The sequence below is a fragment of the Kosakonia sp. MUSA4 genome (assembly GCF_013085925.1).
Taxonomy (GTDB): domain Bacteria; phylum Pseudomonadota; class Gammaproteobacteria; order Enterobacterales; family Enterobacteriaceae; genus Kosakonia; species Kosakonia sacchari_B.
On sequence record NZ_CP025697.1, the window covers coordinates 664201 to 755184 of the forward strand.

A 90984-nucleotide genomic window follows, 5' to 3' on the forward strand; every position below is an offset into this window, starting at 1 on the left:
TTGCCGCTTCTCCCATTGATATATGGTATGAATTATTCGCCTGCAAATTTTTGTTTGCGTAGCAGAATCAGCGCGGGGAGATGGACAAAATAGCTATGTAAAAGAAAGTGTGAGGAAGGTAACGTTACGAGAACCCCCTCTCCCGCGCGGGGAAAGGGGGGGCAGACAGGGATTAACTGGCTCTTACGGTTTTTGCATTTTTCTGTTTGAACAGATAACCGACACCCAGCACGGCAATCCATACCGGGATCAGATAGACCGAAATGCCCATGCCAGGCGTCATCAGCATGATCACCAGCACCGCGGCCATAAACAGCAGGCAGATCCAGTTGCCCAGTGGGTAGAACAGCGCCGGGAAGCGTGGTGTCACGCCCTGCAACTGTTTCGCGCGACGGAAACGCATATGCGCCAGGCTTATCATCGCCCAGTTGATCACCAGCGCGGAAACCACCAGCGCCATCAGCAGACCGAACGCCGATTCCGGTGCGAAGTAGTTGATCAGCACGCACAGCGCGGTGAAGAGCGCGGAAGTCAGGATGGTGTTCACCGGCACGCCGCGTTTATCCACTTTTTGCAGCATTTTCGGCGCGTTACCCTGCTTCGCCAGGCCAAACAGCATACGGCTATTGCAGTAGACGCAGCTGTTATAAACAGAGAGGGCGGCTGTCAGTACCACAACGTTCAGCGCGTTGGCGACGAAAGAGTCACCCAGTTCGTGGAAAATCAGTACAAACGGGCTGGTATCTGCCGTTACGCGGGTCCACGGCATCAGCGAGAGCAGCACCGCCAGTGAGCCAACATAGAAAATCAGGATACGATAGATAACCTGGTTGGTGGCTTTTGGAATGCTCTGTTCCGGGTTATCGGCCTCTGCGGCGGTGATCCCCACCAGCTCAAGACCGCCAAACGAGAACATAATGATCGCCATCATCATCACCAGCCCACCGATACCGTGCGGCAGGAAGCCACCCTGTTCCCACAGGTTACGTACGGTCGCCTGCGGGCCAGCGCTACCGCTGAACAGCAGCCAGCCGCCGAAGATGATCATGGCGACAACCGCGAACACCTTAATAATGGCAAACCAGAACTCCATCTCACCAAACACTTTCACGTTGGTCAGGTTGATGGCGTTAATGATGACAAAGAAGGCCGCAGCAGAGACCCAGGTCGGGATTTCCGGCCACCAGAACTGAATATACTTCCCGACCGCGGTCAGTTCCGCCATCGCCACCAGCACATACAGTACCCAGTAGTTCCAGCCGGAAGCAAAACCGGCAAAGCTACCCCAATATTTGTAAGCAAAGTGGCTAAATGAACCGGCTACCGGCTCTTCCACGACCATTTCGCCCAACTGACGCATGATCAGAAAGGCGATAAAACCTGCAATGGCGTAGCCCAGAATAATACCGGGGCCGGCGGATTGAATGACCGATGCGCTGCCCAGAAAAAGGCCAGTCCCAATAGCGCCACCCAGCGCAATAAGCTGAATATGGCGGTTCTTAAGGCCGCGCTTTAGCTGATCGCCGTGCTGTTGACCTTCCATCATGAAACCTCGTGTGTGGTTATTATGTTTACGCTGTCGTTTGCGTGTAAGAAATAAATTCCATTTTTTGTATTTTATTATTTACGAATTGCTAACGTGATTTTTCGTCTGGCTCTTTCGTAGTGCCAAGAATAGTGGTAAGTGCGCGTGAATGCATCTGCTTTGTGAAGCTGCTATGACGACTGATGAAAAAGAAACCGTTTGTCAGTACCCCAACTACTCCCTTCTCGACCACTTATTTTGTTTCTATGCAAATTAATTGCATAGAAAATCAAAAATTAATCAACTGAATCGGTTCATATGCCTTAACCGGCGTTTCAAGAAAGTTAAAACTGCCTCTTTCGTGGTAAATGAGACATTTGTGCAAGGTTACATCTTTGAAACGTCATTTCTGTAGGATTGTTAAAATGTGCGTGGTTTCCTGATTTCAATCAAAACCTGTATGGACAGAAGGTGAATACTTTGTTACTTTAGCGTCAAGAACGTGAAATTGGTAAGACCAATTTACTCCGGCGAATGGCAGAGACAGGGAACCATGGCCTACAGCAAAATCCGCCAACCAAAACTCTCCGATGTGATTGAGCAGCAACTGGAGTTTTTGATTCTCGAAGGGACCTTACGTCCCGGTGAAAAACTTCCTCCAGAGCGCGAACTGGCGAAACAGTTCGATGTTTCTCGTCCTTCACTGCGCGAGGCCATTCAGCGCCTCGAAGCGAAAGGTCTGCTCCTTCGTCGCCAGGGTGGCGGGACTTTTGTCCAGAGCAGTCTGTGGCAGAGCTTCAGCGATCCGCTGGTAGAGCTGCTCAACGATCATCCCGAATCCCAATTTGACCTGCTTGAAACCCGCCATGCATTAGAAGGCATCGCAGCTTATTACGCAGCGCTGCGCAGCACTGATGAAGACAAAGCGCGTATCAGCGAGCTGCACCAGGCGATTGAACTGGCGCAGCAGTCCGGGGATTTGGACGCGGAGTCCAGCGCTGTCGTGCAGTATCAAATTGCCGTAACCGAAGCGGCGCACAATGTCGTGCTGCTTCATTTGCTACGCTGCATGGAGCCCATGTTGGCGCAAAACGTCCGGCAGAACTTCGAATTGCTGTACGCACGCCGGGAGATGCTCCCGCTGGTCAGCAACCATCGCTCAAGTATTTTCGCGGCGATCATGGCCGGGCAGCCGGAAGAGGCGCGTGAAGCGTCGCACCGCCACCTGGCGTTTATCGAAGAGATTTTGCTGGACAGAAGCCGTGAGCAGAGCCGTCGTGAACGCTCGCTGCGTAGGCTCGAGCAGAGAAAGAATTAAGATTTTCTGGCGCAGTTTGTGCCGGAAGAGTTGTGACACCAGCGCCAAACTTTAGAGCGCGGCAACTAAACGCAGAACCTGTCTTATTGCGTCTTTCCCGAAGGATGCAATGGGACAGGTTCCAGACAAATCAACGTATTAGATAGATAAGGAATACCCCCCATGTCAGAACGTTTCCAAAATGACGTGGATCCGATCGAAACTCGCGACTGGCAACAGGCGATCGAATCGGTCATCCGTGAAGAAGGTGTTGAGCGTGCTCAGTATCTGATTGACCAGCTCCTTTCTGAAGCCCGCAAAGGCGGTGTGAAAGTGGCAGCTGGCACAGGGGCGAGCAACTATATAAACACTATTGCCGTTGAAGATGAGCCGGAATATCCTGGCAATCTGGAACTGGAACGCCGTATTCGTTCAGCTATCCGCTGGAACGCAATCATGACGGTTCTGCGCGCCTCTAAAAAAGACCTTGAGCTGGGCGGCCACATGGCTTCCTTCCAGTCTTCTGCGACCGTATATGAAGTTTGCTTCAACCACTTCTTCCGCGCCCGTAATGAGAAAGATGGCGGCGATCTGGTTTACTTCCAGGGCCATATCTCTCCGGGTATCTACGCGCGTGCGTTCGTCGAAGGTCGTCTGACTGAAGAGCAGATGAACAACTTCCGTCAGGAAGTTCACGGCAAAGGCCTGTCATCTTATCCGCACCCGAAACTGATGCCGGAATTCTGGCAGTTCCCGACCGTATCCATGGGGCTGGGCCCGATTGGTGCGATCTACCAGGCGAAGTTCCTGAAATATCTGGAACACCGCGGCCTGAAAGATACCTCTGAACAAACCGTTTACGCTTTCCTCGGCGATGGCGAGATGGATGAGCCGGAATCCAAAGGTGCGATCACTATCGCTACCCGTGAAAAACTGGACAACCTGTGCTTCATCATCAACTGTAACCTGCAACGTCTGGATGGCCCGGTAACCGGTAACGGTAAAATCATCAACGAACTGGAAGGCATCTTCGCAGGTGCTGGCTGGAACGTGATCAAGGTGATGTGGGGTTCCCGTTGGGACGAGCTGCTGCGTAAAGATACCAGCGGTAAACTGATCCAACTGATGAACGAAACCGTTGACGGTGACTATCAAACCTTCAAATCCAAAGACGGCGCCTACGTTCGTGAGCACTTCTTCGGTAAATATCCGGAAACCGCAGCGCTGGTTGCAGACTGGACTGATGAGCAGATCTGGGCGCTGAACCGTGGCGGTCACGATCCGAAGAAAATCTACGCTGCACTGAAAAAAGCGCAGGAAACCAAAGGTAAAGCGACTGTTATCCTGGCCCATACCATTAAAGGTTACGGCATGGGTGATACCGCTGAAGGCAAAAACATTGCCCACCAGGTTAAGAAAATGAACATGGACGGCGTGCGTTATATCCGCGACCGTTTCAATGTTCCGGTAACCGATGAGCAGGTTGAAAACCTCTCTTACCTGACCTTCCCGGAAGGCTCTGAAGAGTACAAATACCTGCACGAACGTCGCCAGGCGCTGAAAGGCTACCTGCCGTCTCGTCAGCCGAAGTTCTCAGAGAAGCTGGAACTGCCTGCGCTGTCTGATTTCTCCCAGTTGCTGGAAGAGCAGAACAAAGAGATCTCCACCACTATCGCTTTCGTTCGTGCCCTGAACGTGATGCTGAAGAACAAATCGATCAAAGATCGCCTGGTTCCGATCATCGCCGACGAAGCGCGTACTTTCGGTATGGAAGGTCTGTTCCGTCAGATTGGTATTTACAGCCCGAACGGCCAGCAGTACACCCCGCAGGACCGTGAGCAGGTTGCTTACTACAAAGAAGACGAAAAAGGTCAGATCCTGCAGGAAGGTATCAACGAACTGGGTGCTGGCGCATCCTGGCTGGCGGCTGCGACCTCTTACAGCACCAACGACCTGCCAATGATCCCGTTCTACATCTACTACTCCATGTTCGGGTTCCAGCGTATCGGCGACCTGTGCTGGCAGGCTGGCGACCAGCAGGCTCGCGGCTTCCTGGTGGGTGGTACTTCCGGTCGTACAACGCTGAACGGCGAAGGTTTGCAACACGAAGATGGCCACAGCCACATTCAGTCGCTGACTATCCCGAACTGTATCTCTTACGATCCGGCTTACGCATACGAAGTTGCTGTCATCATGCATGACGGTCTGGAGCGTATGTACGGTGAGAAACAAGAAAACGTTTACTACTACATCACCACGCTGAACGAAAACTACCACATGCCGGCCATGCCGGAAGGTGCTGAGGAAGGTATCCGTAAAGGTATCTACAAACTCGAAACCGTTGCCGGTAGCAAAGGTAAAGTTCAGCTGCTGGGCTCCGGTTCTATCCTGCGTCACGTGCGTGAAGCAGCGCAGATTCTGGCGAACGATTACGGCGTGGGCTCTGACGTGTACAGCGTCACCTCCTTCACCGAACTGGCGCGTGATGGCCAGGATTGTGAGCGCTGGAACATGCTGCACCCGCTGGAAACTCCGCGCGTTCCGTACATCGCTCAGGTGATGAACGACGCGCCGGCAGTGGCATCTACTGACTATATGAAACTGTTCGCTGAGCAGGTTCGTACTTACGTACCGGCTGATGATTACCGCGTACTGGGTACCGATGGCTTCGGTCGTTCCGACAGCCGTGAAAACCTGCGTCACCACTTCGAAGTTGATGCTTCTTACGTGGTGGTAGCTGCACTGGGCGAACTGGCTAAACGTGGCGAAATCGACAAGAAAGTGGTGGCGGAAGCCATCACCAAATTCAACATCGATGCAGAAAAAGTTAACCCGCGTCTGGCGTAAGAGGTAAAGAGATAATGGCTATCGAAATCAATGTACCGGACATCGGGGCTGATGAAGTTGAAATCACCGAGATCCTGGTCAAAGTGGGCGACAAAGTTGAAGCTGAACAGTCGCTGATCACCGTAGAAGGCGATAAAGCCTCTATGGAAGTCCCGTCTCCGCAGGCTGGCATCGTTAAAGAGATCAAAGTCTCTGTCGGCGATAAAACCGAGACCGGTAAACTGATCATGATTTTCGATTCCGCCGATGGTGCAGCAGCCGCTGCACCTGCTAAGGCAGAAGAGAAGAAAGAAGCGGCACCGGCTGCTGCTCCGGCCGCTGCGGCTGCCAAAGAAGTTAACGTACCGGATATTGGCGGCGACGAAGTTGAAGTTACCGAGATCCTGGTCAAAGTGGGCGACACCGTTGCGGCTGAACAGTCTCTGATCACCGTAGAAGGCGATAAAGCCTCTATGGAAGTTCCGGCACCGTTCGCGGGTACGGTTAAAGAGATCAAAATCAACACCGGCGACAAAGTTTCCACCGGTTCCCTGATCATGATCTTCGAAGTTGCAGGCGCTGCCCCGGCAGCGGCTCCGGCACAGGCGGCAGCTCCGGCTGCGGCAAGCGCGCCGGCAGCAGCGGCTTCTGGTCCGAAAGACGTTAACGTACCGGATATCGGCGGTGACGAAGTTGAAGTGACCGAAGTGCTGGTAAAAGTGGGCGACAAAGTTTCCGCTGAACAGTCACTGATCACCGTAGAAGGCGACAAAGCCTCTATGGAAGTTCCGGCACCGTTCGCCGGTACCGTAAAAGAGCTGAAAGTAAACGTGGGCGATAAAGTCTCCACCGGCTCTCTGATCATGGTGTTTGAAGTGGAAGGCGCGGCACCTGCCGCCGCTCCGGCTGCTGCTGCGGCTCCGGCTCCTGCTGCTCAGGCGGCAAAACCGGCTGCAGCACCGGCTCCGGCGAAAGCTGAAGGCAAATCTGACTTTGCTGAAAATGACGCTTACGTCCACGCGACGCCGCTGATCCGCCGCCTGGCGCGCGAATTCGGCGTTAACCTGGCGAAAGTGAAAGGCACCGGCCGTAAAGGCCGCATCCTGCGCGAAGACGTTCAGGCTTACGTGAAAGAAGCGATCAAACGCGCTGAATCCGCGCCTGCCGCTGGTGCAACCGGTGGTTCTCTGCCGGGTCTGCTGCCGTGGCCGAAAGTGGACTTCAGCAAGTTTGGTGAAATCGAAGAAGTGGAACTGGGCCGTATCCAGAAAATCTCGGGTGCTAACCTGAGCCGTAACTGGGTGATGATCCCGCACGTTACGCACTTCGATAAAACCGATATCACCGATCTGGAAGCGTTCCGTAAACAGCAAAACGCCGAAGCTGAGAAGCGCAAACTGGACGTGAAATTCACCCCGGTTGTCTTCATCATGAAAGCCGTTGCTGCGGCGCTTGAGCAAATGCCGCGCTTCAACAGCTCTCTGTCTGAAGATGGTCAGAAGCTGACGCTGAAAAAATACATCAACATCGGTGTTGCGGTGGATACGCCGAATGGTCTGGTTGTTCCGGTCTTTAAAGACGTGAACAAGAAGAGCATTACTGAGCTGTCCCGCGAACTGACTGTCATCTCCAAAAAAGCGCGTGATGGCAAGCTGACCGCTGGCGAAATGCAGGGCGGTTGCTTCACCATCTCCAGCATCGGCGGCCTGGGTACCACCCACTTCGCGCCGATTGTGAACGCGCCGGAAGTGGCTATCCTGGGCGTCTCCAAATCTGCAATGGAGCCGGTCTGGAACGGTAAAGAGTTCGTGCCGCGCCTGATGATGCCGATTTCGCTCTCCTTCGACCACCGTGTGATTGACGGTGCTGATGGTGCGCGCTTTATCACTATCATCAACAATATGCTGTCGGACATTCGCCGTCTGGTGATGTAATCGGGAAAGCCGGCCTGACGGCCGGCTTTTTTCTGATAATCTCATTGGGCTTTTGGGGTTATCAGGGGCAAAGGACAAATCGTTTGCCGTTTGTTGTTTCAAAATTGTTAACATTTTTGTAAACTGCGGGCGGATAGAACGTCCCGGTGGATGAAGGGCGACACGAAGTACCCCTGACCGCCGGAAATCAATAAGAGGTCATGATGAGTACTGAAATCAAAACTCAGGTCGTGGTACTTGGGGCAGGCCCGGCAGGTTACTCTGCTGCCTTCCGTTGCGCTGATTTAGGTCTGGAAACCGTCATCGTTGAACGTTACAGCACCCTCGGCGGTGTTTGTCTGAACGTAGGTTGTATCCCTTCTAAAGCGCTGCTGCACGTAGCAAAAGTTATCGAAGAAGCCAAAGCGCTGGCTGAACACGGTATCGTCTTCGGCGAGCCGAAAACCGATATCGACAAAATCCGTACCTGGAAAGAGAAAGTGATCACCCAACTGACCGGTGGTCTGTCGGGTATGGCGAAAGGCCGTAAAGTGAAAGTGGTCACCGGTCTGGGTAAATTCACCGGGGCGAACACCCTGGAAGTTGAAGGCGAAAACGGCAAAACCGTGATCAACTTCGACAACGCTATCATCGCGGCGGGTTCCCGTCCGATTCAGTTGCCGTTCATTCCGCATGAAGATCCGCGCGTATGGGATTCCACCGATGCGCTGGAGCTGAAATCCGTACCGAAACGTATGCTGGTTATGGGCGGCGGTATCATCGGTCTGGAAATGGGTACCGTGTACCATGCGCTGGGTTCAGAGATCGACGTGGTTGAAATGTTCGACCAGGTTATCCCGGCAGCAGACAAAGATATCGTTAAAGTCTTCACCAAACGCGTCAGCAAGAAATTCAACCTGATGCTGGAAACCAAAGTGACTGCCGTTGAAGCGAAAGAAGACGGCATTTACGTTTCCATGGAAGGCAAAAAAGCCCCTGCTGAAGCGCAGCGTTATGACGCCGTGCTGGTGGCTATCGGTCGTGTACCGAACGGTAAAAACCTCGATGCCGGCAAAGCAGGCGTTGAAGTGGACGAGCGTGGCTTCATCCGCGTTGACAAACAGCTGCGCACCAACGTGCCGCACATCTTTGCTATCGGCGATATCGTCGGTCAGCCGATGCTGGCGCACAAAGGCGTGCATGAAGGTCACGTGGCCGCTGAAGTTATCGCCGGTAAGAAACACTACTTCGATCCGAAAGTTATCCCGTCTATCGCTTACACCGAGCCAGAAGTTGCATGGGTTGGTCTGACTGAGAAAGAAGCGAAAGAGAAAGGCATCAGCTACGAAACCGCCACCTTCCCGTGGGCTGCTTCTGGCCGTGCTATCGCTTCCGACTGTGCTGACGGTATGACCAAACTGATTTTCGACAAAGAGACGCACCGTGTTATCGGTGGCGCGATTGTCGGCACCAACGGCGGCGAGCTGCTGGGTGAAATCGGTCTGGCGATCGAAATGGGGTGCGACGCGGAAGATATCGCGCTGACCATTCACGCGCACCCGACGCTGCACGAATCTGTTGGCCTGGCCGCAGAAGTGTTCGAAGGTAGCATCACCGACCTGCCGAACCCGAAAGCGAAAAAGAAATAAGTTTTCGCAGACAATAAGCGCCTCTTCGGAGGCGTTTTTTTTACGCCAATTTTACCAGGTAACAGCGTTTTTCACTGCCAGAGGTATAAATATTACGCAGATTTTGCCGATAGTAACGCCTACGGCCATTCCCGGCGAGATAAGGAGTTTATCGTCATGATCACCGGACTTAATCTGTCATCGCTCTCATCAGCAATGAGAGTGGCGTCAACTTCCCTGGCGAGCACCACGGTTCGCACAACTACCCGTGCTGCCACGCCTGTCGAAGCACCCTCTTCGACAAAAGTGATGTTTGGCAGCCAGACGTCTGATATTGCAGCGGTTTACAGCCTGTCGCCGAAGAAACTCAGCGCGACTTCACCACAAGATTCTGTGATGAAGGGGTTATTGCAGGCAGCCGTCGGCAGTAACTCGTTATCTCCTTTAGGCAGCATTGGCAGCACATTGCTGAGCAATCTGAAAGAGAGTCGTACCGACGTCACCCACGCCGTTACCAGCGCCACAGCGGGAGCCGCGGGTCAGCAATCTGCGGTTTCGCTGGATATCGTGACGCAGTCGGGTTCCACCTTGCACCTCAGCATGGCGCAGAAAGATGATGGCGTGGTGGTGGAGTTAAAAACCGACGGTGAAGCGCTGAATGATGATGAAGCCGCGGCCGTCGCGAACCTGGGCGCATCGCTTGAGAAAGCGCTAAGCGGACTGGGGCAAAATCCGCCGAAAATCGATATTTCCGGGCTAACCAACTTTGACAGCAGCGTGCTGAAATCCGTGGATTTAAAAACGGACGTTCGCGCTGATGATGATTCGGTACAGTCGCTGAATTTCCATGCCAGCACCACCGAACGCTATGTCGCCTATCAGGATAAGGATTTCTCGCTGAAAGTGAGCAGCGACCTGTCGAATCCAACGTTGGCTGGCGACTATGCTCAGCAACAGGCCACGTTAAGCGCCTACGATACCAAGTTTGACAAGGCTCGCTCGACCGGGCACGGCGATCGTGATCAGATGGATGCGCTGAAGTCGGTGTTCCGCGCGTTAAACACCACCGCCAGCGCGGAGCGTACTGCGATTACGGTTGGTGCGGATATTCGCGTTGATAACAGCGGCCAGTCGCAACTGAGCGGGCTGAACGATTTCTCGCTGTCGCTGACGCAGACTGAGAAATCGACCAACCCGGCGCGCGATGATGAGAAAGATCGTTTCTCTTATCAGGCATCCCAGTCGACGACAGAAAACGAGCTCAGCGACGGTTCAAAAAGCGTGAAACAGACCTCGCGCAGCCACATTAGCGCGGCCTGGCATGAAGCGCTCGATCCCTCGATTCCGCTGGCGCTGAATAAGATGAAGTCGTCGCAGAACTACACCTATCATCTGCTGGAAAATGATGAAGAGAGTACGACTACGCTGAATTACAACAACCGTGGGATGCTGGGATCTGTTGGTCACAACGAACAAGTGAATAATCGTGAAACGGTGAAAAAATATGTGCGCGGCGAGCTGGTGGATCAGACGGTCACGCCGTTGCAGTACGCGCGCAGTAACGTGCTTTCGCTGCTGAAATCTGCATAACCCCGTCATCACAAAACGGCTCTGCGGAGCCGTTTTTCATGGTTTTTAGCGTCGATTCTGTTTCGTTAAAACCGTCTGTAGCCTGCATTATTCCGCCCTTAACGATTCAGCAAGTATTTAATGTTGCTTTTTTGTAAACAGATTAACACCCCCTGAAAATCCTGCTATGCTGCCCGACGCGGTTCGCGGATTTACCCTACAAACTGCTGTCTCACAGGAGCGTGAAGAGAAACGCCTGCCGCATTATGACAATGAGAGCGAGGAGAACCGTCGTGCTAGAAGAATACCGTAAGCACGTAGCTGAACGTGCCGCTGAGGGGATTGCGCCAAAACCATTAGATGCAACCCAAATGGCAGGCCTTGTCGAGCTGCTGAAAAGCCCGCCTGCTGGCGAAGAAGAATTCCTGATTGATCTGCTGACCAACCGTGTCCCGCCAGGCGTTGATGAAGCCGCCTATGTAAAAGCGGGTTTCCTTGCCGCTGTCGCCAAAGGCGAAGCCACCTCCCCGCTGGTTACCCCTGAAAAAGCCATCGAACTGCTGGGCACTATGCAAGGGGGCTACAACATCCATCCGCTGATTGATGCGCTGGATAATGACAAACTGGCGCCGATTGCTGCCAAAGCGCTGTCCCATACGTTGCTGATGTTCGATAACTTCTACGATGTGGAAGAGAAAGCCAAAGCGGGCAATGCTTATGCGAAGCAGGTGATGCAATCCTGGGCCGATGCCGAGTGGTTCCTGAACCGTCCGGCGCTGGCGGAAAAAATTACCGTTACCGTCTTCAAAGTGACGGGCGAAACCAACACCGACGATCTCTCTCCGGCACCGGATGCCTGGTCGCGCCCGGATATCCCGCTGCACGCGCTGGCGATGCTGAAAAACGCCCGCGAAGGCATTGAACCGGATCAACCGGGTGCTGTTGGCCCGATCAAACAGATCGAAGCCCTGCAACAGAAAGGTTTCCCGCTGGCGTACGTTGGCGATGTTGTGGGTACTGGTTCTTCACGTAAATCCGCCACCAACTCCGTACTGTGGTTTATGGGCGATGACATTCCTCATGTGCCGAACAAACGCGGCGGCGGCCTGGTGCTGGGCGGCAAAATCGCGCCAATCTTCTTTAACACCATGGAAGATGCCGGTGCGTTGCCGATCGAAGTGGATGTCAGCAGCCTGAACATGGGCGACGTGATTGACGTTTACCCGTTCAAAGGCGAAGTGCGCAACCACGAAACCGGCGAACTGCTGGCCAGCTTTGAACTGAAAACCGATGTGCTGATCGACGAAGTGCGCGCCGGCGGCCGCATTCCGCTGATTATAGGCCGCGGCCTGACCACCAAAGCGCGTGAAGCGATGGGGCTGCCGCACAGCGACGTATTCCGTCAGGCAAAAGATGTGGCAGAAAGTAACCGTGGTTACTCGCTGGCGCAGAAAATGGTAGGGCGCGCATGCGGCGTGCAAGGTGTCCGTCCGGGCGCCTATTGCGAACCGAAAATGACCTCTGTCGGCTCCCAGGATACCACCGGCCCGATGACCCGTGACGAACTGAAAGATCTGGCGTGTCTGGGCTTCTCTTCCGATCTGGTGATGCAGTCCTTCTGCCATACCGCTGCTTATCCGAAGCCGGTTGACGTCACCACGCACCATACGCTGCCGGACTTCATTATGAACCGTGGCGGTGTTTCCCTGCGTCCGGGCGATGGCGTGATCCACTCCTGGCTGAACCGCATGCTGCTGCCGGATACAGTCGGCACCGGCGGTGATTCCCACACCCGTTTCCCGATCGGCATCTCTTTCCCGGCGGGTTCCGGCTTGGTGGCATTTGCCGCCGCGACCGGCGTCATGCCACTGGATATGCCGGAATCGGTGCTGGTGCGCTTTAAAGGCAAAATGCAGCCGGGCATCACACTGCGCGATCTGGTGCATGCTATCCCGCTGTATGCCATCAAACAGGGTCTGCTGACCGTTGAGAAGAAAGGCAAGAAAAACATCTTCTCCGGCCGCATTCTGGAAATCGAAGGTCTGCCGGATCTGAAAGTCGAGCAGGCGTTTGAGCTGACCGATGCTTCCGCTGAACGTTCCGCTGCCGGTTGTACCATCAAGCTGAACAAAGAGCCGATCGTCGAGTACCTGAACTCCAACATCGTGCTGCTGAAATGGATGATTGCAGAAGGCTACGGCGACCGTCGTACGCTGGAGCGTCGTGTCCAGGGCATGGAAAAATGGCTGGCGGATCCACAGTTGCTGGAAGCCGATGCTGACGCAGAATATGCGGCGGTGATCGACATCGATCTGGCGGAAATCAAAGAGCCGATCCTCTGTGCGCCGAACGATCCGGATGATGCGCGTCTGCTGTCTGACGTGCAGGGCGCCAGCATCGATGAAGTGTTCATCGGTTCCTGCATGACCAACATCGGTCACTTCCGCGCCGCCGGTAAGCTGCTGGACAGCCACAAAGGCCAGCTGCCGACCCGTCTGTGGGTGGCGCCGCCAACCCGTATGGATGCTGCGCAACTGACGGAAGAGGGCTACTACAGCGTGTTCGGTAAGAGCGGCGCGCGTATCGAGATCCCGGGCTGTTCCCTGTGCATGGGTAACCAGGCGCGTGTGGCCGATGGCGCAACGGTGGTTTCGACCTCGACGCGTAACTTCCCGAACCGTTTAGGTACCGGTGCAAACGTCTACCTGGCTTCTGCAGAGCTGGCAGCGGTTGCCGCGCTGATCGGTAAACTGCCGACGCCGGAAGAGTACCAGACCTATATTGCTCAGGTTGATAAGACCGCGGTGGACACCTACCGTTACCTGAACTTCGACCAGCTTAATCAGTACACCGAAAAAGCCGACGGCGTGATTTTCCAGACCGCCGTCTGAGTGACAAGCCACCCTTCGGGGTGGCTTTTTTTCCCGCCTCACTGCGCAAATAAGTTTCGTTTAAGCGCAGCAAATATTTCTCAAACCCTGCTATTTCCATAAAAAAACCAGGCTGCTTACGTGCCGCATTTAGCGGGCGCGGGAAGCGATGTTTGCCTGGCTCAAACCGATTGATCAACGGGTGTTGATGGCCAGCGGGTGATTTCTGCGCAGGCAGAAGGATATTTTGCAACGCTTCCGGTTGCTGTGCTGTTTTTCTTGTATTGTGCTGCGATAATTACTGCATAGGCGGTTATCAGGCCTGCAAGAGGAAGCAACTATGGATTACGAATTTCTGCGCGATGTCACCGGAACCGTTAAGGTGCGTATGTCGATGGGGCACGAAGCAGTCGGGCACTGGTTCAATGAAGAGGTGAAAGAGAACCTGGCTCTGCTGGACGAAGTTGAGCAGGCGGCAAAAACAGTGAAAGGCAGCGAGCGATCCTGGCAGCGTGCCGGGCATGAATATACGCTGTGGCTGGATGGCGAGGAAGTGATGGTTCGTGCCAATCAGCTGGAGTTTTCCGGCGACGAGATAGAAGAGGGGATGAGCTACTACGATGAAGAGAGTCTCTCGCTGTGCGGCGTGGAAGACTTTTTGCAAGTGGTGGCAGCCTACCGTCAGTTCCTGAAACAACGCTAACCGGGAGCCTCCTTGCTCCCTTCGCGCGTTACACGGCCGGGATATTTCGGCCGTAGTAGATCTCGCGCATCTCTTTCCACAGTGCTTCGGTGATCTCTTTGCGCTCTTCAGGCGTCAGATCTTCCGGCCTGGTATGGAACATGTAGTGCTTCAGGTCGAACTCCTTCAGCAACATTTTGGTATGGAAGATGTTTTCCTGATAAACGTTAACGTCCACCATGTCATACAGCGATTTCATATCATCAGACATAAAGTTCTGAATCGAATTAATCTCGTGATCGATAAAGTGCTTCATGCCGTTAACGTCACGCGTGAAGCCGCGAACGCGATAATCGACGGTGACAATATCGGACTCAAGCTGGTGGATCAGGTAATTCAGCGCCTTCAGCGGTGAAATCACACCGCAGGTAGAGACTTCAATGTCGGCGCGGAACGTACACAAACCGCCTTCCGGGTGGCTTTCCGGGTAGGTATGTACGCAGATGTGGCTCTTATCCAGATGCGCTACCACCGCTTCCGGCAACGGACCGGGGTGCTCTGTTTTGTCGATCAACTGTGGATCGACCGGTTCTTCGCTCACCAGAATGGTGACGCTTGCGCCCTGCGGTTCGTAATCCTGACGGGCAATATTCAGGATATTGGCACCGATGATGTTACAGGTTTCCGTCAGGATCTCGGTCAAACGGTTGGCGTTATAGAGTTCATCAATGTAGGCAATATAGCCGTCACGCTCTTCTGCGGTTTTGGCGTAGCAGATGTCGTAGATACAAAAACTCAGGCTTTTGGTCAGGTTGTTAAAGCCATGCAGTTTAAGCTTTTTCAATTTTTATCACCCCCTTAGAGTCACTGTGCAGACAACGCGTCTTGCAGATATTGTGGCAGAGCGAATGCTGCGGTATGAATCGCCGGATTGTAGTAACGGCAGGTGAGTGCGGCATTGTGGAAACGGGCGGCGATGATCTCGGTCGAAAGATGGCGCAACACCTCGTTATCCGTGGCCCAGGCGAAGGTCATAATACCGCCGTAATAGGTCGGTACGGCGGCCTGGTAGAAGCTGACGTCGCTAAAATAGTGGCTCAGCTTGCGATGGCTGCCGACGGCTTCATCCTGTTGCAGGAAGCTGACGCCGTTTTGCGCGACAAAGATCCCGCCAGCATTCAGGCAGCGTTTGCAGCCTTCGTAGAACGCTGAAGTGAACAGGCTTTCGCCGGGACCAATAGGATCGGTACAGTCGGAAATGATCACGTCGAACGTCTTGTCGGTCTGATTAACAAAGTTGACGCCATCATCGATCACCAAATGGAACCGTGGATCGTCGTATGCGCCCGCGTTGTGCTTCGGCAGGTACTGGCGACAGAAAGAGACGACACCCGCGTCGATTTCTACCATGGTGATGGTTTCGATGTTTTTGTGGCGGGTTACTTCACGCAGCATTGCACCGTCGCCGCCGCCGATGATCAGCACATGTTTTGCGTTGCCGTGCGCCAGCAGCGGAACATGGGTCATCATTTCGTGGTAGATAAATTCGTCGCGTTCGGTGGTTTGTACCACGCCATCCAGCGCCATTACGCGGCCAAAGGCGGCGTTCTCGAAAATGATCAGATCCTGGTGATCGGTCTTTTCGTGATAAAGCACCTTATCCACAGCAAAGTACTGACCAAAATGGTCATGCAGCGTCTCTTGCCACATCGTGTTGTCGGCCATTGGTTGCTCCTTTGTTAACACCCGTGAAACGGGCGCAACATAATAGCTAACTCTGCCCGTGGTTGCACGGTCAGAGTTTAACCATGGCGACAGCTTACTTCACGTAGGCGAGCAGGCTTAAGGAGTCGCGGGCCAGCGCTTTGCATTTTTTGGCGGTGGGAATGCCAATGCCGCTCAAATCGCGGTAGCTATCTTCGCCAAGCGACTTCATGTCCCATGCATCATAGTTGCTGAGATCCCACTGGTTTTGCTGGGCGAAAAATACCAGCGCACGGCGGATCTGCCCGTTGGGTAAATTGTTATAACCGCAGTCGTTTTTCAGAAAGACAAACACCGCCGTGAGATCGGCCATGTCTTCGGCTTCGGATTCGCTTAGCGCATAACTGTTCACGGAGACAGCCAGCAGGCTGCCAAGGAGTACTGTTCTGAAAAACGTCTTCATTATTTCTACCACGGTGTAACGGAATTTAAACGTTAGCACAGTCCGCATAAGGCGACGATATTTATTATTACCTCTTTTCTTGACCTTCCGGCTGGGGAAAGGTTTAAGCTCAAAATATCGTCTGCAACAGATAAGGAAATGCCATGCAACGTCGAGATTTTTTGAAATATTCCGCCACGCTGGGCGTGCTAAGCGCCTTACCGCTGTGGAGTCGCTCACTGTTCGCCGCGGAACGCCCGGCGCTCCCCATTCCCCCGCTGCTCAGTGCCGATGCGCAAGGGCGTATCGCGCTGACAGTGCAAGCAGGAGAAACGCTATTTGGCACGAACAAAGCCGCCACCTGGGGGTATAACGGCGCACTGTTAGGGCCAGCGTTACAACTGCGTCAGGGAAAGCAGGTGACGATTGATATTCGTAACACCCTCGCGGAAGAGACGACCGTTCACTGGCACGGGGTGGAGGTGCCTGGCGATGTTGACGGCGGGCCGCAGGGCGTCATCAAAGCGGGCGGTCGTCGTTCTGTTACCTTTACGCCCACGCAGCAGGCTGCGACCTGCTGGTTCCATCCGCATCAGCATGGCAAAACCGGCCGTCAGGTTGCTATGGGGCTGGCGGGGCTGGTGCTGATAGAAGATGACGCTATTCGCCAGTTGCGGCTACCGACGCAGTGGGGCATTGATGATGTGCCGGTTATTGTGCAGGACAAAAGGTTTACCGCGCAGGGGCAGATCGATTATCAGCTGGATATGATGAGCGCCGCGGTTGGCTGGTTCGGCGATACGCTGCTGACCAATGGCGCTATCAACCCGCAACATGCCGCGCCGCGCGGCTGGCTGCGTCTGCGCTTGCTGAATGGGTGTAATGCGCGCTCGCTGAACTTCTCAACCAGCGATAAGCGCCCGCTGTATGTGGTGGCGAGCGATGGCGGTTTATTAAGTGAACCGGTAAAAGTGAGCGAACTGCCGATGTTGATGGGCGAGCGTTTTGAAGTGCTGGTGGATACGCGCGATGGCAAACCCTTTGATATCGTGACGCTGCCGGTACAGCAGATGGGAATGACGGTCGCACCGTTCGATAAGCCGCATCCGGTATTACATATTCAACCGCTACAGATCGTCGCTTCGGGTACGTTGCCGGATTCGCTGGCCTCAGTGCCGGGTTTACCTGCGCTGACAGGCTTAACGCAGCGGACGTTGCAGTTATCGATGGATCCGATGCTCGACATGATGGGCATGCAGGCGTTGCAGAAGAAGTATGGCGATAGCGCGATGGCAGGGATGATGATGGGGAACGGCCAAATGGGACATGGCCAGATGATGAACATGGATCACGGTAAGATGATGGATATGGACCATGGACAGATGAATCATGGCGCGCAGGGGTTTGATTTCCATAATGCCAACCGCATCAACGGTAAAGCTTTCGATATAAACACGCCCGCTTTTGCGGCAAAAAAAGGGGAGTATGAGCGCTGGGTGATTTCCGGCGAGGGCGACATGATGTTGCATCCCTTCCATATTCATGGCACTCAGTTCCGTATTTTATCGGAGAACGGCAAGCCACCGGCCGCACATCGTGCAGGCTGGAAAGACACCGTTAATGTCTATGGCGCGCGCAGTGAAGTGTTAGTCCGTTTTCAATATGATGCGCCGAAAGAGCATGCTTATATGGCGCACTGCCATCTGCTGGAGCATGAAGATACCGGCATGATGTTAGGATTTACGGTGTAAAAAACGCATACCAGCAAAAAGCCCGGAAGCGTGTGGCTTACCGGGCTTTCTACGATCAGCATGCCGGATACGTAATCTCATCCGGCATTTTTACTTACTTTGCGTCATCCGGCAGCGCATAGGCCACGATATAGTCGCCCATCTTCGTACCGAACGAGCCGTGACCGCCCGCGGAAATGACAACATACTGCTTGCCATTCACTTCATAGGTCATCGGTGTTGCCTGACCACCTGCCGGTAACCGGCCTTGCCACAGTTTCTCACCGTTGCTCATATTGTATGCGCGCAGGTAGTTATCTGCGGTTGCGGCGATAAACAGCACGTTACCGGCAGTGGAGATCGGGCCGCCCAGCATCGGCATACCCATATTGAACGGCACAGGAACCGGCATCGGGAACGGCATGCTGTCCTGCGGCGTACCAATACGTTTTTTCCATACCACCTGGTTGGTTTTCAGATCCAGGGCGGAAATGTAACCCCACGCCGGTTGTTTACACGGCAGACCAAACGGTGACAGGAACGGGTTCAGCGTCACGCCAAACGGCACGCCATACTGCGGCTGAATCCCTGATTCCGTACCGGTGCCTTTTGCATCTTTCGGCGGTTCCATCGGGTTACCAGGGCCGCGCGGGATCAGCTTCGACACAAACGGCAGCGCCATCGGGTTAGCAATCGCTACCTGACGGTCTGGATCAACAGAGATGCCGCCCCATTCGAACATACCCAGGTTACCCGGGAAGACCAGCGTGCCCTGCTCAGACGGCGGAGTGAAGATGCCTTCATAGCGCAGTTTCTGGAACATCACGCGGCACACCAGTTGGTCGAACATGGTAGCCCCCCACATGTCCGCGCCGCTCAGGTTTTGCTTCGGACGGAAACTCAGGTCAGAGAAAGGCTGCGTTTTGCTGACGTAATCACCTTTCGCTGCACCTTGCGGTACCGGTTTTTCTGGCGCCGGAACAACCAACTTGCCGTTGGTACGATCCAGCACGAAGATGTTACCGGTTTTCGCCGGCGCGTAGATGATCGGAACGGTTTTGCCATTAACGCTAATATCCGCCAGCGTCGGCTGCGACGGCATATCCATATCCCACAGATCGTGGTGAACCGTCTGGTAGCTCCACACCAGTTTCCCGGTGGTGGCATTCAGCGCCACGATTGAACTGGCATAGCGTTCCTGCTCCGGCGTGCGGTTACCGCCCCAGATATCCGGCGTGGTAACGCCCATCGGCAGATAGACTAAATCCAGTTTCGCGTCATAGGCCGCTGGTGCCCAGGAGTTCGGCGAGTTAAAGGTAAAGGTATGTTCGTCCGACGGAATCGCGTTCGGATCTTTCGCACCCGGATCGAAGGCCCACAGCAGTTTGCCGGTGTTGACATCGAAACCACGAATAACGCCAGAGGTTTCACGGGTAGAGAAGTTATCGGTCACCGAACCGGCAATCACAATAGTTTTATCCGTGATGATCGGCGGCGAGGTCGGCTCATACAGGCCAGGCGTGGTGTCCGGCATGTTGGTTTGCAGATTCAGGATACCTTTGTTGGCAAAGGTTTCACACGGCTTACCGTTGTCAGCGTTGATGGCAAACAGACGGCCATCGTTCACCGGCAGGATAATACGGCGCGGACAATCGGCGACCACGTCCGGGCTGGCATTATCGGCGCGCGCTTCATGGTAAGAAACGCCGCGGCAAGTGACATGCTGGAATGATTGATTGGCATTCAGTTGCGGATCGAAATGCCACTTCTCTTTACCGGTTGCGGCATCAACGGCAAACAGACGCTGGTGCGCAGTACACAGATACAGCGTGTCGCCGACTTTAATGGGCGTCACTTCATTGGTCAGTTCGCCCGGATCGGTCGGCAGCTTCAGATCGCCCGTGCGGAACACCCAGGCTTCCTTCAGGTTCTTCACGTTTTCGGCGTTGATCTGCTTCAGCGGCGAATACCGCTGTCCTTCCTGGTTGCGGCCATAGGCAGGCCAGTCGCCATCCGCTACCTGCGAAATAGGTGCGGCAGGCGTTGAATCGGCGCTCAGGGTGCCATTCACTTCTTGCGGATCGTTAAAGCCCGCCCAGGTGAGGATCCCGCCGCTAATCAGCAGGGCAACCACCAGCGCTGCAACGGACCCGCCAGATGGGATAACCAGTCGCCGCCAGACAAAGGGAAGAATCAGCCAGATGCCAAAGAAGACGAGAATATCGCTTCGCGGCGTCAGCGCCCAGAAATCGAAACCGACTTCCCACACGCCCCAGATCATGGTGGCAAGCAGCAGCGCAGCATACAGCCACAACGCAGCGCGCTTCCCTTTCCACAGTAACCAGGTGACACCCAGCATCACCAGACCGGCGATCGGGTAGTACCAGGAGCCACCAATGGCGACAAGCCAGGCTCCACCGATTAACAGATACAGCCCGCAAAGCGCTGCAAACAGTGTTGTCAGCGTAATCAGGAGCCTCGGTTGTTGAGTTTTTGTTTCCGCCATAAAAGATACTCATCTAAGTTGTTAATTTTTTAATAGCAATTAATTATAGTCATTAACAAATGTGATCGTCATCACAAAATGAGCTTTCTTGTTCGATAGCCAATGGAAATCAATTTGCTGGTATACTTTGCGTCTTAATCTCAATTCTTAGGGATATCGCCTGAGTTTGAGTGATTACTCTTTAAATCAAATGGTTAGTAAAATGAAACACACTGTGGAAGTGATGATCCCGGAAGCGGAGATCAAAGCGCGTATCGCTGAACTGGGCCGTCAAATCACTGAGCGTTATAAAGATAGCGGCAGCGAAATGGTGCTGGTGGGCCTGCTGCGCGGATCATTTATGTTCATGGCGGATTTGTGCCGTGAAGTGCAGGTTTCTCACGAAGTCGATTTTATGACCGCCTCCAGTTACGGCAGCGGTATGTCCACCACGCGCGACGTGAAAATTCTGAAAGATCTTGATGAAGATATTCGCGGCAAAGATGTGTTGATCGTTGAAGACATTATTGATTCCGGCAACACGCTGTCGAAAGTGCGTGAAATTCTTAGCCTGCGCGAACCGAAATCGCTGGCGATCTGTACGCTGCTGGATAAACCTTCCCGCCGCGAAGTGGACGTGCCGGTGGAGTTTGTCGGCTTTGCTATTCCGGACGAGTTTGTGGTGGGCTACGGGATTGACTACGCGCAGCGCTACCGTCATCTGCCGTATGTCGGCAAAGTGGTTCTGCTGGACGAATAAAAAAATCGGGGCCGCTGGCCCCGAATGATTATTTGTGGTTGTTGTGCTTCTTGCTGAGGTTGGAGACGCCCTGGCGATAACGCTGCTCCAGCGATTCGCGGTTGGTAGCGCTCACTTCCAGATTGCGCAGCAGGCCGTCGTGAATGCCGTAGGCCCAGCCGTGAATCGTCACTTTCTGGCCGCGTTTCCAGGCGGATCGCATGATCGTTGAATGGCCCAGGTTGTAAACCTGTTCCATGACATTCAGCTCGCACAGGGTATCGAAACGGCTCTCTGGCGGTATCTCGCCGAGCAGCGAGCTATGTTTAAACCAGATATCGCGAATGTGCAGCAGCCAGTTATCGATAAGCCCAAGTTCAGGATTTTCAACCGCCGCCTGCACGCCGCCGCAGCCGTAGTGACCGCAGATGATGATGTGTTCGACTTCCAGCACGTCCACCGCGTACTGCACAACGGAGAGGCAGTTCAGATCGGTATGAATTACCAGGTTGGCGACATTGCGGTGAACAAACAGTTCGCCGGGTTCGAGGCCGGTAAGGCGCTCGGCCGGTACGCGGGAATCGGAGCATCCAATCCAAAGGAAACGCGGTTTTTGTGCTTGCGCCAGCGTGGCAAAAAAACCGGGATCTTCTTCCACCAGCATTTTTGACCATAGTGCGTTATTGCTGATGAGTGTATCTATGTCCTTCATGGAAGTGGATGACCTGTAACGGTAAGTGCGTTGCGCTAATATAGGTGAACTCTTCCTCTTTTAAAACTACACATCGAGTGTAAAAAAGGTAAGCGATATTTCATGACCATTGCACTGGAGCTTGAGCAGCTTAAAAAAACCTATCCGGGCGGCGTTCAGGCGCTGCGCGGTATTGACCTGAAAGTAGAAGCCGGGGATTTCTACGCGCTTCTTGGACCGAATGGCGCAGGGAAATCCACTACCATCGGCATCATCAGTTCGCTGGTCAATAAAACGTCCGGGCGCGTCAGCGTCTTTGGCTATGACCTGGAAAAAGATGTGGTCAACGCCAAACGCCAGCTGGGGCTGGTGCCGCAGGAGTTTAACTTTAACCCGTTTGAAACCGTCCAGCAGATCGTGGTGAACCAGGCGGGCTACTACGGTGTGGATCGCACAGAAGCGCTGGTGCGCAGCGAAAAATACCTGAATCAGCTCGATCTGTGGGAAAAACGCAACGAACGTGCGCGGATGCTCTCCGGCGGGATGAAGCGTCGCCTGATGATCGCCCGTGCGCTGATGCATGAACCCAAACTGCTGATCCTCGATGAGCCGACCGCTGGCGTGGATATTGAACTGCGTCGTTCCATGTGGGGCTTCCTGAAAGATCTGAACGATAAAGGCACCACCATTATCCTCACCACCCACTATCTGGAAGAGGCGGAGATGCTGTGCCGCAATATCGGCATTATTCAGCGCGGCGATTTGATCGAAAACACCTCGATGAAAGCGCTGCTTTCCAAACTGAAATCGGAAACTTTTATTCTCGATTTGGCGCCGAAATGCCCGCTGCCGAAGCTGGAGGGGTATCAGTACCGGCTGGTGGATACTTCCACGCTGGAAGTCGAAGTGCTGCGCGAGCAGGGGGTGAACAGCGTTTTCAGCCAGCTCAGCGCGCAGGGTGTACAGGTGTTGAGTATGCGTAACAAAGCCAACCGTCTCGAAGAGCTGTTTGTCACGCTGGTTCATGACAGAAAAGGAGAAAGCGCATGATGCAGCTCTATTGGGTGGCGCTGAAGAGTATCTGGTACAAAGAGATCCAGCGTTTCATGCGGATCTGGATACAAACGCTGGTGCCGCCAGTGATCACCATGACGCTCTACTTTATTATTTTCGGCAATCTGATCGGTTCGCGGATTGGTGAAATGCACGGTTTCACCTACATGCAGTTTATCGTGCCGGGGCTGATCATGATGGCGGTGATCACCAACGCTTACGCCAACGTCGCATCGTCGTTCTTCAGCGCCAAGTTTCAGCGCAATATTGAAGAGCTGCTGGTCGCGCCGGTTCCGACGCATGTGATTATTGCTGGCTATGTTGGCGGCGGCGTAGCGCGCGGGCTGTGCGTCGGTGTTCTGGTTACTGCCGTTTCGCTATTTTTCGTGCCGTTTCAGGTACATTCATGGCTGTTTGTCGCTTTAACGCTGCTGCTGACCGCCGTGCTGTTTTCGCTGGCCGGTCTGCTGAATGCGGTATTTGCCAAAACCTTTGACGATATCAGCCTGATCCCGACCTTTGTGCTAACGCCGTTGACCTATCTGGGCGGGGTATTTTACTCCCTGACGCTACTGCCGCCGTTCTGGCAGGCGCTGTCGCACCTGAACCCGATAGTCTATATGATCAGCGGCTTCCGTTTTGGTTTCCTCGGCATTACCGACGTTCCGCTGTTCACCACTGTTGCCGTGCTGGTGGTGTTTATCATCTCTTTCTATTTGGTTTGCTGGTACTTGATCAATCGCGGCCGCGGGCTGCGCAGCTAATCTCTGCGGGCTGGCTCTTTTGCACACGAGAGCCAGCTTATCTGGACGGGCTATTTTTTGTACTTACTCCGGCCTTTGAATATGTGCAGTTTTGTTACACTAATGACAGTCTCTCAACCCGGTTCGTCTCATGTCGCGTTTGATTACCCTTCTGCTGCTACTGGTTACCTGTAGCGCTTCTGCCAGCATTGTCAGTGAACAGCGCATTCCTGCGCGCTATATGCAAACTATCGAGGATGCCAATATCTGGGCGCAGGTCGGCGACAGAGTGGTGACGGTCGGCAATATTCGCGCCGGGCAAATTCTGGCGGTGGTGCCGGGCGCAGAGGATTACTACGCCTTTCGCTTCGGCTTTGGCAGCGGTTTTATCGATAAAGGCCACCTGAGCGCGGTGGAAGGTAATCAGCGCGTTGAGGACAGCCTTGGCGATCTGAATAAGCCGCTGAGTAACCAGAATCTGGTGACGTGGCAGGATACGCCGCTGTATACGGCGCCGGATAACCGCAGCGAACAGTTTGGTACGCTGGCGGAAAACCTGCGTTATCCCATTATTGATAAGCTGAAAGATCGCCTGAACCAGACCTGGTTCCAGATCCGCATCGGCAATCGGCTGGCCTGGGTAAGCAGCCTGGATGCGCAGGAAGACAGTGGTATTCCGGTGCTGACCTACCATCACATTCTGCACGACGAGGAAAATACCCGTTTCCGTCATACTTCCACTACCACGTCGGTGCGCGCTTTTACTAACCAGATGACCTGGCTGCGCGATCAGGGATATACCACGCTGTCGATGTATCAACTGGAAGGCTATGTGCGTAACCGGATGAACCTGCCCGCACGTTCGGTGGTGATCACCTTTGATGACGGCCTGAAATCGGTCAACCGTTACGCTTACCCGATCCTGCGCGAATACGGTTTTAAAGCGACGGCGTTTATTATCTCATCGCGCATTAAACTGAAGCCGCAGAAATGGGATCCGAAGTCGTTACAGTTTATGAGCGTGTCGGAACTGAACAGTATGCGCGACGTGTTTGACGTGCAGTCGCATACGCACTTCCTGCACCGGGTCGATGACACGATGCACCCGATATTGCTCAGCCGCAGCTACCACAACATTCTGTTTGATTTTAAACGCTCCCGCCGGGCGCTGGCACAGTTCAACCCACACGTGCTCTATCTTTCATACCCGTTTGGCGGGTATAACGAGATCGCGATAAAAGCGGCCAATGACGCCGGTTTTCATATGGCGGTCACGACGGTACGCGGGAAAGTGAAGCCGGGCGATAATCCGTTCTTGCTGAAGCGTTTGTACGTGCTAAGAACGGATTCGCTGGAAACGATGGCGCGGCTGATCAGTAACCAGCCGCAGGGGTAGGGGAATCAGGCAACCTGAACCGGCACGGCTTTCGCGGTGCGTTTCATTTCGTTGTCGCCGTCAAAATAGGCCACTTTCGGCTGCCAGCTACGGGCAACCTCATCCGGTACGGTAACGTAGCTGGCGATAATCAGGATATCGCCCACGTCTGCGCAGTGCGCCGCTGCGCCGTTAACCGAAATAATTCTGGAACCGCGTTCCCCGGCAATCGCGTAGGTTGAGAAGCGTTTACCGTTGGTCACGTTATAGATATCGATGGCTTCATATTCGAGAATACCAGCCGCCTCAAGGAAATCCTGGTCAATGGCGCAGGAACCTTCATAGTGCAGGTCGGCCTGTGTCACTTTGACGCGGTGGAGCTTGCCTTGCAGCATTGTGCGAATCATGAGTTAAACCTTCATTACGGATAAGTCAGCTAAAAATGAGGGGCGGCATCCTGCATTTCCCCGCATGCTCATTTCACTCCCGCCGACCGTGAAAAGTCTTAACGGGAGTTTAGTCCTGGCGAAATTTTTACCCTGCCTGACGGGCAAGTTCAACCACTTTATTGTCGATAAGGCGCGCCTGGCCGAGCCATGCCGCCATTAAAATCACCGCCCGCTGGCTTTGGGCCGAGAGTGCTTCCAGTGTGTCGGCGTCGCGGATCTGAATATCGTCAGCGCGCAGGCCGGCATCGTTGATTTCCTGGGCTGCAATGGCGATCAGCTCTTCTTCGTCGCTCGCGCCTGCCTGCAATTTCTCCGCAGTGGCATTCATCACTTTGCTCAATGCCGGAGCGATTTTACGCTCGTCAGCGCTGAGGTAACCGTTGCGTGAACTCAGTGCCAGGCCATCTTTCGCGCGCACTGTCGGTACGCCGACGATCTCAATGTCATAGCCCATATCGGCAACCATTTTGCGGATCAGCTGCAACTGCTGGTAATCCTTCTCGCCGAAGCAGGCGATATCCGGCTGTACCAGATTAAACAACTTGCTGACGATGGTGGAAACGCCGCGGAAATGCCCCGGACGGCTGGCGCCCTCCAGCATGGTGGAAAGGCCCGGTACGTCAACATAGGTTTGACCTTCGGTGCCCTGCGGATAGATATCGGCAGGCGCAGGCGCGAAGACAAAATCCACCTTGCGCTTGTTCAGCTTCTCGCAATCATCCTGCAAGGTACGCGGGTAGCGCGCCAGATCGTCCGGACGGTCGAATTGCATCGGGTTAACAAAAATGCTCACCACTACCACGTCGGCGCGGGCTTTCGCTTCATCGACCAGCTTCATATGGCCATCGTGCAGGTTACCCATGGTCGGGACCAGCGCAATGCGTTTCCCTTCCTGACGCAGTCGGCGAATATGCTGACGCAGCAGCGGAAGTGTTTCAATAATCAACACAACAGGACTCCTTAATGGAAACTGTGTTCTTCGCCCGGATAGACGCCGGACTCGACTTCGGCAACATACTGCCTGACCGCTGCGCGCATGTCGCCTGCTTCATTGAGGAAATTTTTAGCAAATTTAGGAATATGGCCGCCAGTAATGCCAAAAGCGTCATGCATAACCAGAATCTGGCCGTCGGTAACATTGCCTGCACCAATTCCGATCACCGGAATGGTTAATGCGGCGGTAATACGCTGCGCCAGCTCAACCGGCACGCACTCCAGCACCAGCAGTTGCGCTCCGGCGGCTTCCAGCGCCAGCGCATCGTCAAGCAGCCCCTGGGCCGCGTCGCCGCGACCCTGAACTTTGTAGCCGCCGAAAATATTGACCGATTGCGGCGTCAGGCCGAGATGACCGCACACCGGCACCGCGCGTTCGGTGAGCATTTTTACCGTCGGTGCCAGCCAGCGGCCGCCTTCGATTTTCACCATATTGGCGCCTGCGCGCATCACGATGGCGGAATTCTCAAAGGCCTGTTCCGGCGTGGCATACGCCATAAACGGCAGATCGGCAAGCAGCAGGCAGGCCGGAGCACCGCGGCGTACCGCTTGCGTGTGATAAGCGATATCTGCCACGGTGACGGGCAGGGTGGAATCATGACCTTGTACCGTCATCCCTAACGAGTCGCCAACCAGCATCACGTTAATCCCTTCTTCGGCAAACAGTTTGGCGAAGCTGTAGTCGTAAGCGGTGATTGTCGCGAAGCGTTTCTTATCCTGTTTACACTTATGCAGCCAGGAGATGGTGGTGGGTTTCATAGTGTTTCCTGATAGTTCAAAGCGTGTTCTGGCGCATTCTATCAGTAACATTCAGGTGGGCAATGATTTTAGGCCGCACAAAGAGGCGGCAGGGGGAATTACCAGGCTTCCGGTTTTGGCGCGTTGAGCTGTTCCAGCGTGGCGCGCAGCGAAGCGCCATCCGGGAAGTGCAGATCGGGGGCGATTTCAAACAGCGGCCACAGCATAAAACCCCGGTTTTTCATATCGTAATGCGGAACCGTCAGGCGCTGCGTATTCAGCGTTAAAGAACCGAACAGCATGATATCGAGATCGAGTGTGCGTGGCCCCCAGCGCTCCGCTTTACGTACGCGTCCCTGTTGCAACTCAATCCGTTGGGTGTGATCGAGCAGCGCTTCCGGCGCAAGCGTTGTTTCCAGCGCCACGGCAGCGTTGAGATAATCCGGCTGATCCGGCGGCCCGAGCGGGGGAGTGCGATAGAGTGAAGAGACAGCCACAATGCGGCTTTGCGGGATTTCGCCGAGGGCGGCGATCGCCGCATTGACCTGATCAAGCGGCGATGCGAGATTGCTGCCCAGCGCGATGTAAGCGAGAGTCACGCACTGCCCTCACGGCGCGGCGTACGTTTACGCGGGCGACGGTGACGGCGGCGTTCGGCTGGCTCTTCACCTAAATCGTCCAGCATATCTTTTTGAGTGGGCGGCGCTGAAACCTGGAATTCGCCCCACCATTTCGCCAGACGTTGCAGCTCGCCGTTGTTTTCCGCTTCGGCGCGCAGCGCCAGCAAATCGTAAGCGGCGCGGAATTTCGGATGCTCCATCAGCTTCCAGGCGCGTTTGCCCTGGCGGCGGGACATGCGCAGCTGTAGCTGCCAGATATCACGGATAAGCGTCGTAATGCGTTTTGGAATGGCCAGCGAACGACAGGCTTCGTCCAGCACATCATTCATTGCCAGCGCGAATGCATCGTAATAGGCAAGGCCGCCTTCCTGCGCAATGCGCTGCGCTTCTTCCAGCAGCGGATACCAGAACATAGCGGCAAACAGGAACGCCGGATTGACGCGCATATCATTGTGGATACGGTTGTCGGTATTCTTCAGCACCTGCTCAATAATGCGCTCCATCGGGCTGTCACCTTTTTCGGTGAAGTAGCGGGTGATGGTCGGGAACAGAGGCTGGAACAGGCCATATTCGCGCAGTAAGCGGCAGGTGTCGTAACCATAGCCCGCCTGCAACAGCTTGAGGGATTCCTCAAACAGACGCGCGGGCGGAACATCGTTAATTAATGTGGCAAGACGCGGGATCGGTTCGGCCGTCTCTTCACTGATGCGCATCCCCAGTTTGGCGGCGAAGCGCACCGCGCGCAGCATGCGCACCGGATCTTCACGGTAGCGGGTTTCCGGGTTGCCAATCAGGCGAATCACGCCCTCTTCCAGATCGCGCATGCCACCGACGTAATCACGCACGGTAAAATCGGCAACGCTGTAATAAAGGCTATTGATGGTGAAGTCGCGACGCTGGGCATCTTCTTCGATAGAACCGAAGATATTGTCACGCAGCAGCATGCCGTTTTGGCCGCGCTGGGAAATAGAACGATCGGTTTGCTGTTCGTCGTGGTGGCCGCGGAAGGTGGCAACTTCAATAATTTCCGGGCCGAACATGACATGTGCAAGGCGGAAACGGCGACCGACCAGCCGGCAGTTGCGGAACAGTTTGCGTACCTGATCCGGCGTGGCGCTGGTGGTGACGTCAAAATCTTTTGGTTTTTTGCCCAGCAATAAGTCGCGCACGCCGCCGCCTACCAGGTAAGCGTCGTAGCCCGCTTTATTCAGACGATAGAGCACCTTGAGCGCATTTTCACTGATATCTTTGCGGGAAATAGCGTGCTGCTCACGCGGAATAACCGTCATCTGCGGTTGAGCCAGCGCCTCGACGGCGATGCTCTCTTCGCGGCTTAGCACCTTGCGGCAAAAATTAGCGACTCGGGTAAAAATAGTACACCTCGGTAGTGTCAAACGTCAGGACAAAAAAATAGCGGCTAATCATAGCTCAGCGCGACGCATTTGAGAATGATGTATTCACATCTGCCCCTCTGGCACGCGGGAAAGTGACCAATTTTCGACCGCCCGGTTCAGCAACGCTTCGATGCTGAGATCCTGCCACTCATTTGTTACATCCTGGTTCAGAAATTGTAAAGCCCTGATTATTATGGGGCGGGGATCGCCGCCAGGCAAGGCAGGGGCATGGTTTTGCTTGGAGAGCTTATTCCCTTGCTCGTTAAGCGCCAATGGTAGATGAATATACCCCGGCACAGGCCAGCCAAGCTGCTGATAGAGCGAGATTTGCCGCACTGTCGGTTCAATCAGATCCGCGCCGCGAACGATCTCCGTCACACCCTGAAAATGATCGTCGACCACGACGGCCAGGTTGTAAGCGAATAACCCATCACGACGATGAATAATGAAATCTTCCCGCGCCAGTTTTTCATCGGCCACAATGCGGCCGCGCAGCCGATCGTCAAAATGCAGCACCGGCTGATGTTGCAACAGACGTAGCGCAGCATTTTCCGGGCCGTTGTGGCGGGTGCGGCAATAGCCATCGTAGATGCCGCCGATACTCTGGATACGCGCGCGGGTGCAGGTACAGAAGTAACTTAATCCGTCACGTTGCAAAGTGGCGAGTACTTCACGGTAGGCATCATGTCGCTGCGATTGCCACAGCACTTCACCGTCCCAGTGCAGACCGTAGTGTTCCAGCTGACGCAAAATCGTCGCGGCTGCGCCAGGAACCTCACGAGGGGGATCTATATCTTCGATACGGACGAGCCATGCACCCCGATTGGCGCGGGCCTGCAGGTAGCTGCCAAGCGCAGCAATCAATGAGCCAAAGTGCAGTTCACCGGAAGGAGATGGCGCAAAGCGCCCAATATAGTGTGATTCAGGCATATCGACAGGCAAAAAAAATATAGGGCGGGAATCACTCCCGCCGTATAAGGCGCATCACGCCTAAGTGATGCGTCATCAGTGATAGCGGGGGATTAACCCGCCATCTGTTTTTCGCGGATTTCCGCCAGCGTTTTACAGTCGATGCACAGATCGGCAGTCGGACGCGCTTCCAGACGACGGATACCAATTTCCACGCCGCAGGATTCACAGAAGCCGAAATCTTCGTCTTCTACTTTTTTCAACGTCTTCTCGATCTTTTTAATCAGCTTGCGCTCGCGATCGCGGTTACGCAGTTCGAGGCTGAACTCTTCTTCCTGAGCGGCACGGTCAACCGGATCCGGGAAGTTAGCAGCTTCGTCCTGCATATGCGTAACGGTGCGATCGACTTCATCCCTGAGTTGATTACGCCATGCTTCAAGAATTCGCTTGAAGTGCGCCAGCTGGGCTTCGTTCATATACTCTTCGCCCGGTTTCTCTTGATACGGCTCCACCCCAGCGATGGCGAGAATACTCAGGGACGATGTTTTACGGTTTTGCCCTTCTTGCATGTTGCTTCTCCTTAACACGCACTATCGATCCCCGTGTGGGGGAAAAATCAGGCCGCTATAAATAACAGATGCTTTTACAGATGGCAAATATCTAAACGTAACACTTGACAAGGCTGTGAGGAAAAGCGTATTTGCGCACGCGAACAAATCACTGCCCCGTCAAATGTTTGCCCTCTATATCGTAAAAGGTAGCGGCAACCTAAGAGTGATATTATCGGCAGAAAGTTCCGCTTTATAAGCGATTACTTCTACCCCCTGACGTTGTGCGTCACTCAATAATCGTGCGTATTCCTCGTCAATATGGCGTGCTGGAGAAAAATGTTCAACGGCAGAGTGCAGGACGGCAAACAGAATTACCGCGCGATCGCCGCTGGCCGCGACGCTCATTAACTCCCGCAGATGCTTTTGTCCTCGCAGGGTGACGGCATCCGGAAAGTAGCCTGACTGCTGCTCGGCGAGCGTGACCGATTTCACTTCAATATAGCAGTTGCGACGATCCTCTGCCTGTAACAGAAAGTCAATTCTGCTACGCTCCGCACCATATTTTACTTCGCTTTTCAGCGAGCTATATCCCGTTAGTTCAGGCAGGCGATCGGCGAGAATAGCTTCTTTTGTTAATGCATTGGCCTGCTGGGTGTTGACGCAAATAAATGCTCCCTGCTGGGTTTGAGTTAATTCCCAGGTGTGCGCATATTTGCGCTTCAGATTTGTCGAAGTGGAATACCACACCGTATCGCCTGGCGTCGCGCAACCCGTCATCGCTCCGGTATTAGGGCAATGCAAAGTCAGGGTTTCACCTTCCGGGGTAATTACATCCGCCAGGAAACGTTTATAGCGCTGAATCAGCGTGGCGGATTTAAGTGGCGGAATAAATTCCATAGGAAATCCTTATTATTCTGTTGTAAGCGTCCAGCGGTTCAGCGGCGTGTAACGCGTGCGTCCCTGGATAAACTGCGATTCATACAGGGAAAATTCGTTGACCGGGAAAGACCAGCGAAACCCCGGCGGCGGGATAGCCACCGCGCGGTTGGCGTCACGTAGCAGCGTAATATGCGGATGAAACGGCTGGGGGCTTTGATAACACCCGCTGCGCGAAGCCTGCGCGCGCAGCATATCGGCCAGTTGCAGCAACCCGCGCGGCGGCTGGCGCGAGCCGAGCCAAATCACTCTGGATCGCAGCCACTGTCCAGCGTCATCCAGATGAAGCGTAAAACCCGGCTGGCGAATGCGCCCGGCCAGCCCTTCCAGCGCCCGCTGCTTTTCCGCGCTGATCTCGCCGAGGAATGCCAGCGTCAGATGCAGGTTTGCTGCCGCCACCGGGCGTCCGGCTTCGGGGGGAAAGTGCTGCGCGCGCCAGTGAATGACCTGCGTCTGGATGTCGGCAGGCAGTTCGATGGCGAAAAACAGCCTTTTTGATTCGGCCATGGCGTGTTCTCGGTAATGAATTATGGCGATGGTATACTAGCTGGCCTTCTTATGTGAATCCTCTGGAGCTTTTGTGTCCTCACTGCCGGTTGCTGCTGTTCTGCCCGATATCCTTGCTGCGTTACGTTCCTCTCCTCAGGTGTTGTTGAGTGCGCCGACCGGTGCCGGGAAATCCACCTGGCTGCCGTTACAACTGCTGCAGCAGGGGGAGATCAACGGGCGGATTTTGCTGCTGGAGCCGCGTCGCCTGGCGGCGCGCAATGTGGCGCAGCGGCTGGCGGAACTGCTGAATGAGAAACCCGGCGAGACCGTGGGTTATCGCATGCGTGCAGAAACCTGCGTAGGGCCGAATACGCGCCTTGAAGTGGTCACCGAAGGGATTTTGACGCGCCTGATCCAGCAGGATCCGGAGCTGAACGGCATTGGGCTGGTGATCCTCGATGAATTCCATGAACGCAGCTTGCAGGCGGATCTGGCGCTGGCGTTGTTGCTGGATCTCCAGCAGGGGCTGCGCGACGATCTTAAATTGTTGGTAATGTCCGCCACGCTGGATAACGAACGGCTGCAAACCCTTTTGCCGCAGGCACCTGCCATTGTTTCCGCCGGGCGGGCATACCCGGTCGAGCAACGCTATCAGGCGCTGGCAGCGCATCAGCGCTTTGATGAAGCCGTAGCGCAGGTCGTCAGTGGATTACTGCGCGAGGAACGCGGTTCTTTATTACTGTTTTTACCGGGCGTGGGCGAGATCCAGCGCGTGCAGGAGCAACTTTCCGCCCGCGTCGGCAGCGATGTGCTGCTCTGCCCGCTCTATGGCGCGTTGCCGCTTAGCGAGCAACGCAAGGCGATTCTGCCTGCGCCCGCCGGGCAGCGCAAAGTGGTGCTCGCCACCAATATTGCCGAAACCAGTCTGACCATCGAAGGTATTCGCCTGGTGGTAGACAGCGCGCAGGAGCGCGTGGCGCGTTTTGATCCCCGCAGCGGTTTAACCCGGCTGGTAACACAGCGTATTAGCGTGGCGTCGATGACGCAGCGCGCTGGCCGCGCCGGGCGTCTGGAAGCGGGGATTTGCGTACATTTATTAAGTAAAGAGCAGGCTGAACGTGCGGCGGCGCAAAGCAGCCCGGAAATTCTGCACAGCGATTTATCCGGCCTGTTGATGGAATTATTACTCTGGGGATGCCAGGATCCTGCGCAACTTTGCTGGCTGGATCTGCCTCCGGCGACTAATCTGGCGGCGGCGCGCACGTTGCTCACGCAGCTGCGGGCGTTGGAAGAAGGCCGTTTAACGGCGTTTGGTCAGCGGATGGCTGCGCTGGGTAACGATCCGCGGCTGGCCGCAATGCTGGCGGCGGCTGAAGGGGATGATGAGATCGCGACGGCGGCAGCGCTGGCCGCCATCCTTGAAGAACCGCCTCGCGGCGGAAACAGTGATTTAAGCGCAGCTTTTTCGCGCACGCAGCCAAACTGGCAACAGCGTGCGCGCCAGCTCGCGCGTAGGCTGAAAAGCAGCAGGGGAGCAGCGGATATCAGCGCGGTGGCGCCGCTGCTTGCCGGTGCGTTTGCCGATCGTATCGCGCGCAGGCGCGGGCAGGAAGGGCGTTATCAACTGGCGAACGGCATGGGGGCGACGCTGGATGCCGACGATGCGCTAAATCGCCATGAATGGCTGCTTGCGCCGTTGTTATTGCAGGGTAGCCAGTCACCGGATGCGCGTATTTTACTGGCCTTGCCGCTCGATATTGAGGCGCTGATCGCCCGCTGCCCACAACTGTTGCAGCAATCAGATACCGTCGAATGGGACGAGGCGCAAGGTACGTTAAAAGCCTTTCGCCGCAGCCGAATTGGCCAGTTAACGGTGAAAGTGCAGCCGCTGGCTAAACCCTCGGAAGAGGAGCTGCATCAGGCGATGCTTAACGGCATCCGCGAGAAAGGTTTGCACGTTTTGAACTGGACGCCGGAGGCTGTGCAGTACCGTTTACGTTTACACTGCGCGGCGAAATGGCTGCCGGAAGAGGGCTGGCCCGCCGTGGATGAGGCCTCTTTACTGGAGAATCTGGAGCAATGGTTATTGCCGCAAATGGGCGGTATCCGATCGCTGCGTGATTTAAAAGCGCTGGATGTTACGCAGGCATTACAAAACACCCTGCCGTGGTCATTACGTCAACGGCTGGATAGTGAACTGCCGGGGCATTACACTGTGCCGACGGGAAGCCGGATTGCCATCCGTTATCATGAAGATAACCCACCGGCGCTGGCGGTGCGCATGCAGGAGATGTTTGGCGAAGCGGCCACGCCGACGATTGCTCAAGGGCGCGTCGCGCTGGTGCTGGAGCTGCTTTCCCCGGCGCAGCGGCCGTTGCAAATTACGCGGGATTTAAGTGCATTCTGGAACGGCGCTTATCGTGAAGTGCAAAAAGAGATGAAAGGGCGCTATCCGAAACATGTCTGGCCGGACGATCCGGCGAATACCGCGCCGACCCGGCGCACGAAGAAGTATTCGTAAACCCGGCTGAGCAGCGCGGTGCGCTAAAAATTGAGAGATTTCTTCTTCTGCCCGTTGGCAAAAGAACTGAGAATCAGGCCCTTGCGCCTGAATGTTGCGGAGAGTAAAGCATGGCGGGGAATGACCGCGAGCCAATTGGACGTAAGGGGAAACCTGTGCGTCCGGCGAAAGAAAAAATCAGTCGTCGCCGACTCCGGGAAGAGGAGTACGACGATTACGACGATGATGATGAGGATGAAGAACCGATGCCGAAAAAAGGTAAAGGCAAAGGCGGGAGGCCACGCGGCAAACGCGGTTGGTTCTGGCTGTTGTTGAAAATTTTCATCGTTTTAGCCGTGCTGTGCGCCATTTATGGTGTTTATCTGGATCAAAAAATCCGCGCCCGTATCGACGGTAAAGTCTGGCAGTTGCCGGCTGCGGTTTATGGCCGCATGGTCAACCTTGAGCCGGATATGGCGATCAGCAAGAACGAAATGGTAAAACTGCTGGAAGCCACGCAGTACCGCCAGGTGACGAAGATGACGCGTCCCGGCGAGTTTACCGTGCAGGCGAAAAGCATTGAGATGATCCGCCGCCCGTTTGATTTCCCGGACAGCAAAGAGGGGCAGGTGCGCGCGCGTCTGACCTTTGACGGCGATCGTCTGGAAACCATCGAGAACATGGACAGCAATCGCCAGTTCGGTTTCTTCCGTCTCGATCCGCGCCTGATCACTATGCTCTCTTCGCCGAACGGCGAGCAACGTCTGTTCGTGCCGCGTAACGGTTTCCCGGATCTGCTGGTTGATACGCTGCTGGCGACCGAAGACCGTCATTTCTATGAGCATGACGGTATCAGCTTCTACTCCATTGGCCGCGCGGTGCTGGCAAACCTGACCGCCGGACGCACGGTGCAGGGGGCAAGTACGCTGACGCAGCAACTGGTGAAGAACCTGTTCCTCAGCAGCGAACGGTCGTACTGGCGTAAAGCCAACGAAGCCTATATGGCGCTGATTATGGATGCCCGCTACAGCAAGGATCGTATTCTTGAACTGTATATGAACGAGGTTTACCTCGGTCAGAGCGGCGACAACGAGATCCGCGGTTTCCCGCTGGCGAGCCTCTACTATTTTGGCCGTCCGGTGGAAGAGCTGAGCCTCGATCAGCAGGCGTTGCTGGTAGGGATGGTGAAAGGAGCGTCGGTTTATAACCCGTGGCGTAACCCGAAACTGGCACTGGAGCGCCGCAACCTGGTGTTGCGCCTGCTGCAACAGCAAAACGTCATCGATCAGGAACTGTATGACATGCTGAGCGCCCGTCCGCTGGGCGTACAGCCGCGCGGCGGAGTGATTTCACCGCAGCCGGCGTTTATGCAGATGGTGCGCCAGGAGTTGCAGGCGAAACTCGGCGACAAAGTGAAAGATCTCTCCGGCGTGAAGATTTTCACGACCTTTGATTCTGTTGCGCAGGACGCGGCAGAAAAAGCCGCCGTGGAAGGTATTCCGGCGCTGATCAAGCAGCGCAAACTGAGCGATCTTGAAACAGCGATGGTAGTGGTAGACCGCTACACCGGCGAAGTTCGGGCCATGGTTGGTGGCGCGACGCCGCAGTTCGCGGGCTATAACCGCGCTATGCAGGCGCGCCGTTCCATTGGTTCGCTGGCGAAACCGGCGACCTATCTGACGGCGCTGAGCCAGCCGAATGTGTACCGCCTCAACACCTGGATTGCCGATGCGCCGATCTCTTTGCGGTTGTCGAACGGGCAGGTCTGGGCGCCACAGAACGACGATCGCCGTTTCAGCGGTCAGGTTATGCTGGTGGATGCGCTGACACGTTCGATGAACGTGCCGACGGTTAACCTCGGGATGGCGGTTGGTCTGCCAGCGGTAACGGATACCTGGCTGAAACTGGGCGCGCCGAAAGATCAGCTCACCGGCATGCCGTCAATGTTGCTCGGTGCGCTGAACCTGACGCCGATTGAAGTGGCGCAGGCCTTCCAGACTATCGCCAGCGGCGGCAACCGCGCGCCGCTTTCCGCACTGCGTTCAGTGATTGCGGAAGACGGTACGGTGCTGTATCAGAGCTTCCCGCAGGCCGAACGTGCGGTACCGGCGCAGGCGGCGTATATGACGCTGTGGACTATGCAACAGGTGGTTCAGCGCGGTACGGGACGTCAGTTGGGCGCGAAATATCCGGGTCTGCATCTGGCAGGGAAAACCGGTACCACCAACAATAACGTTGATACCTGGTTTGCCGGTATCGACGGGCGTGAAGTGACGATTACCTGGGTGGGCCGCGATAATAACCAGCCGACGAAGCTGTATGGCGCAAGCGGCGCGATGGCGATTTATCAGCGTTATCTGGAAAACCAATCGCCAATCCCGCTGGATCTGACGCCGCCGGAAGACATCACCACAATGGGTGTCGACGACATGGGCAACTTTGTCTGCGGCGGTGGCGGCTCGCGTTCGCTGCCGGTCTGGACAACCAGCCCGGATACGCTGTGCCAGCAGAATCAGGCGCAGCCGCAAACCGGCAACCCGTTTGATCAGTCAACACAGCCACAGCTGCCGCAACAACAGCAACCTCAGCAACAGCCGCAGCAAGAGCAGAAAAGCGATGGCGTCGCAGGTTGGATCAAAGAGATGTTTGGCAGTAATTAACCCTGAAAACCCCGGTCGCAAGGCCGGGGTTTTTTCTTTTTCGCTATCGCAAACATTCAAATAACGTCCTTTTAAACACCTTTTAACTCCCCGTTTTTTGTCTGGTTATTTCTTAATCCCTCAGGCGCACTCGCGCGGCTTACTGCTTGCTATACGCACAACGCTTCGCATATTATTCTGCGGTCATAATAATAATTATCGTTTACGTTATCATTCACTCATTGATTCAGAGATAAACCAATGGCGCGTCCAAAAACTGCTCAGCCAGTCAACACTACGCTGCGTAAAATCGCAGTTGTAGTAGCCACAGCGGTTAGCGGCATGTCTGTTTATGCACAGGCTGCAACAACCCAGAATGAAGAAACCATCACCGTGACCACAGCGCCTGCTGCGCAGGAAAACGCGTGGGGTCCGGCGGCTACCATCGCGGCGAAACATACCGCCACAGCGACCAAAACGGATATGCCGCTGGAGAAAACACCCCAGTCTATTTCCGTGGTGACCAGCGAAGAGATCGCGCTGCATCAGCCGAAATCCGTGAAAGAAGCCCTCAGCTATACGCCGGGAGTCGCGGTGGGGACGCGTGGTGCATCCAACACCTACGACTACCTGATTATTCGTGGCTTCGCGGCGGATGGTCAGAGCCAGAACAACTACCTCGACGGTCTGAAGATGCAGGGCAACTTCTACAATGACGCGGTAATTGATCCTTACATGATTGAGCGCGCCGAAATCCTGCGCGGCCCAACCTCGGTGCTCTACGGAAAAAGCAGCCCGGGCGGCCTGTTGAATATGGTCAGCAAGCGCCCAACCACTACGCCGCTGTACGAAATACAGTTTAAAGCCGGCACCAACAACCTGTTCCAGACCGGGTTTGATTTCAGCGATGCGCTGGATGATGACGGTGTCTTCTCTTATCGGTTAACCGGTCTTGCGCGTTCGGCGAATGCGCAGCAGGAAGACAAAAAAGAGCAGCGCTACACCGTTGCGCCATCTTTTACCTGGCGCCCGGATGACAAAACGAATTTCACGTTCCTCTCTTACTTCCAGAACGAGCCGGAAACCGGTTATTACGGCTGGTTACCGAAAGAGGGGACGGTTCAACCGCTGCCGAATGGCTCGCGTCTGCCGACCGATTTCAACGAAGGCGCGAAGAACAACACCTATTCCCGTAACCAGAAAATGGTGGGTTATAGCTTCGAACATGCGTTCGATGACACCTTCACCGTGCGCCAGAACCTGCGTTACGCCGAGAACAAAACGTCGCAGAACAGCGTTTACGGTTATGGGATGTGTTCTGATCCACTCTATTCAAGCGCTCCGACGAGCAGCCCATGTGCGGGCATTGCGCAGTCTGAGTGGGGCCATTACCTGACGCGCCAGTATGTGATCGATCACGAGAAGTTGCAGAACTTCTCCGTCGATACGCAACTGCAAAGCAATTTGCTACCGGTTCAGTGGATCACATTCTGCTGACTGGCGTCGATTACATGCGTATGCGTAACGACATTAATTCATGGTTTGGCTATGCAGGCTCTGTCGCTCCGTCTGATATCTACAACCTTGATCGCGGTGATTTCGATTTCGCTGCTCACTCGACGCCTTCTGGCGCTTACCAGATCCTGAACCGCCAGCAACAAACGGGCCTTTACGCGCAGGATCAGGCGCAGTGGGATAAGGTGCTGGTCACGCTGGGCGGCCGTTATGACTGGGCTAAACAGAGCGCATTCAACCGCACCACCAATATCACAGCGGAACGTGACGATAAGCAGTTTACCTGGCGTGGCGGTGTTAACTACCTGTTCGATAATGGCGTAACGCCGTACTTTAGCTATAGCGAGTCGTTTGAACCGGCATCGACCACCGGGGCGAGCGGCGCTATTTTCGCACCTTCTAAAGGCAAGCAGTACGAAGCGGGCGTGAAATACAGCCCGAAAGATCGTCCGATTGTCATGACCGGCGCCGTCTACCAGCTCACCAAGAGCAACAATCTGATGGCCGATCCAAACGGTTCTTTCTGGTCTGTTGAAGGCGGTGAAATTCGCGCGCGCGGCGTGGAAATCGAAGCCAAAGCGGCACTGTCAGCGAATATCAACGTGGTGAGTTCTTATACCTACACCCAGGCTGAATACACCACCGATACCAATTACAAAGGCAACACTCCGGCGCAGGTGCCTAAACATATGGCATCACTGTGGGGCGACTACACCTTCTACGACGGTGTTTTGTCTGGTCTGACATTAGGGACCGGCGCACGTCTCACCGGTTCAAGCTATGGCGATCCGGCGAACTCCTTTAAGGTGGGCAGCTACACGGTTGTCGATGCGCTGGTGCGCTACGATCTGGCGCGTGTTGGCCTGGCGGGTTCCAACGTCGCGCTGCACGTGAATAACCTGCTCGATCGTGAATACGTTGCCAGTTGCTTCAACACGTACGGCTGCTTCTGGGGCGCAGAACGTCAGGTGGTGGCGACCGCAACCTTCCGCTTCTAATCTCTCTTCGGGCACGGTTCGCCGTGCCCTTTTATAAGTTGGCAATCATGCAGGAAAACAGAGCGCTTCCCAATACAACCTTTCAACTGAGCGATGTTGCTTTTAGTGTGCCTGGACGTACGCTGCTGCATCCTCTCTCCCTGACATTCCCGGTGGGGAAAGTCACTGGCCTGATTGGTCATAATGGTTCGGGCAAATCCACACTGCTGAAAATGCTCGGCCGTCATCAGCCGCCTTCTGCGGGCGATATTCTGCTCGACGGGCAGCCGCTGGAGAGCTGGAACAGCAAAGCGTTTGCCCGCAAAGTGGCTTATCTGCCGCAGCAGTTGCCGCAGGCGGAAGGGATGACGGTGCGTGAGCTGGTGGCGATTGGCCGCTACCCGTGGCACGGTGCGCTGGGGCGTTTTGGCGTGGCCGACAGAGAAAAAGTGGAAGAGGCGATAGCGCTGGTTGGGCTCAAGCCGCTGGCGCACCGGCTGGTGGATAGCCTTTCCGGCGGAGAGCGTCAACGGGCGTGGATTGCGATGCTGGTGGCGCAGGACAGCCGCTGCCTGTTGCTGGATGAACCGACCTCGGCGCTGGATATCGCGCATCAGGTTGATGTGCTGGCGCTGGTGCATCGCTTAAGTCAGCAGCGCGGGCTGACGGTGATTGCCGTGCTGCACGATATCAATATGGCGGCGCGTTATTGCGACTATCTGGTGGCGCTGCGCGGCGGTGAAATGATCGCCGAAGGCACGCCGGACACGCTGATGCGCGCGGATACTCTTGAACATATTTACGGTATCCCGATGGGGATCCTGCCGCATCCGGCGGGTGCGGCGCCGGTGAGCTTTGTCTACTGATGGCCGATCTACACTCGATTAGCCGTCGTCGCTTACTGACGGCGATGGCGCTCTCTCCGCTGCTGTGGCATCTGCGCAGCGCTCATGCGGCAACCGTTGATCCGCACCGTATTGTGGCGCTGGAATGGCTGCCGGTGGAGCTGCTGTTGGCGCTGGGCATCACGCCGTATGGCGTTGCCGATGTTCATGATTACAACATCTGGGTTAACGAGCCGTCGCTGCCCGCTTCGGTGATTGACGTCGGTCTGCGTACCGAACCGAACCTCGAATTACTCACGCAGATGAAACCCTCGCTGCTGGTCTGGTCGGCGGGTTACGGCCCGGATGAGGCCAAACTGGCGAAGATCGCCCCAGGGCGCGGTTTTACCTTCAGCGACGGTAAACAACCGCTGGCGCTGGCCCGTCGTTCGCTGAACGAAATGGCGCAAATGCTGAATCTGGAAGCCGCAGCCAAAAAACATCTCGATCAGTTTGATGCCTTAATTGACGGGACAAAACCGCATTTCGCCCGGCGCGGCGATCGTCCATTATTGATGATTACCCTGCTCGATCCGCGCCATGTGCTGGTGTTTGCCGAGAACTGCCTGTTCCAGGCGGTGCTCGATCAACTGGGCGTGCGCAATGCCTGGCAGGGGGAAACCACCTTCTGGGGCAGCGTGACGGTCGGTATCGACAGGCTGGCGGCGTACAAAGATGTGGATGTGCTCTGTTTCGATCACGGTAATGAGCAGGATATGCGCAAGCTGATGGCGACGCCGCTGTGGCAGGCGATGCCGTTTGTCCGGGCTGGCCGATTCCAGCGTGTTCCGGCGGTCTGGTTCTATGGCGCAACACTGTCGGCGATGCACTTCACCCGCGTGCTGGATAATGCGCTGGGAGGCCGGGCATGAGCCAGCGTATTGCACGTTTCCCGGCCTTCTTGCTGGCGCTGCTGTTTGTCGCCGCCGCCTGGCTGACCTGGAGCAATTTAAACATTGCGCTGCCGCGCGCGCAGTGGGGGCAGGCGTTTCGTGCGCCGGATAGTAATCTGATCGATCAGATGCTGTTCCATTACAGCCTGTTGCCGCGTCTGGCCGTCTCGCTGCTGGTGGGCGCGGGGCTTGGGCTGGTTGGCGTGTTGTTCCAGCAGGTATTGCGTAACCCGCTGGCCGAACCGACCACGCTGGGCGTGGCGACCGGCGCGCAGTTGGGCATCACGATTACGACGCTGTGGACCATTCCGGGCGTGCTGGCCTCGCAGTTTGCTGCGTTGATCGGCGCAGGCGTCGTTGGCGCGCTGGTATTTGGTGTGGCGTGGGGAAAACGGTTGTCGCCGGTGACGCTGATCCTCGCCGGTCTGGTGGTCAGCCTCTATTGCGGCGCGATCAACCAGTTGCTGGTGCTGTTTCATCACGATCAACTGCAAAGCATGTTTTTGTGGAGCACCGGAACGTTGACGCAGACCGACTGGAGCGTGGCGCAAAGTCTGTGGCCGCAGCTCGTCGGCTGCGCCGTGCTGACGCTGCTGTTGCTGCGCCCGCTTACACTGATGGGGCTGGATGATGGCGTTGCGCGCAATCTGGGGCTTGCGCTGTCGATGGCGCGACTTGCTGCGCTGACGCTGGCGGTTGTCCTGAGTGCGTTGCTGGTGAATGCGGTGGGGATCATCGGTTTTATCGGCTTGTTCGCGCCGCTGCTGGCAAAAATGCTCGGCGCACGTCGTCTGTTGGCGCGGCTGCTGTTAGCGCCGCTGATTGGCGCGCTGATCCTCTGGCTCTCCGATCAGATCATCTGGTGGTTGACGCGGGTGTGGATGGAAGTCTCCACCGGCTCGATCACCGCGCTGATTGGCGCTCCGTTGCTGCTGTGGCTGTTGCCGCGTCTGCGGAGCATGAATACGCCCGCCATGGACGCCGGGGACAATGTCGCGGCAGAACGTCAGCAGGTGCCGTGGTTTGTGCTGGGCGGGCTGGTGGTGCTGTTGCTGGCGATGTGGGCCGCGCTGGCTTTTGGCCGCGATGCGCAGGGCTGGCACTGGACCAGCGGCACGCTGTTGCAGGAGTTGCTGCCGTGGCGCTGGCCGCGCATTATTGCCGCGTTGACCGCCGGGGTGATGCTGGCTGTCGCGGGTTGCATCATTCAACGCCTGACCGGTAACCCGATGGCCAGCCCGGAAGTGCTGGGGATCAGCTCTGGTGCCGCTTTTGGCGTAGTGCTGATGCTGTTCTTCGTGCCCGGCAACGCGTTTGGCTGGCTGATGCCCGCCGGGAGCCTCGGCGCGGCGCTGACGCTGCTGATCATTATGATCGCCGCCGGGCGCGGCGGATTTTCGCCGCACCGCATGCTGCTGGCGGGAATGGCGCTCAGTACCGCCTTCACCATGTTGTTGATGATGTTGCAGGCCAGCGGGGATCCGCGGATGGCAACGATCCTGACGTGGATTTCCGGCAGTACTTATAACGCCTCGGGCGAGCAGGTGCTGCGTAGCGGCGTGATGATGGTGATCCTGCTGGCGTTGACACCGCTTTGCCGTCGCTGGCTGATGATTTTACCGCTCGGCGGCGATACGGCGCGCGCGGTTGGCCTGGCGCTGACATCTTCGCGCATCGCGCTGTTGTTGCTGGCTGCGGCATTGACGGCTACTGCGACGATGACCATCGGCCCGTTGAGCTTTGTCGGCCTGATGGCGCCACATATTGCGCGGATGATGGGGTTCCGTCGTACGATGCCGCATATGGTCATTTCGGCGCTGGTCGGGGGAATATTGCTGGTGTTTGCTGACTGGTGCGGGCGGATGCTGATGTTTCCGTTCCAGATCCCGGCGGGATTGCTGTCGACGTTTATCGGCGCGCCGTACTTTATCTATTTACTGAGAAAGCAGAGCCGCTAATCTTTTCCCTCTCCCCACCGGGGAGAGGGCTAAAACCATTACAGCTTCGTGAAAACGCGACGTGCGGCATCGATAGTGTTATCGATATCCTCTTCACTGTGCGCCACGGACATAAAGCCCGCCTCAAACGCTGACGGCGCAAGATAAATGCCTTCTTCCAGCATCAGATGGAAGAAACGCTTAAAGCGTTCAACGTCGCACTTCACCACATCCTGATAGCAGGTCACGGCTGGCGCATCGGTAAAGAACAGGCCGAACATGCCGCCTACGTGGTTAACGACCAGCGGAATGCCCGCCTGCTGCGCAGCTTCCAGCAGACCGTCGGCCAGTTGCGTGGTCAGCTCGGTTAGCGTGGAGTGAACGCCCGGCTGCGCCACTTCGGTCAGGCAGGCATAACCCGCAGCCATCGCAATCGGGTTGCCAGAGAGTGTGCCGGCCTGATAGACCGGGCCGGTCGGTGCCAGCACGTCCATTACCTCACGGCGCCCGCCAAACGCGCCTACCGGCATGCCGCCGCCGATAATTTTGCCCAGACAGGTCAGATCCGGCTCGACGCCGTAATAAGCCTGCGCACCCGCCAGCGCAACGCGGAAACCGGTCATCACTTCGTCAATGATCAACAGCGCGCCGAATTCGTCGCACAGCGCACGCAGTCCTGGCAGGAATTCCGGCTGCGGCGGTACGCAGTTCATGTTGCCGGCAACCGGCTCAACGATGATACAGGCGATATCCTGTGGATACTGTTCAAAGGCCGCGCGAACAGTATCAAGATCGTTATAGGTGCAGGTCAGCGTGTGTTTGGCGAAATCAGCCGGAACGCCCGGTGAGTTCGGCTGGCCTAAGGTCAACGCGCCGGAACCGGCTTTCACCAGCAGGCAGTCGGCATGGCCGTGGTAGCAGCCTTCGAATTTGATGATTTTGTCGCGGCCGGTAAAGCCGCGCGCCAGGCGGATGGCGCTCATGGTGGCTTCCGTACCGGAGTTCACCATGCGTACCATATCCATGGTGGGTACCAGTTCGGTCACCAGCGCGGCCATTTTGACTTCCATCTCTGTTGGTGCGCCAAAACTCAGCCCGCGGCTGGCCGCCTCAATAACGGCGTTGCGAATGGCCGGGTGGTTATGCCCAAGTACCATTGGCCCCCAGGAACCGACGTAATCGATATAGGCTTTGCCGTCGGCGTCATACAAATAAGCACCGTCAGCACGCTCGATAAACAGCGGTGTACCACCGACGCCGGTAAAGGCGCGTACCGGTGAATTGACACCGCCGGGGATCAGTTCGCGCGCTGCGTTAAAGAGTTCTTCAGACTTATTCATCTTTCATTCCTGGTTCGTGGAAAATTCAATGCCGGTCATTCTATGTGATTACACGAATGTTATGAAAGTTTTGCCCCGGTGAAACGACATATTTTGCAGGACATTCCCCCGCGACGCGGCGGCAGTCGCTGGTTACAATACCTCTTTTGTATGATCTATAGAAAATCAGATGCAAGCAGAGACTCCCTCATTCGAACAACAACAGGTTGAGCAGCGCCGTCGACGGAATATCGTGCGTCAAATGCTGCAACGCGATAAAACGCCGCTGGCAATTTTAGTGGTGGCTGCAATAGCCGGTGCGCTGACGGGTTTGGTTGGCGTGGCGTTTGAGAAAGCGGTCAACGCGGTGTTGAATGCGCGTATCGGCGCACTGGGACAGGTGGCGAACAGTGCGCTGGTCTGGCCGCTGGCGTTTATCGCTTCGGCGTGTCTGGCGATGATGGGCTACTGGCTGGTGCGGCGCTTTGCGCCGGAGGCGGGCGGTTCCGGTATTCCTGAAATTGAAGGCGCGCTGGAAGAACTTCGCCCGGTGCGCTGGTGGCGCGTGCTGCCGGTGAAATTCATCGGCGGCATGGGAACGCTGGGGGCGGGTATGGTGCTGGGGCGTGAAGGGCCCACGGTGCAGATCGGCGGCAATATCGGGCGAATGGTGGGCGATCTGTTTCGCCTGCGCAGCGGTGAAGCCCGCCATACGCTGCTGGCGACCGGTGCCGCGGCCGGGCTTTCAGCGGCATTTAACGCGCCGCTGGCGGGGATTCTGTTCATCATTGAAGAGATGCGCTCGCAGTTTCACTACAACCTGATCTCGATTAAAGCGGTGTTTACCGGCGTGATCATGTCGAGCATTGTGTTCCGGCTGTTTAACGGCGAGGCGGCGGTGATCGATGTCGGCAAACTCAGCAATGCGCCAGTGAACACGCTGTGGCTCTATCTGCTGCTGGGGATGGTGTTTGGTTGCGTCGGCCCACTGTTTAATGCGTTAGTGCTGCGTACCCAGGATCTGTTTCAGCGACTTCATGGCGGACACACCGGGAAGTGGGTGCTGATTGGTGGCATCGTTGGCGGCGCGTGCGGCGTTTTAGGGCTGGTTGCGCCGGCGCTTTCCGGCGGCGGTTTTGCCCTCATCCCGATAGCGACGGCGGGCAATTATACCGTCGGCGTGCTGCTGCTCATTTTCCTTGCCCGCGTTGTCACCACCTTGCTCTGTTTTAGTTCCGGCGCGCCGGGCGGTATTTTCGCGCCGATGCTGGCGCTGGGGACGGTCCTGGGGATGGCGTTCGGCAGCGCGAGCGCGATTCTCTTCCCGCATTATCAGTTAGATGCCGGGACGTTTGCCATTGCCGGAATGGGGGCGTTGCTGGCGGCGTCGTTACGCGCGCCGCTGACCGGGATCGTGCTGGTTCTGGAAATGACAGACAATTATCAGCTTATATTGCCAATGATCATTACCTGCCTTGGTGCGACGCTGTTAGCGCAGTTTCTTGGCGGTAAACCGCTCTATTCCGCTATTCTGGCACGTACGCTTGCTAGGCAATCTGCCAGCGCGGATCCTCATATAGAGCGGGAGAATACTTGAACGATTTAGTTGCATACTGGATAATAGCCGAAAAGATCGGGTTAATATTTGCCCAGATCGCAGTATCAATTGGGAGCAAGACATGAGTGATGACGTAGCGCTGCCGCTGGAGTTTACCGACGCAGCAGCCAACAAAGTAAAGAACCTGATTGCGGACGAAGATAACCCGAATCTGAAGCTGCGTGTCTACATCACCGGTGGTGGTTGCAGCGGCTTCCAGTACGGTTTTACCTTTGACGATCAAATCAACGATGGTGATATGACTATCGAGAAACAGGGCGTTGGCCTGGTGGTTGATCCGATGAGCCTGCAATATCTGGTAGGCGGCTCGGTAGATTATACCGAAGGCCTGGAAGGTTCCCGCTTTGTGGTAACCAACCCGAATGCGACCAGCACCTGCGGCTGTGGTTCCTCTTTCAGCATCTGAGAACCGTTTGCTGCCCGTAAAAAAGCCGCGTTTATCGACGCGGCTTTTTTGTTTTCACCGATCCAGATGTGTTTATCATTGTCTCTGAGCTATAACATCGCGTCATGCTAATTAATATTTTGGATATAAACTGTTTTTATTTTTGCTATGAAAATATAAGAATTAATTTTAACGGTATAATTTTCTTAATTTCAAGATGACAGTGATTATTTCAGCGACAACTTTTTGGGAAGTGTTAGTATCTGCTTTTGTTACTCACAGACAAACCCGCAATAGTAATGTTTGACCAGGAAGGACCTTTAGTGAGGCATGGATGCATAATTGTCTTCAAAGTATTAATATAGCACTGCTAAATAAATTCAACATACTAAACAAACTGCTGATAGAATGCGTGCCGGATAATAAGAATATTGAAATTACATTTAGCGTATTTAAGAATTACGATGCGCTTTTGCAAATCACCGGCGCACGGCCTGTTGATCTCATTATTCTCGACCTCAGCACATGGTTTACTATCATCAACAATACCAGCCAGAGTTTGCGGCAAACAACAGACGATGCGGTTGCCGCTGGCAGCAAAGTCCTGTTGATTTTGTTGGAAGCCGATGCACATATCATTGACCAACTGGTAAAGATGAATGTTGATGCAATTATTAGCATGAGCGATAGTTCGGCTGAGCTGAAACAGGCAATTGAGCACGTATTAAATCCGGAAATACAGCAGAAATATATTTCGGATTATATTACGGGGCAATTATATGGCCGTAAATACGAGAGATTGTCAAAGAAAGAGTGGGAAGTGATAAAAATGTTCTCTGAGGGATACAGCTTACTTGAGATTGCTGAAAAGCGTTGCCGGGCTATAAGTACTGTTGCTACCCAAAAAATGAACGCAATGAAAAAACTGAATTTGCGTAATAATAGCGAACTCATTAAATATTTTTATATTCATAGCCTGCTTTGAAAACAGGCTGACCATCAACAGCAGAACAATCTGCACCTGAGGCGCTAATCCGGGCTGCCGATCAGCGCCCGGCATCATCCAGCGCAAAGGTCGGTAACTTCAGATGCCAGCGAATTGCTGCCAGGCGAATAACCAGCGTCACCACCATGCCCAGCATACTGGCGGTTTCCAGCGGCACGGCAAAGAAATAAAACGCCGTGGCGTGAACAATCCCACCGGCAATACAGGCCGTCGCGTAGATTTCGGTGCGCAGAATCATCGGCACTTCGCGCGCCAGCACATCACGAATGATCCCGCCGCCAACGCCGGTCAATACGCCCATACAGATAGCGATAAGCGGCCCTGTTTCGGCGATAAACGCTTTGTTGACGCCGATACCGACAAAAACGGCTAATCCCACTGCATCCAGCACCGGCAGGATCCATTTGGGCAAACGCCGGGGCTGACGTACCAGCACAATCGTCAGCATGCAGGTCACCATGGCGACGACGAGATCGGTAGGATCTTTCACCCAGAATACTGGCCCGTGCGCTAACGCCATATCGCGGATGGTCCCGCCGCCCACCGCCGTCACGACGCCAAGCACCAGCACGCCGAAGGGGTCCATACGTAATTTCCCGGCCAGCAAAACGCCCGAGATCGCAAATACGGCGGTACCAATAATATCCAGCCAGTAAACCAACATGGTTGATTCCCCAGTTATTTCACCTGCGCAAGGGCAGTACAGAGTTGTTGAGCGGCGAGGATAATACGCGGGCTTGCCCGTTCAAACCAGTCACCGTGCAGAGAAATAATCGGTACATTCAGCTGGTTTTGCCAGAACTGTTCAGTTTTGGGGATTTCGTCCACTTCTCCCGCGACAACAATCGCCTGCGGCTGCCGCGCAAGCACCTGTTCACGGCTTACCTGCGGCCACGGCACGCGGCTGGCGGCGAAAATATTCTCCCCGCCGCAAAGCTCCAGAACCTCATTCTGAATTGACGCTTTTCCGCTGGTAAACAGCGGTTGCGTGCCAAATTGCAGAAAGACTCGTTTTTTGGGCTGGCTGGCATAGCGGGATTTTAGCGTCTGGTATTCGGCGAGCAGATGTTGAGCCGCTTGTTCTGCCTGTTGCGGCCTTGGGCTGTAGGGCGCCAGTTTATGCAGCGTATCCGCTACCTGCTCAATGGTCATGTTATCCACCCACATTACGGTGATACCGAACTGTTTTAGCTGGTTGACCTGACGCTCCGTATTACCGCCGCGCCATGCCAGTACCAAATCGGGCTTCAGCGCGACAATGCGTTCGAGGTTGATGCCTTGCCAACTGGCAACCTGCTCAATTTTTGCCGCTGCGGGCGGGTAATCAGAATAGCTGCTGACGGCAACGGGGGTGATGCCTGCGGCAAATGCCAGTTCTGTATTGGCCGGGGAGAGGGAGATGACGCGCGGCGCGGCGAACAACCACGCCGGCATCAGAACAAGCAGGGCGGCAAGCACCCTGAAAAAATAATTAACCACGAGCCAGTTTCTGCACCAGAGTTTCAACCATCAGGCTGGACTGCTTCGCCGCCACGGCCAGGAACTCATCAAAGCTGAGGTGGGACTGCTGATCGGCAACGTCCGAGATGGCGCGCACAACCACGAACGGAATGCCATAGTTGTGGCAAACGTGAGCAATGGCGGTAGCTTCCATTTCCACGGCAATCGCCTGCGGGAAGTTGTGACGGATTTTCGCCAGGCCAACGGAGCCGTTAATAAAGGCATCGCCGCTGACGATCAGCCCGCGCACAGCATGCAGATCCAGTTCATTAATGCAGGCTTCCGCCGCCGCAATCAGTTTGTCATCGGCTTTAAAACCGGCCGGGCAGCCCGGAAGCTGACCATATTCGTAACCAAATGCGGTGACATCGGCATCGTGATAACGCGCTTCGTCAGACACCACGATATCGCCCACTTTCAGCGTCGGTGCAAGGCCACCAGCGGAACCGGTATTGATAATCACGTCCGGCTGGCAACGCTCCAGCAGCAGGGTCGCGCCCATCGCTGCGGCAACTTTACCAATGCCTGATTTCAGCAGCGCGACGTCTGTGCCATTCAGCGTACCGGTGTAGATTTCGCTGCCGCCAACGTTGAGCGTTTGACGGTTTTCGATTTTGTCACGCAGCAGCGTAACTTCTTCTTCCATTGCACCAATAATGCCAATTTTCATGGAGATACTCGCTAATGTGATAGGACAGAATTACGTTTCCAGGGCATAGTCTATCATGGCATACAGGATTGTAATGATATCCCGTGACGCTTCGCACAGGAGAGGAAATGGCAGAGATCGATTTTCGCAACAAGATAAACTGGCGCCGCCGCTATCGTTCGCCGCAGGGCGTGAAAACCGAACGTGAAATTCTGCGTATTTTTGAAAGCGATCGCGGGCGGATCATCAACTCTCCCGCTATCCGGCGCTTGCAGCAAAAAACGCAGGTCTTCCCGCTGGAGCGAAATGCGGCGGTTCGTACGCGGTTGACGCACTCGCTGGAAGTACAGCAAGTGGGGCGCTATATCGCCAAAGAGATCCTCAGCCGTCTGAAAGAGCAGCGCCTGCTGGAAACGTATGGCCTGGATGAACTGACCGGGCCCTTCGAAAGCATCGTCGAAATGGCCTGCCTGATGCACGACATTGGCAACCCGCCATTTGGTCATTTTGGCGAAGCGGCCATTAATGACTGGTTCCGCCAGCGTTTGTCACCCGATGATGCTGTCGGACAGCCATCATCTGACGATCGCTGCGAAGTGGTGGCACTACGTCTGCGCGAAGGGGAGGACGAACTTAACGCGCTGCGCTGCAAGGTTCGTCACGATTTAAGCCATTTTGAAGGTAATGCGCAGGGCATTCGTCTGGTGCATACATTAATGCGAATGAATCTGACCTGGGCGCAGGTGGGCTGTATTTTAAAATATACCCGTCCCGCGTGGTGGGTTGGAGAACCGCCAGCTTCGCACAGTTATTTAATGAAAAAGCCGGGTTATTATTTTTCCGAGGAAGCGTATGTTGCGCGCTTACGTAAAGAATTAGATCTCGATACTTACAGCCGCTTCCCTTTGACGTGGATAATGGAGGCTGCCGACGATATCTCTTATTGTGTCGCCGATCTGGAAGATGCCGTTGAGAAACGTATTTTCACTGCCGAGCAACTTTATCAGCATCTTTATGATGCCTGGGGCGAACATGAAAAAGGATCGCTGTTTGCTCAGGTTGTCGAAAATGCGTGGGACAAATCCCGCGTTAATTCTATGAGCCGCAGCGCAGAAGATCAGTTCTTCATGTATTTGCGGGTGAACACGCTGAATAAACTGGTGCCCTACGCCGCACAACGATTTATCGATAATCTGCCGCAAATTTTCAGCGGAGAATTCAACCACGCTTTGCTGGAGGATGATAGCGACTTTAGCCAGCTACTTGAATTATATAAAAATGTCGCCATTAAACAGGTGTTCAGCCACCCGGACGTCGAGCAACTGGAATTACAGGGTTATCGCGTGATTAGCGGGTTGCTGGAAATTTACCGCCCGTTGTTGCAATTATCACTGGCGGATTTTACCGAGCTGGTGGAAAAAGAACGTTTGCGTCGTTTCCCGATTGAATCGCGCCTGTTTCATAAACTTTCGACGCGCCACCGGCTCGCATATGTCGAGGCGGTCAGCAAATTATCGTCCGATGATTTGGTGTATCCGGTGCTGGAGTATTATCACCGTTGTCGATTAATCCAGGACTATATTAGCGGTATGACAGATCTATATTCATGGGACGAATACAGACGGATGATGGCCGTGGAATAACGTGTTTGAATTGTAAAGACTGCCAATAAATTTTTACTTTTTCCAGACACTTGATTCCTGAACTTCAGGCTATAAATCGACTCTGAGTGACACATACACAGCAGTTTGCGTTAATCGGTAATGAGATTGAGAGACATGAAAAAAACCACGTTAGCAATGAGTGCATTGGCCCTGAGTTTAAGTTTAGCGCTGTCCCCTCTGTCGGCTATGGCAGCGGAAACGGCATCTTCAGCGACAACATCGCAGCAAATGCCAAGCCTCGCGCCGATGCTGGAAAAAGTTATGCCATCGGTCGTGAGTATCAACGTTGAAGGCAGCACCACGGTGAACACACCGCGTATGCCGCGCAACTTCCAGCAGTTCTTCGGTGATAATTCACCGTTCTGCCAGGATGGATCACCGTTCCAGGGCTCGCCGTTCTGCCAGGGCGGCGGCCAGGGTGGTCAGGGCGGCGCCGACAGCCAGCAGCAGAAATTTATGGCGTTGGGTTCCGGGGTAATTATTGACGCAGCGAAAGGCTATGTCGTTACTAACAACCACGTCGTGGATAACGCGAATACTATCAAGGTACAACTGAGCGATGGGCGCAAATTTGACGCCAAAGTCGTGGGTAAAGATCCGCGTTCAGATATCGCGCTGATTCAAATCCAGGATCCGAAAAACCTGACGGCGATTAAGATTGCCGACTCTGATGCGCTGCGTGTGGGCGATTACACCGTGGCGATTGGTAACCCGTTCGGTCTGGGCGAAACCGTGACCTCCGGGATTGTTTCCGCACTGGGCCGTAGCGGCCTGAATGCGGAAAACTATGAAAACTTTATCCAGACCGATGCGGCGATTAACCGCGGGAACTCCGGCGGTGCGCTGGTGAACCTGAACGGTGAGCTGATTGGTATCAACACCGCGATCCTTGCGCCGGACGGCGGCAACATCGGTATCGGCTTCGCCATCCCAAGTAATATGGTGAAAAACCTTACCGGGCAGATGGTTCAGTTCGGTCAGGTTCGCCGTGGTGAACTGGGTATTATGGGCACCGAGCTGAACTCTGAGCTGGCGAAAGCGATGAAAGTCGATGCGCAGCGCGGGGCGTTTGTCAGCCAGGTTATGCCGAATTCTGCCGCCGCGAAAGCCGGTGTGAAAGCGGGCGATGTGATTACTTCGCTTAACGGCAAGCCTATCAGTAGCTTTGCCGCACTGCGTGCTGAAGTGGGTTCAATGCCGATTGGCAGCAAAGTTGAACTGGGCATGTTGCGTGATGGCAAACCGGTGAACATTACGCTGGAACTGCAACAGAGCAGCCAGAATCAGGTTGATTCCAGCACTATTTTCAGCGGAATTGATGGCGCAGAAATGAGCAATAAAGGCAAAGATGGCGGCGTGGTGGTGAATTCGGTGAAAGCCAACTCCCAGGCGGCGCAGATTGGCCTGAAAAAAGGTGATGTCATTGTTGGCGCGAACCAGCAACCGGTGAAAAATATCGCCGAGTTGCGCAAAATTCTCGACAGCAAACCTTCCGTACTGGCGCTGAACATTCAGCGTGGTGATACTTCCATCTATCTGTTGATGCAGTAACCTGCCAGGCTCTCTTCCTCCATGCGGGGAAGAGAGCCCTCCTCCCGTTTTGTGAAGCCTTCCACAACTCCATACTTCCGAATGTTGCTTTGTGCATTTGCACAGTGATTGCCAGGGCTTTCTCCCATATGCTTGGGCTCTGCACAGGGGAGGGTTACATGGCTGGCTGGCATCTTGATACTAAAATGGCACAGGATATCGTGGCGCGGACGATGCGCATCATCGATACGAACATTAACGTCATGGATGCACGTGGTCGCATCATCGGTAGTGGCGATCGTGAACGAATTGGTGAATTGCACGAAGGCGCGCTATTGGTTCTCTCCCAGGGGCGTGTTGTCGATATTGACGATGCGGTTGCCCGCCATCTGCATGGCGTACGTCAGGGCATCAACTTGCCACTGCGTCTTGAAGGGGAAATTGTTGGCGTTATCGGTCTGACCGGCGAACCGGAAACGCTACGTAAATATGGCGAACTGGTCTGTATGACCGCCGAAATGATGCTGGAACAGTCTCGTCTGATGCATCTGCTGGCGCAGGATAGTCGCCTGCGCGAAGAGTTGGTGATGAATCTGATCCAGGCTGAAGAGCACACTCCGGCGTTAACTGAGTGGGCGCAGCGCCTCGGCATAGATTTAAATCAGCCACGTGTCGTTGCGGTGGTGGAAGTGGACAGCGGTCAGTTGGGCGTGGATAGCGCAATGGCTGAGCTACAGCAACTGCAAAATGCGCTGACGACGCCGGAACGCAACAATCTGATTGCGATTGTCTCGCTGACTGAAATGGTGGTGCTGAAACCGGCGCTCAATCAGTTTGGTCGCTGGGATGCGGAAGATCACCGCAAACGTGTAGAACAGTTGATTACCCGTATGAAAGAGAATGGCCAGCTACGCTTTCGTGTCGCGCTGGGCAACTATTTCACCGGGCCGGGCAGCATTGCCCGCTCTTATCGCACGGCGCGTACCACCATGATGGTGGGCAAACAGCGTATGCCGGAAAACCGCAGTTACTTTTATCAGGATTTAATGCTGCCGGTGCTGCTCGACAGTTTGCGCGGCGGCTGGCAGGCCAATGAACTGGCGCGTCCATTGTCTCGTTTAAAAGCGATGGACAACAACGGGTTACTGCGCCGTACGCTGGCGGCCTGGTTTCGTCACAATGTGCAACCGCTGGCAACATCGAAGGCGCTGTTTATTCACCGAAACACGCTGGAATATCGTCTGAATCGTATCTCTGAGCTGACGGGGCTTGATTTGGGCAATTTCGATGACAGGTTGCTGCTGTACGTGGCGCTGCAACTGGATGAACAACATTGATATTTTGCCGGGTGAGGGAAGACTCCACCCGGCGAAATGGACTTATTTGTTGCGGGTCAGTTTCTCAAGATCGGATTCGATTTCATTAATCTTATTGGTCACTACGCTTTCTAGATGGCGCAGATCGTCAAGGATCTTACGTTTCAGATCAACTTCAGTGCGATCTCGCTGGCAGATTTGATCCAGCTCATCAATCACATAGCGCAGGTTAGGACTGATCTCCTGCACCTCTTTATAGCCTTGTCCTACACCGTCGGCGACAACTGTTTTACGCTGGCGGGGGTATTTGAATTTGACGCTCTTGGCAAAAAACTCGCCTTTGTCCTTATGAAAATAGATTTTCAGAATATCGTTGTTCGCTTCCTGGCGGAGGCTATAGCGATCGATTTCATCAGGATTGGTGATGCCTAAACTTTTCAGATTATCGTACATAGCGGTACCCTTAAGCTCAACATAACCTATGAATAATTAACGAAAAAATCTATTTTTGCCACATGAAAATGCAAAAAAGGCGGGATATATCACCCTCTCCCAAACAGGGAGAGGGAAAGACTTAGTCGATGGTGCGCAGCAGTTCGTTAATACCTACTTTGCCACGGGTTTTGGCATCAACTTTCTTCACGATTACAGCGCAGTACAGGCTGTATTTGCCATCTTTAGACGGCAGGTTGCCGGAAACAACCACAGAACCAGCCGGTACACGGCCGTAATGCACTTCGCCAGTTTCACGATCGTAAATTCGCGTGCTCTGGCCGATATAAACGCCCATCGAGATAACCGAACCTTCTTCAACGATAACGCCTTCCACCACTTCTGAACGCGCACCGATAAAGCAGTTATCTTCAATGATAGTCGGGTTTGCCTGTAATGGCTCCAGAACACCACCAATACCGACGCCGCCAGAGAGGTGAACATTCTTACCAATCTGCGCGCAGGAACCTACGGTCGCCCAGGTATCCACCATCGTACCTTCATCAACATAGGCGCCGATGTTCACGTAAGACGGCATTAGCACAGTATTGCGGGCAATAAATGCGCCCTGACGAACCGCTGCTGGCGGAACCACGCGGAAACCTTCTTTCTGGAAGCGCGCTTCGTCATAGTCGGCAAATTTCATCGGTACTTTATCGAAGTAGCGGCTTTCCGCACCGTCGATAACCTGGTTATCGTTAATGCGGAAAGAGAGCAGAACGGCCTTTTTCAGCCATTGATGAGTGACCCACTGGCCTTCGATTTTTTCTGCGACACGCAGTGCGCCGGAATCGAGCAGGGCAATAACCTGATTTACCGCTTCGCGGGTGACGGTATCCACATTTGCCGGGGTGATCTCTGCGCGACGCTCGAAAGCCGCTTCAATAACGTTCTGTAACTGCTGCATTGTTTACTCTTTCCATCAGTGTAAAAAATCAATCACCCTTTATCGTTTGGATTGAGGGCCTCTGTCAACCGTTGTTGTACCTCCTTTTGCAGCGCATTATTAAGGCCACGCCGGTCGGCAGTTGCGATTATGAATAAATCTTCTACTCGCTCACCAATGGTTGTAATTCGGGCGCCATGCAGCGAAATTCCCAGATCCGCGAACACCTGACCGACCCGCGCCAGCAGGCCTGGCTGATCAAGAGCAATCAATTCCAGGAACGATTTTCTGTCGGTATGTGTCGGCAGGAAATTGACCTCAGTATCCACCGTAAAGTGGCGTAATTTAGCCGGCTGGCGACGTGGTTGCGGCGGCTGCCAGCTGTGCTGGGTAATCGCCTGTTCCAGCCCGAAACAGATAGCATCGTGACGATCGGCGGAGAGCGGGCTGCCATCCGGTTCCAGCACGATAAAGGTATCCATCGCCATGCCGTCACGCGTGGTAAAGATTTGCGCGTCATGGACGCTGAGGTTGCGTCTGTCGAGTTCGGCGCAGACGGCGGCAAACAGGTACGGCCGATCCGGGCTCCAGATAAAGATCTCGGTACCGCCGCGCGTTGCCTGCGGGCTCAGCAGGATCATCGGTTTGCTCAGATCGTGCTGCAATAAGTGTCGCGCATGCCAGGCAAGCTGATTTGGGCTGTGGCGAACAAAATAGTTGGCACGGCAGCGCGCCCAGATCTGATGCAGTTGCTCTTCATCAATATTGTCCATTCGCAGTAGCGCCAGCGCCTGCAACTGATGGTGGCGCACACGTTCGCGCATATCCGGCGTGTTTTGCATGCCGCGGCGCAGCTGTTTTTCGGTGGCGAAATAGAGTTCGCGCAACAGGCTCTGTTTCCAGCTATTCCACAGTGTTTCATTGGTGGCGCAAATATCCGCGACGGTCAGGCAGACGAGGAAGCGCAGGCGGTTCTCCGTTTGCACCTCTTCGGCGAACTGTTTGATCACTTCCGGATCCTGAATATCGCGGCGTTGTGCGGTGACCGACATCAGCAAGTGATGGCGTACCAGCCAGGCAACGAGCTGGGTTTCCCGCGAGTTCAGCCCGTGTAATTCCGCAAATTTCAATACATCCTGCGCGCCGAGCACCGAGTGATCGCCGCCGCGACCTTTGGCGATATCATGGAACAAGGCGGCAATCAGGATCAGCTCCGGGTGCGTCAGGCGCGGCCACAGCTCCACGCACAATGGGTGCTTATTGCGCGTCTCTTCTTTGCCGAAGCTCTCCAGCTTCAGCAACACGCGGATGGTGTGTTCGTCCACGGTATAGGCGTGGAACAGGTCAAACTGCATCTGACCAACAATGTGCGACCACTGCGGCATATACGCCCACAGTACGCTATGGCGGTGCATCGGCAGCAGTCCGCGGCTGACCGCGCCGGGGTGGCGAAGCATGCTGAGGAAAATCGAGCGCGCTTCCGGGATATAACACAGCGGCTGCGTCAGATGGCGACGCGCGTGGCGCAGATGGCGCAGGGTGGTGGAGTAGATTCCGGTAATCGTGCTGTTGCGCACCATGATATAAAACATGCGCAAAATCGCCTGCGGCTCGCGGATGAACAGCGTCTCATCGCGCAGGTCAATCAGCGTGCCGCGTAGCTGGAATTCATCATCGATCGCGCGCGGCCTTTCATCGGCAGTCAGCGCCAGAATCGCTTCGTCAAAGAGTTGCAGCAGCATCTGATTCAGCTCGCCGACGCGGCGCGTGACGCGGAAGAAATCTTTCATCATATGCTCAACCGGCTGATTGCCTTCGCCTACATAATTCAGACGTTGGGCAACGCTGAGCTGCCGATCAAAAAGCAGGCGGTTGTCGTAGCGATTTAGCTCCAGATGCAACGCAAAGCGGATCCGCCACAGCAGGTGCAAACATTCATTCAGCTCATTGCGTTCGGCTTCGGTCAAAAAGCCGAAACCGACCATTTCATCCAGCGATGTTGCGCCAAAATGACGGCGAGCGACCCACTGCAATGTATGGATGTCGCGCAGCCCGCCAGGGCTACTTTTTATATCCGGTTCAAGATTATAGCTGGTGCCGTGATAGCGCTGGTGGCGTTCGTTTTGCTCCACCACTTTGGCCGGGAAGAAGGTTTCGGAAGGCCAGAAGTCATCGCTAAAGATGTGCTTTTGCAATTCCAGAAACAGCGCGACATCGCCAATCAGCAGCCGCGATTCAATCAGGTTCGTGGCGACCGTGAGATCCGATAGCCCTTCCTGCAAACACTCAGCCAGCGTGCGTACGCTGTGGCCAACTTCCAGTTTCACATCCCACAGCAGCGTCAGTAGCTCGCCGATTTTCTGGGCCTGCTCATCGGGAAGTTTGTTACGGCTGAGAATCAACAGGTCGATATCCGATAAGGGGTGCAATTCACCCCGACCGTAACCGCCTACCGCAACCAGCGCGATATCGCCGACTTCACCGAAACCGTACCCCAGCCACAAGCGCTGCAAAAGTTGATCGATAAATTCAGTGCGGGCTTCAATCAGTTGTTCCGCGGAAATGCCTGCGTCGAAAACGTGCCCCAGCCACTGCTGAAAGGCGTCAATGTGCGCTTTAATGCTGGCGCACTGCAATTCGTCCTGGGACCAGGTGCCAGGATACGCTGGCTGGCCGGGAAGGGTGGGTTGTACTGTACTGACAAACTGTTCGGAAGAGAGATTACTCATTATCGCCACCCATTCGGCATGCGGGGTTATGTATAGACAAATTAAAAGAGATGGTAAGAAATGAAAAGTCGTTTATATCTATGACGCTGGCGGAAAAAGGGCAAAAAAAACGGCCCGCAGAGCGGACCGTTGATGTCACTGAAACGCGCCGACTCAGGCGGCGGTCAGTACCGCGTCGATGGTGTCATCTTTACGCAGCGTCAGGATCTCGCAGCCGGTTTCGGTCACCACGATGGTATGTTCATACTGCGCCGACAGACTGCGGTCTTTGGTTTTTACCGTCCAGCCATCTTTCATGGTGCGAATACGGTAATCACCTGCGTTGACCATCGGTTCAATCGTGAAAGTCATACCGGCCTGCAACACAACGCCGCCGTCGTCAGCATCATAGTGCAGAACCTGCGGCTCTTCGTGGAAGCCACGGCCAATACCGTGGCCGCAATATTCACGCACCACGGAAAAGCCCTGCGCTTCAACGTATTTTTGGATCGCAGCGCCCAGCGTGCGCAGGCGGATACCCGGTTTCACCATGCGCAGCGCCAGGTAAAGGCTCTCTTGAGTGACGTGGCACAGGCGCTCGCCCAGAATGGTCGGTTTGCCGACAATAAACATTTTGGACGTGTCGCCGTGGTATTCGTCTTTGATAACGGTCACGTCGATATTGACGATATCGCCATCTTTCAGGTGTTTTTCGTCATCCGGAATGCCGTGGCAAACCACTTCATTAATAGAGATGCATACGGATTTCGGGAAGCCGTGATAACCGAGGCAAGCGGAGATCGCGTGCTGCTCGTTAACGATGTAGTCGTTGCAGATGCGATCCAGCTCGCCGGTGGTGACGCCCGGTTTAATGTGCGGGGCGATCATTTCGAGCACTTCGGCGGCGAGACGGCCGGCGACGCGCATTTTTTCGATTTCTTCAGGAGTTTTAATAGAGATAGCCATGGAATGAGTCCGTCAGCGTCGAATTTTTCGACTATACCAGGTTAGTGCTGTCAATGGTAACAGTCAGGCGCGGCTTGTGCCAAATTGAGAATCGGTAACAGCACGCTGCGTCAACAACTATTGGTTTCCTGCGGCGTTTTGTGGTATAAAGCGCGCCGGACTCTGTTCCTGTTTTTGGGACGTGAGCCACAAATCTCACTTTGTGTAATAACACACACGTATCGGCACATATTCCGGGGTGCCCTTCGGGGTCGGTAATATGGGATACGTGGAGGCATAACCCCAACTTTTATATAGAGGTTTTAATCATGGCAACTGTTTCCATGCGCGACATGCTCAAGGCTGGTGTTCACTTTGGTCACCAGACCCGTTACTGGAACCCGAAAATGAAGCCGTTCATCTTCGGTGCGCGTAACAAAGTTCACATCATCAACCTTGAGAAAACTGTACCGATGTTCAACGAAGCTCTGGCTGAGCTGAACAAAATTGCTTCCCGTAAAGGCAAAATTCTGTTCGTTGGTACTAAACGCGCTGCAAGCGAAGCGGTGAAAGACGCTGCTCTGAACTGCGATCAGTTCTTCGTGAACCATCGCTGGTTGGGCGGTATGCTGACTAACTGGAAAACCGTTCGTCAGTCCATCAAACGTCTGAAAGACCTAGAAATTCAGTCTCAGGACGGTACCTTCGACAAGCTGACCAAGAAAGAAGCGCTGATGCGCACTCGTGAGCTGGACAAGCTGGAAAACAGCCTGGGCGGTATCAAAGACATGGGCGGTCTGCCGGACGCTCTGTTCGTTATCGACGCTGACCACGAGCACATCGCAATCAAAGAAGCAAACAACCTGGGTATTCCGGTATTTGCTATCGTTGATACCAACTCCGATCCGGACGGCGTTGACTTCGTTATCCCGGGTAACGACGACGCAATCCGTGCTGTTAGCCTGTACCTGAATGCCGTTGCTGCTACCGTTCGTGAAGGCCGTTCCTCGGATCTGGCTACTCAGGCGGAAGAAAGCTTCGTAGAAGCTGAATAATAAGGCACGCTCTCTGAGCCCCTTATTGAGCAGGTAGTACCGAGTTTGGTTAGGGGGCCTGTTTATGGCCCCCTTTTTCACTTTTAAGCCTGTTTGGTTCCTGTAACCGTGCAGGTCATATCTCTCCCGAGGATTAAAGAATGGCTGAAATTACCGCATCCCTGGTAAAAGAGCTGCGTGAACGTACTGGCGCAGGCATGATGGATTGCAAAAAAGCGCTGACTGAAGCGAACGGCGACATCGATCTGGCGATCGAGAACATGCGTAAATCTGGTGCGATCAAAGCGGCCAAGAAAGCAGGCAACGTTGCTGCTGACGGCGTGATCATCACTAAAATCGACGGCACTTACGGCCTCATTCTGGAAGTTAACTGCCAGACTGACTTCGTTGCTAAAGATGGCGGTTTCCAGGCATTTGCGAACAAAGTTCTGGACGCAGCTGTTGCTGGCAAAATCACTGACGTTGAAGTTCTGAAAGCACAGTTCGAAGAAGAGCGTGTAGCGCTGGTTGCTAAAATCGGTGAGAACATCAACATCCGTCGCGTATCCTCTCTGGAAGGTGATGTTCTGGGCTCTTACCAGCACGGCGCGCGTATCGGTGTTCTGGTTGCAGCTAAAAATGCTAACGAAGAGCTGGTTAAACAGCTGGCCATGCACATTGCTGCAAGCAAGCCGGAATTCGTTAAGCCGGAAGACGTGTCCGCTGAAGTGGTAGAAAAAGAGTACCAGGTTCAGCTGGATATCGCCATGCAGTCTGGCAAGCCGAAAGAAATCGCAGAGAAAATGGTTGAAGGCCGCATGAAGAAATTCACCGGCGAAGTTTCTCTGACCGGCCAGCCTTTTGTTATGGATCCGAGCAAAACCGTTGGTCAGTTGCTGAAAGAGCACAACGCTGACGTGACTGGCTTCATTCGCTTCGAAGTGGGTGAAGGCATCGAGAAAGTTGAGACTGACTTCGCAGCAGAAGTTGCTGCCATGTCCAAGCAGTCTTAATCATTAAAAGGAGCCGCCTGAGGGCGGCTTCTTTTTATGCCCTTCATCTGAAAATCAGCCAGCACACTAGTGTTTGCGCTGGCAGGCGACGTATCATACGCCAGTATTAAACCCGTCCAATTGTTGACAGTCTCAGGAAAGAAACATGGCTACCAATGCAAAACCCGTCTACAAACGCATTCTGCTTAAGCTTAGCGGCGAAGCGCTCCAGGGATCAGAAGGCTTCGGTATCGACGCAAGTATTCTCGACCGTATGGCGCAGGAAATTAAAGAGCTGGTTGAACTGGGTGTTCAGGTTGGCGTAGTGATTGGCGGTGGTAACCTGTTCCGTGGGGCTGGTCTGGCGAAAGCGGGGATGAACCGTGTTGTGGGCGACCACATGGGTATGCTGGCGACGGTTATGAACGGCCTGGCAATGCGTGATGCGTTGCATCGTGCCTATGTGAACGCGCGTTTGATGTCTGCTTTTCCGCTGAATGGCGTCTGTGATAATTACAGTTGGGCAGAAGCAATCAGCCTGTTGCGTAATAATCGCGTTGTGATTTTTAGTGCAGGTACTGGTAACCCGTTCTTTACCACCGATTCCGCAGCGTGTCTGCGCGGCATCGAAATCGAAGCCGATGTGGTATTGAAAGCGACGAAAGTTGACGGTGTGTTCACTGCCGATCCGGTACAGGATCCGACCGCTACCCTGTGTGAACAACTGACCTATACCGAAGTGCTGGACAAAGAACTGAAAGTGATGGATCTGGCAGCCTTTACGCTGGCTCGCGACCACAAATTGCCGATTCGCGTATTTAACATGAACAAACCTGGTGCGCTGCGTCGCGTTGTCATGGGCGAAAAAGAAGGCACATTGATTACGGACTAATTCCCGTAAGCAATAAATAAAGGTAAGATTCCGCTTTAATTTATTAAGCAGTCCTTTCTGGCATCTTCGCGGTGCCATTAATTGAACAGGCTATACTTAGCACACCCGCCGTATGGCCTGTCTGCGACAAGATTTCAAGGATCCGTAACGTGATTAGTGATATCAGAAAAGATGCTGAAGTACGCATGGAAAAATGCGTTGAAGCGTTCAAAACCCAAATCAGCAAAGTGCGCACTGGCCGCGCTTCCCCGAGCCTGCTGGATGGCATCGTTGTGGAATATTACGGTACGCCGACTCCGCTGCGTCAGCTGGCCAGCGTGACGGTAGAAGACTCCCGTACTCTGAAAATCAACGTGTTCGATCGTTCTATGAGCCCGGCTGTTGAGAAAGCGATTCTGACTTCTGACCTGGGCCTGAACCCAAGCTCTGCGGGTAGCGATATCCGCGTTCCGCTGCCGGCGCTGACGGAAGAACGTCGTAAAGATCTGATTAAAGTCGTGCGCGGCGAAGCTGAACAAGCGCGTGTTGCGGTACGTAACGTCCGCCGTGACGCGAACGATAAAGTAAAAGCGCTGCTGAAAGATAAAGAAATCAGTGAAGATGACGATCGTCGTTCACAGGAAGACGTGCAGAAGCTGACCGACGCTGCCATCAAAAAAGTAGAAGCGGCGCTGGCGGACAAAGAAGCAGAATTGATGCAGTTCTGATTCGAAAAAACCGACTAAAACGCCGTACAGAGAGCCATTCCGGTGGCTTTGCTGGCGGCGTTTTGCTTTTTATCCTCGCAACATTGTGAGCGTTTAATGAAGCATTTAACCCTTCTGGGCTCAACGGGTTCTATTGGTTGCAGCACGCTTGATGTGGTTCGCCATAACCCTGAACGCTTTTCCGTTACTGCGCTTGTCGCGGGTAAGAACGTTGCCCGTATGATTGAGCAGTGTCTCGAATTCTCTCCTCGTTTCGCCGTAATGGACGACGCGCACAGCGCACAGCAAGTGAAACTGGCGCTGCGCGAGCATGGCTGCCGTACTGAAGTGCTCAGTGGTCAACAAGCCGCCTGCGAAATGGCCGCGCTAAATGGCGTCGATCAGGTGATGGCGGCGATTGTAGGCGCAGCCGGACTGGTGCCTACACTGGCCGCCATTCGCGCCGGTAAGACTGTTTTGCTGGCAAATAAAGAGGCTCTGGTTACCTGCGGGCGTCTGTTTATGGAAGCGGTGAAAGAGAGTGGCGCGCGGCTTTTGCCGGTCGATAGCGAGCATAACGCGATTTTTCAGAGTTTACCGGAAACAATTCAGCAGAACCTGGGGTACGCTGATCTTGAGCTGAATGGGGTTTCGTCTATTCTGCTTACCGGGTCTGGTGGCCCGTTCCGGGAGACGCCGCTGTCTGATTTGGCAGCAATGACGCCGGATCAGGCATGTCGTCATCCGAACTGGTCAATGGGACGTAAAATCTCCGTTGATTCCGCCACCATGATGAATAAAGGTCTGGAATACATTGAAGCACGCTGGTTGTTTAATGCCGCTGCCTGCCAGATGGAAGTGCTGATTCACCCTCAATCGGTGATCCACTCCATGGTTCGCTATCAGGATGGCAGTGTTTTGGCGCAGTTGGGTGAGCCGGATATGCGTACACCCATTGCACATACGATGGCGTGGCCTGAGCGTGTGCCGTCTGGCGTCAATGCCCTCGATTTTTGCAAACTGAGTTCATTAAGTTTCGCAGAGCCCGATTTCGATCGCTATCCTTGTCTGAAGTTGGCTATTGATGCCTCCGATGAAGGGCAGGCAGCGACAACGGCGCTGAACGCAGCAAACGAGGTGACTGTCTCGGCATTCCTGGCATCTGCAATCCGTTTCACTGATATCGCTGCCCTTAATCTGTCTGTGCTTGAGCAGATGGATTTGCGAGAGCCGCAGAGTATAGATGATGTACTTGCTGTCGATGCGCAAGCTCGTGAGGTTGCGCAAAAACAAGTGATGCGCCTCGCAAGCTAGTGATATTACAGTCATGAGCAACGGTGCTATTTGTTAGCGTTAGGCTTCGGTGATATAGTCTGCGCCACAAAATTGCCAGTTTGTGATATGGCGGATTGAGTAAGCCGTGGTTTACGCGGCTTTTTTGCGTAAGGGCTTTGTATTCCTGAGTACCGCTAAATCCTTTTCAGGGACTAAAACGCGTTATGTTGTCAGCTAACCAACCGATAAGCGAAAATTTGCCAACACATGGCTGCCGCCATGTTGCGATAATCATGGATGGCAATGGTCGCTGGGCAAAAAGACAGGGGAAACTCCGTGCCTTTGGTCACAGGGCTGGAGCAAAGTCTGTTCGCCGCGCGGTCTCATTTGCCGCCAACAATGGTATCGATGCACTGACGCTTTATGCTTTTAGTAGTGAAAACTGGAATCGCCCGGCGCAGGAAGTGAGTGCGCTGATGGAGCTGTTTGTGTGGGCGCTGGATAGTGAAGTAAAAAGCCTGCACCGCCACAATGTACGCTTGCGCATCATTGGTGATACCAGCCGTTTTAATATGCGTTTGCAGGAACGTATCCGCAAAGCAGAAGAGTTGACCGCCCAGAATACCGGGCTGACGCTGAATATCGCAGCGAACTATGGTGGTCGCTGGGATATCGTTCAGGGAGTCCGGCAATTAGCCGTGCAAGTGCAGGAAGGGCTGTTACGCCCGGATCAAATTGATGAAGGAACGCTTAATAAGCAAGTCTGCATGCACGAGCTGGCTCCCGTTGATTTAGTGATTAGGACTGGTGGAGAACATCGCATAAGTAACTTTTTACTTTGGCAAATTGCCTATGCCGAACTTTACTTTACTGATGTTCTTTGGCCCGATTTTGATGAACAAGACTTTGAAGGTGCGCTGCATGCCTTTGCCAATCGAGAGCGTCGTTTCGGCGGCACCGAGCCTGGTGGCGAAAACGCCTGATGGGGGTAGCTTTTGCTGAAGTATCGCCTGATTTCTGCTTTTGTATTAATTCCCATAGTTATCGCAGCTCTTTTTTGGTTGCCGCTGGTGGGTTTTGCGATCGTTACGCTCGCTGTTTGTATGCTTGCTGCGTGGGAGTGGGGGCAACTGAGCGGTTTTTCGTCCCGTTCTCAGCGGGTTTGGCTGGCGGTATTGTGCGGGCTGCTGCTGGCGCTCATGCTGTTGCTGCTGCCGCAATATCACAATGATATCCATCAACCGCTGGTGGAACTCTCGCTTTGGGCCTCAGTGGCCTGGTGGGTGGGCGCTCTGTTGTTAGTGCTGAGCTACCCGGCGTCTGCTGCGCTGTGGCGCAACTCCAGAGTTTTACGTCTTGTGTTTGGTATATTAACGATTGTGCCTTTTTTTTGGGGCATGCTGGCACTACGCGCCTGGCACTACAACGATAACCACTATGATGGCGCGCTGTGGTTGCTGTATGTCATGATCCTCGTCTGGGGAGCTGATTCTGGCGCATACATGTTTGGTAAATTATTCGGCAAGCATAAGTTGGCACCAAAAGTCTCTCCGGGAAAAACCTGGCAAGGTTTTCTCGGTGGTCTGCTGACTGCGGGGGTGATCTCCTGGGGCTACGGCGCTTGGGCGAATCTCGAGATAGCGCCATCTACTCTGTTGATTTGCTCTGTGGTGGCCGCACTGGCCTCCGTATTGGGCGATTTAACCGAAAGTATGTTCAAGCGTGAAGCCGGTATTAAAGATAGTGGTCATCTTATTCCGGGTCATGGCGGTATACTGGATCGCATTGACAGCTTGACAGCGGCAGTACCCGTATTTGCCTGCCTGTTATTGCTGGTTTTCAGGACGATTTGACGGAAGGTTTTATGCTGAGCATTCTCTGGAATCTGGCGGCATTCATCGTTGCGCTGGGTGTGTTGATCACCGTGCATGAATTTGGCCATTTCTGGGTTGCTCGTCGCTGTGGCGTACGGGTAGAGCGTTTTTCCATCGGCTTTGGCAAAGCGCTCTGTCGTCGTACAGACAAACACGGCACCGAATTTGTAATTGCCCTGATTCCACTGGGCGGTTACGTCAAAATGCTGGATGAGCGCGTTGAACCGGTTGCCCCGGAAATGCGCCACTACGCCTTCAATAATAAAACGGTTGGCCAGCGCGCAGCCGTTATTGCCGCGGGTCCAATCGCTAACTTTATCTTTGCCATCTTCGCCTACTGGCTGGTGTTTATCATCGGTGTCCCCGGTGTTCGCCCGGTTGTTGGTGAAATAACACCCAATTCCATCGCCGCAAACGCGCAAATTGCACCCGGAATGGAACTTAAATCGATTGATGGCATCGAAACGCCTGATTGGGATGCTGTGCGCTTACAGTTGGTGTCAAAAATCGGCGATAGCCAGATGACCATCAGCGTAGCGCCGTTCGGCAGCAACAATCGCCAGGAAAAGGTCGTCGATTTACGTCACTGGGCTTTCCAACCTGATAAAGACGATCCGGTCGCCGCGCTGGGTATTCGGCCGCGCGCTGCGCAGCTTGAGCCTATCCTCGCGGAGGTGCAGGTGGGATCAGCGGCCAACAAAGCAGGTTTGCAAGCTGGCGACAGGATCGTTAAAGTCGATGGTCAGCAGTTAACTCAGTGGATGACGTTCGTTAATCTGGTGCGGGATAATCCGGGAACGCCGTTAGCGTTAGAAGTAGAAAGACAGGGGGCTCCCTTGTCTTTAACATTGATACCGGATACAAAACCCGGTAGCAAAGCAGAGGGTTTCGCGGGCGTTGTGCCTAAAGTTATTCCGCTGCCAGATGAATATAAGACAGTACGCCAGTACGGGCCATTTAGCGCCATCGTTGAAGCCACGGATAAAACGTGGCAATTGATGAGGCTGACGGTCAGTATGTTGGGGAAATTGATCACCGGTGATGTAAAACTGAACAACCTCAGTGGGCCAATCTCAATTGCTCAAGGGGCTGGGATGTCAGCGGAGTTCGGGTTGATTTACTACCTGATGTTCCTCGCATTGATAAGCGTGAACTTAGGCATTATTAACCTGTTCCCATTACCCGTTCTTGATGGCGGGCATCTGCTGTTTTTGGCGATTGAGAAGCTGAAGGGCGGACCGGTATCCGAGCGAGTTCAAGACTTTAGTTATCGCATTGGCTCTATTTTGCTGGTGCTGTTAATGGGGCTTGCACTTTTCAATGATTTCTCTCGGTTGTAAGAGAGTTTGTTAGGAAGAACGCATAATAACGATGGCGATGAAAAAGTTGCTCATAGCGTCGCTGCTGTTTAGCAGCGCCACCGTATACGGTGCTGAAGGGTTCGTAGTGAAGGACATTCATTTCGAAGGCCTACAGCGTGTCGCCGTTGGTGCGGCCCTCCTCAGTATGCCAGTACGCCCTGGCGATACGGTGAATGATGAAGATATCAGTAACACCATTCGCGCGTTGTTTGCCACCGGCAACTTCGAGGATGTTCGCGTCCTGCGTGATGGCGATACCCTGCTTGTCCAGGTGAAAGAACGCCCGACAATCGCCAGCATTACTTTCTCCGGCAACAAGTCGGTGAAAGATGACATGCTGAAACAGAACCTTGAGGCTTCTGGCGTGCGTGTGGGTGAATCACTGGACCGCACCACTCTGTCCGATATCGAAAAGGGACTGGAAGATTTCTACTACAGCGTGGGTAAATACAGCGCCAGCGTTAAAGCTGTCGTGACCCCGCTGCCGCGTAACCGCGTTGACCTGAAACTGGTATTCCAGGAAGGCGTTTCCGCGCAAATCCAACAGATTAATATCGTCGGTAACCATGCATTTACCACCGAACAGCTCATCTCCAGCTTCCAACTGCGCGATGAAGTGCCATGGTGGAACGTGATTGGCGATCGCAAATACCAGAAACAGAAACTGGCTGGCGACCTGGAAAGTTTGCGCAGCTACTATCTGGATCGCGGTTATGCCCGCTTTAACATTGATTCGACTCAGGTTAGCCTGACGCCGGATAAAAAAGGTATCTACATTACCGTCAACGTGACCGAGGGCGAGCAGTACAAACTCTCCGGCGTGCAGGTGAGTGGTAACCTTGCTGGTCATTCTGCAGAGATTGAAAGCCTGACGAAGATCGAGCCGGGCGAGCTGTATAACGGCACCAAAGTAACCAAAATGGAAGATGATATTAAAAAGCTTCTTGGTCGCTATGGTTACGCTTATCCGCGCGTTCAGTCTCAACCTGAAATCAACGATGCGGACAAAACCGTTAAGCTGCATATTAATGTGGATGCTGGCAACCGTTTTTACGTTCGCAAGATCCGCTTTGAAGGCAATGACACCTCAAAAGATGCTGTTCTGCGTCGCGAAATGCGCCAGATGGAAGGGGCGTGGTTGGGAAGCGATCTGGTCGATCAGGGTAAAGAGCGTCTGAACCGTCTGGGCTATTTCGAGACGGTTGATACCGAAACGCAGCGTGTTCCGGGCAGCCCGGATCAAGTTGATGTCGTCTATAAGGTGAAAGAGCGTAATACCGGTAGCTTCAACTTCGGTGTCGGCTACGGTACTGAGAGCGGCGTCAGCTTCCAGGTTGGCGTACAGCAGGATAACTGGTTAGGTACCGGCTACTCTGTGGGTATCAGCGGGACGAAAAACGACTACCAGACCTACTCTGAATTCTCCGTTACCAACCCGTACTTCACGGTTGACGGTGTTAGCCTCGGCGGTCGTATCTTCTATAACGACTTTAAAGCTGACAATGCTGACCTTTCCTCTTATACCAACAAGAGCTACGGTGTAGACGGTACCCTCGGGTTCCCAATCAATGAGTACAACACCTTGCGTGCGGGCTTAGGTTACGTTCATAACAGCCTGTCGCAAATGGAACCTCAGGTAGCAATGTGGCGTTATCTGGATTCCGTAGGTCAGAACGCCAGCACCACGAGTGATAGCAACGGTTACTCGGCGGACGATTTCACCTTCAACTATGGTTGGACCTATAACAACCTCGACCGTGGATACTTCCCGACGAAGGGCTCGCGCGTCAACCTGAACGGTAAAGTTACGGTTCCTGGCTCCGATAACGAGTTCTACAAAGTGACGGTGGATACCGCCTCCTACTTCCCAATTGACGACGATCACAAATGGGTGATTCTGGGTCGTACTCGTTGGGGCTATGGTGACGGTTTAGGTGGCAAAGAGATGCCATTCTATGAGAACTTCTACGCCGGTGGTTCCAGCACTGTTCGTGGCTTCCAGTCCAACAACATCGGTCCGAAAGCTGTTTATTACGGCGGCAGTGGGTTGGATAACTGTAATACAACGACTTCGAAATACTGTAAGTCTGATGATGCAGTAGGTGGTAATGCCATGGGCGTGGCCAGCGTTGAGTTCATCACGCCGACGCCGTTTATCAGCGACAAATATGCTAACTCTGTACGTACCTCATTCTTCTGGGATGCAGGTAGCGTATGGGATACAAATTGGCAAAATACAGCGGAAATGAAAGCGCTGGGTATTCCGGATTATAGCGATCCGAGTAATATCCGCATGTCTGCTGGTATCGCATTACAATGGATGTCCCCATTGGGGCCGTTGGTATTCTCCTACGCCCAGCCGTTTAAAAAGTACGATGGAGACAAAGCGGAACAGTTCCAGTTTAACATTGGTAAAACCTGGTAATTCCGCACAGCAACGGAATGCATTCGCAGTGTAGTGATGGTTGTGGCTTCAACCGGAAGCCCGGCCACGCAAAGAGCTGTACCTCCGGGTACAAACGGGATGGTAAGGAGTAAATTGTGAAAAAGTTGTTATTAGCTGCAGGTTTCGGTTTAGCAATGGCAGCGTCAGCGCAAGCTGCTGACAAGATTGCAATTGTTGATATGGGTAGCCTGTTGCAACAGGTTGCGCAGAGTTCCGGCGTTTCTCAGACGATGAAAAACGAATTCGGCGGTCGCGCAAGCGAACTGCAGAGCATGGAATCCGACCTGCAAGCCAAAGCTCAGCGTCTGCAACGTGATGGCTCTACCATGAAGGCGAGCGATCGCAGCAAGCTGGAAAAAGACATCGCGTCAGGTCGTCAGGCATTTGCCCAGAAAGCACAGGCTTTCGAGCAGGATCAGGCTCGTCGTTCTAACGAAGAACGTGGCAAGCTGGTGACTCGCATTCAGACTGCAGTGAAAAAAGTCGCTGCCGATCAGGGTGTTGATCTGGTTGTTCCTTCCAACGCCGTTATTTACAACAGCAACGATGTAAAAGACATCACTGCTGATGTACTGAAACAGGTTAAATAAGTAATGCCTTCAATTCGACTGGCTGATTTAGCTCAGCAGTTGGATGCAGAATTACACGGTGATGGCGATATCGTCATCACCGGCGTTGCGTCCATGCAATCTGCCGAAGCAGGTCACATCACTTTCATGGTCAACCCTAAGTACCGTGAACACCTGACAGGATGTCAGGCGTCTGCTGTCGTTATGACGCAAGACGATCTTCCTTTTGCCAAAAGCGCAGCGCTGGTCGTAAAAAATCCGTACCTGACCTACGCGCGTATGGCCCAAATTCTTGATACCACGCCGCAGCCAGCGAGCAGCATCGCGCCTGGCGCGGTGATTGACGCAACGGCCACTCTGGGTAGCAATGTTGCAATTGGCGCAAACGCGGTGATCGAATCCGGCGTTATTCTGGGCGATAACGTTATTATCGGCGCGGGTTGCTTTGTTGGGAAAAAGACGAAAATTGGTGCGGGTTCGCGTTTGTGGGCAAATGTGACCGTTTACCACGAGATTGAGATCGGCGAAAATTGCCTGGTGCAATCGGGGACGGTGATCGGTTCTGATGGCTTCGGTTACGCCAACGATCGCGGAAATTGGGTTAAAATCCCGCAGCTTGGCCGTGTTATCATTGGCAACAACGTTGAGATTGGCGCCTGTACTACAATCGATCGCGGCGCGCTTGACGATACCCGCATCGGCAACGGCGTGATCATTGATAACCAGTGCCAGATTGCACATAACGTTGTGATTGGCGACAATACGGCGGTTGCCGGTGGCGTAATCATGGCGGGCAGCCTGAAAATTGGCCGCTATTGCATGATCGGCGGCGCCAGCGTAATCAATGGGCATATGGAAATTTGCGACAAAGTTACCGTAACGGGGATGGGGATGGTCATGCGTCCTATCACTGAGCCAGGAGTCTACTCCTCAGGTATCCCACTACAGCCAAATAAAGTGTGGCGAAAAACCGCAGCCCTGGTGATGAATATTGATGATATGAGCAAGCGCCTGAAAGCCGTCGAGCGCAAGGTTAATCAACAAGACGAATAATTCACCTGCATAACGCTTGTACACAGAAGCCTCCCGACATCAGAGAAGCGACAAAACGCCTCTGCGACGAGAAGCCTAAAGTGTGTATACTTCCCGGCCTGTTGGCTTTCTGATGATTGCCGCGGGCCGTGTTATTATTGCCTTTTAGTATATTTAGACAGGAAGAGTATTTTGACTACTGACACTCATACTCTGCACATTGAAGAGATTCTGGAACTTCTGCCGCACCGTTACCCGTTCTTACTGGTAGACCGTGTGCTGGATTTTGAAGAAGGTCGTTTTCTGCGCGCAGTAAAAAATGTTTCGGTAAACGAGCCGTTTTTCCAGGGGCATTTCCCTGGCAAACCGATTTTCCCGGGCGTGCTGATTCTGGAAGCAATGGCGCAGGCTACCGGTATTCTGGCGTTTAAAAGCGTTGGTAAACTGGAACCGGGTGAGCTGTACTACTTCGCCGGTATCGACGAAGCGCGCTTTAAGCGTCCCGTTGTGCCTGGCGATCAGATGATCATGGAAGTCACTTTCGAGAAAACCCGTCGCGGCCTGACACGCTTTAAAGGTGTTGCGCTGGTAGACGGTAAAGTTGTTTGTGAAGCTACTATGATGTGTGCACGTAGCCGGGAGGCCTGATACGTGATTGATAAAACCGCCTTTATTCATCCAACTGCTATTGTTGAAGACGGTGCCGTTATTGGTGCCAACGCTCACATTGGTCCGTTTTGTATTGTTGGCCCTCACGTTGAAATTGGTGAGGGTACGGTTCTGAAATCTCATGTTGTGGTTAATGGTCATACGACGATTGGCCGCGACAACGAGATCTATCAGTTCGCATCCATCGGCGAGGTTAACCAGGATCTGAAATATGCTGGCGAGCCGACTCGTGTGGAAATTGGCGATCGCAACCGCATCCGCGAAAGCGTCACCATCCACCGTGGCACAGTACAAGGCGGAGGGTTGACGAAGGTGGGCAGCGATAACCTGCTGATGATCAATGCGCATATTGCGCATGATTGTACCGTTGGCGATCGCTGCATTCTCGCAAATAACGCAACGCTGGCGGGGCACGTCTCCGTCGACGACTTTGCTATCATCGGCGGCATGACCGCAGTGCATCAGTTCTGCATTATCGGCGCGCACGTGATGGTTGGCGGCTGCTCCGGCGTGGCGCAGGATGTACCGCCTTATGTGATTGCTCAGGGCAACCATGCCACACCGTTTGGTGTGAACATTGAAGGCCTGAAACGTCGCGGTTTCAGCAGAGAAGCGTTAGTGGCTATCCGCAATGCGTACAAACTGCTGTATCGCAGCGGTAAAACGCTGGAAGAGGCGAAACCGGAGATTGCCGAGCTTGCTGCGAAGCATCCGGAAGTTGATGCGTTTATGCAATTCTTCGAACGCTCAACGCGCGGCCTGATTCGGTAATGATCGACAATCGTCCTCTTACGATAGCCCTCGTCGCCGGAGAAACCTCCGGCGATATTCTTGGTGCCGGTCTTATCCGCGCGCTGAGATCGCGTGTCCCCAATGCCCGCTTTGTCGGCGTTGCGGGGCCGCGTATGCAGGCTGAAGGGTGTGAAGCCTGGTATGAGATGGAAGAGCTTGCTGTGATGGGTATCGTTGAGGTGCTGGGCCGTCTGCGCCGCCTGTTGCATATCCGCGCTGATTTGACCCGTCGCTTTAGCGAGCTGCAACCGGATGTCTTTGTCGGTATCGATGCGCCGGATTTCAACATTACTCTCGAAGGCAATCTGAAAAAGCAGGGTATCAAAACCATCCATTATGTCAGTCCGTCCGTCTGGGCGTGGCGACAAAAACGCGTTTTCAAAATTGGCAGAGCCACCGATCTGGTGCTCGCATTTCTGCCTTTCGAAAAAGCGTTTTATGACAAATTTAATGTGCCGTGCCGTTTTATCGGCCATACCATGGCGGATGCAATGCCGCTGGATCCGGATAAAAGCGCAGCGCGCGATCATCTGGGAATTGCCCATGATGTACACTGTCTGGCGTTACTGCCTGGCAGCCGTGGCGCAGAGGTGGAAATGCTTAGCGCCGATTTCCTGCGTACCGCGCAGTTGCTGCGTGAACGCTACCCCGATCTTGAAGTGGTTGTACCGCTGGTCAACGCCAAACGGCGCGAACAGTTTGAGCGGATTAAGGCGGAAGTTGCTCCCGATCTGCCAGTGCATATGCTGGATGGTATGGCGCGCGAGGCAATGATCGCCGCCGATGCGGCCTTGCTGGCTTCCGGCACCGCCGCGCTGGAGTGCATGCTGGCTAAATGCCCGATGGTCGTGGGCTATCGCATGAAGCCATTCACATTCTGGCTGGCCAGGCGGCTGGTGAAAACGCCTTATGTTTCGCTGCCAAACCTGCTGGCCGGACGTGAACTGGTGAAAGAGTTGCTACAGGATGAGTGCCAGCCGCAGGCGCTGGCCGATGCGCTTGTACCGCTGCTGGCTAACGGTAAAACCAGCCACGAAATGCACGACATTTTCCGCGAACTGCACCAGCTGATTCGCTGTAATGCCGATGAGCAGGCGGCTGACGCAGTACTGGAGTTAGCACAATGATGGAATTTATTTATCCGCACGCGCATTTGGTTGCCGGTGTGGATGAGGTTGGGCGCGGGCCTTTAGTGGGTGCGGTCGTGACGGCGGCGGTGATCCTCGATCCGAAGCGTCCAATCATTGGCCTGAACGATTCGAAAAAACTCTCCGAAAAACGCCGTCTGGCGCTGAGTGAAGAGATCAAAGAGAAAGCGCTGTGCTGGAGTCTGGGACGCGCCGAACCACACGAAATCGACGAACTGAATATTCTGCACGCCACTATGCTGGCGATGCAGCGTGCAATTGCCGGGCTCTCTATCGTCCCGGAATTTGTACTGATTGATGGCAACCGTTGCCCTACTTTACCAATGCCTTCGCTGGCAGTAGTGAAAGGCGATAGCCGGGTGGCGGAAATCAGTGCGGCATCGATTATCGCAAAAGTCACGCGAGATGCCGAAATGGCTGAGCTTGATCTTCTTTTTCCGCAATATGGTTTTGCGCAACATAAAGGCTACCCAACGGCTTTCCATCTGGCGAAGCTGGCGGAACATGGCGCAACTGCGCATCATCGGCGCAGCTTTGCGCCGGTTAAACGCGCGCTGGACCTTGTGTCCTGACTCTTGTGAACGTGAAATAACCAGGCTGGGATCTGAAAATGGCTGAACCACGTTTCGTACACCTGCGGGTGCATAGCGACTACTCCATGATTGACGGGCTGGCGAAAACCGGGCCGCTGGTGAAAAAGGCGGCCGCGCTCGGCATGCCCGCGCTGGCGATCACCGATTTTACGAACCTCTGTGGTCTGGTGAAGTTCTACGGAACGGCGCACGGAGCCGGGATGAAGCCGATCGTCGGCGCCGATCTGCACGTACAGAGCGATCTGTTAGGCGATGAACTGGCGCAGCTCACCGTCCTTGCGGCCAACAATACCGGTTACCAGAACCTGACATTGCTGATTTCGCGTGCCTACCAGCGTGGCTATGGCGCACTGGGGCCGTGGATCGATCGCGACTGGTTGCAGGAGCTCGGCGAAGGGTTGATCCTGCTCTCCGGCGCGCGCATGGGCGACGTGGGTAAAAGTCTGTTGCGTGGCAACAGCGTGCTGGTTGAACAGTGTCTCGATTTCTACAAAGAGCATTTTCCCGATCGCTACTACCTTGAGTTGATCCGCACGGGGCGTGCTGATGAAGAGCCTTACCTGCACGCAGCCGTACAACTGGCGGAAGAGCACGGTTTGCCGGTCGTGGCGACCAACGATGTGCGTTTTATTGATGAAGGCGACTTCGACGCGCATGAGATCCGTGTCGCCATCCACGACGGTTTCACCCTGGACGATCCCAAACGTCCGCGCAACTACTCCGCACAGCAATATATGCGCAGCGAAGAGGAGATGTGTGAACTCTTCTCCGATATTCCGGAGGCGCTGGAAAACACCGTCGAAATTGCCAAACGCTGCAATGTAACCGTACGCCTTGGTGAATACTTTCTGCCGCAGTTCCCGACCGGTGATATGACCACTGAAGACTTTCTCGTGGAGAAATCGAAAGTGGGTCTCGAAGAACGCCTGGCGTTCCTCTTCCCGGATGAGCAGGTTCGTGCAGAGAAGCGTCCGCCGTACGACGAGCGTCTTGATATCGAGCTGCAAGTTATTAACCAGATGGGGTTCCCCGGTTACTTCCTGATCGTGATGGAATTTATCCAGTGGTCAAAAGATAACGGCGTGCCGGTAGGGCCGGGGCGTGGTTCGGGCGCTGGATCGCTGGTGGCTTATGCGCTGAAAATTACTGACCTCGATCCGCTGGAATTTGACCTGCTGTTCGAACGTTTCCTTAACCCGGAACGTGTATCGATGCCCGACTTCGACGTTGACTTCTGTATGGAGAAGCGCGACCAGGTGATCGAGCACGTGGCGGACATGTACGGGCGCGATGCGGTATCGCAGATCATCACCTTCGGAACCATGGCGGCGAAAGCGGTTATCCGCGACGTGGGCCGCGTACTGGGTCACCCGTACGGCTTTGTTGACCGCATCTCTAAACTGGTGCCGCCGGATCCGGGCATGACGCTGGCGAAGGCGTTTGAAGCCGAGCCGCAACTGCCGGAAATCTACGAAGCGGACGAAGAAGTTAAAGCGCTGATCGACATGGCGCGCAAGCTGGAAGGTGTGACGCGAAACGCGGGTAAACACGCTGGCGGCGTGGTCATCGCACCCACCAAAATTACCGATTTTGCCCCACTGTACTGTGATGAAGCCGGCCAGCACCCGGTTACCCAGTTTGATAAAAACGACGTTGAATATGCCGGGCTGGTGAAGTTTGACTTCCTTGGTTTGCGCACGCTGACCATCATCAACTGGGCGCTGGAGATGATCAACGCCCGGCGCGAGAAGCACGGCGAGCCGCCGTTGGATATCGCCGCTATTCCGCTGGATGACAAGAAAAGTTTCGACATGCTGCAACGCTCGGAGACCACTGCGGTGTTCCAGCTTGAATCCCGCGGCATGAAAGATTTGATTAAGCGCCTGCAACCCGACTGCTTCGAAGATATGATCGCGCTGGTGGCCCTGTTCCGTCCGGGGCCGTTGCAGTCAGGCATGGTAGATAACTTCATCGACCGTAAGCACGGGCGCGAAGAGATCTCCTATCCCGATGTGCAGTGGCAGCATGAAAGCCTGAAACCGGTACTGGAGCCGACCTACGGCATTATCCTCTACCAGGAACAGGTGATGCAGATTGCTCAGGTGCTTTCGGGTTATACCCTTGGCGGCGCAGACATGCTGCGTCGTGCGATGGGTAAGAAAAAGCCGGAAGAGATGGCCAAGCAGCGCGGAACCTTCGAAGAGGGCGCGAAGAAAAATGGCGTCGACGGCGAACTGGCGATGAAAATCTTCGACCTGGTAGAAAAATTCGCCGGGTACGGATTTAACAAATCGCACTCTGCCGCTTATGCTTTGGTCTCCTACCAGACGCTGTGGTTGAAAGCGCACTATCCGGCCGAGTTTATGGCGGCGGTGATGACTGCCGATATGGACAACACCGAAAAAGTCGTCGGTCTGGTGGATGAGTGCTGGCGCATGGGGTTGAAAATCCTGCCGCCGGATATTAACTCCGGGTTGTACCATTTCCACGTCAACGATGACGGTGAAATTGTTTACGGTATCGGAGCAATTAAAGGCGTCGGTGAAGGTCCGATTGAGGCGATCATCGAAGCGCGTAATAACGGCGGTTACTTCCGCGAACTGTTTGATCTGTGCGCGCGCACCGACATTAAAAAGCTTAACCGCCGGGTGCTGGAAAAACTGATTATGTCCGGGGCGTTTGACCGCCTTGGGCCGCATCGTGCGGCGCTGATGAACTCGCTGGGCGATGCGCTTAAAGCCGCCGATCAGCATTCGAAAGCCGAGGCGATTGGCCAGGCCGACATGTTCGGCGTGCTGGCCGAAGAGCCAGAGCAGATAGAACAGTCTTACGCCAGTTGCCAGCCGTGGCCGGAACAGGTGGTGCTGGAAGGTGAGCGTGAAACGTTAGGTCTCTACCTTACGGGTCACCCGATTAACCAGTATTTGAAAGAAATTGAGCGCTATGTCGGAGGCTACCGGCTGAAAGACATGCATCCGACCGAACGTGGGAAAGTTACCACGGCGGCGGGGCTCGTCATTGCCGCGCGGGTTATGGTCACCAAGCGCGGCAATCGTATCGGCATCTGTACGTTAGATGACCGTTCCGGGCGTCTGGAAGTGATGTTATTCACTGATGCCCTGGATAAATATCAGCAACTGCTGGAAAAAGACCGCATACTTATTGTCAGCGGACAGGTCAGCTTTGATGACTTTAGCGGGGGACTTAAAATGACCGCCCGTGAAGTTATGGACATTGACGAAGCCCGGGAAAAATACGCCCGTGGGCTTGCTATCTCGCTGACGGACAGGCAAATTGATGACCAGCTTTTAAACCGACTCCGTCAGTCTCTGGAACCCCACCGTTCGGGAACCATTCCAGTACATCTCTACTATCAGAGGGCGGATGCGCGTGCGCGGTTACGTTTCGGCGCAACGTGGCGCGTCTCTCCGAGCGATCGTTTACTCAACGATCTGCGTGGCCTCATAGGTTCGGAGCAGGTGGAACTGGAGTTTGACTAATACAGGAATACTATGAGTCTGAATTTCCTTGATTTCGAACAGCCGATTGCTGAGCTGGAAGCGAAAATCGATTCCCTGACTGCCGTTGGCCGTCAGGATGAGAAACTGGATATAAATATCGACGAAGAAGTGCATCGTCTGCGCGAAAAAAGCGTAGAGTTGACGCGCAAAATTTTCGCCGATCTTGGCGCATGGCAGGTTGCCCAACTGGCACGACATCCGCTGCGTCCTTACACCCTGGATTATGTCCGCATGGCGTTCGATGAATTCGACGAACTGGCTGGCGATCGCGCTTATGCCGACGATAAAGCCATTGTTGGCGGTATCGCGCGTCTCGACGGTCGCCCGGTAATGATCATCGGCCACCAGAAAGGCCGCGAAACCAAAGAGAAAATCCGCCGTAACTTTGGTATGCCAGCACCGGAAGGTTATCGCAAAGCGCTACGCCTGATGGAAATGGCAGAACGTTTTAACATGCCGATTATCACCTTTATTGACACCCCAGGCGCCTATCCGGGCGTGGGTGCCGAAGAGCGTGGTCAGTCGGAAGCGATCGCCCGCAACCTGCGTGAAATGTCCCGCCTGAACGTACCGGTGATCTGCACCGTGATCGGCGAAGGTGGTTCCGGCGGCGCGCTGGCGATTGGCGTGGGCGATAAAGTGAATATGCTGCAATACAGCACCTATTCTGTTATCTCGCCGGAAGGCTGCGCTTCTATTCTGTGGAAAAGCGCCGACAAAGCGCCGCTGGCCGCAGAAGCGATGGGCATCATCGCGCCGCGTCTGAAAGAACTGAAACTGATCGACTCGATCGTTCCGGAACCGCTGGGCGGCGCGCATCGTAACCCGGAAACGATGGCCGCTTCGCTGAAAGCGCAACTGCTGGCCGATCTCGCCGATCTGGATGTGCTGAGCAAAGACGATCTGCGTAACCGCCGTTACCAGCGTCTGATGAGTTACGGCTACGCCTGAGTTTCATTGCATTGATGAAAAGCCGCACCGCTGTGCGGCTTTTTTTATACCTGCGCTCTATGCCGAAGATCCTGATTTTTACCGCAATATGCGGATTAAGGATCTAACGCAGGGGATCCATAAGCTTATTCGCCAGCACGATCTACCGCGTTTGATGTTGCAGGCTTTCGATGTGCTACCGGATATGACGCTGACGCCAGCCGCCCGGTGCTTGATTTCCTGTTGATGCTATGCTCGGGCTTTGAAACCGATATTCACGGCGCGAAACGGGATGAAGAGGGCACTTACCGGGTACGAGTCCTAAAAGGCCGCTAATCTCTTGCGGCCGGCAGTGGGCGGGGGTAACGTTCAGGCATTAAGGAAAGGAGAAACTATGCTGGGTTTAAAACAGGTACATCACATTGCGATCATCGCCACGGATTATGCTGCAAGCAAAGCGTTCTACTGCGATATCCTTGGTTTTACGCTACAGAACGAAGTTTATCGCGAGGCGCGCGATTCGTGGAAAGGCGATCTGGCGCTGAACGGGCAGTATGTGATTGAGCTGTTCTCCTTTCCGTTTCCGCCTGCGCGTCCCAGCCGCCCGGAAGCGTGCGGCCTGCGCCATCTGGCGTTCAGCGTTGATGATATCGACCAGGCAGTGGCGCATCTGGAATCACATGGCGTGAAGTGTGAAGCGATACGCGTCGATCCCTACACCGATAAACGTTTCACCTTCTTTAACGATCCCGATGGCTTGCCGCTGGAGCTTTACCAGCAGTAATACTTGCCACACAACGCGATGCCCGGTAACGTGCCGGGCATCGCTTCCGTTTTGAAATACCACTATGACCACGCCACTTTTCGCGCCATTACCCACTGCATCACACCAGTTTCTGGTGGCCTTCAGCGGCGGGCTGGACTCGACCGTGCTGCTGCACCAAATGATGCTCTGGCGCGAGCAACAGCCCGATATCCGGCTACGGGCAATTCATATCCATCATGGGCTTAGTCCGCATGCGAATGCGTGGGTTGAGCATTGCCAGTCTCTTTGCGAGCTCTGGCAGATCCCGCTAACGGTGCAATACGTGACGCTGGTCGATAATGGCGAGGGCATTGAAGCGCAGGCGCGGAAAGCGCGCTATCAGGCATTTCGTCAGGTGTTGAAGCCCGGCGAAGTGCTGCTTACCGCGCAGCATCTGGATGATCAGTGCGAAACCGTACTACTGGCGCTTAAGCGCGGCAGTGGGCCGGCGGGGCTTGCCGCGATGCCGCAAAGTTTGCCCTTTGCCGGAACGCAGCTTATCCGTCCGCTGCTCAACTTTTCGCGTGATACCCTGCATCAATGGGCGCAGTTGCATGATTTGCGCTGGATTGAGGATGAAAGTAACGCTGACGTCCATTATGACCGCAACTTTTTGCGCCTGCAGGTACTGCCGCTACTGACGGCGCGCTGGCCGCATTTCACCGATGCCGTCTCGCGTAGCGCTGCGCTTTGTGGGGAGCAGGAGCAATTGCTGGATGAGCTACTGGCTGACGAACTGGCGGCGGCGACCACGGAAGAAGGGGCGCTGAACATTGCGGCTTTGCAGATGCTGAGCGAAGTTCGCCGCAACGCCCTGTTACGCCGCTGGCTGGCACAGCAGGGCGCGGTGATGCCGTCCCGCGCAATGCTTAACCGCTTGTGGTTTGAAGTGGCGCAGGCACGTGACGATGCGGAGCCTTGCCTGCGGCTGGGCGAGTATGAAGCGCGTCGTTTTCAGGGCAATCTCTACTGGATTAAAACGCAGCCCAGCCAGCGTAATACGCAACTGAACTGGCCGATGCCTTTTGCGCCGCTGTTGTTACCGGCCGGGCTGGGAGAACTGTCGCTGATTTCCGGCGGGGAATTGCGGGCGCCGGCTGCGGAAGAGAGGCTTTCTGTGCGTTTCCAGGCGTCTGGTTTGTTACATATCGCCGGTCGTCATGGCGGACGTAAACTGAAAAAAATCTGGCAGGAGTTTGGCGTGGCACCCTGGCGGCGCGACACTACGCCGCTGCTGTTTTATGGCGAAACGTTAATCGCAGCGGCGGGGGTGTTTGCTACGCAACAAGGGCTTAAAACGGCCGGACAGGAAGGCGTGAAGCTGGTGTGGAAAAAGTAGAGGGCAGCCTGCGCTGCCCGTTGAATATCAGGACTCGCTCACCACGACGGTGCCGATTTCAGGATGGCTGAAGCTGGCAATTTTATCGAGACGCACTTCGCGTGAAACGCCTGCGACATCTACTACCAGATACTCCACATTTTTACGTGAGACTAAATCGTTGGCTTTGGCGCTGAGCACCTCGCCGTCTTTCAATTCCAGCGCCAATAAAAGATGATGCTGGCAGGCGAGTTCAAGATTGTCATAGTCATCACAGTTGATGGGTTGATAGGCATCATTCATTGACATAATCGCTCACCAGTAAGTTCGCGGCCGCATATGCCGCCTTTTCCCTGACCGACTCTGAAAGGGTGTCATCCGACGCCATTTCATTCAGCACTTTCAACACGCACCCCAGCGCATCCGGGATATACCCCAAATCTCCGCTGGCGATTTCCGCATACCGTTTGCGTACTAACTCACAATAATTGTTCACATCTCCTCCTGTCAGCTACCTGACTTTACTGTGAGATAACACTAAGCCTACGAAGATTAATACTGTTTAGCAAGGCGACTATACCATAGCTTATCCGCCATTATCAGCGTGATGGCGAATGATGCGTACAAGAGATAACAGCGCTTTGACCCTGAATTCGCTACAATAGCGGCCATTTTATGCAGGAGTGGTGTTATGGCCTTAAAAGCGACTATTTATAAAGCGACGGTGAATGTTGCCGATCTGGATCGTAATCAGTTTTTAGATGCGACGCTGACGCTGGCCCGCCATCCTTCTGAAACCCAGGAGCGCTTGATGTTGCGTCTGCTGGCGTGGATCAAATACGCCGATGAGCGGTTGCAATTCACCCGCGGCCTGAGCGCTGAAGATGAGCCGGAAGCCTGGCTGCGCAATGATTATCTGGGAATTGATTTGTGGATCGAGCTGGGGCTGCCGGACGAAAAACGGTTGAAGAAAGCCTGTACACAGGCGAAAGACGTGGCGTTATTTGTCTACAATTCCCGGGCGGCGCAGATCTGGTGGCAGCAAAATCAAAGCCGTTGCGCGAGCTTCGGCAACTTAAGCATCTGGTATCTGGATGATGAGCAACTGGCGGCGCTCAGCGCATTTGCCAACGATCGCACCATGACGCTACAGGCCACCTTGCAGGATGGCGCCATCTGGCTTTCCGATGATACGCAGAATCGGGAATTCCACCTTGAAGCCTGGCAGCAGCCATGATTACGATTTCCCGCACTGTCTCCATTGCTGAGGATGAGCTGGAGATCACCGCCGTGCGGGCGCAGGGGGCGGGTGGCCAGCATGTGAATAAAAGTTCGACCGCTATCCACCTGCGTTTTGATATTCGGGCGTCAAGCCTGCCTGAGTATTATAAGGCGCGTTTACTGGAAGCTTCGCACCATCTGATCAGTAGCGATGGCTGGGTTGTGATAAAAGCGCAGGAATATCGCAGCCAGGAGATGAACCGCGAAGCGGCGATCGCGCGTCTGGTGGCATTGATCAAAGAATTGACCGCAGTGCAAAAGAGCCGTCGGGCAACGCGCCCGACCCGCGCATCGAAAGAGCGCCGGTTAACGGGCAAGGCGCAAAAGTCGTCGGTAAAAGCGCTGCGTGGAAAAGTCCGTCGCCATGATGGGTGACGGGCAATAACAGAATTGAGCATAAGGAATCGAGTGTGAAAAAAGCGATTTTATCTCTGCTGGCCGGGTGTACGTTGTTTGCCCTTTTCGGCTGTAATAATCGGGGTGATAACGAAATGATGCAGCCGACGCAAGTTGAAGAGCTGAAACCGATGCAGCAGAGCTGGCGCGGCGTTTTACCCTGTGCCGATTGCGAAGGTATCGAAACGTCGTTGTTTCTGGAAAAGGATGGCAGTTGGGTAATGAACCAGCGCTACCAGGGCGGAAAAGGTCCGGCGGCATTTGGCTCTTACGGCAACTGGGCGCGTACGGCCGATAAACTGATCCTTACCGATACTCAGGGTGACAAAACGTATTTCCGTGCGAAGGGTGATGCACTGGAGATGCTGGATCGGGAAGGCAATCCGATTCACTCGCAACTCAACTACACGCTGCAACCGGTGAAAGCGTCGCTGCCGGCAACGCCAATGGCAATGCGCGGTATGTACCGATATATGGCTGATGCTGCCGTGTTTACGGACTGTGCAACCGGGAAGCAGGTTTCAGTGGCAAGCAATGCTCAGCTTGAGCGCGATTATGCGGCAGCGCGCGGTACCGAAAGCAAACCGATTCTGCTGGTGGTGGAAGGGCATTTTGCCTTTGAACCGAACCCGGATACCGGTGCGCCACAGAAAGTGCTGGTCATCAATAAGAAAGGGCAGTTCAGCGCCAACAAAGACTGTGATGATTAAGCCTCCGGCACCATAAAAAACTGCACCTTACTCAGTTGGGTGTCCAACTTTTGGGGTGCAGTCCAGAGCGGGGCTTTTTGTCGGCTTAGCCTTTAATGGCTTTCACCAGGTAATCAAGGATGTCGCCGGTTTTGATGAGCTGCTTCTCGCCGTTGCGACGATATTTGTATTCAATATCGTCGTTGTCGAGGTTGCGATCGCCGATCACCACCGTATGCGGGATACCGATCAGTTCCATATCAGCAAACATCACGCCTGGACGCTCTTTGCGGTCATCCATCAGCACTTCAATGCCCTGCGCGCGCAGTTCGGCGTAGAGTTTTTCCGCCAGCTCCTGCACCCGGTAGGATTTGTGCATGTTCATCGGCAGCAGCGCAACCTGGAACGGCGCGATAGCGTCCGGCCAGATGATCCCGCGCTCGTCATTGTTTTGCTCGATCGCTGCCGCCACCACGCGCGTTACACCGATACCGTAGCAGCCCATGGTCAGGATCTGGTTGCGGCCATCTTCACCCTGTACCGCTGCGTTCAGTGCCTGGGAATATTTGGTGCCGAGCTGGAAAATATGACCCACTTCGATACCGCGTTTAATCAGCAGCGTACCTTTACCGTCCGGGCTTGGATCGCCAGCGACAACGTTACGGATATCCGCCACTTCCGGCGTCACGACATCGCGATCCCAGTTGATACCGAAGTAGTGTTTACCGTCGATGTTCGCACCTGCAGAGAAGTCGCTCATCGCGGCAACGGTACGGTCGATCACCACCGGAACTGGCATATTTACCGGGCCAAGGGAACCAGGACCGGCATTGACCACGGCGCGAATTTCCGCTTCGGTGGCGAAAGTTAACGGCGCAGCAACCTGCGGCAGTTTTTCCGCTTTCACTTCGTTCAGTTCGTGGTCGCCGCGTACCAGCAGCGCAACCAGCGGATAGCTGCTGCCTTCTACCGCTTTCACCAGCAGCGTTTTTACCGTTTTCTCAATCGGCAGGTTGAACTGTTCAACCAGTTCGGCGATGGTTTTCGCGTTTGGCGTATCAACCAGCGTCATTTCCTGCGTGGCGGCAGCGCGCGGCTCTTTTGGCGCCAGCGCTTCAGCAAACTCAATGTTGGCGGCGAAATCGGATGAGTCAGAGAAGATCACATCATCTTCACCGCTCTGCGCCAGCACCTGAAATTCATGAGATGCGCTACCGCCGATCGAGCCGGTATCAGCCTGTACAGCGCGGAAATCCAGCCCCATACGGCTGAAGATTTTGCTGTAGGCGGCGTACATTGCATCATAGGTTTCCTGCAAGGATTCCTGAGAGGTATGGAAAGAGTAAGCATCTTTCATCAGGAATTCGCGGGAACGCATAACGCCAAAGCGCGGGCGCACTTCATCGCGGAACTTGGTCTGGATCTGGAAGAAGTTCAGCGGCAGCTGTTTGTAGGAGTTCAGCTCGTTACGGATCAGATCGGTGATGACTTCTTCGTGAGTCGGGCCGAGGACGAACGGGCGATCGCCGCGATCAACAAAACGCAGCAGTTCCGGGCCATACTGCTCCCAGCGGCCGCTTTCCTGCCACAGATCGGCTGGCTGTACCACTGGCATGGACACCTCAATCGCACCGGCGTTATTCATCTCTTCACGCACGATGTTTTCGACTTTTTTCAGGACGCGCAGACCGGTCGGCAGCCAGGTGTATAACCCGGAGGCCAGTTTGCGGATCATCCCGGCGCGCAGCATCAGCTGATGGCTGATGACTTCGGCGTCGGCAGGCGTCTCCTTAAGAGTGGAGAGCAAGTATTGGCTAGTACGCATGTTGTTACGGTTCCATTTGGACAATCGGAACAGGCCCGAAATCAGGCCTGACACAAAAAAAGTGGTTTAGTTTATCAGCCTGGCAGAGATGCCAAAAGAGAGGGGAATAAAATTAGCGCGCTTCCAGCGCAAAGACTTCGAATCCCGCCGCCGTTACGCGCCAGCGCACATTAAAATCCAGCAGCCAGACGGCGTAAGTCTTCCCTTGCTCTTCCTCTTTTCGGTAGGCCGGACGCGGATCCTGCGCCAGCACTTCCAGCAAGAAGGTTTTAAAGTGGGGATAACGCTTTTCCAGCCCGCTAAGTTGCGACTCCACGTCGGGTGTAAAGCTAACCGGAATATCGGCAACCGGCGCCTGCTGTGCATAGCTGGCCTGCGCATCGGGTACAGCTTCGGCAAAGGGCAGGTAAGGTTTGATATCTACCACCGGCGTGCCATCGACCAGATCCAGGCTGCCGAGCTGTAAAATCACCTGATCTTTATGACAGCGGATCCCGTTTAATTCGACCAGCGACATGCCGATCGGATTGGGGCGAAACGTAGATCGTGTGGCGAACACGCCCATTCTTGCATTGCCCCCGAGCCGCGGCGGGCGCACGGTAGGACGCCATCCGCCTTCCATCGTTTGATGAAAAACGAAAAGCACCCACAAATGGCTGAACCCTTCGAGGCCGCGCACCGCATCAGGTTGATTATAGGGAGGAAGCAAGTGAAGTTCGCCGCCGCCATATTTCACCAGACCCGGCTGGCGCGGTACGGCAAACTTCTCTTTATACGGCGAACGGATGACACCTATTTGCCCGAAAGCAAAGGTATTCATTTTGCCGAAACGTCGAGTGCGGAACCCACGCAGATGGCCTGGCGGTAGCAGCCCGGAGTACCGCTGGTCACTTCACAGCTATGCAGCAGAACGGCATTGGCTTTGGCTTTTTTCGAGGCATTAATCTGCATGCGTTTGCGGGCGGTCGGGATGTTCGGCGGGGAGTCCTGGTTGTTTGCCTGACAGGATTCACCGGTTACTTCACCCAGATCGCGGAACGGTTTACCCACTAAATCTTGTGCATCCGTGATGATGCGCACCGGGGCAGGGCGTGTCACTTTCGGTTTTACCGGCTCTGATTTTGGCGTCACTGCGCTACTTTGTACCGGTTCGACAGGGGATCTGCTTAGCAGGGAGCAGCCGCTCAACATGAGTGCTAATAAACAGATCGGTAAAGCACGCATAATCTTTCCTCAAAGTGATTTTCTCAACGCCGCTTATTGAATCAGGGACGTGCACAAATGACAAGGCGGGCTTTCGCCCGCCTTGAATGATATTACAGACTGAGGAGATTACCAGCCTTTCACCGCGCCGCCATTGAAGACTTTGTTCGCCGCTTCGTTCACTTCATCAGACTGGAAAGCCTGGACGAATTTTTTCACGTTTTCCGCGTCTTTGTTATCTTCACGGGCAACGATCAGGTTCACGTACGGGGAGTCTTTATCTTCAACGAAGATGCCGTCTTTTGCCGGAGTCAGGCCGATCTGGCTGGCGTAAGTGGTGTTGATTACCGCCAGTGCAATCTGCGCATCATCCAGAGAGCGCGGCAGCTGCGGCGCTTCCAGCTCAACAATTTTCAGGTTTTTCGGGTTTTCGGTGATATCCAGTACGGTTGGCATCAAGCCCACGCCGTCTTTCAATTTGATCAGACCCTGTTTCTGCAACAGCAGCAGGGAACGGCCGAGGTTAGTCGGATCGTTTGGTACGGCGACCTGAGAACCATCCTGCAATTCAGACAGTGATTTGATTTTTTTGGAGTAGCCTGCAATCGGATAAACAAAAGTGTTGCCGACCGGAACCAGTTTGAAGCCGCGATCTTTGATCTGCTGATCGAGGTACGGTTTGTGCTGGAAGGCGTTAGCATCGATATCGCCTTTGCTCAGCGCTTCGTTTGGCAGCACGTAGTCGTTAAAAGTCACCAGTTCAACGTCGAGGCCATATTTCTCTTTCGCCACTTTCTGTGCGACTTCGGCAACCTGCTGTTCAGCACCAACAATCACACCGACTTTGATGTGATTCGGATCCTTTTCATCCTGGCCGCATCCGACCAGCGCCAGAGAACCAAGCAGAGCACCTACCGCTGCAAAGGTCTTGAATTTAAAAGCCATGTTATTTCCCTTCTCTCAGAGTCGTTATGTTGTGTAACGTTATTTGTGCGTCACTGCCCGGACGATACGATCGCCCGCGAACTGAATTAAGTAAACCAGAACCACGAGTAATATCAGTACGGTATTCATCACTAATGGGTTATAGGTCACATAGCCGTATTGGATCCCCAGCTGCCCCAGACCGCCAGCGCCGACGGCACCACCCATTGCGGAATAACCCACGAGAGTAATCAGCGTAATGGTCGCAGCATTAATAAGGCCTGGCAGCGCTTCCGGCAATAGCACTTTGCGGATGATCTGCATCGGCGTCGCGCCCATCGCACGGGAAGCTTCAATCAAACCTGCCGGCAGCTCCAGCAGGGTGTTTTCCACCATACGGGCGATAAACGGCGCGGCGCCAACCGTCAGCGGTACAATGACGGCGTACAGACCAATTGAGGTGCCGACAATCACGCGCGTAAAAGGAATCATCCAGACCAGCAAAATAATGAACGGAATGGAGCGGAAAATGTTTACCAGCGCAGAGATCACCCGATACAGGCTCGGGTTCGGCATAATCTGACCCGGACGCGTGACATACAGCAGCACGCCAAACGGCAGACCCACGACAAACCCCAGCAGACCGGAGGCAAAGGTCATAAACAGTGTTTCCCAGATGCTGCGGGCAAAGAGCCACATCATTGCCTCAGACATAACCGAGTACCTCTATTTTTACATGGTGTTCCTGCAACCAGGCGATGGCCGCCTGGGTATCCTGCTGAGTGCCGTGCATTTCCGTCAGCATAATGCCGAACTTCACGCCGCCCGCGTAATCCATCTGCGCGCTAATAATGTTGTTGTTCACGTTGAAACGACGCGCGGTTTCAGACAACAGCGGCGCATCCACCGACTGACCGGTAAACTCCATACGCAACATTGGTACGCTGTCAGCCTGCGGTTCCGCCTGCAAGCGTTGTGCGTAATCTTCCGGAATATCGAGATGCAGCGTGGACTGAATAAACTGCTGCGCCAGCGGCGTTTTCGGATGGGAGAAGACTTCACTCACCGTATCTTGCTCAATCAGTTCACCGTTGCTGATAACGGCCACGCAGTCGCAAATGCGCTTAACCACATCCATCTCGTGAGTGATCAGCAGAATGGTCAGACCGAGGCGACGGTTGATGTCTTTCAGTAATTCAAGAATGGATCGGGTTGTTGCCGGATCCAGCGCGCTGGTGGCTTCGTCGCACAGTAGCACTTTCGGGTTGCTGGCCAACGCACGGGCGATTGCCACACGCTGTTTTTGCCCGCCGGAGAGATTGGCTGGATAACTGTCATGTTTATCGTCAAGACCGACCAGATCAAGCAGCTCTTTTACCCGGCGATTGATCTCGTCACGCGGAGTATTATCCAGCTCCAGCGGTAACGCGACGTTACCGAAAACGGTGCGCGATGCCAGCAGATTAAAGTGCTGGAAGATCATGCCAATTTGGCGGCGAGCTTTAGTTAATTCCGCTTCAGAGAGTTTGGTCAGTTCCTGACCATCGACCAGCACACTGCCTTGCGTCGGACGCTCAAGCAGGTTAACGCAGCGGATAAGCGTACTTTTCCCCGCACCTGATGCGCCAATAACGCCATAAATTTGACCAGCGGGAACATGCAGGCTGACGTTGTTCAGCGCCTGTATAGTACGGTTCCCCTGCTGGAACACTTTGGTGATATTCGAAAGTTTAATCATTAGATTATTTTTATCGTATAAGAGTTAGCCGTGGCATTTTGTTCTGCCGGTTACGGGCGTACCCGTAAACAGAGCGGATGGTAAGGCATCCAGACGTCTAAATCAACGTCGCTTGCAATGATGAGCACTTTCCTGCGTTGCGAAACATGAGATACTAAGCCTCTATGCCTTTTTCAGGAGTAAACCCGTGGCAAAGTCAGTACCCGCTATTTTCCTCGATCGTGATGGCACGATTAATGTTGATCATGGCTATGTGCATGAGATCGATAACTTCGAATTTATTGATGGCGTCATTGATGCCATGCGCGAACTTAAAGAGATGGGCTACGCGCTGGTTCTGGTAACGAACCAGTCTGGTATTGCTCGCGGTAAATTTACCGAAGCGCAGTTTGAAACGCTGACCGAGTGGATGGACTGGTCGCTGGCCGATCGCGGTGTGGATCTGGACGGCATCTATTATTGTCCGCATCACCCGCAGGGAACCGTTGAAGAGTTTCGTCAGGTGTGCGATTGCCGTAAGCCGCATCCGGGGATGTTGATCTCTGCCCGCGATTCCCTGCACATCGATATGGCTGCTTCTTATATGGTAGGCGATAAAATAGAAGATATGCAGGCGGCACAGGCTGCTCAAGTGGGAACGAAAGTCTTAGTGCGTACGGGGAAACCGGTCACACCGGAAGCGGAAAAAAGCGCTGATTGGGTGATTAATAGCCTTGCGGAGCTGCCTTTAGCTATTAAAAAGCACCAAAAATAACCGTTATGACGAAAAGATGAGCGGTTGAAATAAAAATGCATTTTTCCGCTTGTCATTCCTCTCCGGCTCCCTATAATGCGCCTCCATCGACACGGCGCTAGCGAAGAACATCCCGCAGCGACGTTAAGTTGGAAGAGAAAAAATCCTGAAAATCGGGGTTGACTCTGAAAGAGGAAAGCGTAATATACGCCACCTCGCGACAGTGAGCTGAAAGCCGCGTCGCAACTGCTCTTTAACAATTTATCAGACAATCTGTGTGGGCACTCAGGTGACATGGATTCTTAACGTCCTCGGACGAAAAATGAATACCAAGTCTCACGGGTGAACACGTAATTCATTACGAAGTTTAATTCGATGAGCATCAAACTTTAAATTGAAGAGTTTGATCATGGCTCAGATTGAACGCTGGCGGCAGGCCTAACACATGCAAGTCGGACGGTAGCACAGAGAGCTTGCTCTCGGGTGACGAGTGGCGGACGGGTGAGTAATGTCTGGGAAACTGCCTGATGGAGGGGGATAACTA

78 protein-coding genes and 2 pseudogenes (1 of these 80 only partly in view) are annotated in these 90984 nt (G+C 54.3%); 48 read left to right on the forward strand and 32 right to left on the reverse strand.

The window, feature by feature from the left end:
• Both C0557_RS03140 and aroP read right to left on the reverse strand, forming a co-directional pair.
• Position 1, reverse strand: partial view of a glycoside-pentoside-hexuronide (GPH):cation symporter gene (locus tag C0557_RS03140; RefSeq protein ID WP_208657461.1) — a 1-nt sliver only. 1406 nt of this gene lie to the left of the window's left edge; only 1 of the gene's 1407 nt is visible here; its start codon straddles the left edge of the window (only 1 of its three bases is visible, at position 1); the stop codon falls past the left edge of the window.
• 171 nt (positions 2-172) lie between these two features.
• Positions 173-1546, reverse strand: coding sequence for an aromatic amino acid transporter AroP (gene aroP / locus C0557_RS03145; protein WP_208657462.1), 1374 nt, complete (start codon positions 1544-1546; stop codon positions 173-175).
• A gap of 532 nt (positions 1547-2078) precedes the next feature.
• Here aroP and pdhR point away from each other — a divergent pair.
• The 7 genes from pdhR (at position 2079) to yacL (ending at position 14331) form a co-directional block, all read left to right on the forward strand.
• Positions 2079-2843, forward strand: coding sequence for a pyruvate dehydrogenase complex transcriptional repressor PdhR (gene pdhR / locus C0557_RS03150; protein ID WP_043954981.1), 765 nt, complete (start codon positions 2079-2081; stop codon positions 2841-2843).
• Between the two features lie 162 nt (positions 2844-3005).
• Positions 3006-5669, forward strand: coding sequence for a pyruvate dehydrogenase (acetyl-transferring), homodimeric type (aceE, locus tag C0557_RS03155; protein WP_074775033.1), 2664 nt, complete (start codon positions 3006-3008; stop codon positions 5667-5669).
• Positions 5670-5683: 14 nt separating this feature from the next.
• Positions 5684-7582, forward strand: coding sequence for a pyruvate dehydrogenase complex dihydrolipoyllysine-residue acetyltransferase (aceF, locus tag C0557_RS03160; RefSeq protein WP_208657463.1), 1899 nt, complete (start codon positions 5684-5686; stop codon positions 7580-7582).
• Positions 7583-7785: 203 nt separating this feature from the next.
• Complete coding sequence (gene lpdA / locus C0557_RS03165; protein WP_007373177.1) at positions 7786-9210, forward strand: dihydrolipoyl dehydrogenase; 1425 nt, start codon at positions 7786-7788, stop codon at positions 9208-9210.
• Between the two features lie 156 nt (positions 9211-9366).
• The gene (locus C0557_RS03170; RefSeq protein WP_253073777.1) at positions 9367-10779 is read left to right on the forward strand and encodes a hypothetical protein; all 1413 of its coding nucleotides are present in this window, start codon (positions 9367-9369) and stop codon (positions 10777-10779) included.
• A 272-nt stretch (positions 10780-11051) separates the two neighbouring features.
• A complete protein-coding gene (acnB, locus tag C0557_RS03175) occupies positions 11052-13649 on the forward strand; it encodes a bifunctional aconitate hydratase 2/2-methylisocitrate dehydratase (protein WP_208657464.1) in 2598 nt (865 codons plus the stop codon).
• A gap of 319 nt (positions 13650-13968) precedes the next feature.
• A complete protein-coding gene (gene yacL, locus C0557_RS03180) occupies positions 13969-14331 on the forward strand; it encodes a protein YacL (protein WP_043954975.1) in 363 nt (120 codons plus the stop codon).
• 28 nt (positions 14332-14359) lie between these two features.
• Here the strand turns inward: yacL and speD are convergent, their stop codons facing one another.
• The 3 genes from speD to C0557_RS03195 form a co-directional block, all read right to left on the reverse strand.
• Complete coding sequence (gene speD, locus C0557_RS03185) at positions 14360-15154, reverse strand: adenosylmethionine decarboxylase (RefSeq protein ID WP_074775042.1); 795 nt, start codon at positions 15152-15154, stop codon at positions 14360-14362.
• A 20-nt stretch (positions 15155-15174) separates the two neighbouring features.
• Complete coding sequence (gene speE / locus C0557_RS03190; protein WP_208657465.1) at positions 15175-16035, reverse strand: polyamine aminopropyltransferase; 861 nt, start codon at positions 16033-16035, stop codon at positions 15175-15177.
• Positions 16036-16129: 94 nt separating this feature from the next.
• Positions 16130-16477, reverse strand: a complete 348-nt coding sequence (locus tag C0557_RS03195; RefSeq protein ID WP_007373185.1) for a YacC family pilotin-like protein — start codon at positions 16475-16477, stop codon at positions 16130-16132.
• A 143-nt stretch (positions 16478-16620) separates the two neighbouring features.
• Here C0557_RS03195 and cueO point away from each other — a divergent pair, with 143 nt between their 5' ends.
• Positions 16621-18207: a multicopper oxidase CueO gene (gene cueO, locus C0557_RS03200; RefSeq protein WP_208657466.1), complete on the forward strand. Its 1587-nt coding sequence runs from the start codon at positions 16621-16623 to the stop codon at positions 18205-18207.
• Between the two features lie 94 nt (positions 18208-18301).
• Here the strand turns inward: cueO and C0557_RS03205 are convergent, their stop codons facing one another.
• Entirely contained in the window at positions 18302-20692 is a 2391-nt protein-coding gene (locus tag C0557_RS03205) for a glucose/quinate/shikimate family membrane-bound PQQ-dependent dehydrogenase (RefSeq protein WP_208657467.1), read from the reverse strand.
• 202 nt (positions 20693-20894) lie between these two features.
• Here C0557_RS03205 and hpt point away from each other — a divergent pair, with 202 nt between their 5' ends.
• On the forward strand, positions 20895-21431 hold the full coding sequence (gene hpt, locus C0557_RS03210; RefSeq protein WP_051643997.1) for a hypoxanthine phosphoribosyltransferase: 537 nt from the start codon (positions 20895-20897) through the stop codon (positions 21429-21431).
• Between the two features lie 28 nt (positions 21432-21459).
• Here the strand turns inward: hpt and can are convergent, their stop codons facing one another.
• The gene (can, locus tag C0557_RS03215) at positions 21460-22122 is read right to left on the reverse strand and encodes a carbonate dehydratase (protein WP_074775049.1); all 663 of its coding nucleotides are present in this window, start codon (positions 22120-22122) and stop codon (positions 21460-21462) included.
• A gap of 102 nt (positions 22123-22224) precedes the next feature.
• On the opposite strand from can, the gene C0557_RS03220 reads away from it, so the two are divergent.
• The 3 genes from C0557_RS03220 (at position 22225) to C0557_RS03230 (ending at position 25293) form a co-directional block, all read left to right on the forward strand.
• Positions 22225-23151, forward strand: coding sequence for an ABC transporter ATP-binding protein (locus C0557_RS03220; RefSeq protein WP_208657468.1), 927 nt, complete (start codon positions 22225-22227; stop codon positions 23149-23151).
• Positions 23148-23918: an ABC transporter permease gene (locus C0557_RS03225; RefSeq protein WP_208657469.1), complete on the forward strand. Its 771-nt coding sequence runs from the start codon at positions 23148-23150 to the stop codon at positions 23916-23918. The genes C0557_RS03220 and C0557_RS03225 overlap by 4 nt, the downstream gene beginning before the upstream one ends.
• A 130-nt stretch (positions 23919-24048) precedes the next feature.
• The gene (locus C0557_RS03230; RefSeq protein ID WP_208657470.1) at positions 24049-25293 is read left to right on the forward strand and encodes a polysaccharide deacetylase family protein; all 1245 of its coding nucleotides are present in this window, start codon (positions 24049-24051) and stop codon (positions 25291-25293) included.
• Between the two features lie 5 nt (positions 25294-25298).
• Here C0557_RS03230 and panD read toward each other — a convergent pair whose 3' ends face one another.
• From panD to thpR, 9 genes are all read right to left on the reverse strand, one after another.
• Positions 25299-25679, reverse strand: a complete 381-nt coding sequence (gene panD / locus C0557_RS03235; RefSeq protein WP_020456583.1) for an aspartate 1-decarboxylase — start codon at positions 25677-25679, stop codon at positions 25299-25301.
• A gap of 127 nt (positions 25680-25806) precedes the next feature.
• Positions 25807-26670: a pantoate--beta-alanine ligase gene (panC, locus tag C0557_RS03240; protein ID WP_208657471.1), complete on the reverse strand. Its 864-nt coding sequence runs from the start codon at positions 26668-26670 to the stop codon at positions 25807-25809.
• A gap of 11 nt (positions 26671-26681) precedes the next feature.
• Entirely contained in the window at positions 26682-27473 is a 792-nt protein-coding gene (panB, locus tag C0557_RS03245; RefSeq protein WP_043954967.1) for a 3-methyl-2-oxobutanoate hydroxymethyltransferase, read from the reverse strand.
• A gap of 98 nt (positions 27474-27571) precedes the next feature.
• Positions 27572-28051, reverse strand: a complete 480-nt coding sequence (gene folK / locus C0557_RS03250; RefSeq protein WP_208657472.1) for a 2-amino-4-hydroxy-6-hydroxymethyldihydropteridine diphosphokinase — start codon at positions 28049-28051, stop codon at positions 27572-27574.
• Positions 28048-29445: a polynucleotide adenylyltransferase PcnB gene (gene pcnB, locus C0557_RS03255; protein ID WP_217273288.1), complete on the reverse strand. Its 1398-nt coding sequence runs from the start codon at positions 29443-29445 to the stop codon at positions 28048-28050. Before pcnB ends, folK begins: the two co-directional genes overlap by 4 nt.
• A gap of 84 nt (positions 29446-29529) precedes the next feature.
• Positions 29530-30396 carry a tRNA glutamyl-Q(34) synthetase GluQRS gene (gene gluQRS / locus C0557_RS03260; protein WP_208657473.1) on the reverse strand — a complete coding sequence of 289 codons (867 nt, stop codon included), beginning with the start codon at positions 30394-30396 and terminating at the stop codon, positions 29530-29532.
• Between the two features lie 92 nt (positions 30397-30488).
• Positions 30489-30944: an RNA polymerase-binding protein DksA gene (dksA, locus tag C0557_RS03265; protein WP_007373199.1), complete on the reverse strand. Its 456-nt coding sequence runs from the start codon at positions 30942-30944 to the stop codon at positions 30489-30491.
• 174 nt (positions 30945-31118) lie between these two features.
• Complete coding sequence (gene sfsA / locus C0557_RS03270; RefSeq protein ID WP_208657474.1) at positions 31119-31823, reverse strand: DNA/RNA nuclease SfsA; 705 nt, start codon at positions 31821-31823, stop codon at positions 31119-31121.
• Between the two features lie 12 nt (positions 31824-31835).
• Entirely contained in the window at positions 31836-32369 is a 534-nt protein-coding gene (gene thpR, locus C0557_RS03275; protein WP_208657475.1) for an RNA 2',3'-cyclic phosphodiesterase, read from the reverse strand.
• 73 nt (positions 32370-32442) lie between these two features.
• Here thpR and hrpB point away from each other — a divergent pair, with 73 nt between their 5' ends.
• The 6 genes and pseudogenes from hrpB to fhuB all read left to right on the forward strand — a co-directional run bounded on the left by hrpB (position 32443) and on the right by fhuB (position 43717).
• Positions 32443-34872, forward strand: a complete 2430-nt coding sequence (gene hrpB / locus C0557_RS03280) for an ATP-dependent helicase HrpB (protein WP_208657476.1) — start codon at positions 32443-32445, stop codon at positions 34870-34872.
• Positions 34873-34982: 110 nt separating this feature from the next.
• Complete coding sequence (mrcB, locus tag C0557_RS03285) at positions 34983-37511, forward strand: bifunctional glycosyl transferase/transpeptidase (protein WP_208657477.1); 2529 nt, start codon at positions 34983-34985, stop codon at positions 37509-37511.
• A gap of 240 nt (positions 37512-37751) precedes the next feature.
• Positions 37752-40003: pseudogene (fhuA, locus tag C0557_RS03290) on the forward strand (ferrichrome porin FhuA).
• Positions 40004-40050: 47 nt separating this feature from the next.
• Positions 40051-40848, forward strand: coding sequence for a Fe3+-hydroxamate ABC transporter ATP-binding protein FhuC (fhuC, locus tag C0557_RS03295; protein WP_208657478.1), 798 nt, complete (start codon positions 40051-40053; stop codon positions 40846-40848).
• Positions 40848-41738: a Fe(3+)-hydroxamate ABC transporter substrate-binding protein FhuD gene (gene fhuD / locus C0557_RS03300; protein WP_074775072.1), complete on the forward strand. Its 891-nt coding sequence runs from the start codon at positions 40848-40850 to the stop codon at positions 41736-41738. Before fhuC ends, fhuD begins: the two co-directional genes overlap by 1 nt.
• Positions 41735-43717, forward strand: coding sequence for a Fe(3+)-hydroxamate ABC transporter permease FhuB (fhuB, locus tag C0557_RS03305; protein WP_208657479.1), 1983 nt, complete (start codon positions 41735-41737; stop codon positions 43715-43717). The genes fhuD and fhuB overlap by 4 nt, the downstream gene beginning before the upstream one ends.
• A 38-nt stretch (positions 43718-43755) precedes the next feature.
• Here the strand turns inward: fhuB and hemL are convergent, their stop codons facing one another.
• Positions 43756-45036: a glutamate-1-semialdehyde 2,1-aminomutase gene (hemL, locus tag C0557_RS03310; protein WP_208657480.1), complete on the reverse strand. Its 1281-nt coding sequence runs from the start codon at positions 45034-45036 to the stop codon at positions 43756-43758.
• Positions 45037-45205: 169 nt separating this feature from the next.
• Between hemL and clcA the strand changes: the two genes are divergently transcribed.
• From clcA to C0557_RS27345, 3 genes are all read left to right on the forward strand, one after another.
• Positions 45206-46612 (forward strand): H(+)/Cl(-) exchange transporter ClcA, encoded by a 1407-nt coding sequence (gene clcA / locus C0557_RS03315; RefSeq protein ID WP_208657481.1) that lies wholly within the window; start codon positions 45206-45208, stop codon positions 46610-46612.
• Positions 46613-46694: 82 nt separating this feature from the next.
• Positions 46695-47039, forward strand: a complete 345-nt coding sequence (gene erpA / locus C0557_RS03320) for an iron-sulfur cluster insertion protein ErpA (protein ID WP_007373210.1) — start codon at positions 46695-46697, stop codon at positions 47037-47039.
• Between the two features lie 391 nt (positions 47040-47430).
• Positions 47431-48003: a response regulator transcription factor gene (locus C0557_RS27345; RefSeq protein ID WP_253073778.1), complete on the forward strand. Its 573-nt coding sequence runs from the start codon at positions 47431-47433 to the stop codon at positions 48001-48003.
• A gap of 61 nt (positions 48004-48064) precedes the next feature.
• Here C0557_RS27345 and C0557_RS03330 read toward each other — a convergent pair whose 3' ends face one another.
• From C0557_RS03330 to mtnN, 3 genes are read right to left on the reverse strand one after another with little or no spacing between them, the layout of a single operon-like run.
• Positions 48065-48688: a TRIC cation channel family protein gene (locus C0557_RS03330; RefSeq protein ID WP_208657482.1), complete on the reverse strand. Its 624-nt coding sequence runs from the start codon at positions 48686-48688 to the stop codon at positions 48065-48067.
• Between the two features lie 14 nt (positions 48689-48702).
• Complete coding sequence (btuF, locus tag C0557_RS03335; RefSeq protein WP_208657483.1) at positions 48703-49503, reverse strand: vitamin B12 ABC transporter substrate-binding protein BtuF; 801 nt, start codon at positions 49501-49503, stop codon at positions 48703-48705.
• Positions 49496-50194: a 5'-methylthioadenosine/S-adenosylhomocysteine nucleosidase gene (mtnN, locus tag C0557_RS03340; RefSeq protein ID WP_064568395.1), complete on the reverse strand. Its 699-nt coding sequence runs from the start codon at positions 50192-50194 to the stop codon at positions 49496-49498. The genes btuF and mtnN overlap by 8 nt, the downstream gene beginning before the upstream one ends.
• A 107-nt stretch (positions 50195-50301) precedes the next feature.
• Between mtnN and dgt the strand changes: the two genes are divergently transcribed.
• The 3 genes from dgt (at position 50302) to cdaR (ending at position 54704) form a co-directional block, all read left to right on the forward strand.
• Positions 50302-51816, forward strand: coding sequence for a dGTPase (gene dgt, locus C0557_RS03345; protein ID WP_208657484.1), 1515 nt, complete (start codon positions 50302-50304; stop codon positions 51814-51816).
• A 135-nt stretch (positions 51817-51951) separates the two neighbouring features.
• A complete protein-coding gene (gene degP, locus C0557_RS03350) occupies positions 51952-53388 on the forward strand; it encodes a serine endoprotease DegP (protein WP_074775082.1) in 1437 nt (478 codons plus the stop codon).
• Between the two features lie 158 nt (positions 53389-53546).
• Entirely contained in the window at positions 53547-54704 is a 1158-nt protein-coding gene (gene cdaR, locus C0557_RS03355) for a DNA-binding transcriptional regulator CdaR (protein ID WP_007373218.1), read from the forward strand.
• A 42-nt stretch (positions 54705-54746) separates the two neighbouring features.
• On the opposite strand, the gene C0557_RS03360 is transcribed toward cdaR, so the two are convergent.
• The 4 genes from C0557_RS03360 to map all read right to left on the reverse strand — a co-directional run bounded on the left by C0557_RS03360 (position 54747) and on the right by map (position 59735).
• Positions 54747-55136, reverse strand: coding sequence for a DUF3461 family protein (locus tag C0557_RS03360; protein WP_007373219.1), 390 nt, complete (start codon positions 55134-55136; stop codon positions 54747-54749).
• 121 nt (positions 55137-55257) lie between these two features.
• Positions 55258-56082 (reverse strand): 2,3,4,5-tetrahydropyridine-2,6-dicarboxylate N-succinyltransferase, encoded by an 825-nt coding sequence (gene dapD, locus C0557_RS03365; RefSeq protein ID WP_043954944.1) that lies wholly within the window; start codon positions 56080-56082, stop codon positions 55258-55260.
• A gap of 32 nt (positions 56083-56114) precedes the next feature.
• Complete coding sequence (gene glnD, locus C0557_RS03370) at positions 56115-58790, reverse strand: bifunctional uridylyltransferase/uridylyl-removing protein GlnD (protein WP_208657485.1); 2676 nt, start codon at positions 58788-58790, stop codon at positions 56115-56117.
• Between the two features lie 153 nt (positions 58791-58943).
• Entirely contained in the window at positions 58944-59735 is a 792-nt protein-coding gene (gene map / locus C0557_RS03375) for a type I methionyl aminopeptidase (protein ID WP_007373222.1), read from the reverse strand.
• Between the two features lie 308 nt (positions 59736-60043).
• Here map and rpsB point away from each other — a divergent pair, with 308 nt between their 5' ends.
• From rpsB to tilS, 20 genes and pseudogenes are all read left to right on the forward strand, one after another.
• Positions 60044-60769, forward strand: coding sequence for a 30S ribosomal protein S2 (gene rpsB / locus C0557_RS03380; RefSeq protein WP_074775084.1), 726 nt, complete (start codon positions 60044-60046; stop codon positions 60767-60769).
• A 140-nt stretch (positions 60770-60909) separates the two neighbouring features.
• Positions 60910-61761 carry a translation elongation factor Ts gene (gene tsf / locus C0557_RS03385; protein ID WP_074775085.1) on the forward strand — a complete coding sequence of 284 codons (852 nt, stop codon included), beginning with the start codon at positions 60910-60912 and terminating at the stop codon, positions 61759-61761.
• Between the two features lie 145 nt (positions 61762-61906).
• Positions 61907-62632 (forward strand): UMP kinase, encoded by a 726-nt coding sequence (gene pyrH, locus C0557_RS03390; protein WP_074775086.1) that lies wholly within the window; start codon positions 61907-61909, stop codon positions 62630-62632.
• A 149-nt stretch (positions 62633-62781) separates the two neighbouring features.
• Complete coding sequence (gene frr / locus C0557_RS03395) at positions 62782-63339, forward strand: ribosome recycling factor (RefSeq protein WP_007373226.1); 558 nt, start codon at positions 62782-62784, stop codon at positions 63337-63339.
• A gap of 96 nt (positions 63340-63435) precedes the next feature.
• On the forward strand, positions 63436-64632 hold the full coding sequence (ispC, locus tag C0557_RS03400) for a 1-deoxy-D-xylulose-5-phosphate reductoisomerase (RefSeq protein WP_208657486.1): 1197 nt from the start codon (positions 63436-63438) through the stop codon (positions 64630-64632).
• Between the two features lie 185 nt (positions 64633-64817).
• Complete coding sequence (ispU, locus tag C0557_RS03405) at positions 64818-65576, forward strand: (2E,6E)-farnesyl-diphosphate-specific ditrans,polycis-undecaprenyl-diphosphate synthase (RefSeq protein WP_074775089.1); 759 nt, start codon at positions 64818-64820, stop codon at positions 65574-65576.
• A gap of 12 nt (positions 65577-65588) precedes the next feature.
• Positions 65589-66446 (forward strand): phosphatidate cytidylyltransferase, encoded by an 858-nt coding sequence (cdsA, locus tag C0557_RS03410; RefSeq protein WP_074775092.1) that lies wholly within the window; start codon positions 65589-65591, stop codon positions 66444-66446.
• 11 nt (positions 66447-66457) lie between these two features.
• Positions 66458-67807 carry a sigma E protease regulator RseP gene (rseP, locus tag C0557_RS03415; protein ID WP_208657487.1) on the forward strand — a complete coding sequence of 450 codons (1350 nt, stop codon included), beginning with the start codon at positions 66458-66460 and terminating at the stop codon, positions 67805-67807.
• 31 nt (positions 67808-67838) lie between these two features.
• Positions 67839-70253 (forward strand): outer membrane protein assembly factor BamA, encoded by a 2415-nt coding sequence (gene bamA, locus C0557_RS03420; RefSeq protein ID WP_074775096.1) that lies wholly within the window; start codon positions 67839-67841, stop codon positions 70251-70253.
• Between the two features lie 116 nt (positions 70254-70369).
• Positions 70370-70864, forward strand: coding sequence for a molecular chaperone Skp (skp, locus tag C0557_RS03425; protein ID WP_043954929.1), 495 nt, complete (start codon positions 70370-70372; stop codon positions 70862-70864).
• Positions 70865-70867: 3 nt separating this feature from the next.
• Positions 70868-71896 carry a UDP-3-O-(3-hydroxymyristoyl)glucosamine N-acyltransferase gene (lpxD, locus tag C0557_RS03430; RefSeq protein WP_043954927.1) on the forward strand — a complete coding sequence of 343 codons (1029 nt, stop codon included), beginning with the start codon at positions 70868-70870 and terminating at the stop codon, positions 71894-71896.
• Positions 71897-72067: 171 nt separating this feature from the next.
• Positions 72068-72523 carry a 3-hydroxyacyl-ACP dehydratase FabZ gene (fabZ, locus tag C0557_RS03435; protein WP_007373234.1) on the forward strand — a complete coding sequence of 152 codons (456 nt, stop codon included), beginning with the start codon at positions 72068-72070 and terminating at the stop codon, positions 72521-72523.
• Positions 72524-72526: 3 nt separating this feature from the next.
• Positions 72527-73315: an acyl-ACP--UDP-N-acetylglucosamine O-acyltransferase gene (gene lpxA, locus C0557_RS03440; protein WP_007373235.1), complete on the forward strand. Its 789-nt coding sequence runs from the start codon at positions 72527-72529 to the stop codon at positions 73313-73315.
• On the forward strand, positions 73315-74463 hold the full coding sequence (gene lpxB, locus C0557_RS03445) for a lipid-A-disaccharide synthase (protein ID WP_208657488.1): 1149 nt from the start codon (positions 73315-73317) through the stop codon (positions 74461-74463). Before lpxA ends, lpxB begins: the two co-directional genes overlap by 1 nt.
• Positions 74460-75056 carry a ribonuclease HII gene (gene rnhB / locus C0557_RS03450; protein ID WP_208657489.1) on the forward strand — a complete coding sequence of 199 codons (597 nt, stop codon included), beginning with the start codon at positions 74460-74462 and terminating at the stop codon, positions 75054-75056. Before lpxB ends, rnhB begins: the two co-directional genes overlap by 4 nt.
• 38 nt (positions 75057-75094) lie before the next feature.
• Positions 75095-78577, forward strand: coding sequence for a DNA polymerase III subunit alpha (gene dnaE, locus C0557_RS03455; RefSeq protein ID WP_074775100.1), 3483 nt, complete (start codon positions 75095-75097; stop codon positions 78575-78577).
• A 12-nt stretch (positions 78578-78589) separates the two neighbouring features.
• Positions 78590-79549 (forward strand): acetyl-CoA carboxylase carboxyl transferase subunit alpha, encoded by a 960-nt coding sequence (gene accA, locus C0557_RS03460; protein WP_208657490.1) that lies wholly within the window; start codon positions 78590-78592, stop codon positions 79547-79549.
• Positions 79550-79595: 46 nt separating this feature from the next.
• Positions 79596-79864: pseudogene (locus C0557_RS03465) on the forward strand (lysine decarboxylase LdcC); the annotation flags it as partial.
• Positions 79865-79922: 58 nt separating this feature from the next.
• On the forward strand, positions 79923-80312 hold the full coding sequence (locus C0557_RS03470) for a VOC family protein (RefSeq protein WP_208657491.1): 390 nt from the start codon (positions 79923-79925) through the stop codon (positions 80310-80312).
• A gap of 64 nt (positions 80313-80376) precedes the next feature.
• Positions 80377-81672 carry a tRNA lysidine(34) synthetase TilS gene (gene tilS, locus C0557_RS03475; protein ID WP_208657492.1) on the forward strand — a complete coding sequence of 432 codons (1296 nt, stop codon included), beginning with the start codon at positions 80377-80379 and terminating at the stop codon, positions 81670-81672.
• A 27-nt stretch (positions 81673-81699) separates the two neighbouring features.
• Here the strand turns inward: tilS and rof are convergent, their stop codons facing one another.
• Positions 81700-81960, reverse strand: a complete 261-nt coding sequence (rof, locus tag C0557_RS03480; RefSeq protein ID WP_007373243.1) for a Rho-binding antiterminator — start codon at positions 81958-81960, stop codon at positions 81700-81702.
• Positions 81947-82147, reverse strand: coding sequence for a YaeP family protein (locus C0557_RS03485; RefSeq protein WP_007373244.1), 201 nt, complete (start codon positions 82145-82147; stop codon positions 81947-81949). Before C0557_RS03485 ends, rof begins: the two co-directional genes overlap by 14 nt.
• A gap of 195 nt (positions 82148-82342) precedes the next feature.
• On the opposite strand from C0557_RS03485, the gene C0557_RS03490 reads away from it, so the two are divergent.
• From C0557_RS03490 to nlpE, 3 genes are read left to right on the forward strand one after another with little or no spacing between them, the layout of a single operon-like run.
• Positions 82343-82888 (forward strand): YaeQ family protein, encoded by a 546-nt coding sequence (locus C0557_RS03490; RefSeq protein ID WP_208657493.1) that lies wholly within the window; start codon positions 82343-82345, stop codon positions 82886-82888.
• Entirely contained in the window at positions 82885-83307 is a 423-nt protein-coding gene (arfB, locus tag C0557_RS03495) for an alternative ribosome rescue aminoacyl-tRNA hydrolase ArfB (RefSeq protein ID WP_043954914.1), read from the forward strand. Before C0557_RS03490 ends, arfB begins: the two co-directional genes overlap by 4 nt.
• Before the next feature lie 35 nt (positions 83308-83342).
• Positions 83343-84038, forward strand: coding sequence for an envelope stress response activation lipoprotein NlpE (gene nlpE / locus C0557_RS03500; protein WP_208657494.1), 696 nt, complete (start codon positions 83343-83345; stop codon positions 84036-84038).
• 85 nt (positions 84039-84123) lie between these two features.
• Here the strand turns inward: nlpE and proS are convergent, their stop codons facing one another.
• The 6 genes from proS to metN form a co-directional block, all read right to left on the reverse strand.
• Positions 84124-85842: a proline--tRNA ligase gene (proS, locus tag C0557_RS03505; protein ID WP_072440180.1), complete on the reverse strand. Its 1719-nt coding sequence runs from the start codon at positions 85840-85842 to the stop codon at positions 84124-84126.
• A gap of 112 nt (positions 85843-85954) precedes the next feature.
• The gene (tsaA, locus tag C0557_RS03510; protein WP_208657495.1) at positions 85955-86662 is read right to left on the reverse strand and encodes a tRNA (N6-threonylcarbamoyladenosine(37)-N6)-methyltransferase TrmO; all 708 of its coding nucleotides are present in this window, start codon (positions 86660-86662) and stop codon (positions 85955-85957) included.
• The gene (gene rcsF, locus C0557_RS03515) at positions 86659-87066 is read right to left on the reverse strand and encodes an Rcs stress response system protein RcsF (RefSeq protein WP_208657496.1); all 408 of its coding nucleotides are present in this window, start codon (positions 87064-87066) and stop codon (positions 86659-86661) included. Before rcsF ends, tsaA begins: the two co-directional genes overlap by 4 nt.
• Before the next feature lie 108 nt (positions 87067-87174).
• The gene (metQ, locus tag C0557_RS03520; protein WP_074775123.1) at positions 87175-87990 is read right to left on the reverse strand and encodes a methionine ABC transporter substrate-binding lipoprotein MetQ; all 816 of its coding nucleotides are present in this window, start codon (positions 87988-87990) and stop codon (positions 87175-87177) included.
• A 39-nt stretch (positions 87991-88029) separates the two neighbouring features.
• Entirely contained in the window at positions 88030-88683 is a 654-nt protein-coding gene (locus C0557_RS03525) for a methionine ABC transporter permease MetI (protein WP_074775125.1), read from the reverse strand.
• Positions 88676-89707, reverse strand: a complete 1032-nt coding sequence (metN, locus tag C0557_RS03530; protein WP_074775127.1) for a methionine ABC transporter ATP-binding protein MetN — start codon at positions 89705-89707, stop codon at positions 88676-88678. Before metN ends, C0557_RS03525 begins: the two co-directional genes overlap by 8 nt.
• Positions 89708-89894: 187 nt before the next feature.
• Between metN and gmhB the strand changes: the two genes are divergently transcribed.
• Positions 89895-90461, forward strand: coding sequence for a D-glycero-beta-D-manno-heptose 1,7-bisphosphate 7-phosphatase (gene gmhB / locus C0557_RS03535; protein WP_074775129.1), 567 nt, complete (start codon positions 89895-89897; stop codon positions 90459-90461).
• The last annotated feature ends 523 nt before the right edge of the window (positions 90462-90984 follow it).

What these genes read in the sequence shown, in the direction of transcription:
- aroP (WP_208657462.1), bottom strand. Translation starts at nt 1,546, where the DNA reads ATGATGGAAGGTCAACAGCACGGCGATCAGCTAAAGCGCGGCCTTAAG.
- pdhR (WP_043954981.1), top strand. Translation starts at nt 2,079, where the DNA reads ATGGCCTACAGCAAAATCCGCCAACCAAAACTCTCCGATGTGATTGAG.
- aceE (WP_074775033.1), top strand. Translation starts at nt 3,006, where the DNA reads ATGTCAGAACGTTTCCAAAATGACGTGGATCCGATCGAAACTCGCGAC.
- aceF (WP_208657463.1), top strand. Translation starts at nt 5,684, where the DNA reads ATGGCTATCGAAATCAATGTACCGGACATCGGGGCTGATGAAGTTGAA.
- lpdA (WP_007373177.1), top strand. Translation starts at nt 7,786, where the DNA reads ATGAGTACTGAAATCAAAACTCAGGTCGTGGTACTTGGGGCAGGCCCG.
- C0557_RS03170 (WP_253073777.1), top strand. Translation starts at nt 9,367, where the DNA reads ATGATCACCGGACTTAATCTGTCATCGCTCTCATCAGCAATGAGAGTG.
- yacL (WP_043954975.1), top strand. Translation starts at nt 13,969, where the DNA reads ATGGATTACGAATTTCTGCGCGATGTCACCGGAACCGTTAAGGTGCGT.
- speE (WP_208657465.1), bottom strand. Translation starts at nt 16,035, where the DNA reads ATGGCCGACAACACGATGTGGCAAGAGACGCTGCATGACCATTTTGGT.
- C0557_RS03195 (WP_007373185.1), bottom strand. Translation starts at nt 16,477, where the DNA reads ATGAAGACGTTTTTCAGAACAGTACTCCTTGGCAGCCTGCTGGCTGTC.
- cueO (WP_208657466.1), top strand. Translation starts at nt 16,621, where the DNA reads ATGCAACGTCGAGATTTTTTGAAATATTCCGCCACGCTGGGCGTGCTA.
- C0557_RS03205 (WP_208657467.1), bottom strand. Translation starts at nt 20,692, where the DNA reads ATGGCGGAAACAAAAACTCAACAACCGAGGCTCCTGATTACGCTGACA.
- hpt (WP_051643997.1), top strand. Translation starts at nt 20,895, where the DNA reads ATGAAACACACTGTGGAAGTGATGATCCCGGAAGCGGAGATCAAAGCG.
- can (WP_074775049.1), bottom strand. Translation starts at nt 22,122, where the DNA reads ATGAAGGACATAGATACACTCATCAGCAATAACGCACTATGGTCAAAA.
- C0557_RS03220 (WP_208657468.1), top strand. Translation starts at nt 22,225, where the DNA reads ATGACCATTGCACTGGAGCTTGAGCAGCTTAAAAAAACCTATCCGGGC.
- C0557_RS03225 (WP_208657469.1), top strand. Translation starts at nt 23,148, where the DNA reads ATGATGCAGCTCTATTGGGTGGCGCTGAAGAGTATCTGGTACAAAGAG.
- C0557_RS03230 (WP_208657470.1), top strand. Translation starts at nt 24,049, where the DNA reads ATGTCGCGTTTGATTACCCTTCTGCTGCTACTGGTTACCTGTAGCGCT.
- panD (WP_020456583.1), bottom strand. Translation starts at nt 25,679, where the DNA reads ATGATTCGCACAATGCTGCAAGGCAAGCTCCACCGCGTCAAAGTGACA.
- panB (WP_043954967.1), bottom strand. Translation starts at nt 27,473, where the DNA reads ATGAAACCCACCACCATCTCCTGGCTGCATAAGTGTAAACAGGATAAG.
- gluQRS (WP_208657473.1), bottom strand. Translation starts at nt 30,396, where the DNA reads ATGCCTGAATCACACTATATTGGGCGCTTTGCGCCATCTCCTTCCGGT.
- dksA (WP_007373199.1), bottom strand. Translation starts at nt 30,944, where the DNA reads ATGCAAGAAGGGCAAAACCGTAAAACATCGTCCCTGAGTATTCTCGCC.
- sfsA (WP_208657474.1), bottom strand. Translation starts at nt 31,823, where the DNA reads ATGGAATTTATTCCGCCACTTAAATCCGCCACGCTGATTCAGCGCTAT.
- thpR (WP_208657475.1), bottom strand. Translation starts at nt 32,369, where the DNA reads ATGGCCGAATCAAAAAGGCTGTTTTTCGCCATCGAACTGCCTGCCGAC.
- mrcB (WP_208657477.1), top strand. Translation starts at nt 34,983, where the DNA reads ATGGCGGGGAATGACCGCGAGCCAATTGGACGTAAGGGGAAACCTGTG.
- fhuC (WP_208657478.1), top strand. Translation starts at nt 40,051, where the DNA reads ATGCAGGAAAACAGAGCGCTTCCCAATACAACCTTTCAACTGAGCGAT.
- fhuD (WP_074775072.1), top strand. Translation starts at nt 40,848, where the DNA reads ATGGCCGATCTACACTCGATTAGCCGTCGTCGCTTACTGACGGCGATG.
- fhuB (WP_208657479.1), top strand. Translation starts at nt 41,735, where the DNA reads ATGAGCCAGCGTATTGCACGTTTCCCGGCCTTCTTGCTGGCGCTGCTG.
- hemL (WP_208657480.1), bottom strand. Translation starts at nt 45,036, where the DNA reads ATGAATAAGTCTGAAGAACTCTTTAACGCAGCGCGCGAACTGATCCCC.
- clcA (WP_208657481.1), top strand. Translation starts at nt 45,206, where the DNA reads ATGCAAGCAGAGACTCCCTCATTCGAACAACAACAGGTTGAGCAGCGC.
- erpA (WP_007373210.1), top strand. Translation starts at nt 46,695, where the DNA reads ATGAGTGATGACGTAGCGCTGCCGCTGGAGTTTACCGACGCAGCAGCC.
- C0557_RS03330 (WP_208657482.1), bottom strand. Translation starts at nt 48,688, where the DNA reads ATGTTGGTTTACTGGCTGGATATTATTGGTACCGCCGTATTTGCGATC.
- mtnN (WP_064568395.1), bottom strand. Translation starts at nt 50,194, where the DNA reads ATGAAAATTGGCATTATTGGTGCAATGGAAGAAGAAGTTACGCTGCTG.
- dgt (WP_208657484.1), top strand. Translation starts at nt 50,302, where the DNA reads ATGGCAGAGATCGATTTTCGCAACAAGATAAACTGGCGCCGCCGCTAT.
- degP (WP_074775082.1), top strand. Translation starts at nt 51,952, where the DNA reads ATGAAAAAAACCACGTTAGCAATGAGTGCATTGGCCCTGAGTTTAAGT.
- cdaR (WP_007373218.1), top strand. Translation starts at nt 53,547, where the DNA reads ATGGCTGGCTGGCATCTTGATACTAAAATGGCACAGGATATCGTGGCG.
- C0557_RS03360 (WP_007373219.1), bottom strand. Translation starts at nt 55,136, where the DNA reads ATGTACGATAATCTGAAAAGTTTAGGCATCACCAATCCTGATGAAATC.
- dapD (WP_043954944.1), bottom strand. Translation starts at nt 56,082, where the DNA reads ATGCAGCAGTTACAGAACGTTATTGAAGCGGCTTTCGAGCGTCGCGCA.
- glnD (WP_208657485.1), bottom strand. Translation starts at nt 58,790, where the DNA reads ATGAGTAATCTCTCTTCCGAACAGTTTGTCAGTACAGTACAACCCACC.
- map (WP_007373222.1), bottom strand. Translation starts at nt 59,735, where the DNA reads ATGGCTATCTCTATTAAAACTCCTGAAGAAATCGAAAAAATGCGCGTC.
- rpsB (WP_074775084.1), top strand. Translation starts at nt 60,044, where the DNA reads ATGGCAACTGTTTCCATGCGCGACATGCTCAAGGCTGGTGTTCACTTT.
- tsf (WP_074775085.1), top strand. Translation starts at nt 60,910, where the DNA reads ATGGCTGAAATTACCGCATCCCTGGTAAAAGAGCTGCGTGAACGTACT.
- pyrH (WP_074775086.1), top strand. Translation starts at nt 61,907, where the DNA reads ATGGCTACCAATGCAAAACCCGTCTACAAACGCATTCTGCTTAAGCTT.
- ispC (WP_208657486.1), top strand. Translation starts at nt 63,436, where the DNA reads ATGAAGCATTTAACCCTTCTGGGCTCAACGGGTTCTATTGGTTGCAGC.
- ispU (WP_074775089.1), top strand. Translation starts at nt 64,818, where the DNA reads ATGTTGTCAGCTAACCAACCGATAAGCGAAAATTTGCCAACACATGGC.
- rseP (WP_208657487.1), top strand. Translation starts at nt 66,458, where the DNA reads ATGCTGAGCATTCTCTGGAATCTGGCGGCATTCATCGTTGCGCTGGGT.
- bamA (WP_074775096.1), top strand. Translation starts at nt 67,839, where the DNA reads ATGGCGATGAAAAAGTTGCTCATAGCGTCGCTGCTGTTTAGCAGCGCC.
- lpxD (WP_043954927.1), top strand. Translation starts at nt 70,868, where the DNA reads ATGCCTTCAATTCGACTGGCTGATTTAGCTCAGCAGTTGGATGCAGAA.
- lpxB (WP_208657488.1), top strand. Translation starts at nt 73,315, where the DNA reads ATGATCGACAATCGTCCTCTTACGATAGCCCTCGTCGCCGGAGAAACC.
- rnhB (WP_208657489.1), top strand. Translation starts at nt 74,460, where the DNA reads ATGATGGAATTTATTTATCCGCACGCGCATTTGGTTGCCGGTGTGGAT.
- dnaE (WP_074775100.1), top strand. Translation starts at nt 75,095, where the DNA reads ATGGCTGAACCACGTTTCGTACACCTGCGGGTGCATAGCGACTACTCC.
- accA (WP_208657490.1), top strand. Translation starts at nt 78,590, where the DNA reads ATGAGTCTGAATTTCCTTGATTTCGAACAGCCGATTGCTGAGCTGGAA.
- C0557_RS03470 (WP_208657491.1), top strand. Translation starts at nt 79,923, where the DNA reads ATGCTGGGTTTAAAACAGGTACATCACATTGCGATCATCGCCACGGAT.
- tilS (WP_208657492.1), top strand. Translation starts at nt 80,377, where the DNA reads ATGACCACGCCACTTTTCGCGCCATTACCCACTGCATCACACCAGTTT.
- rof (WP_007373243.1), bottom strand. Translation starts at nt 81,960, where the DNA reads ATGTCAATGAATGATGCCTATCAACCCATCAACTGTGATGACTATGAC.
- C0557_RS03490 (WP_208657493.1), top strand. Translation starts at nt 82,343, where the DNA reads ATGGCCTTAAAAGCGACTATTTATAAAGCGACGGTGAATGTTGCCGAT.
- arfB (WP_043954914.1), top strand. Translation starts at nt 82,885, where the DNA reads ATGATTACGATTTCCCGCACTGTCTCCATTGCTGAGGATGAGCTGGAG.
- proS (WP_072440180.1), bottom strand. Translation starts at nt 85,842, where the DNA reads ATGCGTACTAGCCAATACTTGCTCTCCACTCTTAAGGAGACGCCTGCC.
- tsaA (WP_208657495.1), bottom strand. Translation starts at nt 86,662, where the DNA reads ATGAATACCTTTGCTTTCGGGCAAATAGGTGTCATCCGTTCGCCGTAT.
- rcsF (WP_208657496.1), bottom strand. Translation starts at nt 87,066, where the DNA reads ATGCGTGCTTTACCGATCTGTTTATTAGCACTCATGTTGAGCGGCTGC.
- metQ (WP_074775123.1), bottom strand. Translation starts at nt 87,990, where the DNA reads ATGGCTTTTAAATTCAAGACCTTTGCAGCGGTAGGTGCTCTGCTTGGT.
- C0557_RS03525 (WP_074775125.1), bottom strand. Translation starts at nt 88,683, where the DNA reads ATGTCTGAGGCAATGATGTGGCTCTTTGCCCGCAGCATCTGGGAAACA.
- metN (WP_074775127.1), bottom strand. Translation starts at nt 89,707, where the DNA reads ATGATTAAACTTTCGAATATCACCAAAGTGTTCCAGCAGGGGAACCGT.